This is a genomic window from Anaeromassilibacillus sp. D41t1_190614_C2 (assembly GCF_015558525.1).
In the GTDB taxonomy this organism is placed as follows: domain Bacteria; phylum Bacillota; class Clostridia; order Oscillospirales; family Acutalibacteraceae; genus Anaeromassilibacillus; species Anaeromassilibacillus stercoravium.
In genome coordinates, this window is sequence record NZ_JADMOD010000002.1 from 115,343 (window position 1) to 230,030 (window position 114,688).

General features: G+C 52.1%; 100 protein-coding genes, 1 tRNA gene, 1 riboswitch and 1 other annotated feature (1 of these 103 only partly in view). Of the genes, 26 read left to right on the forward strand and 75 right to left on the reverse strand.

Annotated features, from left to right (window positions below; genetic code table 11):
• The 5 genes in view from I2G69_RS03695 to I2G69_RS03715 are tightly spaced (at most 46 nt apart) and all read right to left on the reverse strand, a layout consistent with a single transcriptional unit that may run on beyond the window.
• A protein-coding gene (locus I2G69_RS03695) for a glycyl radical protein (RefSeq protein ID WP_195560235.1) crosses the window boundary here: on the reverse strand, positions 1-1,371 show its 5' portion. 1,017 nt of this gene lie to the left of the window's left edge; the window shows 1,371 of its 2,388 coding nt (coding positions 1-1,371); it begins with the start codon at positions 1,369-1,371; the stop codon falls past the left edge of the window.
• Positions 1,372-1,405: 34 nt separating this feature from the next.
• The gene (locus I2G69_RS03700; protein WP_087232107.1) at positions 1,406-2,344 is read right to left on the reverse strand and encodes a sugar kinase; all 939 of its coding nucleotides are present in this window, start codon (positions 2,342-2,344) and stop codon (positions 1,406-1,408) included.
• Between the two features lie 46 nt (positions 2,345-2,390).
• Positions 2,391-3,395 (reverse strand): aldose 1-epimerase family protein, encoded by a 1,005-nt coding sequence (locus tag I2G69_RS03705; protein ID WP_195560236.1) that lies wholly within the window; start codon positions 3,393-3,395, stop codon positions 2,391-2,393.
• A 13-nt stretch (positions 3,396-3,408) separates the two neighbouring features.
• The gene (locus I2G69_RS03710; protein WP_191362657.1) at positions 3,409-3,837 is read right to left on the reverse strand and encodes a secondary thiamine-phosphate synthase enzyme YjbQ; all 429 of its coding nucleotides are present in this window, start codon (positions 3,835-3,837) and stop codon (positions 3,409-3,411) included.
• Positions 3,830-4,696, reverse strand: coding sequence for an amidohydrolase family protein (locus tag I2G69_RS03715; protein WP_191362658.1), 867 nt, complete (start codon positions 4,694-4,696; stop codon positions 3,830-3,832). The genes I2G69_RS03710 and I2G69_RS03715 overlap by 8 nt, the downstream gene beginning before the upstream one ends.
• A 325-nt stretch (positions 4,697-5,021) precedes the next feature.
• Here I2G69_RS03715 and I2G69_RS03720 point away from each other — a divergent pair, with 325 nt between their 5' ends.
• The 5 genes from I2G69_RS03720 to trxA all read left to right on the forward strand — a co-directional run bounded on the left by I2G69_RS03720 (position 5,022) and on the right by trxA (position 10,717).
• A complete protein-coding gene (locus I2G69_RS03720; RefSeq protein WP_195560237.1) occupies positions 5,022-5,879 on the forward strand; it encodes an AraC family transcriptional regulator in 858 nt (285 codons plus the stop codon).
• Between the two features lie 308 nt (positions 5,880-6,187).
• A complete protein-coding gene (locus I2G69_RS03725) occupies positions 6,188-8,095 on the forward strand; it encodes a family 43 glycosylhydrolase (RefSeq protein WP_172749608.1) in 1,908 nt (635 codons plus the stop codon).
• A 388-nt stretch (positions 8,096-8,483) separates the two neighbouring features.
• Positions 8,484-8,915, forward strand: coding sequence for an RrF2 family transcriptional regulator (locus I2G69_RS03730; RefSeq protein WP_087232090.1), 432 nt, complete (start codon positions 8,484-8,486; stop codon positions 8,913-8,915).
• A 107-nt stretch (positions 8,916-9,022) separates the two neighbouring features.
• Entirely contained in the window at positions 9,023-10,339 is a 1,317-nt protein-coding gene (locus I2G69_RS03735; protein ID WP_087232087.1) for a redoxin domain-containing protein, read from the forward strand.
• A gap of 66 nt (positions 10,340-10,405) precedes the next feature.
• Positions 10,406-10,717: a thioredoxin gene (trxA, locus tag I2G69_RS03740; RefSeq protein WP_087232084.1), complete on the forward strand. Its 312-nt coding sequence runs from the start codon at positions 10,406-10,408 to the stop codon at positions 10,715-10,717.
• An 87-nt stretch (positions 10,718-10,804) separates the two neighbouring features.
• On the opposite strand, the gene I2G69_RS03745 is transcribed toward trxA, so the two are convergent.
• Both I2G69_RS03745 and I2G69_RS03750 read right to left on the reverse strand, forming a co-directional pair.
• Positions 10,805-11,542: an N-acetylmuramoyl-L-alanine amidase gene (locus I2G69_RS03745; RefSeq protein ID WP_195560238.1), complete on the reverse strand. Its 738-nt coding sequence runs from the start codon at positions 11,540-11,542 to the stop codon at positions 10,805-10,807.
• Positions 11,543-11,594: 52 nt separating this feature from the next.
• The gene (locus tag I2G69_RS03750; RefSeq protein ID WP_242969653.1) at positions 11,595-12,464 is read right to left on the reverse strand and encodes a polysaccharide deacetylase family protein; all 870 of its coding nucleotides are present in this window, start codon (positions 12,462-12,464) and stop codon (positions 11,595-11,597) included.
• A 258-nt stretch (positions 12,465-12,722) separates the two neighbouring features.
• Here I2G69_RS03750 and I2G69_RS03755 point away from each other — a divergent pair, with 258 nt between their 5' ends.
• Entirely contained in the window at positions 12,723-13,364 is a 642-nt protein-coding gene (locus I2G69_RS03755; RefSeq protein WP_195560239.1) for a hypothetical protein, read from the forward strand.
• Positions 13,365-13,440: 76 nt separating this feature from the next.
• On the opposite strand, the gene I2G69_RS03760 is transcribed toward I2G69_RS03755, so the two are convergent.
• The 10 genes from I2G69_RS03760 to I2G69_RS03805 all read right to left on the reverse strand — a co-directional run bounded on the left by I2G69_RS03760 (position 13,441) and on the right by I2G69_RS03805 (position 23,716).
• Positions 13,441-14,412 carry an alpha/beta fold hydrolase gene (locus tag I2G69_RS03760; RefSeq protein ID WP_195560240.1) on the reverse strand — a complete coding sequence of 324 codons (972 nt, stop codon included), beginning with the start codon at positions 14,410-14,412 and terminating at the stop codon, positions 13,441-13,443.
• Between the two features lie 122 nt (positions 14,413-14,534).
• Positions 14,535-15,233 (reverse strand): PAQR family membrane homeostasis protein TrhA, encoded by a 699-nt coding sequence (gene trhA, locus I2G69_RS03765; protein ID WP_195450601.1) that lies wholly within the window; start codon positions 15,231-15,233, stop codon positions 14,535-14,537.
• Between the two features lie 34 nt (positions 15,234-15,267).
• Positions 15,268-16,185, reverse strand: coding sequence for a radical SAM protein (locus tag I2G69_RS03770; protein WP_243254804.1), 918 nt, complete (start codon positions 16,183-16,185; stop codon positions 15,268-15,270).
• Positions 16,173-17,027: a peptidoglycan editing factor PgeF gene (gene pgeF / locus I2G69_RS03775; protein ID WP_195560241.1), complete on the reverse strand. Its 855-nt coding sequence runs from the start codon at positions 17,025-17,027 to the stop codon at positions 16,173-16,175. Before pgeF ends, I2G69_RS03770 begins: the two co-directional genes overlap by 13 nt.
• Before the next feature lie 189 nt (positions 17,028-17,216).
• Complete coding sequence (locus tag I2G69_RS03780) at positions 17,217-17,531, reverse strand: TfoX/Sxy family protein (RefSeq protein ID WP_195560242.1); 315 nt, start codon at positions 17,529-17,531, stop codon at positions 17,217-17,219.
• Between the two features lies 1 nt (position 17,532).
• Positions 17,533-19,935 carry a homocysteine S-methyltransferase family protein gene (locus I2G69_RS03785; RefSeq protein WP_195560243.1) on the reverse strand — a complete coding sequence of 801 codons (2,403 nt, stop codon included), beginning with the start codon at positions 19,933-19,935 and terminating at the stop codon, positions 17,533-17,535.
• A 4-nt stretch (positions 19,936-19,939) separates the two neighbouring features.
• Complete coding sequence (locus I2G69_RS03790) at positions 19,940-20,584, reverse strand: vitamin B12 dependent-methionine synthase activation domain-containing protein (protein WP_087232063.1); 645 nt, start codon at positions 20,582-20,584, stop codon at positions 19,940-19,942.
• The gene (metF, locus tag I2G69_RS03795) at positions 20,581-21,465 is read right to left on the reverse strand and encodes a methylenetetrahydrofolate reductase [NAD(P)H] (RefSeq protein WP_191362671.1); all 885 of its coding nucleotides are present in this window, start codon (positions 21,463-21,465) and stop codon (positions 20,581-20,583) included. The genes I2G69_RS03790 and metF overlap by 4 nt, the downstream gene beginning before the upstream one ends.
• A gap of 312 nt (positions 21,466-21,777) precedes the next feature.
• Positions 21,778-23,094: an anti-sigma-I factor RsgI family protein gene (locus tag I2G69_RS03800; RefSeq protein WP_191395397.1), complete on the reverse strand. Its 1,317-nt coding sequence runs from the start codon at positions 23,092-23,094 to the stop codon at positions 21,778-21,780.
• 55 nt (positions 23,095-23,149) lie between these two features.
• Complete coding sequence (locus tag I2G69_RS03805) at positions 23,150-23,716, reverse strand: RNA polymerase sigma factor (protein ID WP_191362673.1); 567 nt, start codon at positions 23,714-23,716, stop codon at positions 23,150-23,152.
• Positions 23,717-23,977: 261 nt separating this feature from the next.
• On the opposite strand from I2G69_RS03805, the gene I2G69_RS03810 reads away from it, so the two are divergent.
• Both I2G69_RS03810 and radA read left to right on the forward strand, forming a co-directional pair.
• The gene (locus I2G69_RS03810) at positions 23,978-24,712 is read left to right on the forward strand and encodes an N-acetylmuramoyl-L-alanine amidase (protein WP_191362674.1); all 735 of its coding nucleotides are present in this window, start codon (positions 23,978-23,980) and stop codon (positions 24,710-24,712) included.
• A 121-nt stretch (positions 24,713-24,833) separates the two neighbouring features.
• Complete coding sequence (radA, locus tag I2G69_RS03815; protein WP_195560244.1) at positions 24,834-26,213, forward strand: DNA repair protein RadA; 1,380 nt, start codon at positions 24,834-24,836, stop codon at positions 26,211-26,213.
• On the opposite strand, the gene I2G69_RS03820 is transcribed toward radA, so the two are convergent.
• On the reverse strand, positions 26,210-26,383 hold the full coding sequence (locus I2G69_RS03820; RefSeq protein WP_191395394.1) for a hypothetical protein: 174 nt from the start codon (positions 26,381-26,383) through the stop codon (positions 26,210-26,212). The two genes, radA and I2G69_RS03820, sit on opposite strands and share 4 nt — an antisense overlap.
• Positions 26,384-26,588: 205 nt before the next feature.
• On the opposite strand from I2G69_RS03820, the gene I2G69_RS03825 reads away from it, so the two are divergent.
• From I2G69_RS03825 to I2G69_RS14390, 4 genes are all read left to right on the forward strand, one after another.
• Positions 26,589-27,587: an efflux RND transporter periplasmic adaptor subunit gene (locus tag I2G69_RS03825; protein ID WP_191362529.1), complete on the forward strand. Its 999-nt coding sequence runs from the start codon at positions 26,589-26,591 to the stop codon at positions 27,585-27,587.
• Entirely contained in the window at positions 27,580-28,764 is a 1,185-nt protein-coding gene (locus I2G69_RS03830) for an ABC transporter permease (RefSeq protein WP_195560245.1), read from the forward strand. Before I2G69_RS03825 ends, I2G69_RS03830 begins: the two co-directional genes overlap by 8 nt.
• Before the next feature lie 716 nt (positions 28,765-29,480).
• Positions 29,481-30,512 carry a tyrosine recombinase XerC gene (locus I2G69_RS03835; RefSeq protein ID WP_191362531.1) on the forward strand — a complete coding sequence of 344 codons (1,032 nt, stop codon included), beginning with the start codon at positions 29,481-29,483 and terminating at the stop codon, positions 30,510-30,512.
• Between the two features lie 47 nt (positions 30,513-30,559).
• Complete coding sequence (locus I2G69_RS14390) at positions 30,560-31,708, forward strand: glycosyltransferase family 4 protein (protein ID WP_087232037.1); 1,149 nt, start codon at positions 30,560-30,562, stop codon at positions 31,706-31,708.
• Positions 31,709-31,747: 39 nt separating this feature from the next.
• Here the strand turns inward: I2G69_RS14390 and xerD are convergent, their stop codons facing one another.
• The 11 genes from xerD to I2G69_RS03895 all read right to left on the reverse strand — a co-directional run bounded on the left by xerD (position 31,748) and on the right by I2G69_RS03895 (position 47,757).
• Positions 31,748-32,641, reverse strand: a complete 894-nt coding sequence (gene xerD, locus I2G69_RS03845) for a site-specific tyrosine recombinase XerD (protein ID WP_191362533.1) — start codon at positions 32,639-32,641, stop codon at positions 31,748-31,750.
• 12 nt (positions 32,642-32,653) lie between these two features.
• Positions 32,654-33,289, reverse strand: coding sequence for a stage II sporulation protein M (locus tag I2G69_RS03850; protein WP_191362556.1), 636 nt, complete (start codon positions 33,287-33,289; stop codon positions 32,654-32,656).
• A 319-nt stretch (positions 33,290-33,608) separates the two neighbouring features.
• Complete coding sequence (gene scfB / locus I2G69_RS03855; RefSeq protein ID WP_191405396.1) at positions 33,609-34,976, reverse strand: thioether cross-link-forming SCIFF peptide maturase; 1,368 nt, start codon at positions 34,974-34,976, stop codon at positions 33,609-33,611.
• Positions 34,977-35,091: 115 nt separating this feature from the next.
• Complete coding sequence (gene scfA, locus I2G69_RS03860) at positions 35,092-35,238, reverse strand: six-cysteine ranthipeptide SCIFF (RefSeq protein WP_087232029.1); 147 nt, start codon at positions 35,236-35,238, stop codon at positions 35,092-35,094.
• 72 nt (positions 35,239-35,310) lie between these two features.
• Positions 35,311-35,721, reverse strand: coding sequence for a TIGR04086 family membrane protein (locus tag I2G69_RS03865; protein ID WP_191521173.1), 411 nt, complete (start codon positions 35,719-35,721; stop codon positions 35,311-35,313).
• 68 nt (positions 35,722-35,789) lie between these two features.
• A complete protein-coding gene (gene yajC / locus I2G69_RS03870) occupies positions 35,790-36,170 on the reverse strand; it encodes a preprotein translocase subunit YajC (protein WP_087232023.1) in 381 nt (126 codons plus the stop codon).
• Positions 36,171-36,321: 151 nt separating this feature from the next.
• Positions 36,322-37,452, reverse strand: a complete 1,131-nt coding sequence (gene tgt, locus I2G69_RS03875; RefSeq protein WP_195560246.1) for a tRNA guanosine(34) transglycosylase Tgt — start codon at positions 37,450-37,452, stop codon at positions 36,322-36,324.
• Positions 37,453-37,806: 354 nt separating this feature from the next.
• Positions 37,807-39,279 (reverse strand): glutamate synthase subunit beta, encoded by a 1,473-nt coding sequence (locus I2G69_RS03880; RefSeq protein ID WP_195560247.1) that lies wholly within the window; start codon positions 39,277-39,279, stop codon positions 37,807-37,809.
• A 10-nt stretch (positions 39,280-39,289) separates the two neighbouring features.
• On the reverse strand, positions 39,290-43,810 hold the full coding sequence (gene gltB / locus I2G69_RS03885; protein ID WP_195560248.1) for a glutamate synthase large subunit: 4,521 nt from the start codon (positions 43,808-43,810) through the stop codon (positions 39,290-39,292).
• 19 nt (positions 43,811-43,829) lie between these two features.
• The gene (asnB, locus tag I2G69_RS03890; protein WP_191362557.1) at positions 43,830-45,410 is read right to left on the reverse strand and encodes an asparagine synthase B; all 1,581 of its coding nucleotides are present in this window, start codon (positions 45,408-45,410) and stop codon (positions 43,830-43,832) included.
• A 250-nt stretch (positions 45,411-45,660) separates the two neighbouring features.
• A complete protein-coding gene (locus I2G69_RS03895) occupies positions 45,661-47,757 on the reverse strand; it encodes a glutamine synthetase III family protein (protein WP_191405393.1) in 2,097 nt (698 codons plus the stop codon).
• A gap of 705 nt (positions 47,758-48,462) precedes the next feature.
• Here I2G69_RS03895 and I2G69_RS03900 point away from each other — a divergent pair.
• Together I2G69_RS03900 and I2G69_RS03905 are read left to right on the forward strand one after the other, a co-directional pair.
• Positions 48,463-49,650: a glutamine synthetase family protein gene (locus I2G69_RS03900; protein ID WP_442858882.1), complete on the forward strand. Its 1,188-nt coding sequence runs from the start codon at positions 48,463-48,465 to the stop codon at positions 49,648-49,650.
• Positions 49,651-49,695: 45 nt separating this feature from the next.
• Positions 49,696-50,289, forward strand: coding sequence for an ANTAR domain-containing response regulator (locus tag I2G69_RS03905; RefSeq protein WP_087232005.1), 594 nt, complete (start codon positions 49,696-49,698; stop codon positions 50,287-50,289).
• Between the two features lie 127 nt (positions 50,290-50,416).
• On the opposite strand, the gene I2G69_RS03910 is transcribed toward I2G69_RS03905, so the two are convergent.
• The 27 genes from I2G69_RS03910 to thiD all read right to left on the reverse strand — a co-directional run bounded on the left by I2G69_RS03910 (position 50,417) and on the right by thiD (position 78,859).
• Positions 50,417-52,261, reverse strand: a complete 1,845-nt coding sequence (locus tag I2G69_RS03910) for an ABC transporter ATP-binding protein (RefSeq protein WP_195560249.1) — start codon at positions 52,259-52,261, stop codon at positions 50,417-50,419.
• Positions 52,236-53,990, reverse strand: a complete 1,755-nt coding sequence (locus I2G69_RS03915; RefSeq protein WP_191448442.1) for an ABC transporter ATP-binding protein — start codon at positions 53,988-53,990, stop codon at positions 52,236-52,238. Before I2G69_RS03915 ends, I2G69_RS03910 begins: the two co-directional genes overlap by 26 nt.
• On the reverse strand, positions 53,978-54,421 hold the full coding sequence (locus tag I2G69_RS03920; RefSeq protein WP_191362542.1) for a MarR family winged helix-turn-helix transcriptional regulator: 444 nt from the start codon (positions 54,419-54,421) through the stop codon (positions 53,978-53,980). Before I2G69_RS03920 ends, I2G69_RS03915 begins: the two co-directional genes overlap by 13 nt.
• Before the next feature lie 294 nt (positions 54,422-54,715).
• Positions 54,716-55,354 carry a site-2 protease family protein gene (locus I2G69_RS03925; protein ID WP_191362543.1) on the reverse strand — a complete coding sequence of 213 codons (639 nt, stop codon included), beginning with the start codon at positions 55,352-55,354 and terminating at the stop codon, positions 54,716-54,718.
• A complete protein-coding gene (locus tag I2G69_RS03930; RefSeq protein ID WP_191362544.1) occupies positions 55,351-55,731 on the reverse strand; it encodes a hypothetical protein in 381 nt (126 codons plus the stop codon). Before I2G69_RS03930 ends, I2G69_RS03925 begins: the two co-directional genes overlap by 4 nt.
• A 206-nt stretch (positions 55,732-55,937) precedes the next feature.
• Positions 55,938-57,332, reverse strand: coding sequence for an NADPH-dependent glutamate synthase (gene gltA, locus I2G69_RS03935; protein WP_087231987.1), 1,395 nt, complete (start codon positions 57,330-57,332; stop codon positions 55,938-55,940).
• On the reverse strand, positions 57,325-58,173 hold the full coding sequence (locus tag I2G69_RS03940) for a sulfide/dihydroorotate dehydrogenase-like FAD/NAD-binding protein (RefSeq protein WP_087231984.1): 849 nt from the start codon (positions 58,171-58,173) through the stop codon (positions 57,325-57,327). The genes gltA and I2G69_RS03940 overlap by 8 nt, the downstream gene beginning before the upstream one ends.
• A gap of 266 nt (positions 58,174-58,439) precedes the next feature.
• Positions 58,440-59,918 carry a stage IV sporulation protein A gene (gene spoIVA, locus I2G69_RS03945; RefSeq protein ID WP_087231981.1) on the reverse strand — a complete coding sequence of 493 codons (1,479 nt, stop codon included), beginning with the start codon at positions 59,916-59,918 and terminating at the stop codon, positions 58,440-58,442.
• A 57-nt stretch (positions 59,919-59,975) separates the two neighbouring features.
• Entirely contained in the window at positions 59,976-61,514 is a 1,539-nt protein-coding gene (locus I2G69_RS03950; RefSeq protein WP_195560250.1) for a DUF3794 and LysM peptidoglycan-binding domain-containing protein, read from the reverse strand.
• A gap of 184 nt (positions 61,515-61,698) precedes the next feature.
• Positions 61,699-61,779 carry a stage V sporulation protein SpoVM gene (gene spoVM / locus I2G69_RS14510; protein ID WP_140400337.1) on the reverse strand — a complete coding sequence of 27 codons (81 nt, stop codon included), beginning with the start codon at positions 61,777-61,779 and terminating at the stop codon, positions 61,699-61,701.
• Positions 61,780-62,237: 458 nt separating this feature from the next.
• The gene (locus I2G69_RS03960) at positions 62,238-62,882 is read right to left on the reverse strand and encodes a thiamine diphosphokinase (RefSeq protein ID WP_243254806.1); all 645 of its coding nucleotides are present in this window, start codon (positions 62,880-62,882) and stop codon (positions 62,238-62,240) included.
• Positions 62,867-63,757, reverse strand: a complete 891-nt coding sequence (rsgA, locus tag I2G69_RS03965; protein WP_243254811.1) for a ribosome small subunit-dependent GTPase A — start codon at positions 63,755-63,757, stop codon at positions 62,867-62,869. The genes I2G69_RS03960 and rsgA overlap by 16 nt, the downstream gene beginning before the upstream one ends.
• Positions 63,758-63,762: 5 nt before the next feature.
• Entirely contained in the window at positions 63,763-65,838 is a 2,076-nt protein-coding gene (pknB, locus tag I2G69_RS03970) for a Stk1 family PASTA domain-containing Ser/Thr kinase (protein WP_191362546.1), read from the reverse strand.
• Between the two features lie 21 nt (positions 65,839-65,859).
• On the reverse strand, positions 65,860-66,591 hold the full coding sequence (locus tag I2G69_RS03975) for a Stp1/IreP family PP2C-type Ser/Thr phosphatase (protein ID WP_237966772.1): 732 nt from the start codon (positions 66,589-66,591) through the stop codon (positions 65,860-65,862).
• Positions 66,566-67,603 carry a 23S rRNA (adenine(2503)-C(2))-methyltransferase RlmN gene (gene rlmN, locus I2G69_RS03980; RefSeq protein ID WP_191362547.1) on the reverse strand — a complete coding sequence of 346 codons (1,038 nt, stop codon included), beginning with the start codon at positions 67,601-67,603 and terminating at the stop codon, positions 66,566-66,568. The genes I2G69_RS03975 and rlmN overlap by 26 nt, the downstream gene beginning before the upstream one ends.
• Positions 67,604-67,708: 105 nt before the next feature.
• Complete coding sequence (gene rsmB, locus I2G69_RS03985) at positions 67,709-69,043, reverse strand: 16S rRNA (cytosine(967)-C(5))-methyltransferase RsmB (protein WP_243254813.1); 1,335 nt, start codon at positions 69,041-69,043, stop codon at positions 67,709-67,711.
• Positions 69,043-69,747, reverse strand: a complete 705-nt coding sequence (locus I2G69_RS03990) for a zinc metallopeptidase (RefSeq protein WP_087231959.1) — start codon at positions 69,745-69,747, stop codon at positions 69,043-69,045. Before I2G69_RS03990 ends, rsmB begins: the two co-directional genes overlap by 1 nt.
• Positions 69,748-69,753: 6 nt before the next feature.
• Positions 69,754-70,692 (reverse strand): methionyl-tRNA formyltransferase, encoded by a 939-nt coding sequence (fmt, locus tag I2G69_RS03995; protein ID WP_195560252.1) that lies wholly within the window; start codon positions 70,690-70,692, stop codon positions 69,754-69,756.
• 26 nt (positions 70,693-70,718) lie between these two features.
• A complete protein-coding gene (gene def, locus I2G69_RS04000) occupies positions 70,719-71,192 on the reverse strand; it encodes a peptide deformylase (RefSeq protein WP_087231954.1) in 474 nt (157 codons plus the stop codon).
• A 47-nt stretch (positions 71,193-71,239) separates the two neighbouring features.
• Complete coding sequence (gene priA / locus I2G69_RS04005; RefSeq protein ID WP_087231952.1) at positions 71,240-73,690, reverse strand: primosomal protein N'; 2,451 nt, start codon at positions 73,688-73,690, stop codon at positions 71,240-71,242.
• A complete protein-coding gene (locus I2G69_RS04010) occupies positions 73,690-73,911 on the reverse strand; it encodes a DNA-directed RNA polymerase subunit omega (protein WP_087231951.1) in 222 nt (73 codons plus the stop codon). The genes priA and I2G69_RS04010 overlap by 1 nt, the downstream gene beginning before the upstream one ends.
• Positions 73,904-74,512 carry a guanylate kinase gene (gmk, locus tag I2G69_RS04015; RefSeq protein ID WP_191395374.1) on the reverse strand — a complete coding sequence of 203 codons (609 nt, stop codon included), beginning with the start codon at positions 74,510-74,512 and terminating at the stop codon, positions 73,904-73,906. Before gmk ends, I2G69_RS04010 begins: the two co-directional genes overlap by 8 nt.
• Positions 74,505-74,783 carry an extracellular matrix/biofilm regulator RemA gene (remA, locus tag I2G69_RS04020; RefSeq protein WP_054323388.1) on the reverse strand — a complete coding sequence of 93 codons (279 nt, stop codon included), beginning with the start codon at positions 74,781-74,783 and terminating at the stop codon, positions 74,505-74,507. The genes gmk and remA overlap by 8 nt, the downstream gene beginning before the upstream one ends.
• Before the next feature lie 27 nt (positions 74,784-74,810).
• Positions 74,811-75,689, reverse strand: a complete 879-nt coding sequence (locus I2G69_RS04025; protein WP_087231945.1) for a YicC/YloC family endoribonuclease — start codon at positions 75,687-75,689, stop codon at positions 74,811-74,813.
• A 370-nt stretch (positions 75,690-76,059) separates the two neighbouring features.
• Positions 76,060-76,713 (reverse strand): HAD family hydrolase, encoded by a 654-nt coding sequence (locus tag I2G69_RS04030; RefSeq protein ID WP_237966767.1) that lies wholly within the window; start codon positions 76,711-76,713, stop codon positions 76,060-76,062.
• On the reverse strand, positions 76,710-78,029 hold the full coding sequence (gene thiC / locus I2G69_RS04035; RefSeq protein ID WP_195451493.1) for a phosphomethylpyrimidine synthase ThiC: 1,320 nt from the start codon (positions 78,027-78,029) through the stop codon (positions 76,710-76,712). The genes I2G69_RS04030 and thiC overlap by 4 nt, the downstream gene beginning before the upstream one ends.
• 14 nt (positions 78,030-78,043) lie before the next feature.
• On the reverse strand, positions 78,044-78,859 hold the full coding sequence (thiD, locus tag I2G69_RS04040) for a bifunctional hydroxymethylpyrimidine kinase/phosphomethylpyrimidine kinase (RefSeq protein ID WP_087232268.1): 816 nt from the start codon (positions 78,857-78,859) through the stop codon (positions 78,044-78,046).
• A 92-nt stretch (positions 78,860-78,951) separates the two neighbouring features.
• A riboswitch (TPP riboswitch) is annotated at positions 78,952-79,052 on the reverse strand.
• Positions 79,053-79,284: 232 nt separating this feature from the next.
• On the opposite strand from thiD, the gene I2G69_RS04045 reads away from it, so the two are divergent.
• Positions 79,285-80,271 carry an RluA family pseudouridine synthase gene (locus tag I2G69_RS04045; RefSeq protein ID WP_087231940.1) on the forward strand — a complete coding sequence of 329 codons (987 nt, stop codon included), beginning with the start codon at positions 79,285-79,287 and terminating at the stop codon, positions 80,269-80,271.
• A 106-nt stretch (positions 80,272-80,377) separates the two neighbouring features.
• Positions 80,378-81,748 (forward strand): sensor domain-containing diguanylate cyclase, encoded by a 1,371-nt coding sequence (locus I2G69_RS04050; protein ID WP_191405714.1) that lies wholly within the window; start codon positions 80,378-80,380, stop codon positions 81,746-81,748.
• A 383-nt stretch (positions 81,749-82,131) separates the two neighbouring features.
• On the opposite strand, the gene secF is transcribed toward I2G69_RS04050, so the two are convergent.
• From secF to asnS, 4 genes are all read right to left on the reverse strand, one after another.
• Entirely contained in the window at positions 82,132-83,103 is a 972-nt protein-coding gene (gene secF, locus I2G69_RS04055; protein ID WP_195560253.1) for a protein translocase subunit SecF, read from the reverse strand.
• Positions 83,100-84,512 carry a protein translocase subunit SecD gene (secD, locus tag I2G69_RS04060; protein WP_191405713.1) on the reverse strand — a complete coding sequence of 471 codons (1,413 nt, stop codon included), beginning with the start codon at positions 84,510-84,512 and terminating at the stop codon, positions 83,100-83,102. The genes secF and secD overlap by 4 nt, the downstream gene beginning before the upstream one ends.
• Before the next feature lie 867 nt (positions 84,513-85,379).
• A complete protein-coding gene (locus I2G69_RS04065) occupies positions 85,380-86,672 on the reverse strand; it encodes an aminotransferase class I/II-fold pyridoxal phosphate-dependent enzyme (RefSeq protein ID WP_087231930.1) in 1,293 nt (430 codons plus the stop codon).
• Between the two features lie 371 nt (positions 86,673-87,043).
• Positions 87,044-88,438 (reverse strand): asparagine--tRNA ligase, encoded by a 1,395-nt coding sequence (asnS, locus tag I2G69_RS04070; RefSeq protein ID WP_087231927.1) that lies wholly within the window; start codon positions 88,436-88,438, stop codon positions 87,044-87,046.
• A 208-nt stretch (positions 88,439-88,646) separates the two neighbouring features.
• Here asnS and I2G69_RS04075 point away from each other — a divergent pair.
• From I2G69_RS04075 to I2G69_RS04105, 7 genes are all read left to right on the forward strand, one after another.
• Positions 88,647-88,733, forward strand: a tRNA-Ser gene (locus I2G69_RS04075).
• A gap of 118 nt (positions 88,734-88,851) precedes the next feature.
• Positions 88,852-89,379, forward strand: coding sequence for a nitroreductase family protein (locus I2G69_RS04080; protein WP_195560254.1), 528 nt, complete (start codon positions 88,852-88,854; stop codon positions 89,377-89,379).
• A complete protein-coding gene (locus I2G69_RS04085; RefSeq protein WP_087231922.1) occupies positions 89,370-89,753 on the forward strand; it encodes a DUF5655 domain-containing protein in 384 nt (127 codons plus the stop codon). The genes I2G69_RS04080 and I2G69_RS04085 overlap by 10 nt, the downstream gene beginning before the upstream one ends.
• Before the next feature lie 366 nt (positions 89,754-90,119).
• Entirely contained in the window at positions 90,120-90,740 is a 621-nt protein-coding gene (locus tag I2G69_RS04090) for a TetR/AcrR family transcriptional regulator (protein WP_191363138.1), read from the forward strand.
• A 146-nt stretch (positions 90,741-90,886) separates the two neighbouring features.
• The gene (locus I2G69_RS04095; RefSeq protein ID WP_191363137.1) at positions 90,887-91,810 is read left to right on the forward strand and encodes a T6SS immunity protein Tdi1 domain-containing protein; all 924 of its coding nucleotides are present in this window, start codon (positions 90,887-90,889) and stop codon (positions 91,808-91,810) included.
• Between the two features lie 42 nt (positions 91,811-91,852).
• Positions 91,853-92,338 (forward strand): hypothetical protein, encoded by a 486-nt coding sequence (locus tag I2G69_RS04100; protein ID WP_087231913.1) that lies wholly within the window; start codon positions 91,853-91,855, stop codon positions 92,336-92,338.
• A gap of 185 nt (positions 92,339-92,523) precedes the next feature.
• On the forward strand, positions 92,524-93,702 hold the full coding sequence (locus I2G69_RS04105) for a DUF1266 domain-containing protein (RefSeq protein ID WP_191405711.1): 1,179 nt from the start codon (positions 92,524-92,526) through the stop codon (positions 93,700-93,702).
• 254 nt (positions 93,703-93,956) lie between these two features.
• On the opposite strand, the gene tyrS is transcribed toward I2G69_RS04105, so the two are convergent.
• The 10 genes from tyrS to yfmF form a co-directional block, all read right to left on the reverse strand.
• Complete coding sequence (gene tyrS, locus I2G69_RS04110; protein WP_191363135.1) at positions 93,957-95,186, reverse strand: tyrosine--tRNA ligase; 1,230 nt, start codon at positions 95,184-95,186, stop codon at positions 93,957-93,959.
• Between the two features lie 54 nt (positions 95,187-95,240).
• Positions 95,241-95,484: a binding site (T-box leader), on the reverse strand.
• A 29-nt stretch (positions 95,485-95,513) separates the two neighbouring features.
• Entirely contained in the window at positions 95,514-97,190 is a 1,677-nt protein-coding gene (recN, locus tag I2G69_RS04115; RefSeq protein ID WP_195560255.1) for a DNA repair protein RecN, read from the reverse strand.
• A 6-nt stretch (positions 97,191-97,196) separates the two neighbouring features.
• Positions 97,197-97,646 (reverse strand): arginine repressor, encoded by a 450-nt coding sequence (locus I2G69_RS04120; protein ID WP_087231896.1) that lies wholly within the window; start codon positions 97,644-97,646, stop codon positions 97,197-97,199.
• Position 97,647: 1 nt separating this feature from the next.
• Positions 97,648-98,490, reverse strand: coding sequence for an NAD(+)/NADH kinase (locus I2G69_RS04125; protein WP_243252621.1), 843 nt, complete (start codon positions 98,488-98,490; stop codon positions 97,648-97,650).
• 11 nt (positions 98,491-98,501) lie between these two features.
• On the reverse strand, positions 98,502-99,320 hold the full coding sequence (locus I2G69_RS04130) for a TlyA family RNA methyltransferase (RefSeq protein ID WP_195560256.1): 819 nt from the start codon (positions 99,318-99,320) through the stop codon (positions 98,502-98,504).
• Between the two features lie 64 nt (positions 99,321-99,384).
• Positions 99,385-101,247: a 1-deoxy-D-xylulose-5-phosphate synthase gene (dxs, locus tag I2G69_RS04135; protein ID WP_195560257.1), complete on the reverse strand. Its 1,863-nt coding sequence runs from the start codon at positions 101,245-101,247 to the stop codon at positions 99,385-99,387.
• Positions 101,248-101,280: 33 nt separating this feature from the next.
• Positions 101,281-102,138 (reverse strand): bifunctional methylenetetrahydrofolate dehydrogenase/methenyltetrahydrofolate cyclohydrolase FolD, encoded by an 858-nt coding sequence (folD, locus tag I2G69_RS04140; protein WP_087231884.1) that lies wholly within the window; start codon positions 102,136-102,138, stop codon positions 101,281-101,283.
• A 23-nt stretch (positions 102,139-102,161) separates the two neighbouring features.
• On the reverse strand, positions 102,162-103,325 hold the full coding sequence (gene lgt, locus I2G69_RS04145) for a prolipoprotein diacylglyceryl transferase (RefSeq protein ID WP_191363132.1): 1,164 nt from the start codon (positions 103,323-103,325) through the stop codon (positions 102,162-102,164).
• A 100-nt stretch (positions 103,326-103,425) separates the two neighbouring features.
• Positions 103,426-104,706: an EF-P 5-aminopentanol modification-associated protein YfmH gene (yfmH, locus tag I2G69_RS04150; protein WP_195560258.1), complete on the reverse strand. Its 1,281-nt coding sequence runs from the start codon at positions 104,704-104,706 to the stop codon at positions 103,426-103,428.
• Positions 104,703-105,986: an EF-P 5-aminopentanol modification-associated protein YfmF gene (yfmF, locus tag I2G69_RS04155; RefSeq protein ID WP_191363130.1), complete on the reverse strand. Its 1,284-nt coding sequence runs from the start codon at positions 105,984-105,986 to the stop codon at positions 104,703-104,705. The genes yfmH and yfmF overlap by 4 nt, the downstream gene beginning before the upstream one ends.
• A 405-nt stretch (positions 105,987-106,391) precedes the next feature.
• Here yfmF and I2G69_RS04160 point away from each other — a divergent pair, with 405 nt between their 5' ends.
• Both I2G69_RS04160 and I2G69_RS04165 read left to right on the forward strand, forming a co-directional pair.
• Positions 106,392-107,324, forward strand: coding sequence for a DMT family transporter (locus I2G69_RS04160; protein ID WP_191395364.1), 933 nt, complete (start codon positions 106,392-106,394; stop codon positions 107,322-107,324).
• Entirely contained in the window at positions 107,321-108,073 is a 753-nt protein-coding gene (locus I2G69_RS04165; RefSeq protein WP_195560259.1) for an alpha/beta hydrolase, read from the forward strand. The genes I2G69_RS04160 and I2G69_RS04165 overlap by 4 nt, the downstream gene beginning before the upstream one ends.
• Positions 108,074-108,135: 62 nt before the next feature.
• Here I2G69_RS04165 and I2G69_RS04170 read toward each other — a convergent pair whose 3' ends face one another.
• The 4 genes from I2G69_RS04170 to dpsA form a co-directional block, all read right to left on the reverse strand.
• A complete protein-coding gene (locus tag I2G69_RS04170) occupies positions 108,136-109,410 on the reverse strand; it encodes an O-acetylhomoserine aminocarboxypropyltransferase/cysteine synthase family protein (RefSeq protein WP_191363127.1) in 1,275 nt (424 codons plus the stop codon).
• Positions 109,411-109,532: 122 nt separating this feature from the next.
• On the reverse strand, positions 109,533-109,910 hold the full coding sequence (locus I2G69_RS04175) for a hypothetical protein (RefSeq protein ID WP_140400335.1): 378 nt from the start codon (positions 109,908-109,910) through the stop codon (positions 109,533-109,535).
• A 171-nt stretch (positions 109,911-110,081) separates the two neighbouring features.
• Positions 110,082-110,654, reverse strand: a complete 573-nt coding sequence (locus I2G69_RS04180; protein ID WP_087231861.1) for a dipicolinate synthase subunit B — start codon at positions 110,652-110,654, stop codon at positions 110,082-110,084.
• Positions 110,655-110,659: 5 nt separating this feature from the next.
• The gene (dpsA, locus tag I2G69_RS04185; protein WP_207740529.1) at positions 110,660-111,520 is read right to left on the reverse strand and encodes a dipicolinate synthase subunit DpsA; all 861 of its coding nucleotides are present in this window, start codon (positions 111,518-111,520) and stop codon (positions 110,660-110,662) included.
• 278 nt (positions 111,521-111,798) lie between these two features.
• Here dpsA and murC point away from each other — a divergent pair, with 278 nt between their 5' ends.
• Positions 111,799-113,181, forward strand: a complete 1,383-nt coding sequence (gene murC, locus I2G69_RS04190) for a UDP-N-acetylmuramate--L-alanine ligase (RefSeq protein ID WP_191363125.1) — start codon at positions 111,799-111,801, stop codon at positions 113,179-113,181.
• A gap of 231 nt (positions 113,182-113,412) precedes the next feature.
• Here the strand turns inward: murC and I2G69_RS04195 are convergent, their stop codons facing one another.
• Positions 113,413-114,438, reverse strand: a complete 1,026-nt coding sequence (locus tag I2G69_RS04195) for a rod shape-determining protein (RefSeq protein WP_191362850.1) — start codon at positions 114,436-114,438, stop codon at positions 113,413-113,415.
• Between the last annotated feature and the right edge of the window lie 250 nt (positions 114,439-114,688).

The following is a 114,688-nucleotide window of genomic DNA, read 5'->3' on the forward strand; positions in this document are numbered from 1 at the left end:
CAGCTTCATTACATTGACATAGACCGGCGTAACGCCTGTGCCGTGTTTGCCGGGAATGCGCACTTCGCTGCAGCCCATACCGGCCCAATTGCGGGCGTCGCTCAGCGGGATCCCCGCACGCACCATCATATCGACCGCGACATCGTCGTTGAAGAACGCCGGCATCCCGCCGCCGTGACGCACCAACGCGCGCAAAGCTGCTTCATAGAATTCCAGAGGTGTGGTGCTGCCCATGCTGACGATCACGGTTGGAATATTCATATTGGTATTGCCGAGCGCCTCCAAGAAAATGTACGACAGTTCGTTGACCGCTGTCTTCCCATCCTGGGTCTGGCCGCCCAGCGTAATGGTCTGGAAAAGCTGGTTGCCGCCGAGGTTTTCGGTGGTGCCCCAGTCGCGCAGCTTGTTGGCCTCAAAGCATTTAAGAAGGAAGCACTCGCAGAGCTGCTGGGCAAAGGCTGCGTCAATCCGGCCGGCCGCACGGTCGCGGTCGTAATATTTCTTCAAATAGCTGTCCATGCGGCCCATGGAAATGCTGTGGCCGTTCGATTCCATCTGGATCATCAGGTGGATAAACAGGACAAACTGCAACGCCTCGTAGAAGGTATCCGGCGCCTTGCGCGGCACCTTTGCACAGATGCGGGCGATCTCCGTCAATTCCGCACGGCGTTCCGGCGTCGGCGCGGATTTCGCCTTTTCAAAGGCCAGCTTTGCTAGGCGGTCGGCATAGTCGAGCGCGCCCTGCATACAAATCACGACGCTCTCCAGGAACGCCTTCTTCTCTAAGTATTCCGGATCATCTTCGCGCAGGAGGGCGAGGTTGCGCTGTGCCTCGTCGATGACACCCTCCAGGCCGATATCGAGCAACTTCACATAATCCGGGATGATATGGCCGTCGCCGTTCTGGTTGTGCTCGATAATCATCGTCTCGTTGACGCTCGGATGCTGCTCGCCGATCAGATACTCCCCGATGGTGTTCTTCAAATTGTAGCCCACCCGGTCGTAGTGGGTGTAGCCCTTCCATTTTTCGCACATGGACAGGATCTCATCGTGCAGCTCCGGCGGCACGATAAAGCGCTGGCGGTCGCGCTTCTCAAACGTATCGAGCTCTTCTTCGATCCAATCCACTGCAAATTCCGGGAACAGGGCGGCTGCCAGCGGCTTGCTGGCGGTGTTGCCCACAAGCAGGTCGTCGTCGCCGATATAGATGGTCATTTCCCGCAGGTAGCGCGCAAAAGCTTCCGCGCGGCGGATGACCAGCGGGCGCTCCGGGTGGGAAAAGAATTCCTCTGTATAGATACGTCCGCGCTCCATGCAGATCTCTGGGGGATAGGAGCGGATGTAGTCCTTGATTCGCTGGGTCCTCGTCATATCGATTCCATCCTTTCTATACAAAATCAATCGTTTATGAATGGGCCTTGAGAAACGCTTCCAACTCTGCACGGCTGGGAGCGCCCTCCATAGGGCCTTGTTTGCGTACGCTCATCGCGCCGGCTGCACAGGCAAAACGCCCGCACTCCGAAAGAGGCTTGCCTTCGATCAGAGCGGTCAGGAACGCCCCGCAGAAGGTATCACCGGCGCCGGTGGGGTCAACTTCCTCCACCTGGAAGCTGGGAACCGGGATTTTCTCGTTTCCCTGGTAGATGATGCAACCCTCGCTGCCGTTTTTCAAAACGACCAGTTTTCCCTGGTCCGCCCAGAGACGGCATCCTTCCTCGTCGGTGGCGCATCCGGTAAACAGGGCAGCCTCTGTCTTGCTGGGGAAAATGATGCTCGCCTTCTCAATGACCGGCCGGCAGAGCTCCCGCACTTCCTCCACGCTGAGGGATTCGGGGCGGATGTTGGGGTCGAAGCTGATGCGGCTGCCCTCCGGCAGCTCGTCGACAATGCGGTAGCACGTCTCCTGCAAGCTCTTGCTCACGCTCATGTTGTAGCCGGTGAGATGGAACCACTTGGTTCCCTGTAGTTTCTCCATGTCGAGATCCTCGGCGTGGGTCATCCCGGCTGCGGCGTGGCGGCTGTGGTACAGGAAATCGCGGCTGCCGTCCGAATAATAGCAGACAAACGCGCAGCCGGTGGAAGCGCCGGGAATGTCCTTGACCATGCTCACATCGACGCCGCTGGAGACCATCTGCGCCTTAAAGCACTTGCCAAAGGGGTCCGGGCCCACGCTGCCGATGACCGCTGTCTTTGCGCCCAGCTTTGCAGCGATGTTTACCGTGATCGGCGTATCACCGCTTGCATAGGGACCGGTAAAGTCCGCTGGTTTGTCCAGCGGTTTATCCAATTCCTTGCGCATAATTTCGCACAGGATTGCACTGACTGTCACAAGATCGTATGCCATACGTTTCGCCCTTTCTCAATTAAATTTTACACGAAATAGGTCTATCTTACAACTCCTCAATAAAGGAAAAATGCAGGGAATAGGTTTTGCTTTCACCGGGTTGCAGGATGGGTGCCAAGCACCCCTCTTCACCGATTTTCTTTCCGTCCAGGGGCGCGTTGAGCGGCTCCATGCCGAGCACATATTCGCCCTTTCCCAGCATTTTCCACTGGCAGAAGTAGGGGAGGTCGGCGTGGTTCCATGAGACCCGAACGCCAATGCGCCGAACCGGATTATAAACGGTATAACCGCTTTGCCCCTGCGCATCCTGCGCCAGTTCATGGAAATAGCAGCACTCCTGGTAGGGATACGCCGGCGGTTCAATTTCCCGCCAATGCTCCATTTCCTCCGCAGCGTGGGCGTCGCGCGGTTCCACGCCGAGACTGTCTAGGACAATCTTTGTGTCCTCGCAGAGGAGCGGGTAGCCGAAATTGATGTGGTAGGAGAGCAAAAACGGACGTGCCCCAAAGCCGCAGTTGGTCACGGTGTCCGTCAGGGTAAAGGCGTCCTCACCGTAGGAAAATGCGTAGGTGCGGCGCAGACGCAGGTTTTCTCCAAAGATGCGCGCTTCCCGCATAGACCCTTCTACCGTCAGACTCATGGAATCCGCCGTCCGGCTGCGTGTGACGCGGACGTCCTCGGCAGGGCAGTTTGCCTCCCTTCCATGCAGGCCGCGCGATTCTCCAGCGATCTCCGCCGGAGAGCCGATGTGCTGCAAGCCGCAGGTGGTCAGGAAACCGACGTAGAAGCCGCGCAGCCACTCCGTACCGCGGGCGTCATAGTACGCGGGTGCGGTGATGCCGCACGGCGCGATGTAGTTGAGGTTGGCGCCCTTGTAGCGCACCTGGTACAAATCCATCGCGCGGCCGGGAAGAAGGGTGCATTCCAGCGCGCCGCCGTTGTCCACCTGGATCATGCGCACGCCGTCCTGCCTGCCATCCAGCAAGCGGGCGTCGCGCACGCTCATCAGCTGGTCCGGTTCCCCGATATAAGCAAAGAGATTTTGCTCCATAATCGATCCCTCCTTATTCGCCGATCACATCGACAAAGACTGTGCGTTCCTGCGGCCCGTCAAATTCCATGAGGACGATCTCCTGCGCCGCCCCCATAATCATGCTTCCGTTTTGGATGGGGAAGATGCAGCTGTTGCCCGTCAGCAGGCTCCGCAGATGGCCGTAGGCGTTGGCGCTGGTGCGTCCATAGGTGGGCAGAAAGTGCGCATGGGAGTATTGGGCATCATCGTCCACAAGTTTATGTAAAAGGACCTTAAAGTCGTCCATGATGCATTCCAACGGCTCAGTGACCACAATGCCGCAGTTCGTGTGCGCCACTACGGTGGTGACAATCCCGCTGGTAACGCCGGATTCCTTGACATACGCCTTGACCCGCTCGCCGATATAATGGTATGAATATTCGTCGTCGGTCAGGACGCTGAATTGGTAATGTTTAACCATTTTCTTTCTCCTCCATTCCTAAGAAACGCAGGGCGTTCCCGCCCAGCACCATGGCCTTCTGCTTCGACCGCAGGTTCAAAACGTCCACAGCGCCGATCATGCGCTTTTGCTCAATGCGGGGATAGGTGCTGCCGAACATCACCTTGTCCGCCAACATGCGGTCGATCCAGTATTCGCCCATCTGGACGTTGAAGGTGGTGTGGAAGAACTGCTTGGGGGAATCGAAATAGAGCAGCGCTGTGTCCGCATAGACATTCGGATATTTGAGCAGCAGCATGGCCGTCTCCATAATATAGGGCCAACCGAAGTGGCCAAGGCAAATGCGCAAATCCGGGTAGCGCATGGCTACGTCTTCAAACAATACCGGCCGGGAATAGGTGGACGGGCTGTCTTTGATCCAGGTCATACCGGACTGGAACAGGATGGGCTTGTTGTATTTCAGGCAGACCTGATAGACCGGGTCCATCAAATGAAAATCGTTTGGATAGAAGCGCTGCATGGCAGGGCTCAACTTGAGACCAGCGAGATGCAGCTCTGTGAAGGCCTTTTCCAAAACCTCGACGGCGTCGGGGCGCTGCGGGTCTACGCTGGCAAAGCCGATCAAACGCTCCGGCTGTAGGTCCACCAGGGTGCGAATCTCTTCGTTGGAGACGATGGTATCCCCAGCGCGGGTGGTCACATCCTCAGCGCTGATAACGCACTTGTCGATTCCGGCGGCGTTGAGCTGCTTCATAAACAATTCCATGGGCCAGACATGCTGCTTGTATAGGAAGTACTGCTCGCGGCGGAATGCGACGCGGTCTGGATCTTGGCAGATTTCCTTGAGAAAGCCCGGAAAGGCATATACATCGATAACCATGTGATTTTTTCTCCTTTACCAATCTGGATTGTACGGGTAAGATTTGTTGGCCTCATTATAACTCTTTTCCGTGCGAATATCAATTAACTTTCGTACGAAATTATAACTCTGCTTTTGTAAATATCAACAGAATGGCTTTTAGAGAAATCCTATAAAATCCATCGAGGAAAATTTTGTGCATGCATCCATATTCTTTCATCTGTTTGAGACCATGCATGGGATGTGCTATGATATAGAAAATAGGAACCCTCTCTTTTTTGGTGCATTCCCTCAGAGGAAAAACGATGGAGTTTCCGCTATCCTAAAGAACAAGGAGTTGATCGGAATGGATTGGGTCAAACAGCTCAACCAAGCGTTGGCGTATATCGAGGCAAACCTGGAGGGAGAAATCCACCTGGAACGGGCGGCGCAGCTTGCCTGCTGTTCCACGTACCATTTTCAACGGATGTTCACCTATCTGGCGGGAATCCCACTCTCCGAGTATATTCGCCGCCGGCGGATGACCAAGGCGGCGTTGGACCTACAAAATGGCGCGAAAGTGCTCGACGTTGCTCTGAAATATGGCTATGATTCTCCGACAGCATTTAACCGCGCATTCCGTGGAGTACATGGGGTGGCGCCTTCCAGCGCCAAAGAGCCAGGGGTGCAGTTGTGTTCTTTCCAACCGATCAGCTTCGTCATCACGATCAAAGGAGAGATTGCATTGAATTATCGAATCGAACACAAAGAAGCGTTCCGAATTGTGGGCATCCACGCACCTATGGAAAAGGAGATTGAGAGGAACTTCCAAACGGTTCCAAAGCTTTGGGAAGAGATTGCTTCCGGAGGGATCCTCCCAAAGCTGCTTCCCCTGATGAACGGCCAACTCTCCGGTGTGCTCGGTGTCTGCGCATGCGGGGAAAAAGAGGATTGGCGGTATTGGATTGCTGTGGCAAGCGATGCGCCGTCCGGGGAGTTTGATGCGTATACCATCCCAGCGTTCACTTGGGCGATTTTCCCTGGGAGCGGTCCGATGCCCGGCGCTATCCAGGAGCTGGAAAAGCGTATCGCCACCGAATGGCTTCCGACATCGGGCTATGAATTTGCCGACGGCCCCGATGTAGAGGTCTATTTCACGCCAGATCCCAAGCAGGCGACTTTTGAGGTCTGGGTCCCTGTTTGCAAGGGAACCGAAACAAAATAATGGACGAACGCCCCTTGCCTCCGGTTGGCCGGAAGCAAGGGGCGTGTTTTTTTTGTTTCCGCTAGTCGTGATGAATGGAAACGAACAGGTTATTCGATATTATATATTTAAAATATTTATAAAAATATTTTTTAATATATTGATATTTTAATAAATTTATACTATAATGCAACTGAAAAAGACGTTGGTTCTATGATGTGATATGGCGGAACCAATTTCTTTTGATATGTTTTATGTTTGGCAAGTAAGAAAACAGTTTGGTTGAAATGTTCCGAAAAAAGACAAAACAAACAGAAAGGAAGAATTGCATGAAACGATGGAAAAAAAGTGTAGGAGCTCTGTTAGCGGTTATGATTGCTGTAACAGCGGCGATCCCAGCCGTTTCGGCCACTTCAGAGCTTCCAGGCACCGCTTCAGACTCCGAGACAAATGCAACCTATTACAACAACGCAACGATCCCGGCAGCGGACCCGTATGTCCTTTATGATGACGACAGTGGCTATTACTATGCTTATAGCACGGATGGGGCAAACAGCGGCTACTATTTTGGCGTTTACCGGTCACCGGATCTGGTAACCTGGGAAAAAGCTTCCAATGGGGCAATCCAAAGAAATGACCCGAACCAATGGGGGTCCACCTGGTTCTGGGCGCCAGAAGTCTATAAGAATGAAGAGACCGGCCTGTTTTATATCTTCTATTCCGCAATGTTGAAGCCCGAATTGCGTGAAGAGGCGTTTGCCTATGCCGACTTCGAAGAGGCTTGTAAGATCGGCGTGGCCGTGTCTGAAACGCCGGAAGGGCCATTCCATATCATTGACGACGAACCGATCGATTATTATCCCTATGACCCAGATTATTATGACGTCAACTTGATTATGGATGAGAAACAGATGAAACCGCCGGCAAGCCTGGAAGAGGGTATGACTGCGCCCAAGGGTACTTATATCCCGACCATCGATGCCAATGTTTTCTTCGATGACGACGGCCGGATGTATCTGTACTATTCAAGAAATGCATACCGGAACTGGGTATGGGACGAGGATCTAGGTAAATATATCGAGGAATCCAATATCTACGCGGTAGAATTGAACACCGATTGGTGGGATGATCCGACGGGAAGCACGATGCCGACTGTGAAAGAGGAGTACATCAACGCAAATAAGTCGCCGGAAGATACAGAAGATGTCCGGAAAGACGGATATGTTCCGATTATTAACTATGCCGGTGAAAAGCAAGAATGGGAAAACGCGCACGTCAACGACTATGAGAAGTATAATGGCGGAAAGAAAGACCGTAGATGGGCAGAAGGCTCCACGACGTTGAAGTACTACTATGACAAGGACGGCGATGGGGAAGACGAAGCGATCTACTATATTCTTTACTCCTGCAACAACTATGAGAACGAAAACTACGGTGTTGGCTATGCGGTTGCGGATAACCCGCTCGGCCCGTGGGATAAGTATGATCTGAATCCGATCCTGTCGCAGGATGAAGAGTTGAGCGTATATTCGACCGGACATGGAAGCTTTATTACAACACCCGATGGGACGGAGAGCTATTACGTCTATCACGGCCGTTCTTCGACGACGGGTGGCAGAAGGTTGTATACAGATCGGATGTATATCGATGAGACGAAATTGGATGCGGATGGCAACCCAGTTATCTGGGTGGATCAGAGCACAAGCGACCGGCCGGTGCCATCCGGCACAGCGCCGTACACAATGCGTGCAGATGTGGACACCCTTTTCATCGATATCGAGGAAGGAAACTCCGCTTCCTTCTCTGTGGATATCGAAAGCGCGTCAGGAGCAAAGTTACCGTTGGCAAATGTGTTGAACCGTGTGCAGGCAACTGTTGCGGACGAGGACATTGCAGATGTATCCGTGGACGGTGGAAATGTGACTGTAACATCGAAAGATGCTGGCAGTACCACTATCACCTTGACCTATCAGAGGTTGAGCAGCTCTGGTGAATACTACGATGTGCAGAACGAAGGCGAGACGGTATTCATCGAGATTCCTGTAACAGCAGGGGAGCCCGTGTTTGGTGATGTCGATGGCGACGGCCAGGTGTCGAAGTCTGATATGGATCTGGTAGAGGAGTATATCTTAGGAAACGTAGAGTTGACGGAACAGCAGTTTGCCCGGGCAGATTGCAATGAAGACGGTGCGGTAAACGTCTTAGATCTCGTGAGAATTAGAAAAGCAATTGGATAATATTTTGAGGAGGGAACAGGACATCCCGTTTTCGGGATGTCCTGTTTTTGCTTTCAAAAGGTTTTAAAATGGTTATCACCATGCACTTATCGTTTAAACGATCGTGAATTTTTTAAAAAATCACATATTTTGCGTCGTGACATTTCGATAATGGTATTCTTGGCGATCTTTTGCCGGATTTCTTAAAAATTTGGATCGATCCCATTTGAAAAATAAGGATTGACAAATCTAACTGTTCTCATTATACTAACAGTTAGAAACTGAAATTAAATTGAGAACAGTTAGGACGGTTTATCATCGTGTCTTCCATGAACAGGTTCTGATCCTGCTTAGGTGGCGGCCCCTCCATATTCAGAACCATCTATGGGGAGGAAAAGGAGGTGGGATTTTGAATAGCGAATTTAGTGTGGCCGTCCATACGCTTGTCTTTTTAAACCATATGGGAACCACACTTTCCAGTGAAGAACTGGCGAAAAATGTATGCACCAATCCAGCGCGTATCCGTAAAATTATGGCAAAATTAAAAAAAGCTGGGTTGGTCGATACGAAAGAGGGGATTGACGGCGGATACCATTTTATCCTAGACCCCGCCGCCGTGACGCTCCGTCAGATCAGTGAAGCGTTGGACATGCGTTTTGTCTCTGCCAATTGGCAAAGTGGGGATACCGATATGAAGTGCTTGATTGCTTCCGGTATGGCTGCCATTATGGATGATATCTATGGACAGCTTGATGAACTCTGCCGGACGCATTTGGACAGCATCACCATTCAAAAAATCGAAGATCATATTTTTGGCCAGGGGTTTCAGAAAATTCCATAAACAGAGGATCTGTAGTATGGTCACCGCTCAAAGCGGTTTTTCATTCTCGCTGGCAACAAAAGAACTCCTTGCATAGACCTTAAAATTCATCGAAGAGGAGGTCCTGTATGGGCTTTTCAGTTGAAACAAGCATATCCGCTATTACTGTTTTCTTACAGGGTATTTTGAGCTTCTTTTCCCCGTGTGTACTTCCGCTGGTCCCGCTCTATATCGGTTACTTGGCGGGCGGCACAAAAACCGTCGACCCGGATGGGACGGTCCACTACCAGCGCAAAAAGGTCCTTCTGAACACTTTATTTTTTGTAATAGGCATCAGCTTTGCGTTCTTCCTTTTGGGCTTCGGTTTTACCGCGGCAGGGCGTTTCTTCAGTGGAAACCGGATGCTGCTTGCGCGCATCGGTGGCGTGATCGTGATTCTGTTTGGTTTGTACCAGCTCGGAATCTTTGGCTCCCGGTTCCTCAGCAATGAACACCGGTTGCCGTTCCGCCTTGACCGGCTGGCAATGAATCCGTTAGTCGCTCTGGTGCTTGGATTCACCTTTAGTTTTGCATGGACCCCCTGCGTAGGGCCTGCCTTGGCGAGTGTTTTGCTGATGGCCTCTTCTGCAAACTCAGCGGCAACCGGCTTTGCCTTGATCGGCGTCTATACCTTGGGTTTCGTGATCCCGTTCCTCGCGGTGGGCCTGTTTACCAGCACGCTGCTGGACTTCTTTAAAAAGCATCAGAAGGTCGTCAAGTACACCGTGAAGGCCGGCGGAATCCTGATGATCTTAATGGGCGTCATGATGATTACTGGCTGGATGAACGGCGTCACTGGATACCTGTCCAGCTTTGGTGGGACGGGGGACAGCACAGCTTCTTCGGAAAGTACATCCGCGGTGCCTCCGGCAAACAGCGAAGCCTCACAGACGGACAGCAGCGCTCCAGCGTCTTCTGAGACGGAGAATTCAGAGGAAGAAATTCCAGAAATCCCAGCTCCAGATTTTACACTGACCGACCAAAACGGAGAGCCCCATACGCTTTCCGATTACAAGGGCCAGGTGGTGTTCCTTAACTTCTGGGCGACCTGGTGCGGCCCTTGTAAGCAGGAGATGCCCGATATCCAGGCGATGTACGAGGAATTCAATCAAAACAGCGACGAGGTTGTGATCCTTGGCGTTGCAAACCCCAAGACCGACGACGTCCCGTATAATCAGGACGGCACCATCGAGGAGGTCACGCAGTTCCTCTCGGACAATGGTTACACCTATCCGGTCGTGATGGATACGACCGGGGAGATCTTTGCCGCATATGGCGTAACGGCATTCCCGACCACCTTCATGATCGATAAAGAAGGGAACGTCTTTGGCTATGTTACGGGCACCCTCACGGACAGCATGATGCATGACATTGTGCAGCAAACCCTTGAAGGAAGGCGCTCTTAACAAAAGATCATACCCATGTATGATCGCAATAAATGGAGAAACGATAAGGAAATAGGAGGTATAAAAATGGCAGTAATCGAATTGACAAAGGATAATTTCAACACAGAGACCGCACAAGGCAAGGTGCTGATCGACTTCTGGGCTAGTTGGTGCGGACCGTGCAAAATGCTTTCTCCCATCGTTGATGAAATCGCGGAGGAAGCCCCCGATGGACTGAAGGTCTGCAAGGTAAATATCGACGATTGCCCGGAGTTGGCGCAGCAGTTCCAGGTGATGAGCATTCCGACCTTGATCGTGATGCAGGATGGAAAGCCGGTCGCGTCCTCCGTTGGCGTCCGCCCGAAGCAGAAGATCCTGCAGATGCTTGCAGAAGCATAATCGAAAAACAAAGAGAGGCCGCTTCCCGCTGCATGTGCTCCGAGAAGCGGCCTTTTCTGCTGGGATTAAAGAGGATGTGCCTTTCGTCTACACAATATAGGAACTGTCTACATAGCCTACAATTCCATTGTAGCTAATGACATCCCATCCTTGCCATTCGCCGTTGATGGTAACCGTCGCCCCATTGGGCGCCTGCCCGATCACCTGCGCATCGCGGCTGGGCCTTGCGCGGATGTTCAGGTTTCCTCCCTGCGTTTGTACGGTCCCTTGACGCGGAGGCTGCGGATTGTCGATAAACGGCAGACCGAAATACTGCGTGAGGCTCTGGACGATATTTGCTGCAATCCGGTCGATGTTGTTTCGGATCCAATCGGCGTCCTCCGGATTGTCGTGGTAGGCGACCTCAATCAATACAGAAGGAGCGTTTGTCTTGGTGATCTCTGCCAACCGGGTTGTGGGGACGGTTTTCACCAAGTTCGGCTGCGGATAAATATTCTTGAAATTGTCGGCAATGATGGTCGCAGCCTGCTTCCCTCGGACACTGGCCGGATAGTAGTATACGTCGGTCCCTTGGAGTTGCCCAGACAGGCTCTTCGGCGCAGCGTTGGAGTGCAGGGCAAGATGTAAGTCATAATAGCCCTCATTCGATTGCCGGATGGCTTGCCCCAATGTCATGTCCCGGCTGCTGCGTACATACTGGATACCATTTGCACGCAGATAGGGTTCCATGGCGTCTGCAATTAAATTCATGTAGTATTGCTCGTCGCCACCGTTTACGTATTTGTTGAAGGGCTGTAAGGACGGACTCAGATAGATAATCGGCATGGTGTGATTCCTCCCATCAATGGTATCAAGGTTCTCTTTCACAACATCTGGTTCAGGATGCGCTTGCTTGAGGCGGGGCGATCTTTCGGAAGAAATCTGCGCTGCTTTTCCCCGGTGGTCGCAGGAAGCGCCCCAATTCATATAGACACTCTGGGTTCTGTGTAATCTGATTGACCTTGCTGGCGCAACCAAGCGTTGCAGAAAAGCCTAAACTGCGTACAATTGGCACGGCCGCGTCACTGATAGCACCAAACGGATAAACAAAGGTCGTAGGAGTATATCCGGTGTGTTCCTGCATTTCCTGTTGCATTTGGGTGATGTCTTTGGTCAAGAGTGCCGTATAATCCTCCAGGCTTTCCCCGCGCAGTTTTTTGGCCCCTAAACGCTTCCCGTCGCTCGAATGGAGGTTGTAGGTGTGGTTTTGAAATTCCACATAGCCGGAATCCATCATTTCCTTAATTTGATCCCAGGTCATATGCGAATAGGTCGCGTGGTTGGCGTCCGCCTTGCTAAATTGGTCCGTATAATAGCCGATGGGGGAAATGACAATTTTACTTTCATATTTTTTTGCCAACGGATACGCATATAAGTAGTTGTTGTAGTATCCATCGTCAAAGGTGAGCATGATTGGCTTTTCGGGCAAAGGGACTTGCTTGTTGACATAATCCAGAAGATCCTGCATGTGGATCGTTGTGTAGCCGTTGTCCTTCAAATAGCGGAGGTCCTCTTCAAAGGTCTCCGGCGAAATCGTGTATTCCCCACTCCCATTCCGAAGCATGCTATGGTACATGATGATGGGAAGTTGAATTCCCTCCGGCTGTACCTGGGCGTTTGTTGCTTTCACGTGACCCATCTGTACATAGGTAAAAACGCCCGCCGCCGCCCCGACCAAAACCAAAAATAGCGCCAGTATTCGTTTCATTGAAAAGGTTCCATACATTCCCAGCATACTCCTTACGCTGCCTCGATTGGTGTCCGAAAGGACATCCCATTCGGACATCTGGACATTCATAAAAAATATATAGAGAATGCAGCGCATTTATGATATAATGTTTCACAAGACGCTTTTGTGCCGAATGCACCGGAAGTGAAATTCAAAGATAAGTTGGTGAATAATTTGGACGAAAAAAACACGCAAGACCAATGGACTCCTGAAGAGCTCCAGGAGACAAATGAAGAATTGGAAGAACAAAATACCTCCCTGGAATCACCAGAAGCCACGGACAAACCTGAAGAACCGGAGCTGGATGAAAACGGAAAACCCCGCCGGAAATTGAATAAAAAAGCCTACATGTGCGGTATCGTCCTGCTATTGATGTTCTTCGCAATTGCAATTTACCGTACGCACACAAATGGGTTCGGCATGATTGTACAAACCGTGGAATCCTATACATATAACGTGGAGACGTTGGAAACACCTGCATCTTTTACAATCAATCTCGACAATCTGGAGAGCAACAGCGGTGTCAGCGTCTATGATGACGGGGACTGCTCCATCGAAGTATCCAGTGTGGAGAAGGCGGACGATGGGTACTTGGTCACCTTTATGGCGACGCCGAAATACGACTTCTTCCAAAATTATGCGCTTCTTGTATCTGCAACTCAGGAAGAATACCAAATTGTTTCGGACGGTACCGCACATCTGGCCATCTTAAAGGCAGAATTGACGGGTTCCTACGGCGATGAAACATTTACGGCGACACAGGGCGAATCCAACGACATTGGGACCCTCTTCACGTATACGATCCCGGTGCAGGAGACTACAGGGGAAGTGTCCTTGACGTTCAATGGTTTGAGGAAAATGAACTGGAACCTGAAATAAAGCGCAGCAAAACAGAAAGAGCTTGCTTCTATCCCAAAAAGGGAAGAGGCAAGCTCTTTTTATATGTGCATTTCTCTTATTCAGAAGCCGCCTTCGGCAGGGTTTCCGGCATGGCTGTAACGGCCTCACAGAATTGTAAAAGATCTTGATAGACCTCTTGGCGATTGGACTCACCCAACACAACATGACGCGCCCCAGGATAGAGGATCAATTGGACATCATGGCCCGTGCGCACAAGCCTTTGCGCCAGCTGACGGATCCCTTTTCCGAAGTTTCCCAGCGGGTCGCGGTCCCCGCTCATCAACAAAATGGGGATGTTCCGCGGGACGCTGCGATACCAGCGGGGAGAGCTGATTTGTTCTTGCAGCTGGAGAATATCGCAATAGCCGGAAATGGTCAGATCGAACCCGCAGAGCGGGTCGTTGTTGTATTGGTCAACAAAGCGGTCGTCGCCGCTGAGCCAGTCGTGTTTGGTGCGGTTTGGCGCAAATACACGGTTGAACCGCCCTGTAGAATACCTTGCAAACGCAGCATCGTGCGCTTTGGGGCCGAATTTTCTCCGCTTTGCCTCCGCAAATGTCCGCCGCCCCGTCAGAAGACTTCTTTGGATGGGACCGCAGGTGCCGAGGAAGGCCACTGCGGAAAGCTCTTCGCCATATCGGGCGCTATAGGCCCTTGCTAAAAACGATCCCATGCTGTGTCCCAACAGGAGATAGGGGATATCCGGATAATCGTGCCGCATGATTTCATACAGCTTGTGCATATCCTGCAATAGGTTTTCACAGCCGTTCTCACCAAAGTATCCATAAGAACCACCTGTGGAAACGCTTTTTCCGTGGCCTAAATGGTCGTTAATCGCCACTGCAAACCCGTTAGACGCCATATATGTGGCAAAATCCATATACAGAAGGCTGTGTTCCGCCATTCCATGTGCAATCTGTAGAACGCCCTTCACGGTTGTCCGATCCGCGGGTTCCACAATCCGGACAAAAATGCGTTCGCCGTCTGCATGAGATTCGAAGGACATTTCTCTCTGCAAAAGTTCCATTTTGGGAACCTCCTTCCAATGCCATTGAACAAAAAGCTCCGGTAGAGCTTGCATTTAGTATACCGCAGCTCTCCCGAAGCTTCGTAAAGGAATTGTAAATTTTTGACGAACAAAAATAAGCGCTACACAACTGCGATGTTATAAATCACCAAAAAGTGGAAAAAGCTGCCTGCGACACAGAAAAAATGCCAAATAGAGTGCATATATTTTACTTTTCGGCCGACGCCATATAAAATCGCCCCGACTGTATAGAGCACTCCGCCGGTCACCAAAAAGAGCAGGGAAATTCTGTCGAGGCTCTCAATCAGTGGGCGAAGGAAAAAGAGCACGCACCAGCCGAGCCCCAGGTAACAGATCATAGAAATCACGCGAAAACGCTTCATATCGACGGCGTTGAGTACGATTCCCAAGAGGGAAACCGCCCAGACAAAGCCAAACAGGGACCATCCGGTTGAACCGCCGATACACAGCAGCGAAACAGGGGTATACGTGCCGGCGATCAATAGATAGATGGTGCAGTGATCCAGCACCTGGAACACCTTCTTAGCACGCCCCACTCCCAATGCATGGTACAGCGTGGATACCGTATACAGAAGAACCATGGTGCTTCCGTAGATGGAAACGCTCACCACGGTGAGCGCATTGTGTTGTCCCTGCACCAGCAGGATTACCAGCGCTGCAATGGCGAAGGCCGCGCCCAGACCGTGGGAAATCGCATTCCAGATTTCCTCAGCCGTCGAATAACTGGGCAGACCCAGCCGCTTTCTCCTCCAGGCCCGGCGTTCGCTCCGGCGCGGCGTCCGAAAGGTTGTTTTTTCCATGCCATCCGTCCCTTCTAGCAACAGCCAAATTTTCTCATGTTTCTTGCGCGCCAAGAGGGGGAAGCCCCTCTAAATCAAACGGGGGGATAAACCCTTTTTGTGCCGATGTGCGCTCTTGTACATACCCATCCAGCCCCAAGTCAAACAGATGCTGTTGTACCTTCTCATATTCCCGCTTGGTGATCCGGCGGTTGATCTCTGGAAACTCCGCGGCCCGCCCGCAGGGGACATATTGCGCCATCAAGCTTACGAGCACGCCTTCCGGCAAATTGTTTTTGATCCAGTCGAGAACCTCGATCGAATTGCGTGTATGGCCCGGAAGGATCAAATGCCGCACAATCGTCCCGCGCTGGAGCATTCCATCTCCGTCAAAAATGGCCGGGCCAGTCTGCCGCACCATTTCCAAGATGGCCTCCGCCGCACGCTCCGGATAATCGGCCGCCCCGGAGAGGCGCTGCGCCAATGCGGAGTCGCGGTACTTGTAGTCCGGTAAATAGACGGAGACCAACCCATCCAGCATCCGCAAAGTCTCCACCCGCTCATAACCACTGGTATTATACACCACGGGCACGGGAAGAGGGCGAAGCCGCAGGGCCTCTGCGATTCCAACAGCAAAATGTGTTGGGTTGACCAGATTGATGTTGTGCGCCCCTTGGTCTACCAAGTGAAAAAATACGTCGGAAAGTTCCTGCGGGGTTAAGGAACGACCCACCTCGCGGCGCACGCTGATCTGCTCATTCTGGCAGAAAACGCATTGCAGGGAACAGCCTGTAAAGAATACGGTCCCCGATCCTTTGTTGCCACTGATGCAGGGCTCTTCCCAGGCGTGGAGGGCTGCCCTGGCTACGACCGGCTTCACTCCCATGCGGCAAAAGCCGTTGCCCGATTTCGCATCGCGCCGGGCACCGCACATGCGGGGACAGAGGGTACACTGTTCGATCAGCTCCGGCATTCCGCATCCTCCTTTAAAGCCAAAAATGCTGCCATACCGCCCCGTTTGCCGCCGCTGGCACGATGGGAAAAGAGCCAATCGGCATGGCATTGGGTGCAAAGTTCCGCAACAGAGATGTGCGCCTCTAAAAGGCCAGCGCGCAGCAATGCACGGCGGTTTGCTTCCCACAGGTTGAGCATATATTTTCCGTCGCCGCAATCCCGCAAAAAGCATTCCGGTTTCCAATCCGTCCTCGCGGCGAATGCATCCGCCACCGGTTGGTCCACTTCGTAGCAGCAGGGACCGATGGAGGGGCCGATAGCGGCGAGCAATTCCTCCGGCCGGCTGCCAAACTTATGCGCCATCGCCTCCACCATCTTGATGCCCATCCCCGCGACCGTCCCGCGCCAACCGGCATGCGCAAGGCCGATGGCCCGATGGACAGGATCCAAAAAGTAAAGCGGCACGCAGTCCGCATAATACGTCACCAGCGTGACTCCGGGTTCATCCGTGAGCAACCCGTCCACGCTTTCCTGATCGCGAGGGCGCCAGATTCCAATACCGCACTCCCGCTTGGTGACGCGCCGGATCTCTGTGTGGTGATCCTGGGCCGAAGCCACCAGGGAGTCGAACGAAAAGCCCGCAGCATCGCAAAACCGATGGTAATTCGTCAGGACTGTCTCATCCGGATCACCGCGATGAAAGCTCAAATTCATGGAAGAAAATTCCCCGCAGCTCACGCCTCCCACCCGGGTGGAAAACGCGTGCCGCACAAATGGAACAGCAGAGAAGGCTGGAAAGGTCAGATAGGCTACGCCCTGTTTCTCATGCAGCTCCATATTCCGGGTATCGTAAGGCCCCATGCAATGTTCCTCCTTATAGCAAAACTCGAAAAAAGATCGTTTGCATTTTATCACAACGGACACGGAAAAGCAAACCGAAGATTGCCGGCTGAAAAATCTGGAAAGTAGGGTCACAACCACAACTATAACCATAAAAAACGCTGCCCAGCGAAAATTTTAACCCTTCCGCCGGACAGCACAAATTCTTCATTATGGGCGCTTTTTCGCCTCTGGCAGCGCTTCGTACGTGCAGAGGACAAGGCGCTGTAAGAATTCCCGGTCGTCAACCTCCTCGACCAACAGCATCGGTTTAGCGCCGGGGTAGGGGAGGGCTTCGCATCCTTGGGACAGAAGCGCTTCACCGGGAACCGTCCGCTTTATCAGAAAGCGGTCATCGTAGATCCCGCCGATCCCCTTCCCATAGACATAGAGAAGGTACTCGCCCATCATTTTCCGGCTGGAAATTCCCTCTAAACCATCGAGCTGGCTCAAGATAAACTGCAAAAAGGATTCACTGGAAGCCATGTTATTCCTCCCCTGAAGGGTCGCCGAAGATCACATGGGCGTACCGGACCGAATCCATCGCGTCTTTGGAATAGTGATCCGCATGGATCATATCGGCATATTCCTGCGTCAGAACTGCGCCGCCGACCATCACTTTGCAGTCGGGAGCATTCTTGTGCAATTCCCGGATGGTTTCCTCCATATTTACCACCGTCGTGGTCATCAAGGCACTCAAGCCTACCAGCTTGACCTCGTTCTGTACCACGGCCTCTACGACTTTCTCCGGCGGTACGTCCTTTCCAAGGTCGATCACATCGTAGCTGTAATTTTCCAGCAATACCTTCACAATGTTTTTGCCGATGTCGTGGATATCGCCTTTGACCGTCGCCAGCACAATCTTATCCTTTTTGACACTCGCTGTGGACGTTTCCATACTGTCCAATTTTGTCCGCACTACTTCGAAAGCGGCTTTAGCTGCATCCGCGCTCATCAACAGTTGCGGAAGGAAGAGTTTCCCTGTTTCAAAATCCTTGCCGACGCGATCCAATGCGGGGATCAGCGATTCGTTGATGACCGCAAGCGGCTCTTTCGTCAGCAATTCCTGTTCTGCGGCGGCGTGTGCGCTCTCTTTCAAGCCGCTGATGATCGCCTGTCCTAAGCTCATCTCCATGCCAGAAGCCTTTGGCACAGACTCCGAAGGCTGCTCGGAATACCGGGCGATGTAGTCCATACATTGTTGGTCAACACCGCTCAGGGCACAGTATGCATCATAGGCTTTGCGCATAGCCGCCGAATTCGGATTGACAATTGCGGCGCTCAATCCGCTTTGCAGCGCCATGGTAAAAAACGCAGCATTGACATTATCGCGCTGCGGCAATCCAAACGATATGTTGGAAACCCCCAGCGAAGTGTGTACGCCTAAAGTATTTTCGATCAACCGCAGCGCTTCCAACGTCACCGCTGCCGCTTCCTGTCCGGCGCTGATGGTCATAACCAGCGCGTCCACAACGATGTCCCGCTTTGGAATCCCGTATGTGGCCGCTGTCTCTACGATCTTTTTTGCCACAGCAAGCCTTCCCTCCGGGGTTTCGGGAATCCCCGACTCGTCCAACGTCAGGGCGATCACCACGCCGCCGTATTTTTTCACCAGCGGGAAGATGCTACGCATGCTCTCCTGCTTTCCGTTGACCGAATTGATCAGCGGCTTGCCGTTGTAAAGGCGCATGGCCTGTTCCATGGTCTCCGCATTGGAGGTGTCGATCTGTAAGGGAAGGTCAACAACGCTTTGCAGTTCTGTGACCGCACGGCACATCATCGCCGTTTCGTCGATCTCCGGCAGGCCAACGTTCACGTCGAGAATATGCGCGCCAGCCTGTTGCTGGACGATGCCCTCGCGGAGGATGTAATCCATATCATTTTCGCGCAGGGCCTGCTTGAAACGCGATTTTCCAGTTGGGTTGATGCGTTCCCCGATCAACAGCGGCCGCTTTCCAAAGCAGACCGCCTTGGAATAGGAGGAGATCACCGTGCGTTCTTTCGGTTGCAGGGGGGCGGGGAAGATCGTTTTGCAGCGCTGGATCATTGCCGCAATGTGCGCCGGGGTGGTTCCACAACAGCCGCCCGCAAGCCAAGCGCCCTCGCGGACCAGTTCCTCCATCACGGCGGCAAATTCTTCCGGACCTACGTCAAATACCGTGCGCCCATCCACACTGCGTGGGAGCCCCGCATTGGGGTTTACAATCATAGGGATGGAACAGCAGTCCAGAAGTTGGGGGAAGAGAGTGCGCATCTGTTCAGGCCCGAGGCCGCAATTGAAGCCAATGGCGTCAGCGCCCAGCCCTTCCAAAAGAGCGACTGCTGCGGCAATGTCGCCGCCGGTGAGAAGCTTGCCTTTCTCATCAAAGATCATCGTGACAAACACGGGGAGGGAGGTGTTCTCTTTTGCCGCCAGCAGCGCCGCCTTTGCTTCATACGTATCGCTCATGGTTTCAATTAAGATAAGGTCAGCGCCGGCTTTCTCTCCGCATTGTGCCGCCTCTTTAAAGGCTTCGTAGGCTTCCTCAAAGGAAAGGTCCCCCAATGGGCGCAGGAGTTTTCCCGTGGGACCGATGTCCATCGCAACATATGCATCCCGGCCGCAGGATTCCACCGCGTGCCGTGCATGGGAAACCGCCGCTTCCACGATCTCCTGAACCGAGCGGCCGCATCCGCGCAATTTGATCGCATTTCCCCCGAACGTGTTGGTCTTTACAATATCTGCACCGGCAGCGAGGTAGTCGCGATGAATCTGCTCGATCAGATCCGGCCTTTCCAGATTCCAAAGCTCGGGCAGTTCCCCAGCCCCCAAGCCGTTTTGCTGTAAAATGGTCCCCATAGCGCCGTCAAAAAAGACGATGCGCTTTCCGAGAAGCTCCAAAACCCCCATAGTTTCAATCCTTTCTGAATGGACAAGATTTCGCTTTACATGTCATGCATTTCGCAATATGACAGCTCTGCGCCTCCGCAGTCAAACCAATCACCGCAGTCACGGATTTGGACGGCGCCAACATGAAGCTGTCGGTCATAGTCAGCCCAATCCGCTTTGGGCAATCCAAGACCGTTAAAAATTCCCTTTGATAAGAGATGTCGAAATCGCCGTATCCGGGGCTATAGCGCGGGCGCAAATATAGGCCGCGGCTGGCCGCTTCCTGTGCGATTGGTTCTTGGCATTCGTCGCAGTAAGATTCAATCAGGGAGGCGGCACAGGCTTGCATCACCACCGCGCGGCTCATCGACACTTTGGCGCAGCGCTCCAGCCGCAAATCGACCGGTGCACCCAAAGTGGCTGCAAACAAAACCGCTTCGTCGCAGCCGGAAAGATGTTGGAACAGATCCCTACTATGCACCACCATACCGGCAAATTCCAGCGTATCCGCATTTGGCCGGGAAAGTTCTACTGCCTGCAAAATGTGATGCGGCGTCGCGGCCTCTTCCAATTCCCGCGTACAGTCCGCAATGGTGTGCAAAATTTCCGCATCCGGTTCCGAGCCCTTATACCCTAAGTAACGCAGGACCTCCCGCTGGTCTATTTTCATGCTTCTTCGTCCCGCAGAATGCCGGAGAGGTTGTCCATAATCTTTGCGGCAATCTCCGGATTGTTCATCGTATACAGGTGAATATGGTTAACCCCGTTGGAAAGCAAGTCAATAATCTGTTCCGTCGCGTAGGCAATCCCTGCCTGTTTCATCGCCAGCGGCTTGTCGGAAAATGTATCGGCAATGGCCTTGAAGCGCGGCGGGAGCGTTGTCCCCGAAAGCTCGCAGGAGCGCTTGATCTGCCGGCTGTTGGTTACCGGCATCACACCTGCGACAACCGGCACCTGGATGCCCTTTGCCATGATGCGGTATAAAAAGTTGTAAAACACATTATTATCAAAAAACATCTGGGTGGTAAGGAAATCGCAACCGCTCTCCACCTTCTGTTTCAAATAGTCGATGTCGTCTTCCTTGTGCTCGCATTCCACATGGCCCTCCGGATAGCAGGCGCCGCCGATGCAAAAGCGGTCGCCCTTCTGGCTGCGGATGTCTTGGATCAGCTCGCAGGCATAGCGGTAATGCCGGGGGGAAGGGAAGTCCATATCCTGTGGGATGTCGCCGCGCAGCGCAAGGATATTTTCAATATGGTTTTCCTCGATACGGTCCAGCATGGTTACAACCTCCTCTTTGGTGGAGGAGACACAGGTCAGGTGCGCCATAGCGGGAATTCCGTATGTATCCTGGATTTTTGATGCAATTTCCACGGTCCGTTTGGAGGTACTGCCGCCCGCGCCGTAGGTAACGCTGATAAAATCGGGGTGCAGGGCCGCAATCTCCCGAATGATTTCGTCCATCCTGCTCATATCCGCACCCGCTTTAGGGGGAAAAATCTCGCAGGAAAAAGTCACTTTCTTGTTTTGTAATAAGTCCTTTATTTTCAACTTGGTTCATCCTTTCCGTTCCAACAGAAGTCTGCTCCTCTGCTGCGTGATGAGACATTTCTATATATTATAACATAAGAATGAGAAAAGATGAAATAAAATCCACCCAATCACTTTGAATTTCCTCTCAAATTTTTTCGAAGGTTTTCTATTTCAGGCCTATTCCAAATTCCCGAGAAAGTCTCCGATATGCTCTGTTTGAATAGAGAGGCGAAACGATGAAGAGGGGAGAATGGTGACTGTAGCTATTTAGAGAAAAAAGAAGAAGCCGTGGAAACTTACCACGGCTTCTTCTTTATTGGAGGTATATTCTTACCCTTTTTGCATCACGCTACCCTGCGTGATCATCAAACCATCAATGCTACCAAGATTTTCGTCCAACTCCGTTTCCGCGGGGGGATCACTCTGCTCGGACATCTGCGTCCCAGGGCAGGTTCCATTGCACACGGAAAGCAATTGACCACAATATTTACAATACTGTTTTCCTTCGGACTGGTCACATTTGCCTTCACAGACGGAAAGCAAGCTTCCACAGTACTCACAGTAGGGGCTGGATTCGCCTTCCTCAATAAGTACCTTTTGATCCGGATCATCAATGGGGGTCGTACCTGCTGGATCACTGGTTACTGCCGAACCGCTGTTCTCCGATGGCTTTTCCTCGGCAGGTTCGCTGCTTTCTGGAGAAGTCTGAGGAGGGATACCGCTGTCCTTGACCACGTCACTATTACCACTTTCCGGCAGAACCGGCCTTTGCTCCGGCACACTGCTCGGATTGTTTTCCGGATTCGAACTCTCATTTCCTGGGTTCTTGACTATGTTGTCGTCGCCATCCGAATCAACAAAATCAGGTTCCTCTGGAACTTCTGGATCGATTTCCGTTGTAACAATGCCGCTGAGATCAATTTGATGGATATCAACCAAGGAAGCAAGCTCCTTGATCGACATCGCAGCTAGATCACTGGAATTCAGATTTTGATCTTTTTCCGCAATCTTCTTTACAAAATCCGCTTTCCCAACTGAAATGTTATTATCCTTTGCAAAGGATTTAACATCATCGGTAACAGGATCGCTCTGTTGCAAAATCGTTGCTTTCGTATGATTTTGCTTCAAGGTGGCATCCACGCTGGAGGTCACCTTGCTTTGTAAGCGCTGCACTTTTTCTGCGTCATCATTGGCTACAGAGATCAAGATGGTGTTTTCTGGACTATCCGCGGACAGATACCCTTCTTGAAGCATCGCCTCAATAATCAGGTTTGTTGCTGTCCCCAAATCCATCCGATTCAGGTCCATACCGTCCAAAACGTTTACGGCGTCCTCGTTTAATGCCCGGCAACTCACTACCGTATCCTGCGGATCCACAGATAGCTCAATGCTCGGGTTCACGTCAATGCTGACAATGGAATCCACTGTAGGTTGAACCATAAAGAAAATTCCAACAAACAACATCAACGCCGCAGCAATCGCACAACTTGCCATTCTAAAGGAGATGATATGCGATTTTGGGTTGCTCTCCTTTTTAAACTCCACAACAGACGAGTCATTCTGTACCGCCAGGATTTCGCCCAGTACATCGGGAGTCGCTGTCAGAACGGCATTTCTCAAGGATTGCTTCATTTCTTTTTTTGTCATAGTCTCATATCGCACCTATCCTTGTAGAAAGTGCTTAGACCAGAGCCCAAAAAAATCAGCCAGCGCGATCTTCATTTACAGCTTTGTAAAGTTTTTTGATCGCCCTGTTGTAACAGGAAAGAACCGTGCCAATTGGAATATCGAGCAGGGAGGAAATCTCTCTAAACTTGAACCCCTGGGTTACATGCAAGAGGACGATATTCCGTTCCTGTTCGTTCAGGATCTCTAGCGCCTTCTGCAATACCAGATTGTCGATGGTATTGGAGATCACATCTACTCCGACATGATTCTCTTCTTCAGAGAAATCGGAAGACTCCTGCCTTTGGGCCCGGCGAAGCTCCATATAGGCCAGATTTCTAGCAATTGTAAAAATCCAAGCCAGGGGCTTTCCCTGAGGAATATAATGTCGTATCGACTTGCGGACGGAAAGATAGGTATCCTGCATCAGATCCTCCGCCGTCGAGTGGCTTTTGACGATGGCCAAAAGATAACAATAAACAGAGTTCTGTGTGATGCGGTACAGTTGTTCGAAAGCGGCCCTGTCACCGTCCGCAACCTCGCGCATCAGAGAATCAGTCAACTGTTCCTTTTTCCCGTCGTCACGGTTTCCTGGAACCAACATTTTCATCCCTCTATCAACATAATGAACGAATCATCGTTTTTATTGCAGCCATAAAAAATTTTTTTGAAATTTTTTATACAACTGCTGGGGTGACTTTGCCGTTTCGATCAACGGCATTTAGAAACATACTTTATCATTATATCGGATAAATTCCGTTTTGGGAAGCCCTCTTTCCAAAACGGCTTTATTTTTCGCTTTGAAATACCGTTCATGCGCCGCATAGCTCTTCAAACGGGTACATATATATCTGAAAAAGGGGGAATGGACTTGAATTCTGGGCGCAAAAGCGGATACTTTGTGCCGGTAGCGGTTTTAGTGCTTTGCTGCCTGGCCTTTTTGCTTTTATCCTATCTATCGTATCAAAAAGTGGGGGAAATGGCCTCCAATCTTGCTGCACGGGAGCGGCCGGCCGTGGTGATCGATCCGGGGCACGGCGGGGAAGACGGCGGTGCGCAGGGCGTATCTCAGATGCTGGAAAAGGATATCAACCTGGCGATTGCAAAGAAACTGGAAAAGATGCTGGCGCTCTCCGGGTTCCATGTGATTATGACGCGGGAGGAAGATGTTTCCATCGGGGATCCAGCTTTGGATACCGTAAAGGAGCGCAAAGTTTCCGATCTTCATAATCGTTTAGGTCTCATTGAAGAACAAGGCGATTGTATTTTTTTGAGCATTCACCAAAACCATTTTACCAGCAGCAGATATTATGGTACACAGGTATTTTATTCCACAAATGATCCATCCAGCGAAGAGCTGGCAGAAGCTGTCCGAGGGAGGGTGGTTTCTCTTTTACAGCCGGACAATACGCGCGAATGCAAGCCGGCTACAAGCTCAATTTATCTCTTATGGCATGCAGAGGTACCCGCTGTGTTGGTGGAATGCGGCTTTCTTTCTAATGAAAGCGAGGCGCAAAAGCTCAACGATCCACAGTATCAAGAGCAGATGGCCTTTGCAATCTACAGCGGATTTTTAGACTACTATCAATCTTCCCGCTGAAACTCCTATAACTAACTTGTGAAATATAACTAGAATCAAACGACAACTTGTTTTTCCTACACTCTTTCCGTATAATGGAAACAACCTTTTAAAAAATGAACCGGTAATGAGGTGCTCGAAAATGGCACAGAAAATGAAGAGTGTTTATGTTTGTTCGGAATGTGGATTTGAGTCCGCAAAATGGTACGGGAAATGCCCTGGCTGCGGACAGTGGAACACGATGAACGAAGAAGTGAAGGAGACTGCTCCGGTCAAAGGGAGTTTTTCTGCCGCAAGACCCAGCTTACATCGTCCGGTGCGGATCGACGAAATCAGCACAGAAGAGGAAGCACGTTACCATACCGGCTTGACCGAATTGGACCGTGTGCTCGGCGGGGGAATTGTCAAAGGCTCGCTGATTTTGATCAGCGGAGAACCGGGGATCGGCAAATCGACCATCCTCCTTCAAATCTGCGAGTTTTTGGGCCAGACCTTGCGCATACTTTATGTATCCGGCGAGGAATCCAGCCGGCAGATCAAGTTGCGTGCTGCACGCCTGGGGGTCAACAGTGAAAACCTTTATATTCTGACCGAAACCGATGTCCAGAATGTTGTGGAACAGATACGCAGCGACCAGCCGGATCTGGTGATGATCGATTCCATACAAACCATGAACTTTACCGATCTAAATTCCTCTCCGGGAAGCGTCACACAGGTGCGCGAGTGCACGAATGCCCTGATGCGGGCGGCAAAAGCGCTGGAAATTCCCATCCTTCTGGTGGGGCACGTCAACAAAGATGGAGCGATTGCGGGGCCCAAGGTCCTGGAACACATTGTGGATGCGGTCCTCTATTTTGAAGGGGACCGGCAGATGACCTACCGCATCCTGCGTGCTGTGAAAAACCGCTATGGCTCCACCAACGAGATTGGCGTATTTGATATGGGGGAGCACGGGATGCATCAAGTGGACAATCCCTCTTTGGCGATGCTGGCAGGCCGCCCGATCAATGTCTCCGGAACTTGTGTCACTTGCATCATTGAGGGTTCGCGTCCTATCTTGGCCGAGATCCAAGGGTTAGCCTCGACTTCAAATTTTGGAAACCCTCGCAGGATGTCGACCGGCTTTGACTACAATCGCATGTCCTTGTTGTTGGCCGTGTTGGAAAAGCGCGCCGGTTATTACTTCTCAAATTTAGACGCCTATATTAATGTGGTAGGGGGACTGCGTTTGGATGAGCCAGCGGCAGATCTGGCGGTCGCGATGGCGCTGGTATCCAGCCTGAAGGATTGTCCGATTCGCGACGACGCCATGGTCGTTGGGGAAGTGGGCCTTGCCGGAGAACTTCGCTCCGTTTCCCGCATCGAAGCCCGCATCAGTGAGGCCAAACGCCTTGGCTTCCGTCTTTGTGTCCTGCCGTATTCCAACTTGAAACAAATACACTCGAAACAGGAGGATATCCAATTGATCGGTGTTAAAAACGTCCGGGAAGCTTTTGAAGCATTGACCATGCCATCGGTTTAAATGCGCGGCTGCACGTCGTTGACTGGTGTCTCTGGCCGGACCCGCGGTGTCACTTTAATGCAATGAACACAACCGTCCCCAGTGTAATTTGTGATGGCAGATGGCATTTCCAAGCTGCAATACCCGTCACGCTGATAGATGCAATCCTCGTCACACTGAATGATGCTCATTCCCATTCACCTCTTTTCGCACAGGAATCATGAACTTGCATGGATATTTTAGACTTTTGCCGCCCAAAATATGCACAGCCTTCTTTACACGTTTCAATCCACTGTTTAATATGGATTGAAGCGTGTTTTTTCTATCAAAAGCTCTTGAAATGCAAGTATATTTCCGTAGATCGCTCGCAAAATAGAAAGGAATGGGGGAGTGGCAATGAAAAAATATGTACAGCTAATCACCTTTACATGCATGGCGATTGCAGCTATTTTGGTGGCTGGAAGAGTGATGAAGAGCAGAACCACACAAGCGACTGTTGTAAAGGTTAGTAGCTTAACTGTTGAAAGCTCTGTCACTTGCAGCGGAAAGGTCGAACGTGTGTCGGTTCGAAGCGTCTATCCCCCTGCTCCTGCTGCTGTTCAGAAAGTTTATGTGGAGATCGGGGATCATGTTGAGGATGGAGATCCCCTCATGGATATCCTGGTTACTGCTTCAGCCTCAGAGACGGAAATTCTCCAGGAAACATACGCCGCTCTGTTGAGCGAATATACGCAAACGGAAATTCCTTTTTCTGATTTTTCTTCCGTAGGACAAGAGGAAGATGCACAGCAATTGACCGCTCCAATCAGCGGCGAAGTGACTGCTGTTTCTATAACCAACCAAGGGACTTTGGAATTTGGTAAACCTGCGATTACCATCGCCAGCGACGAGGGGCTCCAGGTGCGTCTGTCCGTCAACGAATCGCAGATTTCGGATATTCAGGTGGGGCAACCGGCTGAAATCACTGGTGTGGGGTTCCATACCTGCTATACAGGTACCGTAAAAAGCATTTCTTCCGAAGCAAAGCAAGTGGTGTCTACCACAGGACAGGAAACCGTTGTTGAAGTGGTTGTGAGTGTTGATAATCCGGGGAATGATATTAAGCCAGGCTATACGGCCAAAGCAAAGATTATTACGGCGCAAAATGACAATGTCCTGATTGCACCATATGAAGCTGTGCGTGCGGAGGAAGACGGTTCGGAATACGTCCTAAAATTGAAAGGGCAGCGCGCGGTGAAAACCCCCGTGGAAACGGATGGAGAATTCGAAGACGGATTTGGGGTTACCTCCGGAATTGAAGAAGGCGATCAAATCATCATGAACCCAGATGCGATTTCAGATGGGGAACATGTAGTTGCACAGGTGGAAGAGGCAGAAGGTGATTCCCATGATTGATCTCATTCGTTCTGCATACCGAAGCTTAGGGAGAAAACGGGGCAGAACCGTCCTCACCATTTTAGGAATTGCCATAGGAGTCGCATCCGTAATTTTAATTGGCAATATCAGCCAATGCGGTACGAATGCCCTTACCACAGAATTGGAAAGCCTGGGCCTTGGAGGATTGACAATTTCCTGCAATGCGGAAGCGAACGTCTCTTTGGACGAAGAGGACTTGAACCTAGTTAAGCATTGTGATCAGGTCGAACAGGCGACGCCGATCCTCATGCAAAGCACGTCTGTCACTGTAAGGGATGAGGAGACCAACACTCTGCTTTGGGGAATTGACACATCTGCCAGCCAAATTGTTTCCATTCAAATTCTCTACGGCAGGATGTTCAGCAACAAAGAAGTCAGCACCGCTGCCAATGTATGCCTGGTAGATGAGGCTTTTTCACAGAAGGCTTATCATAGGAGCAATATCATTGGAAAACATATCTCCATTCAATGTGGTGGTGCGATGGAAGACTTTGAAGTCGTAGGGATAATCAAGACAGGGAGTGGCCTTCTTCAAAATATGTTGGGAAACTATATCCCGACCTTTGTTTATATCCCATATACGACCATGCAAACCTCCATGGGGCGTAGTAATTTCGATCAAATCGCTGTGAAAATCGATTCTAATAGCAACGTAGATCGTGCGGGAAATTCTATTACCGCGATTTTAAACCAGAATAATGGCACATCAGATGCCTTTGTTTCGAACAATCTGGCCAAACAAAAAGATGGCCTGACTTCTATTTTAGACATTGTTACGCTCGTACTTTCCGCTGTGGGGGCGATTTCCCTGTTGGTAGCGAGCTTGAGCATTATGACGGTAATGTTGGTATCGGTGAGCGAGCGCACGCGTGAAATTGGCATTAAAAAGGCGATCGGAGCCAGACAATTAGACATCATGCTGGAATTTTTGTTCGAGGCTGTCTTGATTTCCGTTATTGGTTGCGCGATCGGAATTGTAGCCGGCTATTTGGTTTCTTTTGCGGGTGCTTCAATCATTGGAATGTCCCTGGGAATCCGGTGGGATGTCCTTCTTTTGGCTGTGTTCTTTTCCTTATGCACGGGTACAACATTCGGAGTTTATCCTGCTTACAAGGCGTCGAAACTTCGCCCGGTAGATGCCCTGCGAATGGAATGAATCAAGATTGTAATGCTAACAATATAAAATATAAAATAAAATCTCCCAGCAAGCTGAACCGCACCTCATTTGTAGACAGTATGCTATACTGAAAACAAGTGAGGTGCTTCATTTGTAGAAACAATGCGAGTGGGTCTGAAATCAATGACAAGGGTATAATTAACCGCTGGGAACGAATCTATCTTGAAGAAGGCCTGGCGGTAGAACACCGAGGGCGTAAAAATACCGGCCGCCTTTTTGGGGTCACTTCAAGCGTAGGGGGATTTTATGAGGGCTGACTTTATGGAAGCCAAGGAAAGGTAAGCCACTGTTTGGCAGCATCCTCTTGTGTTACACTGTATTTACTGCTACCCTTAAACCAGGCGCTGCGATTCCTACGGAAAGGAGGATGGCCAACGCCGATTGGGCAAAACCCTTTTTTGTCTGTGCAGCGTAAATTGCCGGCAATACCTTGCGCGAGAGCGCCGGGAACGAACAAAGAGAAAGGAGCCCCGAAGGGCCCCTATTTTTTGAAGGTTAGGTAATTATACAAAATAAATATTTTGTATAATTTAGGGAGGGAGAAATGTTAAAATCAGGTTTTGTAAAACGGAAAGCTTAGGATCATTTTTAACCAGAGATTTTCGGACGACATTCAGTTTTTATGTTATAATATATTCAAGTCAACAAACGATATTTTAATCAAAATAAATCCAAACTTTTTTAGAGATGATAACATGAAACCAGAATTATTAGCAGAAGCTCCACAAATTATCCGTGAATTTTTAGGCTACCTAGGTACGATCAAAGGAAAATCCGAAAAAACAGTGGAAGAATATTATTTAGATTTGCGTACGTTTTTTCGGTACATTAAGCTATCCAGAAACTTAGTTAAAGATGATACGCCATTTGAAGAAATCTCTATATCCGATGTGGATATTGACCTGATACGTACCATTACTTTGACGCAGGTTTTTGAATACATGAATTATCTAACAAATGTTCGAAACAATAAACCAGCTACCCGATCCCGCAAAGTTTCAAGCCTTCGTACTTTTTTTAAATATTTGACCAATAAAACCAACCAATTAGACGTCAATCCTGTCTTGGAATTGGAAACGCCAAAATTGCGTTCATCGCTTCCCAAATACCTAACGTTCGAACAAAGTATCGATCTATTGACAAAAGTGGATGGAAAAAACAAGGAACGCGACTACTGTATTCTTGTTCTGTTCTTAAATTGTGGATTACGTCTTTCCGAATTGGTAGGCCTCAATTTGAGTGATGTGCGGCAAAGCTCCAACACGATGCGAGTGCTGGGGAAAGGAAATAAGGAACGAATTGTATATTTGAATGAGGCTTGCCAAGATGCAATCCGCCGATATTTGGCGGTTCGTCCGCACGATGGACTGATTGATAAAAAGGCGCTATTTATCAGCGCACAGCGTAAAAGAATCAGCCCGAAAACGGTTCAATACCTCGTCAAGAAATATCTTGCACAAATTGATTTAGGTGGTCCAGGGTATTCCGTTCATAAATTGCGACACACTGCGGCTACTTTGATGTATCAGCATGGCCATGTGGATATTCGCGTCTTAAAAGATATTTTGGGCCACGAAAATTTGGGAACTACAGAAATCTATACGCATCTATCCGACCAGCAGATGGAACAAGCGGCAAATGCGAATCCACTGGCCCACATAAAACCTCGGAGTGCCGTCACGAATCTGAAGGAGGATTCCCAAAGGAAAGATCACTCCAATGAATAGAATCTTAACGATAAAATCATAATAAAATAAATAGTAAGAGGTCTTATATGGCATTGAATCGAAAGCCCAAAATTTTGTTTTGTGCATCTACCTTGGGACATATTTTGCACTTCCATCTTCCCTATCTCCAAGCGTTTCGTTCCCTTGGGTACGAAGTCTGGGTCGTTGCAAGTAGCAGTCAGGAAATTCCCTTTGCGGATTTTGTGATCACGCTGCCTTTTGAAAAAAATTTGACAAGCCCTCGGAATTTGCAGGCAATCTGGAAAGCAAGGAAACTTTTCAAAGAGCATTCCTTTGATGTTGTTAGTACACACACAACCTTGGCCAGCGCGGTGATACGAGCAGCGATTCTAACAATTCCAGCCCGGCAGAGGCCGCTTGTTTTTTGCACGTCCCACGGGTATCTCTTTTCTGAAAAAGAAGGATGGAAAAAATGGCGCTATCTCCTGCCGGAAAAACTCTGTGCACGTATCACTGATGTAACCCTTGTTATGAATCATGAGGATCTTGAGATTGCACGGCAGCATCATCTCTATAAAGGGCAGCTCTGCTTCACCGACGGGATGGGCCTGGATCTGAAAAGATACCATCCCCTTTCAGAGGAAGCGCGTAAAGCGGCACGTAAGAAAGCGGGATATACAGATACAGACGTTCTCTTTGTCTATGCGGCGGAGTTTTCTCCCCGTAAAAATCAAGCGCTTTTGCTACGAGCGTTTGCTTCCGTTTCCAAGCGGCATCCGAAGATGAAGCTGCTCCTGGCTGGAACAGGAGCTCTTGAGGAGGAGTGCAAAGAACTTGCCAAATTGTTGCATATGGAGACGCAAGTTCAGTTTTTGGGGTACGTTGACCGGATGGGAGAACTTTATCCCCTGTGCGATGTGTCCGCAACATCCAGCCGGATTGAGGGGCTGCCGTTTAATGTGATGGAGTCCATGGCCTGCGGCCTTCCGGTGGTTGCCAGCGACATTAAAGGGCATCGGGAGTTGGTTCTTCCTGGCAAGACCGGGTTTTTATTTCCCAGTGGAGATCAGGAGGCTCTTGAGCAGCAACTCGAAGCGGTATATCAATTGCGCGACCAATTGGATTCTTACCGGCACAACGCCTTGCTGCACATCCAACGATACCGGTTGGATCGTGTACTGCCGGATAACATCAAGATTTATACGGATGTGATTGGCCGGACAAAGAAAAAATAGCAGCTAGTTTTTAAACTAGCTGCTATTTTTTCTTTTGTGTTATCCCAGCTTTGCACGAGGATGGCATTGATTATACACCTCTTTAAAATGGTCGTTCAATAGGTGCACATAAACCTGCGTAGAAGAAATATCCGCATGTCCCAACATAGCCTGGATGTCCTTTAAATCGGCTCCATTCTCCAATAGATGCAGGGCGAAGGAATGGCGAAGGGTGTGAGGGGTGATTTCTTTTGTGATCCCTGCTTGTTCTGCATACCCTTTTACGATTTTCCAGAACCCCTGCCGGGTCAGACGTTTCCCGTTCAAATTGGTAAACAGAGCTTGTCCCCCATCTGGGGAAAGGATGAGGCTGCGAACCCGGAGAATATAATCAGAGATAGCAGCTACCGCGGTGGCATATACAGGAATCATCCGCTCTGATTTGCCATTTCGGCAGCACAGCATTCCCGTTCGCAGATTGATGTCGTTGACGTCAAGAGCCACCAGCTCTGAAGAACGTATCCCGGTAGCGTATAGAAGCTCCAGCATCGCCTTATCGCGGCACCCTTTTGGTTCCGTGGGATCAGGCTGGCTGAGGAGCAAGTCGATTTCCTCCCCGCTAAGAATCTGCGGCAGCTTCTTAGGTGCCTTTTCCAATTTGATATTCCGCGCGGGGTTGCTTTCTGCAAAACCGCTCTGCATGAGAAAATAGTAGAAACACCGGATGGAAGCGACATTCCGTGTAATAGTCGCATTGGATTTTTTCAAACTCATCAAATTTTGAACATACCGTTCCATTTGGGCTTCATCAACAGAGGCAGGGTCATCCAATCCTTGTTGCGATAAATACGCCAGAAAATGCTCCACATCGCGAAGATAGGAGTCCAGCGTATTGTCTGAGACGTTTTTTTGATTTACCAAATAGTCGCTGAAATCCAAACAAAAGTCCTTCATGTTCTTTACCCCTTAAAACGAAAAAAGCCCCGCAAAGCAGACCGTCGTCAGCAAGTCGAGAAGCGCCGCCAAAAAACACATCGCCAAAACAGCGCCATAGCGGAGACAATACAATTTCATCCCAGAACCGGCGGTCCCTGTAATACGGCGGGAGAACCGCATACTTTCCCTTCCTGCCAGCAATAAAGCTAGGCAACATACAAACGCGCCGGGAAGGATGACGAGGAAGTGAAAAATCACCCCGTGAAAACCATGTGTGGCATAGAGATATCCGGAAGTTAGGCCCAGACCAAGCCCCCGAAAGAACAGAATCGCTGGAACGGCAAACACCCCCCACAGCGAAAGGCCGCAAAGAAAACATGCCAACACAAACAAGAACGAGGATGCAAAAGATGCAGAGAACACAGAAAAAACCGGTTGTGAAGCCCTCTCCTGAAAGTTGCTGTAAAATAGAAAATCCACCTTATCCAGTATGGAAACGTCTACATTCCGGGTGATCAATGCTCCCGATACCATTCCGACCAAAAAGCACAAGGCCAACAAAACCGCTGCTAAATTTGACCGCACTGCTTCGATCAGGCTAGCCTTATCAATCAGATGTCCCTTCCATCGATCGAGCTGAAAAACGTTTGTCCCTTTTATATGCATCACGTACCGCCTCCCCAAAGGTTGCTCACTTTAAAGGTATGCGCGGCAGGGGACAAATATGATTTTTCAGCCCTGCTTCTGAAAAACATCTCGCTCTTATCAATTTATCTAGTATATACTATAATACATTTCAAAATGTAGTGCAATATCCCAAAGAATATTTCTTGCATTTTCATGCAGAATTGTTACTCTATGCAGATATCAATTATGTAAACCGATTTAAGATTATGTAAACAACGTTATGTAAATTAAAAGTGCATAAAAATACACGCGGGTGTATATTCCGCATCCGCGTGTATAAAACACCTCTTATTGGGCCTTATTCTGCCAGGGCTGCCTGAATCATTACAGCACATTCCAGACGCTTTTGCTCCAACGCGCAGGCAATCGAATGAGGCTTGTGGATATCACCCTCATACTGCCAGTTGTTGGCGTTGCATCCGCCGCTGCAATAGAACTTCGCCCAGCAATTCTTGCACTGCTCCTTGCTATACACATTGGCAAGCGCAAACATGTTTTTCCGTTCCATGTCGTAGCTGCCGTCCAGCACATTGCCCATCTTCCATTCGTCCTCACCGACAAACTGATGGCATGGGAAGATATCCCCTTCGGGCGTCACAGCAACATACTCATTGCCGCAGCTGCACCCGCGAAGCCGTTTGATTGCACAGGGGCCCTGGTTTAAGTCGATCATAAAGTGGAAGAAGTTAAACCCTCTCCCCTCTTTCTTTCTGGCAATGATGGTGTTTGCCAGACGCTCATATTCCTCAAACACACGGGGAAGGTCTTCCTCCTGGATGGAATAACTGAGTTTCGGGTCGGATACCACGGGCTCCACGGAAACCTGGTCAAAGCCGAGATCCACCAAATGCAGGACATCCTCGGTAAAGTCCAAATTATACTTCGTAAAGGTGCCGCGTGCGTAGTAATCCTTGTCCTTCCCGCGGGTAGCCACCAATTTCTGGAAGCGCGGCACAATGGTGTCATAGCTGCCGCTTCCGTTTGTACGTACACGCAGGCGGTCGTTGACCTCTTTCCGCCCGTCGATGGAAAGGACCACGTTCGACATCTCACGGTTGATAAAGTCGATCTTATCGTCCGTCAGCAAAAGGCCGTTGGTGGTGATTGTAAAGCGGAAGTTTTTGTTGTGCGCCTTCTCAATGCTACGCGCATAGGCAACTGTTTCTTTCACCACGTCAAAGTTCATCAACGGTTCTCCGCCGAAGAAATCCACTTCCAGATTGTGGCGCGGCCCGGACTTTTCAATCAAAAAGTCGATGGCTTTTTTCGCAACTTCCAGAGGCATCAACATTCTGCCGCGGCCAAAGTCCCCCTTTGCTGCAAAGCAATATTCGCAGCGCAGATTACAATCGTGCGCAATGTTCAGGCACATGGATTTGATGGGAGCATTCGTCATCATTGTGGCAAACTTTTCGTACTCGTCCGCTGAGAAGAGCTGGCCTGAAGTATACAATTCCCGCAATTCGGCATAAGCCTGGGTGAGGGTTTCTTCATCGAACTGCCCGCGGAGCGCCTCCATCATATTCTGCGGCGGCAATTCCGGGACACAATCTTCCTTTTCCAGGTAGTCCAACATCAAAAAAGGTGCTTCTTCAAAGAGATGTACGGCGCCGCTATTTGTGTCCATCACAATGCGGTAGCCGTTCAAACGATATTTATGTATCATGTACTTTTCCCCATTTGCACAAAATTTAAGGGACAGGTTTCCTGTCCCTTTGGTCTCTTGGTCTATGTGCGAGCCGGACCCGCTACAAAAAACGTGCCCTTCGCAATATGAAACCTTAGCGATTGGCGTTTTCGCACTTCTGGTTGGCAACCGTGCAGGAAGTCTTGCATGCGGACTGGCAGGACGCCTGGCATTCGCCGCAGCCGCCTTTCACAGCGCTTTCCTTCAGATTGGCCTTATTCAACGTTTTGATCTGCTCCATGATAAAACCCCCATTTCTAAGTCTTGAATATTCTTTGTTCATTATAGCACAATCTACTCGATAAGAAAAGGGCTATTTTATTTTGCTCTTTTTACTCACAGAAAGCAACCCGCCAATCGCACCCGCTAAAACCATCACTGCTAAGCGCGTGAGGGTCGTCAGCACGGGTGCCCCATGAAAGACGATCACACCCGCAAGCAAAAACAGGATAAATAATAGAAGCCCAGAGATTGCCCCAAACAGCAGACCATTCTTTTTGGAAACCTTCGCCGCAAAGAATCCCGCTGCAAAAGCGCTGAAAGCGGAAACCGCAATAATGATGGGGTTGATCGCAAATTGCGGGATATAGCTTGCCTTTACAAAGCCAAAAGCAAAGAGAGCCAAAAGTCCCGCACATAAAACCGCTCCACATACCGCCCCGATCACGACCGCGCGTACCGCTCCCAATACGGTGCTGTTTTTATTGGATCTGGTCATTTTCATCACACGCCCTCCTCCACTATCTGCTTGATAGATATGCGGGGAACGCGTTCGGTATTCGTCCACCGTGCTTATTTCTTAAACTTGAACTTTCCAGTTTTTTCTTTCTTTTCTTCCTTCTCTGCAGGCTCTTCATGCTCCGTATCCACGCTGCCGATCGCCCAACGCTTCACACGCAGCTTTGCACGGTCCGTGCCCGTCTCGATGATAACGGTATCCGTGTCTTCCTTAATGCTGATGATGCGGCCCACAATTCCACCGATGGTCGTAATTTCATCGCCGATCTGCGCGTTTTTGCGCATGGCTTCTTCCTTCTTTTTCTTCTTGGAAGAAGGGCGGATCAGCAGCAGATAAAAGCCCACAATGATGACTGCATAGAAGATCAGGATTGTCCACATGCTGCCGCCAGAACTTGCCTCTGTGGTGTTTGCTAGAACCATAAAGTTTTCCATTATACGATACTGCACCTCCATAATGATAAGCCCATCCACTCACAACCATCGTGCATTCGAACGGTTTTGGCGGGCACTCGTGCTACTCATTATAGCAATAAATGGGAAGGCATGCAAGCGTTTTAATCGCTTTCCCAAAGGAATTTCCGTTTTAAATCCGTTTTCCGAGCTTTGCAACGTTTTCCTCGTAAAACGCATCAAATTGATCGTTGTCGAGCGCTGTACGGATACGCTCTAAGAGCGTGTTGTAAAAATAAATATTGTGCATCACGCAAAGGCGCATCGCCAACATTTCCCCGCTCTTAAAGAGATGATGGATATAAGCGCGGGAGAAGTTGCGGCAGGCCGGGCAGTCGCACGTCGGGTCCAGGGGAAGCGTGTCCAGCTCGTATTTGGCGTTCATCAGGTTGCGGCATCCCTCCCAAGTAAAGGCATGGCCGTGGCGTGCGTTGCGGCTTGGCATCACGCAGTCAAAGATATCCACACCGCGCTTGACCGCCTCCAGAATGTTGACCGGCGTCCCCACACCCATCAAGTAGCGGGGCTTATCCGCTGGCATCTCCGGTTCGACAGCCTCGATGATACGGTACATCTCCTCCGCCGGTTCTCCCACCGCCAATCCGCCGATGGCATATCCGTCTAGGTCCAGCTTCCGGATCTCGCGCATGTTTTCTATGCGCAGGTCTTCGTATGTGCTGCCCTGGTTGATCCCCCAGAGCATCTGCTTGGGGTTGACTGTATCCGGCAGGGCATTGAGCCGGTCGTGTTCTTCCTTGCAGCGGTATAGCCAACGAACAGTCCGTTGACAGGAAGCGCGGGCATAGTTGTATTCCGCCGGGTTTTCCATGCACTCGTCAAAGGCCATGGCGATGGTAGAACCCAGGTTGGATTGAATCCGCATGCTTTCCTCCGGCCCCATGAAGATCCGGTGCCCGTCGATATGGGAGGCAAAGGTTACGCCCTCTTCCTTAATATTGCGCAGCTTTGCCAATGAAAACACCTGGAAACCGCCGCTGTCCGTCAAAATTGGCCCCTGCCAGCGGGTAAATGCGTGCAGGCCGCCGAGCTTTTTCACCGTCTCATCGCCAGGGCGCAGATGCAAATGATAGGTATTGCAAAGCTGTACCTGGCATTTCAACTCTTTTAAATCGAGTGCGGACACCGCCCCTTTGATCGCACCGGCGGTCGCCACATTCATAAAGGCAGGCATTTGGATGATCCCATGCGGTGTAACAAATTCCCCGCGGCGGGCTTTGCCCACCTGTTTGATTAATCGGTACATAGATTTCTTTTTCCTTTCAAACGATCACATTCCTACAAAAAGCCCCAACATAGTTTCTGAGGATAGTTGTGGGAAAATCAGAAATTTCCATTTGTGTTGTAAGGCTATTATTATAACATAGGAATCGATTCAGAAAAAGAGCCATTTTTGTTCCGTTTCGTATCGTACCGTTCCCGTTCCAGTCCCATTAGTCAATTGGCACAGAAACGCAGAAGCGAAGTGGCAATGGAAAATTCCAGAACCACTTCGCTTTCCAGATGCAGCGCATCTATTTTTATGTTTACTGGTCCATCCAATAGAATCTCTCTTCATTCCTTGGACGGCGCCATGTGTGTAACCTTTGCGATGAGTCTCTTACATATTGGAGTATCCTTCCAAATAAGCGTCTACCTCTTTGGCACATTCCCTGCCCTCTGCAATGGCCCAGACAACCAGGGATTGCCCACGGTGCATGTCTCCGGCAGCAAACACGCCGGGGACATTGGACGCATATTTCCCCGCCTCCGTCTTGACCGTATTCCGGGGAGAAAGCTCCAATTGGAAAGCGTCGGCGATATATGTCTTGCATCCGGTAAACCCTGCGGCGATGATGAGCAAGTCGCAGTCGATGACCTCTTCACTGCCAGGGACTGGGCTGTATTTGCGGTTTTCATCAAAGGCCAGGCGGACGATTTCGATGGCCGTCACATTTCCCTCTTCGTTGGTGATCACACGGTTGACCGTGGTACAGTACCGCCGGGGGTCCTTTCCAAATACAGCGATCGCCTCCTGCTGGCCGTAATCGGTCTTGCAAGTTTTAGGATACTCGGGCCATGGGTTGTCGGCACTGCGCTCGTCCGGGGCTTTGGGCATCATCTCCAGCTGCACCACCGACTTGCAGCCATGGCGCAGGACGGTGCCAACGCAGTCGTTGCCCGTATCGCCGCCGCCGACAACGACCACATGTTTGTCCTTGGCGTTCACATACTGCCCATCTGCAAAGTGGGAATCGAGAAGGCTCTTGGTGTTCCGTGTCAGAAAATCGACGGCAAAGTAAACACCCTTCGCCTCTTCCCTTCCCAACGCTTGGATGTCGCGGGGTTGCTCCGCGCCGCAGCAGAGCACAACCGCATCGTACTGCTCCAACAGAGCTTTGGGAAGGAGGTCGACGCCCACGTTTGTGTGGGTGATAAACCGCACGCCCTCTTCTTTCATCAGCTCCACACGGCGATCGATGACCGCCTTGTCCAGCTTCATATTGGGAATCCCATACATCAGAAGCCCACCGATCCGGTCGTTCTTCTCATATACCGTCACATGGTGGCCCCGCTTATTGAGCATGTCGGCACAGGCCAGACCTGAGGGCCCCGAACCAACAATCGCCACCTGTTTATCTGTACGGATCTCCGGGATACAGGGCTGCATATAGCCGTCCGCAAATCCTTTTTCAATGATGGAGCGTTCGTTCTCTTTGATGGTCACCGGCCGGTCGTTTACGCCGCACAGACACGCCACCTCGCAGAGCGCCGGGCATACCCGGCCCGTAAATTCCGGGAAATTGTTGGTCTTTAACAGACGGGACAGCGCATGCCAGGTATTGCCGTGGTAAACCTCATCGTTCCATTCTGGGATCAGATTGTGCAGCGGGCATCCGGTCGCCATGCCGTGCAGCATCATACCGGATTGGCAGAATGGGACGCCGCAATTCATGCAGCGCGCCCCCTGCTTTCTGCGCTCTTCCTCGGAGAGGGCGCCGTGAAACTCATCAAAATCGCGGATGCGTTCCAGGGGACTTCTCTCCGGTGTTTCATCTCTTTGATACTCTAAAAAACCTGTTGCTTTCCCCATATCGCTTCTCCTATCTCCGTGTATTCTGATAAAACGCTTCGATCTCTGCTTCTTCCCGGCTCATTCCTTTTTTCTCCATGGAAGAAATTGTTTTGAGCATTTTCTGGTAATCGTTGGGCATGATCTTTTTGAACAGCGGCACAAAGGCCTCGAAGTCCGCAAGGATCTCTTTTGCCAGGGCAGAACCGGTGTTCTCAAAATGTTCCGAAAGGATCGCCTTCAGCTCTTCGATATCATGCTTTTCCGTCAGGTTTTCGATGGTTACAAGTTCCTTGTTGACCTTTCGATATAGATCGTGTTCCCGGTCGAGCACATAGGCGATGCCGCCGCTCATACCAGCGGCAAAGTTTTTGCCCGTCCTCCCCAGAACGACCGCAACACCGCCGGTCATATATTCACAGCCGTGGTCCCCTACGCCTTCCACCACAGCGAGTGCGCCCGAATTGCGCACGCAGAAGCGCTCACCGGCAATTCCGTTGATAAAGGCTTTGCCGCTTGTGGCTCCATAGAGCGCCACGTTGCCGATGATGACATTCTCTTCCGCTGTAAAACGGCTTCCTTTCGGCGGGAATACCACCAATTTCCCTCCAGACAGGCCCTTTCCGAAATAGTCGTTGCTGTCGCCGGAAAGCCGGATTGTAACGCCTTTGGGAAGGAATGCGCCAAAGGACTGGCCTCCGCCTCCGTGGCAGAGGATCTGGTAGGTATCCTCTGGAAGCGAATGGCCAAACCGCTGCGTCACTTCCGAGCCAAACCGCGTGCCGACCGTCCGGTCCGTGCTGGAAACCTGCAATTCCACCTGCCCCGGTTTCCCGTTCATCAAGTTCTGATGAAGTTTTGGAAGGATGACCCGTTCATCCACCGTCTTTTCCAACGCAAACGCATAGGCATCTTCCTTGCGGTAATGGCAAGTCCCCTGGTATGGATGGTTCAGAATCTTGGTGAGGTCCACCAGCTTCCCGCGGGGCGCTGCGGAATTCTCACGCTTTTTCAGCAGGTCTGTCCGTCCCACCAATTCGTCGATCGTGCGGATGCCCAGCCGCGCCATGATCTCCCGTACCTCTTCTGCGATAAACCGCATAAAGTTGACGATATACTCGGGCTTCCCGGAAAAGCGCTTGCGCAGCTCCGGGTTTTGGGTGGCGATTCCAAACGGACAGGTATCCAAATTGCATACGCGCATCATCATGCACCCCATGGTGACCAGGGGCGCTGTGGCAAAACCGAATTCCTCCGCGCCCAGCATGCAGGCAATGGCCACATCCCGGCCGCTCATGAGCTTGCCGTCTGTTTCAATCCGCACATGGGAACGCAGGCCGTTTTTCATCAGCGTCTGATGCACCTCGGACAGCCCCAACTCCCAAGGCATGCCGGCGTTGTGGATGGAGTTGCGGGGGGCCGCGCCGGTGCCGCCGTCGTAACCGGAAATCAACACGACGCTTGCGCCCGCCTTGGCCACGCCCGCCGCAATGGTCCCGACGCCGGCCTCCGACACCAGCTTGACGGAAATATCCGCGTTGTGGTTGGCATTTTTCAGGTCATAGATGAGCTGCGCTAAGTCCTCAATAGAATAGATGTCGTGGTGTGGGGGCGGCGAAATCAGGGAGACGCCCGGCGTGGAATAGCGGGTCTTTGCAATCCACGGATAGACCTTTCTGCCAGGTAGGTGTCCGCCCTCACCCGGCTTCGCCCCCTGCGCCATTTTGATCTGGATCTCTTTCGCGGAGACCAGGTATTCGCTGGTCACGCCAAAGCGCCCGGAAGCCACCTGTTTGATCGCGCTGCAATACTCGGAGGAAAGCCGCTCCGGAAGCTCGCCGCCCTCGCCGGAATTGGATTTGCCGCCGATCTGGTTCATAGCGAGCGCCATGCATTTATGCGCTTCCTCCGAGATGGAGCCGTATGACATGGCGCCGGTTTTAAACCGCTTGACGATGCTGTCCACTGGTTCCACTTCTTCCAGAGGAATTCCGCCGTCCGGATCGAACACAAAGTCGATCAGGCCGCGAAGCGTGTGGGGCCTTGTCTCGTCGTCCACCATAGCGGTATATTCTTTAAATTTTTCATAACTCCCCGACCTCGTAGCCTGCTGTAAGGCGACAATGACCTGCGGGGAATAGAGATGGTCGTCTTTGTCCTTTCCGCTCCGCAGATTGTAACTGCCGGAGGAATCCAGCGTTGTGTCCACGCCCAGCCCCAGGGGATCAAACGCATGGGAATGCCGCACATGGATGTCCTGGTCGATCTCCTCCAGGCCGATGCCCTCCACCCGGCTGACGGTATTGGTAAAATAGGCATCGATCACCGACTTTTTGATGCCGATGGCCTCAAAAATCTGAGCGGATTGATACGATTGCAGCGTCGAAATGCCCATCTTGGATGCAATTTTGACCACGCCGCTCAAGATCGCTTTGTCGTAATCCTCAATGGCCACATACAGATCCTTATCGAGCATGTTGTTTTCGATCAGTTCTGCAATGGCTTCATGGGCAAGATAGGGGTTGATCGCAATCGCGCCATACCCTAACAGGGTTGCGAAGTGGTGCACGTCGCGGGGTTCCCCGCTTTCCAGGATAATGGAGATCGCCGTGCGCTTCTTGGTCCGGATCAAATACTGCTCGATTGCGGACACCGCCAAGAGCGAGGGGATCGCTACGTGGTTTTCATCCACCCCGCGGTCCGACAGGACGATGATATTGGCGCCGTTCTTATAAGCTTTGTCCACCTGGACGAACAGCCGGTCCAGCGCCCGTTTGACCGGTGTGTTTTTATAATATAGCAGGGAGACCGTGTCGGTCTTGAGCCCCCGCCGGTTGAGGCTTTTGATCTTGAGCATATCCACGCTCGTTAAAATCGGGTTGTTGATCTGCAGCACCATGCAGTTCTCCGCCTTCTCCTGGAGGAGGTTCCCGTCCGACCCAGCATATACGGTCGTATTGGTGACGACTTTTTCCCGGATGGCGTCGATCGGCGGGTTCGTCACCTGGGCAAAGCTCTGCTTAAAATAATTGAACAGGGGCTGGTGCTTGTCGGACAGCACCGCGATGGGAATATCGATACCCATGGAGGCGGTCTGTTCGTTCCCGTCGCGCGCCATTGGAAGAATGGCCGTCTTCAGATCTTCATATGTGTAACCAAACGCCTTGTACAGCTTATCCCGCAGTTCCTGCGGGTGTGTCTCCACCTTGTGGTTGGGCACCTTGAGCTCCGAGAGCTCCACGACGTTCTTATCCAGCCATTCGCCATAGGGCTGTTGGTGTGCATACGTGCTTTTGAGCTCTTCGTCCGAGATGATCGCGCCGCGCACCATGTCGACCACCAGCATCTTGCCCGGCTCCAAGCGGGATTTCTGCACAATTTTTTCCGGCGGGATATCCAGCACCCCCACCTCGGAGGCGAGGATCACGGTGTCGTCCTCCAATACATAGTAACGGGAGGGACGCAGGCCGTTGCGGTCCAGCGTTGCACCCACAAGGTCGCCGTCGGAGAACAAAACCGCAGCAGGGCCGTCCCAGGGCTCCATCATGGTGGCGTAATAGCGGTAGAAGTCTTTCTTTTCCCGGCTGATGTTGTCATCGCTCTCCCAAGGTTCTGGGATCGTAATCATCATCGCCTTTGGAAGTTCCATCCCGCTCATCACGAGGAATTCGATGGTGTTGTCCAGGATTGCCGAGTCGGAACCATTGTCGTCCACCACAGGGAGGATCTTATCCATATCCGCCTGAAGATCGGGTGAGAACATCGTCTCCTCCCGGGCAAGCATGCGGTCTACATTGCCGCGGATCGTGTTGATCTCGCCGTTGTGGAGCAGGAAGCGGTTCGGATGAGCGCGTTCCCAGCTTGGGTTCGTATTGGTGGAGAAACGGGAGTGCACCAGCGCCATGGCGGAAACGTAATCCTCGTCCTGCAAATCCGAATAGAACTCCCGCAGCTGATTCACGAGGAACATCCCTTTGTAGACAATCGTCCGGCTGGATAGGGACGCGACATAGGTGTCGTTGCCGCTCTGCTCAAAGGTGCGCCGGACCACATACAATTTCCGGTCAAAGGCAATGCCGCTGGGGATCTCCTTCGGCTTCTTGATGAAGCATTGATAAATCTCCGGCATACAGTCGAGCGCTTTCTGGCCCAAGATTTCGGGGTGGACTGGGACCTTCCGCCAGAATCCAAAAAGCAGCCCCTCTTTCTTTACAATGACCTCCAGCATCTTTTGCGCCTGCGTGCGCAGGAGTTTGTTCTGGGGAAAGAAGAACATCCCCACGCCGTATTCCCGCTCGCCACCGATGGAGACGCCCTTTTCCCGGGCAATCTTTTCAAAGAAGGGATGGGAAATTTGCAGCATGATTCCCACGCCGTCGCCAACTTTTCCGGTGGCGTCCTTGCCTGCGCGGTGTTCCAGCTTTTCTACAATCTTTAACGCATCGTCAACCACCTTGTGGCTTTTCTTCCCCTTGATATTGATAACGGCGCCGATGCCGCATGCATCGTGCTCGAACGATTCCTGATATAGGCCGTTTTGTCGTTGTTCCATGGTGAAACCCCCGTTCCGTTTATTTGCCGCTGTCTCCATAGTTGGCCAAGACCCGCGCGGACGGGTCCTGGACGTCGCATCCTTCCCAGTCTTTGTTCGGCATCCAGAAGTCCGAAATCATCTCTGCCTGTCCTGGGTAATACTGTTCAAACAAATCCCGATATAGCAGGGATTCCTTTGTAAACGGTGTGGCAAAGGCGTATTTTTTGCAGCCGGCTTCAAATTCTTCGTCGCTGTATTGTTCCTCAGCATATGCCTTCAAATCGTCCACCATGGAATGACCCACTGCGTCCGAGAAGGCCGCCTTTTCCCTCATCAAAATATCGTGGGGCAAATAGTCCCCCTCAAAGGCATGGCGCAGCAGATATTTTCCCTTTCCATATGTGTTCAGCTTCTTCGCCGGATCGACGCTCATCACATACTCCACAAAGGCCAGATCCCCAAACGGGACCCGCGCTTCCAGGGAATTGACGGAAATACAGCGGTCCGCGCGCAGCACGTCGTACATATAGAGTTCCCGGACACGCTTTTCCGATTCCTTTTGGAACGCTTGGGCGTCCGGAGCAAAATCCGTATATTTATAGCCGAACAGCTCGTCGGAAATCTCGCCGGTCAGCAGTACGCGGATGTCGGTCTTTTCATGCACATACTTGCACACCAAGTACATACCGATACTCGCGCGTATGGTGGTGATGTCGTAGGTCCCCAGAAGGGCCACAACCTTTGGAAGGGCCTCCAAAACATCCTCTTTGGTGATGATCACTTCATGGTGATGGGAACCGATATACTCGGCGACCTCCCTCGCGTACTTGAGGTCAATCGCGTCCGTGTCCATGCCGATCGCAAAGGTCTCGATGGGCTTCTTCAGAAGTTTTGCCGCCACAGAACAGACCAAAGAGGAATCCAATCCGCCGCTGAGTAGGAAACCCAGCGGCACGTCGGAATCCAGCCGCTTTTCGATCCCAGCAACCAATTTCTCGCGGATCTTCCGGCAGACAGTTTCCAAATCGTCCTCGCAGACTGTCTCCACCGTTGTCATATCGCGGTAACAGACAAAATTTTCCCCGTCGTAATAATGCCCCGGCGGGAACGGAATGATCTTTTTGCAGAGGCCCACCAGGTTTTTCGCCTCGCTCGCAAAGAGCATATCCCCGTTTTCATCTTTTCCATAGAAAAGTGGCCGGATGCCGATGGGGTCGCGCGCCGCAATAAATTTATCGCGCCTGTGGTCATACAGCACCAGGGCAAACTCTGCATCCAACATGCGGAACATATCCACCCCGTATTCCCGGTAAAGGGGTAGCAGAATCTCGCAGTCTGACTCGCTGTAAAACCGATATCCCTTTTGTTTTAACTGTTCTTTTACCGGCCGGAAGCCATAGATTTCCCCATTGCAGATCAGGTAATCCCCGTCCAAGGAAAAGGGCTGCATCCCTTCCGGCTGGAGGCCCATAATCGCCAAGCGATGGAACCCAAACAATCCGTTGCCTATATGGATAATACGGGCGTCATCCGGCCCCCTTGAGATGGTCCTATCAAACCCTTTCTGAAACGTTTCCAGCGGCATACTCTTACCGCAATACCCCATAATGGAACACATATCCATTTCCTCCTTATTTGATGCGTAAGCGCAGATTTCTCCGAAGAACCTTTGGAGCAATCTACGCTTACCGCGGGACCGTCTATTGAATAGCCGCCCAATTGTAACGTTGTGTTTCTCTTTCAGCCGCTTTGTACAAATCCACAAAACAGCTTTGTTTCTTCCTCTGTGCGGGTCCCTTATATTGTAAAAAGCACCTTCCGACCCCATTCTGCGTAGGTTCGCTTTCCCGCATCATCCACTGATATGGTCAACGAACGCCAAAGAGCAGATCGCCATAATTCGGGTACGGATAGAATTTCCGGTCCATCACGCCTTCGATCTCGTCCGCCACAATGCGCAGTTCGTTCATCGCACCAAAGACCTCCGTGCGGTAATATTGCGCCTTTGCCAGCTCGTCACATTCCATATGCGTCAGCTTCATCAGAACCTCTTCCAGATCCTTGGCCCTCTGGTACATGCTGCCACACAGACCGGAGATCATCCGGATCCGTTCTTCTTCATAACTGCAATCTGCATCCGGTACCGCTGCCTTTTTCGCTACAACCGTCTCGCTCAGCTGCTTTGTATAAGCCGAGTACGCGGGAAGCAAATCCTTATTGGCCATGTCGAGCATGGTCACCGCTTCAATGTTGAGAATTTTGCTGTAGTTCTCCAGCAAAATCTCATACCGCGCCCGAATCTCCGTTTCGGTGAACACCTTGTGCGTTTTAAAGAGCTGGATGTTCTTTTCTTTGACGAAGTATGGCAGGCAATCCGGCGTCGTCTTTAGGTTCAGCAGGCCGCGTCTTTCCGCCTCGGCGATCCACTGGTCGTCGTAGCCGTTGCCGTTAAAGATGATGCGCTTATGCGCCTTGATGGTGTCGCGGATCAAATCGTGTAATGTTTCGTTGAAATCCTCGCTCTGTTCCAAAACATCGGCAAACTGCCGCAGGCTTTCTGCAACCGCAGTATTAAGCACAATGTTGGCCCCGGAAATGGAGTCGCTGGAACCGAGCATACGGAACTCAAATTTGTTGCCAGTGAAGGCGAACGGGGAGGTGCGGTTCCGGTCCGTCGCATCTTTTGGGAAGCGCGGCAGGATATGTACGCCCACCTTCCAAAGTTCTTTTTCTTTCGTGCCATATTGTTCATCCTTTTCGATGGAATCGAGAATCTCGGTCAATTCCGTTCCAAGGAACATGGATACAATTGCCGGCGGCGCTTCATTGGCGCCCAAGCGGTGGTCGTTTCCTGCGGAGGCCACCGAAATGCGGAGCAAGTCTTGATAATCGTCCACCGCCTTGATGACCGCACATAGGAACAACAGGAACTGCGCGTTTTCATGCGGCGTATCCCCCGGATCGAGCAGGTTCTTTCCAGTGTTGGTGGAGATCGACCAGTTGTTGTGCTTTCCGGAGCCATTGACCCCTGCAAAAGGCTTTTCATGGAGCAGGCAGACAAGGTTGTGCCGTTTGGCAATCCGCTGCATCAGTTCCATGGTCAACTGGTTGTGGTCCGTAGCGATATTGGTCGTGGTGAAGATCGGCGCCAACTCGTGCTGCGCGGGCGCAACCTCGTTGTGCTCGGTCTTGGCCAGAACACCGAGCTTCCAAAGCTCTTCGTTCAGGTCTTCCATAAACTCAGCCACCCTGGTTTTGATGGTGCCAAAATAGTGGTCGTCCAGTTCCTGTCCCTTTGGCGGCTTCGCCCCAAAGAGCGTTCTTCCGGTATAAATCAAATCCGGCCGTTTATCAAACATTTCCCGCTCAACCAGGAAGTACTCCTGTTCCGGCCCGACCGTCGTTTTGACCGAGGTCACATCGCCGTCACCGAAGAGCTTCAACACCCGCACCGCCTGTTTGCTGATGGCCTCCATGGAGCGGAGCAAAGGCGTCTTTTTATCCAAGGCTTCCCCTCCGTAGGAGCAGAACGCCGTAGGAATACAAAGCGTCTTCCCCTTGATAAATGCATAGGAAGTGGGGTCCCAAGCGGTGTAGCCCCTCGCTTCAAAGGTTGCACGCAGGCCGCCGGATGGGAACGAGGAGGCGTCCGGCTCACCTTGGATCAGCTCCTTGCCGGAAAATTCCAAAATGACGCGCCCATCTTCGATTGGGGTGATAAAACTGTCATGCTTTTCTGCGGTGATTCCCGTCATCGGCTGGAACCAATGGGTAAAGTGGGTTGCCCCTTTTTCAATCGCCCAGTCCTTCATCGCATTCGCAACCACATTGGCAACTGTATTGTCCAGATGTTTCCCCTGCTTAATGGTGCGCTGCAGCTGCTTATACGTCTCGTTGGGCAAACGTTCCCTCATAACAGAATCGCTGAAAACGTTCGTTCCAAAAACGCTTGTGATTGTGTTCATAACAATACCCCTTTTCATAGAAAATAAATAAAACGGCAAAGGCGTCGTAGAAACATTCTTTCTACGACGCCTTTGCCGTTTTTCGGAACAAAATCGAAAAAGTTTTCCTCCATCTGTCTTCCATTTACAGAGGAACAAAGCTTCTTTTATAACCCAGCCTTTTCACGGGCCGAGCGTCTTTGCCTGCGACGTCATCGCCGCTTGCTTGTCTGTACAGCAGTATACGAGCAAATCAATCCTTTGTCAAGCCCTTTTTTAAATTTTTTGCAATTACAATCAATGTAAATTTCATTTTCTAAAAATTTCCCAAAAAGTGGATTTCTCGTATGATGTGGATTTCCCTAGGTTTTAACTATTTTTTATTTTGATTTCTCAAAGCTTGAAACAGTTTTATGAAGGAAGTTATTATAAAATTTCATATTGCCTAGGAAAGCTCCGGAAAACTGTACAAATTTTTTCTTCGTCCGGGTTCAGATTTTTCGTTGACAAATCTAGTTGTTCATACTATGATTATTAATAAATTGTGAATATAAACATTCAATATGGGCAATGGCGTTCATAGTATCGAAGGAGGATGATTTCCTCATTTTGGGATATCTATGGACGTTTTTCTTTAAGGCCGCTTTTTCGCCTGTTAAAGGGATAAACCCGGCCAAAGCACCCCATCATATCCCGGCGTAACGCCGCCAAAAGGAGTGAATCGTTGTGTATCGCTACGATGAAGTGATGACTTATTGTCAGGAAGAAGATGTAAAATTTATCCGCCTGGCCTTCTGCGATTTAGCCGGAAATCAAAAAAATATTGCCATTATGCCTACCGAACTCGGACGGGCTTTTGAATATGGGATTTCCTTTGACGCTTCCGCGATCCAAGGCTTTGGCGACGAAACCAAATCCGACCTATTCCTTTTCCCCGACCCTTCTACGCTTTCTGTATTGCCTTGGCGCCCCACGCAAGGCCGGGTTGTGCGGATGTTTTGTGAGATTCAAAATCCCGATGGCACCCCCTTCCAACGGGACAGCCGGTTCCTTCTGAAAAAGGCCATTGCACGGGCTAAAAAGATGGATGTTGCCTGTTACTTTGGGGCGGAATTCGAATTTTATCTGTTCCAAACCGACGAAAATGGATTCCCCACAAAGACGCCATTTGACCACGCCGGATATATGGATATCGCCCCAGAGGACCGGGGGGAAAACGTCCGCCGCGACATCTGCTTGACATTGAGCGATATGGGGATCCGGCCGGAGGGCTCCCACCACGAAGAGGGGCCGGGACAGAACGAGATCGACTTCCGATACAGCGATGCCCTCTCTGCCGCGGATAACGCTGTGACATTTAAATCCGTCGCCCAGAACATCGCCATGCAGAACGGGCTTTATGCCTGCTTCTCCCCTAAGCCTTTAAGTGGGCAGTGCGGGAACGGCCTACATATCAATATCTCGATCAAAAGCCCTGGCGGGCAAAAGGACACGGATGCCTTTATCGCAGGGATTCTCAGCCACATCCGTGAGATCACCGCCTTTTTGAACCCCACCCAAGAATCCTATCTTCGCTTGGGAGAACAGAAAGCGCCGCGATATTTGACGTGGTCCTCGGAAAACCGCTCCCAGCTTATCCGCATCCCTGCTGCGAGGGGGGAATACAAGCGGTTTGAACTGCGTTCTCCTGATCCGACGGCCAATCCATACCTCGCCTATGCCCTGCTGATCTACGCGGGGTTGGACGGTATCCGGAAGCAAATGCCGTTGTGCGCGCCTTTGGACGTCAATCTTTTTACAGCGGACCGTTCGGTCACGGACCCCCTAGAGACTCTTCCTGCCACTTTGGAGGAGGCTCTTTTGTTGGCCCATCAAAGCGAGCTCATTCGGGAATTTATTCCAGAAATCTTATAATCTGCAATTTATTCCTAGGACTGTCTAAGAGAGGAGTGAATCCACATGATGCAACCAAAAAGGCCGTGTAGTGTCCTGGTGGTATCCTCTGGGCAAAAGACAGGTGCGCTTTTCAAGGACTTGTTGCCAGCAAGCAACTTTTCCCCGATTCGATCTGCGCCTACCGTTGGCGAAGCCAAGCGGATGTTGGTGGACAGGCCTTTCGATATCCTGATTATCAACACCCCTCTATCCGACGATTTCGGCATCCAGTTTGCCATTGATGCCGCAGAAACACAGGGGCCGGGTATTCTCCTATTTGTCCGCGCGGACCTGCAAGATCCGATCAGCCAAAAGGTGGAGGATTACGGCATTTTGACGTTGCCCAAGCCGGTCAACCGCCAAGTCGTATACCAGTCTGTAAAGCTGCTTTTTGCAACCCGGCAAAGGCTCCGGGCCCTGGAAGAAAAGGCCACTTCCCTGCAAAGCAAGATGGAGGAGATCCGGCTAGTTAACCGCGCAAAGCTCCTGCTGATGGAGCATTTGAAGATGAGTGAGGCGGAGGCACACCGGCACATCGAAAAAGCCGCCATGGACGCTTGCGTCAAGCGCCGAAACATTGCGGAACAAATTATTCGAACCTATGAAAGTAGCGTGTAATCGTATGCGTTGTAGCACGGCACTTTCTAATGGTTATAAAAATGCATTTACATTGTAAAAGACCAGGCTGGAATTCAGCCTGGTCTTTTTGTCACATCACAAGAGCCTTTATAACATAACTCGCGTCTCAGCTCAATTCAAACATGCCATTGTAGAGCTGATAATATCTTCCCTTCTGTGCAAGCAGGTCTTTGTGGTCACCGCGCTCCACAATCTCGCCGTGCTCCAGGACCATAATGGCATTCGCATTGCGCACCGTACTCAGGCGGTGGGCAATGACAAAGACGGTACGCCCCTCCATCAGTTGGTCCATCCCCTTCTCAATCAAGGATTCCGTGCGTGTGTCGATGGACGACGTCGCCTCGTCGAGAATCAAAACAGGTGGATCGGCCACAGCAGCCCGGGCGATGGCCAAGAGCTGGCGCTGCCCTTGGGAGAGGTTGGCGCCGTCCGCCGTCACCATTGTCTGGTATCCCTGTGGAAGCCTTCGAATAAAGGAATCTGCATTGGCGATGCGGGCCGCTTTTTTGATTTCTTCGTCGGTTGCATCCAGCTTGCCGAAGCGGATATTGTCCGCAATGGTGCCGGTAAACAGGTGGGTATCTTGGAGGACGATCCCCAAGGAGCGCCGGAGGGCGTCTTTTTTGATGTCCTTGACATCGATCCCGTCATAGGTGACGCTGCCGCCCTGCACATCATAGAAGCGGTTAATCAGGTTGGTAATGGTGGTCTTCCCTGCGCCAGTCGACCCTACAAAGGCAATCTTTTGCCCCGGCTTTGCATAGAGGGTGATATTTTTAAGGATCGGATGATTGGATTCATACGCAAAATCCACATTCTGAAAACGGACGTCGCCCCGCAGAGGAACCAATGCGCCATCTTCTTTGCGCCAAGCCCAATGGCCGGTCTTTTTTTGGCATGGAATCCATGTCCCATCCTTTTCTTCCACATTGACCAGATCGACCTTTCCCTCGTCGACCTCCGGTTTTAAGTGCATGGCATCAAAGACCCGTTCTGCGCCTGCCAGAGCAGCCAACAAGAAATTGCTCTGCTGGGTAAACTGGTTAATCGGCAGCGCAGCCTGCCGGACAAATACCAAGTAGCTGGCCAGGCTGCCGACGTCGGTCATTCCCTGCAGCGCCATAATTCCGCCCAGAACCGCTACGATCGCATAATTGATATAGGATATGCTGACGACGGCGGGAACCATTGTCGCTGCATAGCTCTGTGCCCCGGTCCCTGCCTTACGCAGAGCTTCATTTTTTTCCTGAAAGCCCTTTAGATTGGCGTCCTCATGGTTGAATACCTTGATGACTTTTTGTCCGTTTACCATCTCTTCAATGTAGCCATCCAAATCCCCTAAGCTTTCCTGCTGGCGTGTGTAGTACGTTTTGCTGCGTTTGCCGCTGAACTGGATGTACCAGAACATCACGGCATAGCACACAACCACGATCATCGAAAGCTGCCAATTGAGGATGAACAGGATGACCAGCGTGCCCACCATCTGAATGAAGCTCTGTATCGCCATTGCAAAGCTGTTGTTCAGGGCGTCGGAAATCGCATCGACGTCGTTGGTAAAATAGCTCATCACGTCGCCGTGCCGCTGGGTATCAAAGAACTTGAGGGGCAATGTCTGCAAATGGGCGAACAGGTCCCGGCGAATATCGTAGAGCACCTGCTGGGCCGCTTTTACCATGGCCTGTGTATAGCCGTACGCGGACAATGCCCCCACTCCATAGATCGCGGCCGTGAGCAGCACGCCCATGAGCAAATCCCTTACATTCCCGGATGCCAGATTGTTGACCACCGGCCGGATCATATACGTCCCCAGCAGATTGGCCACGGCGCTGATGGTCACCAGAATCGCCACCAGCAGCAGGATGAATTTGTGACGCCCCATGTAGGACAGCAGCATGCGCAGGGTATAGCGCAAATCTTGAGGCTTTTTAGCATTGAGCTGCCGTGCTGCCATATTCATCCCCTCCTTTCATCTGAGACCGGTAAATCTCCTGGTAAATTGGATCGCTCGCCAACAGCTCTTTATGCGTGCCGATAGCGTGTATCTTGCCGTCGTCCAGAATGACAATCTGGTCTGTGTGCATGACTGAGGTGATCCTCTGAGCGATGATAATTTTGGTTACATCAGAGAGTCCCGCCAATGCGGTGCGGATCTTTCCCTCTGTCGCCGTATCGACCGCACTGGTGGAATCATCAAAGATCATCACCTTAGGGCGTTTTAAGAGGGTTCGGGCAATGCAAAGGCGCTGTTTCTGTCCGCCGGAGATGTTGTTTGCCCCCTGTCCGAGGTCGGTATCCAACCCCCTGGGCATGCGCTCCAAAAATTCATCGGCACACGCCGTCCGGCAGGCGGCCCATAAGGTTTCGTCGTCGGCTTCCGGGTTGCCCCACTGCAAGTTCTCCCGCACGGTGCCGGAGAATAGGACATTCTTCTGTAAGATCATCCCCACGGCATCCCGCAGGGACTGGAGATCGTATTCCCGCACATCATGGCCGCCCACCTTGACGGACCCCTCCGTCGCATCATAAAGCCGCGGGATAAGCTGCACCAAGGTCGTCTTAGAAGAGCCTGTCCCTCCCAGAATTCCGATCGTTTGGCCGGCCTGAATATGCAATGTGACGCCGGAGAGCGCGTATTCCTGCGCGTCCTCATGGTATTTGAACGAGACATTCTCAAAATCGATGCGCCCGTCCAGAATCTCTTTTCTGGCGTTCTCCGGGGAGGTCAGCAGAACCGGTTCATCCAACACTTCGCTGATACGGTGCGCGCTGGCCAAGGAGCGCGTAAGCAGCAGAAACACATTGGCAATCATCATCAAAGAGTTCATAACCTGCATCACATAACTCAGGAACCCGGTGAGATCGCCCACCTGTAAAGTGGAATGCAAGATCATATTGCCGCCGAACCACATGATGAGGACAATGGCAGCATACATAACAAATTGGAATGCTGGCAGGTTTAAAACCGCATAGTGAAAGGTCGTCTGGCTGGAATCCATCAGATCCTGGTTGACATCCCGGAATTTTTCCTCCTCATATTCCCCGCGAACAAACGCTTTGACTGCGCGGATGGCTGTCAAACCCTCCTGTACGACGTTGTTCAGCCGGTCGACCACCTTTTGCAGGCGGCCATACATCGGTCCTACCTTTCGTAGGATAAAAAACAGGATAATCCCCAGAACCGGCGTACACACCACAAAGATCAGCGCCAGCCGTGGGCTCATCCAAAAGGACAGGGCCACGCCCATAATCAACATGGATGGGCCGCGGAACAGCGGACGGAATCCGCCGTTGATCGCATTTTGTAGAACGGTGACGTCCGTGGTCATGCGGGTCACAAGGGACGAGGTATCAAAATGGTCCAAATTTGCAAAGGAATATTTCTGCACCTGTTCATACTGTGCCGCGCGGATCTGCGCACCCCAACCATATGCGGCACGGGCAGCAAAACGGGCATATAGCAATCCGGTTATCAATGCCAAGATCGCGCAAATCCCCATCTGTATCCCCTTTGAAAAGATGTAGGGAATATCTCCATTTGCGACACCGACGTCGATGAGGTCGGCAATCAGCACCGGGATAAACAGTTCAAAACAGGTCTCCACAAAGATCAGCAGCGCGCCGATGAGCATGTCCTTCCGATAAGGCCCTAAATACTTCAGCAACCGCTTCATATCTTGCATAGCGGTTCCTCCTCTCTCTCCCGGAAGTTATGATACGCTCGAATGAGGTAATCGGCAAATTGCGCCCGCTCCTGGTCGGAAAACCCCTTGAGCATGATCTCTTCCATCTTCTGATAATTTCCCCGCCAAATTTTCGCCATGGCGTGTCCCTGTTCGGTGAGCTCCACCAAATCCTTGCGCCGGCTCTCTGGGTGGGCCTTCCGTGTTACAAACCCGCTTTTCTCCAGTGCACACAGCATCCGTGACACAGCGGCAGGGTCAATTTCAAAATATTCCGCCAGTTCCCGCTGGCTGCATGGCCCCTGCCGTTCCAGATGGACCAGGAGCTTCGGTTGGCCTGTTCCCAACCCGGATTCCCCCAGAAAGGACCGCAGATATCCCCGCTGGGCATGAAACGCACGATGCAGCAGCATATAAAACGTGTTTTCCATTCCCTTCACCTCGCCACAATAATTGATATATCAATAATTGACATATCAATTATAATCACATCAATTTGATTGTCAATGTGTGAATTGCTCAATTCATTTGTGAACCTCTGTATTATTTTTATCAGATTCTTCCGTGTAAAGCCACAGAGCTGAGGTTAAGGAATTTCTTGCTTTACGCAAAAATGCCGCCCTCCCCCGTATTGTGGAGTCGGGCGGCGTGAGAAATGGGATCGACCGCTTGAAAGTGGACCACTTATATGGAACGAATCCAAGCGTTACGAGACATTTTTCTCTTCACCTACATGGAAACGTTTTTTCTCTGGGAAACGCTCTTTCACTCCCGAACCGGCGACGCTTGAGCAGGAGCAGCAGCATCAAATAGCATCCAACCAGCAAAAGCGAAAAATTGTACCTGGAACGCAGTAAAAGCAGGAATCCTGCGATGGCCAACGGCAGCAATGCCAAAACGGAGACCGCTGTTCCCACACGCGCCGCCGTCTCCTCCCGTAGGCGCAGGCAAAGCAATGCGTGCAGGGCCTGGCCGCCGTCGAGTGGATCGATTGGCAGAAGGTTCATCGCCCCGATCATGAGATTGGCGATGGCAAACTTTTTTGCGCCAGTCCCAAGGAGCAACATGCAGGTTCCTCCCACAAGCAGGTTGACACAGGGCCCGGCCAGGTCCACTGCTGCCTCCCGCAGATAGCCGCGTGGTTCCCCTCTCCGTACAATTTCCACGCCAAAGGGATTCAACCGGATGGCCTTGGGAGGTTCGCCAACCGCAAAAAGCACCGCTAAATGGCCGCATTCATGCAAAGCTGCGGCCGCAATGCCCGGCCCGGCCATCCCATCGGTGTCCAGCAATAAGAAAAAGGCCAGCATTGCCACAAAGAGGAATCCCACTGTCACGCGGCAGGTTCCGATGGAAAACGTCATGAGCTCTCCGTTCCGGAGGCACTGCTCTCCGGCTCCGACGATTCCGGGGCGGAAGAAGCCCTCGGAAATAGCTCCAACACCTTGGTTTTAAATGAATCGGCCTGTTCTTCCGCAACAATGGAATTATTGATCTGTTTGACATACCAATCCCGTATATTGGTGTAGAGATCCCCGCCAAACACCTTGAGCGCCAACGCAGCTACAATCACCACTCCGCATACGGTCACCTGTATGACGGTTAAAAGCCAGGAACTGGCGCGCTTTGCTTTCTTGTGCGACAGCCCTTCCAAGGAATCGTAAAGTCCCGGTTCGGAAGGTATTTGCCTCGCATCCTGCGTGTCTCTTTGATATTCTTCCTCATAATCGAATCCGTTCATTCTTCCATCCCCCTGTTTTTGATTGCCTGTACACTATATGCACACGTGGGGCAAAAAAGAACGTGTTCCCGTTGCGCCATCGTAGCCATAGGAAACAATGGGAATGCTCCATCTGCACAATGGAGATTTTCCGTCACGCCAAAAACGCCGGTTCGGAAGGTTCTCCGAACCGGCGCAACCGATCCCGATTTCTATAGAAACCGGAATTATTTTGCTTTATTCTGGATGTATTTGTCTATGGAGGCAGCTGCTTCTTTTCCACCGCCCATCGCCAAAATAACCGTCGCTGCGCCGCTCACCGCGTCGCCCGCTGCATAAACGCCCTCGCGGGTTGTCGCCATAGTCGCCTCGTCCACAATGATGCAGCCCTTCTGATTGGCCTCCAACCCCTCGGTCGTGGAACGGATCAAGGGGTTCGGGCTGTTGCCGATGGCCATAATGACACAGTCCACGGGAAGCTCGAAGTTCGAGCCCTCCTTCGGAACAGGTCTGCGGCGTCCAGAGGCATCCGGCTCACCGAGCTCCATCTCAATGCACTCGATGGCGCGCACTTTGCCGTCGTCGTCTCCGTGAATCGCTACCGGGTTGCACAGCAGGCGGAAAATAATGCCCTCTTCTTTCGCGTGGTGGATCTCTTCGTTTCTCGCAGGCATCTGTTCCTCAGCGCGGCGGTACACAATGTACACATTCTCCGCTCCTAGGCGTTTTGCCGTGCGCGCGGCGTCCATCGCCACGTTGCCGCCGCCGACGACCGCCACATTCTTCGGACGGATGATCGGGGTGTCGTACTCGGGCTTATATGCCTTCATCAGGTTTACACGGGTGAGGAATTCGTTGGCGGAATACGTCCCCACCAAGCTCTCCCCGGGGATATTCATAAAGTTCGGCAGGCCAGCGCCCGTGCCGATAAAGACCGCTTCATAACCCATCTCAAAGAGCTCGTCTACGGAGAGGACCTTTCCCATCACCATGTCGGTCATGATCTCTACACCGCGCTCCTCCAGGCCGGAAATCTCCTTCTGGACGATCTCCTTGGGCAGACGGAACTGCGGGATGCCATACATCAACACGCCGCCCGCGGTGTGCAGCGCTTCAAAAATGGTCACTTGATAGCCCTTCGCGCTCAAGTCGCCCGCACAGGTCAGACCAGCCGGGCCAGCGCCGATGACCGCAACTTTGTGCCCGTTTGAAGGGACCTTTTCCACTTTCTCCTCGCCGTGCTTCATATGCCAGTCCGCGACATAGCGCTCCAGCCGGCCAATGCCCACCGGTTCGCCCTTGATGCCGCGCACACAGTTGTGCTCGCACTGCGTTTCCTGCGGGCAAACGCGGCCGCAGATGGCGGGCAGGGAATTCATCGTCTTAATAGTCTGGTAGGCTTCTTCCATCTCCCCTTTGGCCACATGCGAGATAAATTCCGGGATCGGCACCCCTACGGGGCAACCGTTTACACAGGGTTTATGTTTGCAATTGAGGCAGCGCTGCGCTTCTTCCATGGCCATCTCATCGGTATATCCCAGCGCAACCTCTTCAAAATTTTTATTCCGAACATCCGGTGCCTGTTCCGGCATCGGCGTCTTTTTTGGCGTCATATTAGGCATGTTCTGCACCCTCCATCAAACGGCAATTGAATTCGCGTGTTGCTTCTTTTTCCTGTTCGCTGTATGTACGCAGGCGCTTCATGGCCTCGTCGAAATCGACCTCATGGCCATTGAAGTCCGGCCCGTCCACACAGGCAAACTTGGTTTCTCCGCCCACGGTCAAACGGCAGCCGCCGCACATGCCGGTGCCGTCGATCATGATCGGGTTCATGCTGATCATGGTCTCGATGTTGTGTTCCTTTGTCAGGTTGCACACAGCACGCATCATCGGCAGTGGGCCAATGGCGACCACAAAATCATACCCTGCGCCGTTTTTAATGTTCTCTTCCAGAGCGGCGGTTACAAACCCTTTATGGCCGTTGGAACCGTCGTCCGTCATCAGGTAGAGGTGGTCGGACACTTCGCGCATCTCGTCCTCCAAAATGATGAGGTCTTTGTTGCGGAAGCCCGCAATGACATCCACCTGGACGCCCATGTTATGCAAGGCTTTTGCCTGGGGATAGGCAATGGCACAGCCTGCGCCGCCGCCCACGACCGCCACTTTCTTATGGCCTTCCAGCTCGGAGGCTTTTCCCAAAGGCCCGATAAAATCGAGAAGCGCGTCGCCTACTTCCAGCGTATCCAGCAGCAAAGTGGTCTTGCCGACCTTTTGATAGATAATGGTGACCGTGCCTTTTTCGCGGTCATAGTCTGCAATGGTCAGCGGAATCCGCTCTCCATACTCGTTTACGCGCAAAATGATGAACTGGCCCGCCTGCGCCTTCTTCGCGATAAACGGTGCGTCTACCGCCATCAACGTCATGGAGTCGTTCAGTCTGCGCTTTTCCACAATCGTAAACATGATACTTCCCTACTTCCTATATAAAGCGATAAATTTATAGCCATATGCACCATTATATCGAATATGTCGTCCTTTTTCAAGATTTTTTGCGTGAAAGTGCAAAATTGCCCGTAAAAATTCAGTCGTTAAATGGAAAATTCGAGTAATTCCCTCTTTCCAGGGAAGCTTTCCCCCACTTCCTGAAAAAGATAACCGCCGCAGAAGGCGGAGCAGCGTACGCTTTCTTACCTTCTGCGGCGGTCCCCGGTTCAGTCTGCGCGGCATTTTTAAAGAATAATACAGATCAGCCCATTGCAGCCTTCATTGATGATCCGCTCGATGGTCTCCCGCACTTTGTCGCGCGCATCCACCGGCATCCGGTAGAGCTTGTTGTGCAGGCCCTCATTGACCAGCTCGTGCAGGCTCTTGCCAAAGATATTCGATTCCCAAATCTTCCCTGGATTCTCCTGGAACTCCTTGAGTAAGTACATGACCAACTCCTGCGATTGCTGCTCGGAACCGACAATCGGTGTCACCTCGGTGGTGATGCGCGTCTTCATCATGTGGATGGACGGCGCGGCGGCCTTTAAGCGGATGCCATATTTGCCGCCTTGCTTGATAATCTCCGGTTCCTCCAAAGAGAGCTCCTCGATGCCCGGCATCACAATGCCGTAGCCGGTATTCTGCACCTCGTCGTAGGCATCCTTGATCTTGTCGTATTTTTTCTTCATCTCCGCGAAGCGCATCATACAGTCGAGCAGGGCGCCCTCGTCCTCGATGTCCAGGCCAGTCTTTTCGCCCAGCACCTTATAGAACAGATTCGCCTGCAATCCCACCGTGATGCGCGCATGCCCGGTCCCTAAATCCACCGTGGAGGTCTTTGCAAAGGCCACGTATTCGCAGGTGGTCACCTCCTTGACCACGCTCTCAATCTCGCGAATCCTGGTGATCTTCCCCGCTGCCTGCTGAATGGTGGTGTAGAGTGACGCGCGCAGCCAGTGTTCCTTCTCCAGGGAAGAAACCCAGTGCGGCATATCCACTTTGATCTCCTTCACAGGGAATTCAAAGAGGATCTTTGAAAGGATAGTGCGGATCTCCCCTTCCTCAAGCTCCAGGCAGTTGACCGGCAATACCGGCACCTCATATTTCTTCTGCATGGAATTGGCGAGCGATAGGGTCTCCTCCGCATTCGGATAGGTGCTGTTTAACAGCACGATGAACGGCTTATTGATCTCCTTGAGTTCGGAGATCACGCGTTCCTCAGCCTCTTCGTACTCTTCGCGCGGGATATCGCTGATACTGCCATCCGTCGTCACCACCAAACCGATGGTGGAATGCTCGGTGATGACCTTTTTGGTGCCGATTTCCGCCGCCATGTTGAACGGAATCGGTTCGTCGTACCATGGCGTCATCACCATGCGCGGCATATCGTTTTCCACATATCCCAATGCGCTCGGCACGATATACCCCACGCAGTCGATCATCCGCACGGCAAAGCTGGCGTTGCCCTCGATATTGACGGTGACCGCCTGCTCCGGCACGAATTTCGGCTCGGTGGTCATGATGGTGCGCCCCGCGGCCGACTGCGGCATCTCGTCGATGGCGCGGTCCCGGCGGTAGTTCCCATCTATGTTCGGGATGACGATGGTGTCCATGAAACGCTTGATAAAGGTGGACTTGCCGGTTCTGACCGGGCCGACAACCCCAATATAGATGTCCCCGTTGGTGCGTTCCGAAATATCATGGTAAATATTGCGTTCTTCCATTTTACCTCCCCCTCAGGCAGAGAATTTGTGGGTGTGCTCCGTTACGGAATCCGGCGGTCACATGGGGATCAGCAGCATCCCCCTGCTCTCCACGAACTCCCCGGTGAGATTGTTCTCCTGCCGGATGGCGTCCACAGAGGTACAGTACGCCCGCGCGATGTCCCACAGGCTCTCGCCTGGGTCTGCGTAATAGATGCTGAGCGCGGCAGAGGTGTCCCTTGCGCGCGGCCGGTCCTCGTCCGCGCGGATCTCCGAGATGATTTTCAAGCTGTTCTGGGTGATGACCTGGGCTTCAAGCCGCAGCTCTGCCTTGATCTCGATGCCATCCCCTGTGATGCGGTAGCTGATACCCGCCACATTGAGCCAGGAGATGCATTTGACCTCCTTTGGCTTTTCCGCGCCCCATGGATGTGCATATTCAAAATCGACCATGCGCTCGGTATAGAACGGGCGGTTCTCCTGGTTGGCCGCCAGAATGCAGACGTTAAATTTCCCTTTATAGACGATCTGGCCGTCCTGTTCCGCAGCAGTCACGGAGGAAAGCTCATTCCAGATGTCAAACACCTTGGAAATGCCGGTCCCTTCCAGAGAAATGCTGCTCTTCTGGATGGTCGAGTCGTTCAGAAGTTCCACCACCTGCTCCAAGGTCTTCTGCTGGTATCCGATCTCCAGCTCATAGGCCTTGGAATAGGCGTCCGTCACCACCGTAACCTCGGCTGGCTGATAGGCCACCGCTTCCGCATAGAGGCTCGCCTGCACATCGAAGAAGGTCTTGTCGCCGGAGCAGTCGTTTTTCACCTGAATGGTCAGTCCCGCTATATCGAGTTTCACTTCACAGAGGCAGTCGTCCGTAAATTCGCCTCCGTCCAGCATCTGGCTAAATGGGATGGCGTATTCCATGGTCTCCAGCATGCTCTCATCCAGGACGGACGAATACAAAATCTTCAGTGTAACCTCGCCCTTCACCATCAGCTTCCCGGCCACGGCTTTGCTGTCCTGTAGACTGGCAAAGGCGGTCGCACGCAGGATATTGTCCGCCCCTGGTTTGGAGGCCGGCAATTCCAGAACTTCCTCCAACGGGAATTGCTGCCCGCAGAATCCGGCCAAGCGGCTATAAGGCATCGTCTGGCGCTTCTGCTCGATCTCATCGCCCTCAATGCCGCACACCACTTCGCTGTCCGTACGCGCGATCACTTTGGCGCACACGGAGAACGCGCCGTGAATATCCAGCCGCCTGGGGCTGGTCGCGCGGCAGTTGATGTACTCCACGCGGGTGAACGAAAAGATGTGTGCGCTTTCGGCCGGTTGCTTGAGCGTGATCGCAGCAAAGAACGAACTGCTGTTCTCGCAGCAGCGCAACGTCGTCCCTCCCGCGTCCAGATAAAAGACTTTTACGTTGTACGTCCCTTCCAGCTCTACGCGGTCCCCGATGATGTTCCTCCCCGTGATGCGGGGATAAACTTGACATTTCAGGATCCTTTGTATGTCCGGGCAGTAATCCGGCAGGCTGATGTCCAGATCCACCGGCTGTTCCTGGCTCCCATCATAGAGCACTTCGCCGGCGGCTAGCGCCTCACGGTTAAGCATATAATCCATTCAGGCTCTCTCCTTTTCCTGTTTCTATCCCATAGGTATGAGGTTCCTGTCCATTTTATGCTTGCGCTTGAAGAAACCGGAGAAAAACCTGTGCAATCATACAGTACAGCGGCGAATCCATCTGTTATTTACAAGAAAAAAGCCAACGGGAACGCCTCCCATTGGCTTTTTCAAAGATTGCCTGTCACGCCTCTTTTTTGATGTGGAACATTTTGCGCAGAATGAAGCCCCAGAATTTTGAACCCTTCACAACAACGACTTTCATAGCGAAAACCTCCCAATTATGTTCCGCTCCGCAGGAGCGCGATTCCCAGTATCACCAGTATGACCGCCACCACAAACATGATCAGACCGACCGGGCAGAAGCAAGAGCAAACAAGGCCCAGGCCAAATGTGACGGCACATTGCCCTACTTGAGAGCAAACTGCACCTTTACAGCATTTCCCTCTGCACCGCATTTTCCATCGCCTCGTTTCCCTTATGTGTATCAGCGGCAATGCTTCTTTTGTTCCGCTGTAGTAACAGTATATACGCAGGGAACAGTCTTGGTTCCGGAAAAATACATAGGAACGGGCAAACCTGTTGGATGGCAATGGCACTGTGGTTATGGTTACACATTACTAGCGGCCTCTCGGGAAAAAATAAGCCCGCACACCGGCCAAATACGAAGGCCAATGTACGGGCGTTGCGCCATTTTTCTATGAATTCCATTCAATCTGTGATTTACGGCTGATATACAATTCCAAGCATTTCCCCCTGATGGACGGTCACCGCCGCTTGATCGGATAAAATCCGATTGCTGACACCGAGCGGAAAATCCGAACGCAGAGGCTTTCGCGTCAGTGGATACTGCATTCCTTCATAGCTGACCGTACAGTCCGGACAGCCAAACGGAAAAGCGGAAAACGTCGCCCCGCGCAATTGAAGAAGCGGCTCGGTTTGCCCCTCGCGCAGCAGGAAGATATAGGTCCCTTTCTCGGCAAGCACGGCCCGGCAGCCCTCATGCGCCAAAAATTGCAGCACACAGAGGTTGGCATAGGAGTGGTCAAACCGCTCCCCACCCAGCGCGCCCAACAGGATGTACTCCTGATAGCCGCGTTGCAAACCTTCCCGGACCGCGGCCAAAAGGTCCGTGTCGTCCTTCTCCGGCTTTAGCCGGATGGTCTCGATCCCGTCCGGAAGGCTTCCCTGCATGGAATCAAAATCTCCAATCAGCAGGTCCGGCTGAATGCCATACTTGCGCGCCGTGTCCATGCCGCCGTCCGCACAGATGAGAAAGGCATCCTTTGCGTGAAACCGGTCAAAGATTCCGCCGTCCTCCACAGGTGCGGAACCGAGGATGATGCAGCGCTTCATTTCATTTCCCATTCTTTAAGGTCCTTTACTTCGTTATACATCGCCACATAGCTGGCGTGGCGGGAGGGATGGATCTTCCCGTCCTCAACAGCCTGCAATACCGCGCATCCCTTTTCGCAGGTATGCGAACAGGAGGAAAATTTACATGCATTGCGATACGGTTCGAATTCGCGGAAACAGAACTGCAAATTTTCTTTGCGCACCAAATCGCACTGTTCCAAGGAAATGGACGAAAAACCGGGCGTGTCTGCCACATAGCTGCTGTCGTCCAGCTTCAAAAGTTCGACTTTGCGGGTGGTGTGCCGCCCTCTGCCGAGCTTTTGGCTGATCTCACCGGTTTCCAGTGCCAACCGGTTGTCAATGCGGTTGAGCAGGGAAGATTTTCCCACGCCGGAGTTGCCCGTGAACGCAGTGATCTTTCCCTTCAAAAGGGCCTTGACCGCCTCCACCCCTTCGTCCGTGACCGAAGAAACGGCAAAGAACGGGATGCCTGCTTTCTCATAGATCTCTCGCAGCCATTCGCCGCTCTGCAAATCCGTCTTAGAAACCACGACAACCGGTTCGATCCCTTTGTCCTCTGCGGCGGCGACCGCCTCGTCGATCAACAGGGGATTCGGGGAAGGATCGCACACAGAGGTGACGACGATCAACTGGTCGATATTGGCCACCGGCGGACGCGTGAGAAAATTCTTGCGCGGAAGGATCTCTTCAATGTATCCGGTGCCGTCCGCATCCAGGCGAATTTTCACCTGGTCGCCCACAAGGGGCGTGATCCTTTTTTTGCGGAACACGCCCCTCGCCTTACACGAATACAATTCTTTGTCCGTTTCCACATAGTAGAAACCGCCGATTCCCTTGATAATTCGTCCGTTTAACATCTCGTTCATACAGCTCATTCGGTCGGCGTGATAGGGAGATTGGTGGGAATATCGCCCCAATCCTCTTCGGTGTCTGTTCCGGGCGTCTCCGAAGAAGGCGAGCCGGGATCGACATACGGATAGCTCTCCACCTGGCTGGGCTTTCCGGTGTCAAAGTCCATAATAAACACCGCATACTTATTGCCATCCAGTTCGATCACCAAGGTCTTCTGGCCCGAGGTGCCCGTTACCTTGATGGTGCAGAGATTGTTGTAAGCTGGGTTCACCGTGCGGACGCCGTCTTCCATCACGGTGCCGTCGAGATACGCTTTGAGCTCGATGTCGTGGGAGACATTCAGCGGCAAATGCACATTGGCCTCCAGGGTCTTTTCCGACTGCTTTCCGGAGCTGACCACAATGTTGACCTTGGTGTCCGGATCGACCGGCACGCCCGGCAGCGGGTTGGTCTCAATGACGGTATTCTCCGGCTTGTCGCTGTCGTCCTGAAGAGTGACATCACCCACCTGAAGCCCTGCGGCCTCAATTTCGGTTCTTGCCGCCTCGATATTTTTGTCAATCACATTCGGAACCGCGATCTGTTCATTTTCCGGTCCGGTGCTGACCAAAATCTTGACGGTGCTGCCCTCCGGCGCCGTGGCGTTGCCCTTTGGCTCCGTGCTTGTGACATAGCCGGCTGCGATTTTATCATCTGGCACTTCAATGACCGTGGTTTCGAACCCTGCGTTTTGCAGCGTTTGCTCTGCATCCGCCTGGAGGTAATTGGTTACGTCCGGCACGTTGATGGTTTTCGCACCGCTGTTAACCACCAGCAGGACCTCTCCATCTTTCTTGACAGACATGCCAGCCGCAGGCGTCTGATCCAAAATAATTCCCGTCTCCTGCGAGGAATCCTCCCTCGTTTCCACAGAGAATTTGAACGCATATTCTTCGTTGTTCTGGACGTCTGTATATAGCTGCCCGACCAGGTTCGGCATGGTCATCGTGTCGTCCGGCTGTGTACTACAGCTGCGGAAAATCGCCGCAATGCCAATGCTCAGCGCGACGATCAGAAAGGCCGCCAGAATGCCCAAGACCACCATCATGGTCTTTTTGTTGTTTCCACCGCTGCTGCTCTGCCTACGGCGCGGAGGTTCTTCCTCATAGTCGTCGTAGTCGTATCCATCGTTGTAGGAAGGCGCCCGGCCATTGCGCACCGCACTGATGGCATTCACGTATTTCGTGGGCTTCTCATCGATAAAATACTTATACTGGAAGCTGATGCTTGGATTGCGCTGGAACGCCTCGATATCCTCCAGCATTTCCGCCGCGGATTGATACCGCTGGTCGGGATTTTTCTGCATAGCGCGCATGGTGATCTCTTCCAGCCCCTCCGGGATGGCGGGGTTGATATCACGCGGCGGTTTGGGGTCCGCTTGCAGTTGCATAATCGCCACGGAGACGGCATTGTCCGCCTCAAACGGCAGGGTGCCCGTCAACATTTCATACAGCATCACGCCCACAGAATAGATGTCCGCGCGCTCGTCGGCCACTTCCCCGCGCGCCTGTTCCGGCGCAATATAGTGCACGGAGCCGATCGCCTTGTCGGTCATGGTGCGCGTTTCGCTCCGGGAGAAACGGGCGATGCCGAAATCCGTCACCTTGATGGTGCCATCCTGCAACAGCATAATATTCTGCGGCTTGATGTCCCGGTGGACAATGCCTTTGCTGTGCGCATGATTCAGTGCGCGCAGGATTTGCAGGGTGAAGTGGACCGCCTCTTTCCATTTGAGCTCACGCTGTTGGTCCAGATATTCTTTCAGGGTAATGCCGTCGATGTATTCCTCCACAATGTACTGGATACGGTCGCCGAAGCTGACGTCGTACACCTTCACAATATTGGGATGGGAGAGGACCGCGATGGCCTTGGATTCGTTCTTGAAGCGGCGGATAAAATCCTGATTTCCCAGGAATTCGTCCTTCAGAATCTTGATTGCAACCGTGCGGTCGTCAATAATATCGTAGGCGCGGTATACATACGCCATTCCTCCAACACCAATCAACTCGTGAATCTCATAGCGCCCATCAAGCCGTTTTCCCGTATACTTATCCATGAAACATCATCTCCAATACCGTTAGTGTCTGATAACAGCGACCGTGACATTGTCCCCGCCGCCGCCGCTCTTTGCCAAAGCGATCAGTCGATCCGGCAGAAGCCGGGCCTCCAGTTCCCGGGCGAGCCGCTCGATCTGCTCTTCCTCCACATAGTTGGTCAAACCGTCTGTGCAGAGAAGCAGCAGATCATCGCCGGAAAATTTACATTCGCAGTAGTCGATCTCGATGCCAGATTCCACGCCCAACGCGCGGGTGATAATATTCTTCTGCGGGTGACGCCTGGCCTGTTGGGTGGTCAGATCCCCGCTGTTTACCAATTCCTGCACCATTGAGTGGTCCGTTGTAATTTGCCGCAGGCCTTCCCGCGTGAGCAGGTAGGCCCGGCTATCCCCTGCATGGGCGATATGCGCCACCCCGCCGGAGACGATGGCCGCCACCACCGTGGTACCCATCCCCGCCAGGGTTTCATCCGCCATCGCGCGGTCGTAGATCGCCACATTTGCATTATAAATGGCGGAGATCATCAGGTTCTTAATAGATTGATCCGTGATATGCTCGCTCCCGGAGCTGAGAATTTGCTCGGAAATCAAATCGACCGCAAGCGCACTGGCGATATTCCCACCGTTCGCACCGCCCATCCCGTCGCAAACGACGGCCCAGGCCGTATTGCCGGAGAGTACGCCCGCTTTTACCGCGTCCTGATTGGAATGGCGCACAAGGCCAATATCAGTTTTCATATAGATCTGCAACATTGGCCACCTCCTCTTGATACCTACGCCGCAGCTGCCCGCAGGAAGCATTGATGTCTGAACCGAGCGTTCGCCGCACGGTCGCGGTGATCCCCTTCTCCGAGAGAATCCGGATAAACCTTTGAATCTGTTCGTTGGAGCTCTTCCGATAGGAATTGCCTTTAACCTCGTTGACAGGGATTAAATTGACGTGGCACAGCATCCCGTGCAGCCGCGTTGCCAGCTCCTTTGCGCATGCGGCCGTATCGTTCACGCCGCTGATCATCGCGTATTCGAAGGAGATGCGCCGTCCCGTTGTCTCGGCATAGGCGCGGCAGGCGGTCAAAAGCTCGTCTACCCCCCATCGGTTGTTGACCGGCATGGTTTGTGAACGGATTGCATCGTTCGGTGCATGGAGAGAAACCGACAGCGTAAGTTGAAGCTTTCGCTCCGCCAGGTCATAAATTTTGTCCACAATCCCACAGGTGGAAAGTGAGATGTGCCGCATCCCAATGTTCATACCTTCGTCGGAGGAGACCAGCTCCAAAAAACGGAGGACATTTTGATAGTTGTCAAGCGGTTCCCCCATGCCCATCAGCACCACGTTGGAAATCCGAATACCTTGATCCTGTTGAACCGTCTGGATTTGGGAAAGCATCTCGGAAGCCGTCAGATTCCGAGAGAAGCCGCTTTTCCCCGTGGCGCAGAACGAACAGTTCATTTTGCACCCCACCTGGCTGGAAATACAGATGGAATAGCCGTGGTGGTACTCCATCAGCACGCATTCCACATGTTCGCCGTCCGGCAGGCGCAGCAGATACTTGGCTGTGCCGTCCAGCTTGGAAACCAACCGCTGTTCGATTTCCGCCGCAGCTATGTAATAGCGTTCGGACAGCTTTTGGCGGAATGCCTTTGATTGATCCGACATCTCCGAAAAGGAGCGCACGCCCCGATGGAGCCATCGGTACACCTGTAACGCATGGAAGGCCGGCTGCCCTTGCGCGGCAAAATCCGCACGCAACTCTTCCAACGTCATTGATTTGATGTCCTGTAAAGCCAAATTTACACTCTCCCACGCATCCGGCGGCCTAGACCGGCCTGCTTTTCCGGATGCTTTTCCCGCTTTTTTATCCGTCTTTTGTCACCGGCGCTGGAAGGAAGCGACGAAGAAACCGTCCGTCCCATGCACATGCGGCATAAGCGTCCATTCGTTTTCCGGCTCCTCCATGGCACGCCGCATCCCCTGCGGCAAGTGCAATGCCCTCGGGACAAAGTCGGGATGTTCTTCCAGGAAGCGTCGCGCTACCTCCCCATTTTCTGCTGGATTCAGCGTACAGGTGGAGTAAAGCAAAACGCCTCCGCTTTTTACCAATTCGGAGGTTTTACTCAGAATACGGTACTGCAAATCCGGCAAACTGTCAAGTGCAGAAGGCGATTTATATCGAATTTCCGGCTTGCGGCGGAGGATGCCCAATCCAGAACACGGCGCGTCGCAAAGGACACGGTCCGCACATTCCAAAGGCTTTTCCGGCCGCAGGGCGTCGCGGAGTTCCGCATGGATACAGGTCAGCCCCAACCGCTTTGCTCCCTCACGGATCAAGCGTACCTTCCCTTTATATTGGTCAAAGGCGAGAACCTCCCCGCTGTTTTCCATCTGTTCCGCGATGGTAAATGTCTTACCTCCCGGCGCCGCACAAACGTCCAACACGCGCTCCCCCGGCTTTGCCTCCAGGAGTGTTGCACACAATTGCGAGGAAAGATCCTGTACATGGAACAATCCCTCTTGAAAAGAATCCAAAGACGACACGGAACCGGACGCTTCCAGCACTGCCGCATGCGGAATCCATGTAATGGGATTCACCTTTACATTTTCTTCCATCATCCGACGCAGTAAGTATTCCTCATCGCCCTTCGTATTATTCAAGCGGATATAGATCGGTGGGTGCTCGGAAAGAGAATCCAGCAAAAGCCCAGTACACTGCGGCCCATAGGCCTTTTGCCATAGAGAAATCAGCCACTCTGGGCACGAATATTTCAAGCTGAGATGCCGGAGCGGGTTCTTTTTCTCATCCGGTAACTGCAGCTTTTCCCGGTTCCGGACCAGGTTGCGCAGCACCGCATTGATAAAGCCAGATGCCTTTACAGCCTTGTTTTGCTTTGCCAGCTCTACCGCTACATTCACGGCGGCGCTGGGAGGGATTTTTTCGAGGTATAGAATCTGATAGGCCCCGATGCGGAGGATCTCCCGCACCTGCGGGGTCATCTTATGGATGGGGGTGCGGGCAAATTGCCCGATATAATAATCCAGAGTCAGGCGGCGCTCCAACACGCCGTAAAAAATGGCGGACGCCAGGGCCGCGTCGCGCGGCTCCAAAGCGAATCTCGCAAGGGTTTTATCCAACACCAAATTTGAAAACCCCTCGTTTTCATCCACATGCAGCAAAGCCGCTAACGCGGCTGCTCTTGCATCCGCCATCAATTGTCATTCCTCCTGCCTCCAAAGATTAGAAGCAGACGCAACAGGGACAAAAATGCTGTAAACGTCGCAGCCACATACGTCATAGCCGCCGCACGAAGCACCTTTTTGGCCCCCTCCAACTCCTCTGGATACAAAATGCCCGTTGCGTCCAGCGCTTGAAGCGCTCTGGCGCTCGCATTGAATTCCACTGGCAAGGTGACCAGCTGGAACAGAACAGAAAGGCTGTACAGCGCAATACCGATGTTTACCACGACATCATACTGTACCGGCAAAAGCAGACCGATCAGAATCAGCGGCATTGCCAGTCGGGAACCGATCTGTGTGACAGGCACCAACGCAGAGCGAATCTTATTGGGAAAATACCCCTGTGCGTGTTGGACCGCGTGGCCCGCCTCATGCGCCGCCACACCCACCGCCGAAACGGACGTTGCCGCGTATACCGGGTCCGATAGGCTGATGATCCCGGTGGACGGGTTGAAATTGTCGTTTAAGCTTCCTCCGATATGGCGAATCTGCACACCGTATGCACCGCCGTACTGCATCACACGCATGGCGGCGTCCGCCCCAGTCATATTGCGTGCGGTATTGACACGGGAATACTTCTGGAAGGTGGAGTTCACCTTGAACTGCGCAACCATACTGATGAGCAGGGCTGGCAGCATGAACAGGAAATACGTGTAATCAAAATAATAAAATCCCATCAAATGTTACTCCTTTGCCTCTCCAAGCACCGCACCCTGGTCAAGCCGGTGCCCACATAGGAACTCTTTTCCGCCCATTCTCTTTCCGCCCTCATATTGAACCGTCTCCAACTCCAGAGCGGTATTGCCCCCGCAGGCCACCACAAAGCAGTCCTTGCGGCGGGCTACTTCGCCCGGCGCACCGCCGAATCCCGGGACAACCTTCGCCCGGTGTATCTTCAGGCGTTTTTTGTTATACACCGTCTCCGCTACAGGCCAAGGGGAAAGCCCGCGCACCAAATTGTGCAGCTCCCCTGCCGGACGGCCCCAATCGATCTTGCCGAGTTCCTTGGTCAGCATGGAAGCATAGCTGGTCTCTGCATCGCCCTGCGGTGTGCGGCGGACCGTGCCCGCTTCGACCTCCTTCAAGGTTTCCACGATCAATTCCGCCCCCATTTGGGAAAGGCGGTCGTGCAGCTCACCAGAAGTCTCCTCCGGCCCGATCTCTGTACGCGATTTCAAAAGCATGTCGCCTGTATCCAGTCCCTCGGCCATGTACATGGTTGTGACTCCGGTCTCTGGATCGCCGTTGAGCACCGCCCATTGAATGGGCGCCGCCCCGCGGTATTTCGGAAGCAACGATGCATGCACATTGATGCAGCCGTACGGCGGGATCTCCAAAATCTCCTTGGGCAAAATCTTTCCATATGCCACAACGACAATGCAGTCGGGCTGCATCTCTCGGATCTGCTGCGCCGCTTCGGGCGTGCGCAGCGTTTTCGGCTGATAGACCGGTATATCGTGCTCCATCGCCAGCACTTTCACCGGCGGCGGCGTCATGGCATAGCCCCGGCCCTTCGGCTTATCCGGTTGGGTAAATACCGCACACACCTCATGTCCTGCGTCCAGCAGGCTTTGCAGGCATGGAACGGCAAAATCCGGCGTTCCCATAAATAGAATCCGCAATTTTCATCATCCTATCCGCGATTAAATTACTGAAGTTTCTGTAGCTCCTCCGGGGACAGCATCCGCAAAACATGGGATTTGAACACCACACCGTTGAGGTGGTCGATCTCATGGCAACAGGCGGTTGCCAGCAGTTCTTCCCCTTCCAGCTCAAAGGTCTTGCCCTCGCGGTTCTGGGCGCGCACCAGGACGCGCATCGGGCGCTTGGTAATTCCATACTGCCCCGGGAAGGACAGGCACCCTTCGACGCATTCCTGCTCGCCGCTCTGCTCCACGATCTCCGGATTTACCATTTCGATGGGGCCGCTCCCCACATCGATCACCACGACGCGGCGGCGGATGCCCACCTGTGGCGCTGCGAGGCCGACGCCGTCCGCAGACTTCATCGTCTCGATCATATCGTCCAGCAAAACGCCCAATTTCTCGTCGAATTTTTCGACCGGACGGCAAACCTTCGTCAGGATTTCGTCCCCATCTTTTACAATATTGCGAATGGCCATTGTAATTCCTCCCATATTAAACTCTTATTTTTTATAGTTCCTCTTCTTTATAAAATCATATCCGGATTGATGTCCGCAAAGGCAGTTACATCGCTGAACGTCCGGTTCTTTGCAAAATCGGTCAATAGCCGGGAAATCATCCTGCGGAAGTTCCGGCTGTTCCGGCATTTCACGATCAATTTATACCTATATTTATTGCTGACCTTGCTGATTAATGCGGGAGAGGGATTTAAAACCCGCATTGGCTCCTGTGGGTATTCCGCCTGGGCCAGGGTGCGGAGCATTTGCAAAAAGGCTTCGCTTGCACGCGCGACCTTTTCTTCCCGCGTCCCAACAAATCCGACCACGCACAGATCTGCAAACGGCGGATATAACATCCCCTTGCGCACGGCGATCTCCCCCTCATAAAAAGCGGGATAATCCTGCCGGGCCGCCAGGGAAAGCACGGTATTCTCCGGCGTAAAGGTCTGGATAATGGCTTCCCCCTCGTATTGGCCGCGGCCTGCGCGTCCGGCCACCTGCGTCAACAGGTCAAAAGCGCGCTCATAGCTGCGGAAATCGTCCCCATACAGCGCCTGGTCTGCGGAGAGCACGCCCACCAGAGTGACATTCTCAAAATCCAATCCCTTTGCCACCATTTGCGTGCCGACAATCACATCGTACTCGCCGCGGGCAAAGCTCTGTAACTTTTCCTCATAGGCAAAGCGTGTCATAGCAGCGTCCGTGTCCAGCCGCAGGACCCGCACCTCCGGGAGCAGTTCCCGCAATTGTTCTTCTGCGCGTTGGGTTCCAAATCCCGCATAGTGGACTTTATTCTCATGGCAGGTGGGGCATTCCGTTGAAAACGGTACGGAGTACCCGCAATAGTGGCACATCAGCCGTTGATTCGCGGCATGGTAGGTCAGGGAAATGCTGCAATTCGGGCAGGTTACGACGTTCCCACACGCTTTGCAGGATACAAACGTATTGTAACCACGCCGGTTTAACAAAATAATGGACTGCTTATGAACTTTTCTGTTTTTTTCAATTTCTGCCAGCAGTTCCCGGCTGTAAATGCTGTCGTTTCCGGCCTCCAATTCCCGATTCATGTCCACAAACCGGACATTAGGAAGCCTTGCTCCGCCGTAGCGGTTTGGCAGCCGGTTCAAGGTATAGCGCCCCGCCTGCGCAAAGTAATAGCTCTCAATGGATGGAGTTGCGGAGGCGAGCACCAAGAGCGTCTTGTGATACGCGCAGCGGAACTTTGCCACATCCCGCGCATGGTAGCGCGGCGAAGACTCCGACTTATAGGTGTGCTCCTGCTCTTCGTCCAAAATCACCAGCCCCAGGTTATCGAATGGGGCGAACACCGCCGACCGCGTGCCGACCGCGATGGAAACTTCCCCGCGGCGTACCCGTTTCCATTCGTCCAAGCGCTCAGAAAGCGAGAGGCCGCTATGAAATACCGCCACCCGCCGTCCATACCGGCGATGGAACAGCGCCAGGCTTTGCGGCGTCAGCGAGATCTCCGGCACCATGACAATGACGTTCTTCCCGTCGGCGAGCACCTCGTCGATCAAGCGCATAAAGACCGAAGTCTTCCCGCTTCCTGTGACGCCAAACAGCAAAGAGACACCTCCGGTTTCCTCGCGGTACTGGGCCAACAGATTTTGAAAGGCCGTTTGCTGCTCTTCTGAAAGGACAATTTCCTTTTCCTCTGCCGGGTCCTGCACCTGATCGTAGGGATTTCGGTAGACCTCCGCTTCGTAGTAACAGACCACGCCCTTTGTCACCAGTGCATTGACCACAGCAGGCGTCACTCCTGCGAAATAGCACAGCTCCTTCAGAGAAGCAGCTCCCGCCTCTTGCAAAACCTGGCATACTGCCCGCTGCTTTGGCGTCAGCTTAGAGGGTGATTCTTCGCCAGTAAGCCGGACCATCTTCTGCGCTGCATCCTTGATTTGCCGCACGGCGGCGCCCGTCTTTTCCAGCAGACCGCGCTTAAACAGATTTTCCGGCAATGGGCTGTCCGCAGGAAGTCCCATGGCCTTGAGTAGTTTCTCACGTTCGACGGGCTTGCCTTTTCCGGCGAGGTACTCGATCAGCGCAGATTCCTCTTTGGAAAGCGCCTCCTTCTCCACTGGCCTGCCTTTTGCCAGGGCATACTCGGTTTTCATCCGGTAATGAATCCCTGCAGGAAGCAGCAGCTTCACCGCTTCAAACAGCGTACAAAAGTAGCGGTCCTTGAGCCAAAAGACTAGCTGGATGGCTTCATTAGTAAGAAGCGGCGCTTCATCCAGCACCGCCACCACTTGTTTCGTCGTATTTTGGGTTTCCTTTTCCGGAGAAACCTCCAGAATCATCGCAAGCCGTTGTGCGTTCCCAGCGCCAAACGGCACAAGAACCCGGCAGCCCGGCTTGGCCTGTTCTAAAAGCTCTTCCGGTATGAGGTAATCAAATGCTTTGTCAAAATGATAGGCGGTATTCTCTACCGCCACACGTGCAAAAAGGATTGGCATTACATTTCCGGATCATCGTCGTTGGGTTCCGGGGTTTCAATGATCTGGAATTTGTGCTCCGCATACTCTTCCAATGCGAGGTCAACGGGCTTTTCGATCAAAATTTCCCCCTTCTCTTCTGCTTCCCCAGCGATTTCACGGGCACGCTTGGCAATACCCACCACAAAGGAATAGCGGCTCTGGTTCGGGCCAAGGCTGGAATCTTCAATCGGTTTAATCATTGTTCAGAACTCCTTCTATCGTATCAAAATTTCTGCACTTGCTGTATTTCTCCGCGCGGAGAATATTTTGAATCGCCTCAACAGCGTTTTCAACTGTATCGTTGATGACCACATAGTCATAATCCCTCGCGTGCTGAATTTCCCCACAGGCGGCGTCCAAACGCTTTTGAATGGCTTCCTCCGTTTCGGTACCACGGTCGCGCAGGCGGCGTTCAAGCTCCTTGATCGAAGGGGGCAAAATAAAAATCCCTACGCAGTCCGGGCATTTTTGCTTAACCTGCGCTCCACCCTGCACCTCGATCTCCAGGATTACGTCGTTTCCTGCGGCCATCCAATCCCGGATCGGCTTTTCCGGCGTCCCGTAGAAATTGCCGCAATATTCGGCGCTTTCCAGTACTTCGCCGCGCTCCCGCATGGCAAGGAACTGTTCCCTTGTGACAAAATAATAATGCTGTCCGTCCACCTCGCCCTCACGCGGTTTCCGCGTTGTAGCGGAAATAGAGAGCTTAACGCGCGGATCACGCTGCAAAAGCGTATGGAGAATCGTATCCTTCCCCGCACCGGACGGACCGGAAAGCACCACCATCAATCCCTTAGTCATCCTCGTCGAGTTCCTCCTCGTCTTCAAGGTCCTCGTCGCGGTCGTTCAGACGGTTGGCAACCGTCTCCGGCTGCACCGCAGAAAGAATCACGTGATCGCTGTCCGTGACGATCACCGCACGGGTACGGCGGCCATAAGTCGCGTCGATCAAAGAACCGCGCTCCTTGGCATCCTGAATGATACGCTTGATTGGCGCAGACTCAGGGCTTACGATGGCAACCAACCGGTTTGCAGAAACCATGTTGCCAAAGCCGATGTTAATGAGCTTCATGTTGAAAATGCCTCCTATCGCCAATCCTTATTCAATATTTTGAATTTGTTCCCGAATTTTTTCGATTTCCGCCTTGATATCCACCACCAGATAGGCGATCTGGGAATCCACCGCCTTGGAACCGATGGTGTTCGCTTCACGGTTCATCTCCTGCACAAGGAAATCCAGCTTGCGGCCCACGGGTTCCCCGGATTCCAACATTTGATGCATCTGGTCAAAATGGCTGCGGAGCCGCACGGTTTCCTCCGCTACGGCGACTTTGTCTGCAAAGATCGCCGCCTCCGTTAGGATACGCTGTTCGTCGATTTTCACATCTGCCAGCATCTCTTCCAGACGCGCCTGCAACTTCTGCTGATATTCCACCACCGTCTGTGGGGAACGCGCTTCGATCTGATCGACCAATTGGAGAATCCTTTCCGCATGGGAGGAGACATCCTCTTTCATGCGCTGGCCTTCGCGCTCGCGCATGGCAAGGAAAGATTCCATTGCAAAATCCGCACCTTGCTGGACGATTCTCCAAATAGCATCTTCGTCCTCCGGCGCCTTATGCACGGAAAAAATCTCGGAATAGCGGGAGAGCGTACTCACAGAAAGGTCATCCCGAAGATTGTATCGCTGTGCGAGTTCATGCAAGGCGTTTACATATCCTGCCGCTAAGGAATGGTTTACTTGTACCTGGGCCTCGGCATCTTCCAACGTCTCGATGGATACATATGCGTCCACTTTTCCTCGGGCGACTCGCTCCTGGAGGTATCCCTTGAGCCGTTCCTCCAAAAATCCATACCCGCGGGTAATCCTCGAAGAGAACTCAAAATAGCGGTGGTTAACCGATTTGATCTCCACCGTAATTTGACGGCCTTCAATCACTCCTTCAAACCTTCCATAGCCGGTCATACTCTTGATCACATTATCATCTCAATTCAACTGGCAGTTCTCTGCCGTTTTCTTGTTTTTTCAGCCCCAGAGGGCCTATTTTCATAGGTATTCTTATTTTAACAGCTTCCCTATTGGCTTGTCAAGGAAAACGCTGGGAATCTTCGTATGAAGCCATTTTGGAAATATCCACTTGAAATCCTCCTTGTGGTATCTCCTTTGTTACAAAAGGCTGGGCATTGCTCTCCCAACCGAAAAATGTATTTTTTTAGATGCCGTCCACCTGGCACATAAAAACGAGGCGCATCCCAAAAGGGATGCGCCCATAAATCGATTTGAAACGTCTTTGAAAAAAGAGGTTTAGGCAGCCGTTGGCATCCGTTTCCCTCGAGAATTTTAATCTTTATAAAAGTTCTTCAAAGCTTTGAATATATCCATCCGCTAGTCTCTGGAGGTCTTCCTGGATGCCGCTGGAGCAGGCGTCGTATACCCCCATGGTTTTCATGCCTGCGGCCTTTGCTCCTTGAATTCCAGGCAAAATATCTTCAAAGACCACACAATGCTCTGGGGAAACGCCAAGCCTTTTGGCCGCCAACCGATAGACGTCCGGGTATCCCTTTCCCCTGCTGGTTTCATCGGTCGAGGCAACTGCGCCGAACCACGTTTCAATCCCATGATGGCGCAACGCAGGGCGGTAGAGCTTTTCCGGAAGCGCCGTCGCCACCGCCAAAAGGATTCCTCGATCCCGCAGCTTTGCCAGATAGTCGCGTGCGCCAGGCTTCATCTGAATGACATTGCCATATCGATGCGCCGCCATATCGTTCCACTCCGCCACAATCGCCTCTGGCGATTCCGGGAAACCAAACCGCTTTTTTGCATAGTCCGCTGCGTCGAGGAACCCCATGGAAGCGATGGCCTCGCAATAGCCCTCTGGTACAGCAAGCCCACGTTTCTGCAAAAATTCCTCGTCGATGTCCTCCCAGATGTGCAGAGAATCCAAAAGTGTCCCATCTAGGTCAAAGATGGCCGCCCGCATATTTTCCAGTCCGGATCTCATTTCTTTGTCTCGTTTTGCAGAATCTCTACGCTCTCGCCATTGAGAATGCGGTTGGTCGTGCGAACCGCGCACATTTTGCCGCACATGGAACAGCTGTGCTTATCCGAAGCGGGAACGCTCTCATAATATGCCTTCGCCTTTTCTCCGTCGATGGCCAAACGGAATTGTGCGTCCCAATCGAAGCGCTGGCGTGCCTCTGCCATCTCATTGTCCGGCTGACGTGCGCCGCGCACGCCCTTCGCGATGTCTGCGGCATGGGCGGCAATCTTCGAAGCGACAATCCCTTCGCGCACATCGGAGAGGTCTGGCAAACGCAGATGCTCCGCAGGGGTGACATAGCACAGGAAGTCCGCGCCATTGGCCGCCGCGATTGCGCCGCCGATGGCCGACGTGATGTGATCGTATCCGGGGGCGATATCCGTCACCAACGGCCCAAGGACATAGAACGGCGCTCCGTGGCAGAGGCGCTTTTCCATCTTCATATTGGCCGCAATCTCATCCATCGCCATATGGCCCGGTCCTTCCACCATCACCTGCACGTCCTTTTCCCAGGCACGCTGGGTCAGGTTGCCGAGCTCAATCAGCTCCCCGATCTGCCCGGCATCCGTCGCATCGTCCAGGCAACCCGGACGCAGGGCGTCTCCCAAGCTGATGGTCACGTCATACTCTCGGAGGATGTCCATTACCTCATCATAATACTCATAGAAGGGGTTCTCATTGCCGGTCATCTTCATCCAAGCAAACAGCAGGGAGCCCCCGCGGGATACAATGTTCATTTTGCGCTTTGACCGTTCAAATCCTTCCACCGCACGGCGGTTGATGCCCGCGTGAATGGTCATAAAGTCCACGCCTTCCTCTGCGTGCGCGCGTACCACCTTCAAAAAGTCCTGGGCGGTCATGTCCATCAGATCCTTCTCCAGATATCCGACCGCATCGTATACCGGCACCGTTCCGACCATCGCCGGTGAATATTCGATCAGCTTCTCACGGAACTCGCGCGTCTTCCCGTAGTTGCTCAGATCCATGATGGCCTCGGCGCCAAACTGGACAGCCAGCTGCACCTTCTGCATCTCCGCGCAATAATCGGCGCAATCGCCGGAAATGCCCAAATTGACATTGATCTTTGTGCGCAGCCCTTCCCCCACGCCGTTCGGATCGAGCGATTTATGCCGCACATTTGCCGGGATAATCACCCGGCCGGATGCCACCAGCGGAAGGAGCTCTGCTTCCGTAAAGCCCTCTTTTTTGGCTACGGCGGCGAGTTCCTTTGTCACGATCCCCTTCTTGGCTGCTTCCATCTGTGTTTTGTATTCCATATGTACCTCTCCTTTTATTCGATCTCTGCTCCATTTGTCAGGCCGTTTACATAGACATCATAAAAATGGTTCGTTGGCCCATGCCCTTTCCCGATTGCCAATGCATGGCGGATCGCCATGGTGACATAGGCTTTTGCGCGCTCCACGGCAGCCGGCATATCCAGCCCCAACGCCAGATTTGCCGCAATTGCGGAGGAATAGGTGCAACCGGTGCCGTGCGTATTTTTCGTAGGAATGCGTTCGGCGGTATAATGATGGAAATGTTCCCCATCGAACAACACGTCAACGGCATCGCCCTGGGCATGGCCTCCCTTGACCAACACACCCTTCGGCCCCATAGCTTGGATGCGCCGGGCAGCGTCTTCCATCTCTGCAACCGAATGGATCGAGCAACCCGCAATTTTTTCCGCCTCCGGAATGTTTGGGGTCAGAAGCGTCGCCAGCGGAAGCACGGTTTGGATCAGCCGGTCTACCGAACCCGGATCCATCAGTGGGCAGCCGTTTTTGGCATACATCACCGGGTCAATTACCACGTGTTTGGGCCGGTACTGCCGCAACTTTTCCGCCACCGCCTCCATACAGGGCGGCTGGGAGAGCATCCCCACTTTGACCGCATCCGGCTGGATATCCTCAAACACCGCGTCGATCTGCTGGCGGATCATATCCGGCGATACATCTTCAATCCCGATCACACGGCTGGTATTTTCTGCCACCACGGAAACAATCACGCTCATTCCAAAGACGCCGTGTGCGGAAAACGTCTTTAGATCTGCCTGGATTCCTGCGCCGCCGCTGCAATCCGAGCCGGCAATCGTTAAGGCTTTTTTCAAGAGGTATCCCTTCCTTTCTTGGCCGTTCGCGCCCTGTTTATGAAAACAGGCAACAAAAAACGCCTGCCTCCCCGGCAAGCGCTTCTCTTCCAATCTTCATTGGCTTTGCTTCCCTACGACAGTATTAACCGACAGGTTCCAAGGGTCAGGTTCCACCTTCTCAACCGCCAGAGCAGTTCCCCCGCAAACGTCCATATGCACTTTTGAGTAGTACAATTATAGCACTGCTGTCGAAGCCTGTCAATGAAAGCTAGACTTTCTTTAGTGCGAATTTCGTGTTATAATAGGTACTATATATCTTGAATTATATAAAACAGAAACGGATTTCGGACTTATACAGGGATGTGTCCCCCGCTGCTTTTAAGAGATACATTCTTTAGGGTCTGATTTTCGTTTTAAAATCCAAATTTAGAAAGAGGATTTTTATGAAACAGGTGACCATCGGGCCAAATGATGCAGGGCAGCGGCTGGATAAATACTTAACCAAAACCTATCCCAACCTGCCACAGGCCATGATGTATAAAAGTATCCGGAAAAAAGATATCAAATGCAATGGGAAACGGTGTGAAATCTCCACCAGGTTAAATGTGGGCGACGTATTGACCATGTACTTAAAGGATGAATTTTTTCAACAGTCGCCAAAAGAATACGATTTCCTGAAAGCGCCGAGCAAGCTCAACATCCTCTACGAAGACGAAAATTTGATGCTGCTGGACAAAAAGCCTGGGTTGATTGTTCACCCCGACGAACACTACCATTTTGATTCTTTGATCGCGCGGGTTCAACATTATCTCTATGGAAAAGGAGAATTCCAGCCGGAGAACGAGGCCTCCTTTGCCCCTGCGCTGATAAACCGTATCGACCGCAACACCGGCGGAATTGTGATGGCCGCCAAAAACGCAGAGACCCTGCGCATTATGAACGAGAAAGTCAAACAGCGGGAGCTCACCAAGCTGTACCTCTGCATCGTCCACGGCCACATGCCCAAGCGTGCGGAAACACTGGAGGGCTTCCTAGAAAAAAATGAAAAGCAGAACCGGGTATATATTTCCCACAAACCAACGAAGGATACAAAAAGCATCCGGACGCGCTACCGTGTTTTGGCAGAGCGTGGGCGGTATAGCCTTTTAGAGGTGGAACTTCTAACCGGGCGAACCCACCAAATACGCGCGCATCTCGCCTCAATTGGGCATCCCCTTGCAGGCGATGGGAAATATGGGACCAATGCGATCAATAAGGAATGTGGTTTCAAATATCAAGCTCTGTATTCCTATAAATTGCGTTTCAATTTTACTACGCCTGCGGGCATTTTGGAGTATCTCAATGGGAGAACCTTCGAGGCAAAGGAGATTTGGTTCCTTAAAGATTTTTACCAATGGCCAGAATTAGCCCCGCAAGGGACAATCCTATAGATTTTGTATTGAATGAATCCAGATTCTTTCTATAACGGAGAATCATAAATCTGTTCAAGTGCAGTACATAGAGCATTTTTAATTTCGGATAAGAGGTGACGCAATCATGATGGACAAACCAGACGATTTGACCGGTCTTGTTGACGCGATTGACGACGTTTCGGAACTGGTCTATGTCGCAGATCCAGAAACCCATGATCTTTTGTATATGAATCGAGCCGGTAAAACAGCTTTAAATATTGATTCCTTAGAAGGTTTGAAATGCTATAAGGTGATTGAGCTACAGGATGCCCCCTGTCCGTTTTGCACCAATCAGTATCTCCGAACAGATGAAACCTATAGCTGGGAAACAACTAACCCTGTTACTGGCCGTCATTATCTTTTAAAGGATCGGCTAATCAAATGGGACGGGAAACTGGCGCGCTTGGAAATTGCATTCGATGTCACAGATTATGAAAAAGAAAAAAAAGATTTGCGGTATGCGTTAGACACCCAGCAAGTGGTTCTAGACTGTATTCGAATTCTATATAAGGAACAGGATCTGGATAAAGCGCTCAATCAGGTATTGCAGATCATCGGGCAATATCTTTCCGCAGACCGCGCCTACATTTTTAAAATCCGGGGCGACAAAATGGACAACACACACGAGTGGTGCCGTGAAGGTGTTGTGCCGCAGATCGATTCTTTACAGGGATTGGATGTTTCCATTGTTATCCCCTGGGAAAATGAGTTGCAAAACCATCAATGCATCATTATGAAAGACATCGAGGAAATCCGGGGGGAAAAAGTCTATGACGTCCTTTCCCCACAGGATATCCAAAATATGGTGATCGCACCCTTGGAAGAGAACGGGCAAATCAATGGATACTTTGGTGTAGATAATCCGCCCCGTGAGAAAATTCGTAACATCGTCTCTCTTTTGGAAACCTTGCGCTATTTCATTATGATTACCTTTCAGAGGCACATGGATGAACGCCGTTTACAGCATCTAAGCCTTCATGATACCCTAACCGGCTTTTACAACCGCAACAAATACATTTTGGATATTCCTGAAATCGCGAATGCGGGAGGGTCTGTTGGTGTGGTATTTCTCGACTTCAACGGACTCAAAGAGATCAATGACTTTTATGGCCATTCTTATGGGGATCAAGCGTTGAAAAAATGTGCAGAGAAGATGCGGGCTGTATTTGGAAATGCAAATTTGTATCGCACTGGCGGCGATGAGTTTGTGATTATTGCCTCAGATCAATCTGAAACCGCATTTCTTTCGCTTGTAGATACCTTAAGGGCCTCCCTCACGGAAGAACAACTTCCTGTTGCAATGGGATATCAATGGCAGGAGACTTCCAGCGATCTGAAAACGTTGATTACCTTAGCGGATCAACATATGTATGAGGATAAACGCCGTTTCTATAAGGATTCTGTTTCGTCGGAAAATCCTACACGTCGCCCGCGCAATAGCTCTTGTATTGAATAAAAAGGAACGCATTTGAATCATTTTCCCACAATATGTTCACCGTTCCCTTGTGAATTCTTCCCTGCTTTCCCCATGTCCTAGCATGGCCAACCGTGAGGAGCCCCCTCCCATTCGGAAGAAAAAAGGACGTTTGATCCTCTCGTTGGGGGGGTATAAAAGCCTGACCACACGTATTGCACCCTTGCAAGCCTAAAGGACATGGAGAAAGAGCATGTTACTTTATAGAAAAAGCAAATTGGCTCCATTTGTGCAGCTAGGGTGCTTCTTAAAACTCTGGGCGAAGGGTGCAGATATCCGACCTAAAAGAGCGTAAAAAATAGCGCCGTTGTTTTTACAACGGCGCTATTTTTACATATATGCAGATTTTCCTCTTAAAGGACTTTTTATTTGCTCTCTACAGGAGCAGCTGCATTTCTCTTTTTCTCTCTATGCTCTTCCCACGCCACATAGAGCGGGCCTGCAATGCAAACGGAAGAATAACAGCCTGCAACAATACCCACCATCATCGGGAGTGCAAAGGTCGTGACAGAAGTCAATCCATAGATACTACCCACGACAAAAACCGCTGCGATCGCCACAAAAGTCGTTAGGGATGTATAAATGGAACGTGTCAATGTCTGATTGATGCTGGCATTAACAAGCTCTGCATAGGGGGTCTTCGGTCCCATCAGGCGGCGGTTTTCACGGATGCGGTCATAAATAATAATCGTATTATTCAGAGAATAACCGAGAATCGTCAGCACGACCGCCATGAAGCTGTCGTTAATTGGCATTCGGAATACCACGAACACAAAGTAAACAATCAAAACGTCATGCAACAGGGCGACAATAGCCATCGCACCGGCCGTCAAGCCGCCAATCTTCCGAAAACGGAAACCAACATACACAAGCAACAAAATAAAAGCGATCAAAACAGCCATCGCACATTTCAGAAGGAAATTCTTGCCCATTGTCGGATTGACCGAACTGGACTCCACCACCTCAAAATGTGCATCCGGATATTGCTCATCGAGTGCTGATGCAATGCTTTGCTGTTCCTCCAAGGAAATCGAATCTGTCCCCGCAAAGGAGATGGATACGCTGTTGTTCGCTTGTGTGGGATCGTCTACTGTGGACATATCTTCATGGATACGAACCGTAACGTCTTTTCCACTGGCATCCTTCACAATGTTTTCCACTTCTCCCTGCTGGATACTACCAGAATAGGAATAACGGATGACTGCGCCGCCAGTAAACTGAATATCCAAGCTTGTGCCGAAAATGAAATTAAAAATAATACCAATCGCTATAATAGTCAACGAAATCCCAAAGAAGATCTTTTTTCTTTCGCAAAATTTGATATGATATGTTCTCATTTCGCGGCACCTCCATATAACCATTTATTGCGGAAGCATTTGAATCCCGAGACAGACTTCAGCATCAAACGGGAAGCGCCGACGCCCATAATGAAATTACCAATGTTGCCAACCAGCAACGTATAGCCGAACGAATACACCGAACCTGTGGTGGAAGCACCAAAAATCCAAGACAGGATATTGGTCGGGCCGAACACCATCATTAAAATGAGGGCCACCATCATCGTGGTGATATTTCCGTCAAAAATAGCCCAGAAGCTGTTGGCGAAACCTTTCTGAATTGCGCCGTCCAACGTTTTATCGGAATTGAGTTCTTCCTTAATACGGGTAGATGTAATGACATTTGCATCAACCCCCATGCCAATCGAGAGAATAATACCTGCGATGCCAGGCAGGGTCATCGTAAAGCTATTAATAAACGGGAAGAAGCCGGACACTGCTGCAAAGCAAAGAGCAATCTGGCCAAGCAAGGCAATGATCGCCACAAACCCAGGCAGGCGGTAAACGATCAACATAATTAAACAAACCAGAATAAATCCGATGATTCCGGCCAATTCCATCGCACTCAGTGCGGATGCGCCCAACGTCGGGCTGACCGTGCTGAAGTTTGTCGTGACAAGCTTAAAGGGCAACGCACCAGCGTTGATCTTATTCGCTAAGTCGGAGGCTTCCGCTGCGGTAAAGTCGCCCGTAATAGAGCATCTGCCATCGGAAATCACCGAATTTACCGTCGGGGCAGAAATCATGGTATCATCCATCCAAATAGAAATAATCTGTCCCTGCAAACGCTCGGTTGCATCTGCAAATTTCTGAGCACCGTCTTCGCTCAACTGCAAGGTAACTTCATACTGCGTGGTGCCCGTTGTTGGGTCTTGGTACATCTGGGCCTCTGCACTTGTAACGTCGCTACCCTCCAGGATGACCGAATCTGCCGTCGTTCCTGTCGGCGTCTTATATACCGGGTTGCCGTCCGCATCTGTCTCCTGCGTGGCATATTCATTCCCCTCACGGAATGTCAGCATTGCCGTTGCAGAAAGTTCTTCAATTGCAGATTCGGGATCAAAACTTGTCTCATCATTTTTCCAAGGGAAGCGGACAATGATATGATCCTGATTATAATCCACATACAATTCATAGTCCGTGATATTCTGGTTGACCATACGAAGTTCAATGATTGCCCTAGCAGAATTCAATTGATCTTCTGTGGCCTTCACACCTTCTGTATCCGGGCTGAAGGTTGCCTCGACACCGCCATTGATGTCGATTCCCCACCGAATGTCGCTCGCACCTTTTATGTAGGTGATGGTGTTATCTCCGTTTTGCCCATGTACCCCAAATAAGGAGACATAAGTGAAAACCAAGATAAGGAGGGCGACGATGAAAAATACTGGTTTTCCTACTCGCTTCATGCGTAAATCCTCCAATGTCTTTTGGTTTCTGCGCTGCCCCGCAGACGTAACAGAACTTATTATAGATTTCTTATTCTAAAAAGTCAACGAATTTGGTGCAAATCGGCCAATAAAATTATTTATTGTCCGTTTTTTTGCCTAAAGCGACCAGAAAATATGAATTAATTATATCTCCTATACTTGTATATGAATAATCCAATCTATTAATAAACCAGCAATGTATTTGAGCTCAGAAGTGCTAAACTGTATTGATCCCCAAAAGAGGGTATTAAAAATGACCATTTCATCACCCGTCCTGCGGTGCATGAACCAGTTGTTTTCCACGTTTTAATGGCTACATTCCATTTTTTAGCTTTCTGTTGTAGCTACCAAAGCTCTAGAATAGGACCTTATATAATGCGGCCCCTGACTGGATACACGATATCCCTAAATAAGCTTCGAACCATGCTGGCTTTTGGACCTGATAGAACCGAACCTTCTATTCAGCCTAAAAGGCAATCACAACCACTAGAAAACTAGTGGTTTGCTCAGACCCCAGAGGGGTCAGTACTTGCTGACCCCTGGAAAGGGTACTGAAAAATATCATCGCATCGTTTGCCCTGCTACTGGTAAACCAGTTCTCTTTGGTACTTCATAGCATTCTGCGAGAGGGACACTTTTCGCGAAAATCCCCGCCTTCCTTTCAGAACCTCCGTACCATTCTTTTTCCTTTGAAGAACGAACGATTTTTTACTTTTTCTTTTGCCAAGGTTTTTTTACCTACCCCCGGTAGAACCGGGGGTTTTGTCATGCTGAAAGCGATAAAGAAAAAGCGGATACGCTTATTAAACGTATCCGCTGCTAAAGCAGAAATAAGCTGATATACAATTATGCCCGGTCTGCAAGAATTTTTTCCACCGCGGCAAGCTGAACAGCGATACAGAACAGATCCATCGCCAGCTCCAGCTCAGAAACCGGCGGATACGTCGGAGCTACGCGGATATTGCGGTCACGCGGGTCTTTCTGATACGGGAAAGTAGCGCCCGCACCCGTCAAAGTGACGCCGGCTTCCTTGCACAACGATACTACACGCTTTGCGCAGCCGTCCATAACATCCACACTGACAAAATAGCCGCCATTCGGATTGGTCCACTCCGCAATATTCTTCCCACCGAGCGCAGATTCCAGCTTTTCCTGGACAACCTGGAACTTCGGCTCCAAAATGGCACGATGCTTTTCCATTTGCAGCTTTACCCCATCGAGATTGCCAAAGAAGTAGATATGACGGAGCTGGTTCAGCTTATCCGGGCCGATCGTTTGATAGGAATAATGCTCACGGAATACCGTGAGGTTGTGCTCGCTGGCACCCATGGCCGCCACGCCCGCACCGGGGAAGGTAATTTTGCTCGTGGAAGCAAAGAAAATAGGCATATCAATGCTGTGCTGCTTACGGCACTCATGCCACAAGTTCAGCAGCGTGTCCGGCGTATCGGTCAGATCATGGACACAGTAGGCGTTATCCCAGAAAATCTTGAAATCGGGCGCCGCAGGCTTCAAAGCGGCGAACCTGCGGACGGTTTCATCCGAATACGTAATGCCTGTTGGGTTGGAATATTTCGGTACGCACCAAATGCCTTTGATGGTCGGATCGTCTTTGACCAACGATTCTACAACGTCCATGTCCGGGCCCTGATCCGTCATCGGTACAGTGATCAGTTCAAAGCCAAAGTACTCGGTAATTGCGAAATGCCGGTCGTATCCCGGAGAAGGGCACAAAAACTTCAGATGCCCCTGCTGGCTCCAAGGCTTGCAGCCTGGGAAACCATGCGTCATAGCGCAGGAGATCGCATCGAACATCATATTCAGGCTGGAGTTGCCGCCCACAATGATATTATGATCGTCAATGCCCAACATCTCTGCAAACAGCTCCCGCATTTCCGGCAGTCCATCGCCCAGGCCGTAATTGCGGCAGTCGTCTCCGGTGGAGGCGTATATATTTGAAGTGGAATTCAAAATGTCCAGCATCGGCATGGAAAGATCCAACTGATCCACACCGGGCTTTCCGCGCGCCATATTCAGCTTCAGGCCTCTGGCCTTAAAGTCCGCATAGCGCTTTTCCAAGTCCGCCTTTTCTGCGCTAAGCGCCTCATTTGACATTGAACGATAATCCAAAACCAGCATCTCCTTTAAATAAAAAATGCATTAAAACTATTTATCCCTGCATCCCATTTCGAAAACGTTCCTATAACCCGTCTTTACCACATAAAAACACGATGGGATTTGCGCGTTTCAGCGCTCTTCCTATTGTAATCGATCAACCAAAAAAACGCAAGTCAAAAAAGCTCTTCTTGCATTTTTTGGAATAAGGCAGATTCTATGGACACTTTTGCGCAAATTCTTGTCAATATCGACGACGGGATGCAACCTGTTTCCCTGCAAAAAAGGGCCACATGCCGTTCTCCTTCCCCATCTGCTTGGAAAACAAGCAGGGAAAAGAAAGACATGTGGTCATTTTGCAAGATCTTATCGAAATTTACGCAGAATTCTTCCCATTAGAATTCTGCCGTACCGGTTGTGCGCGGGAAGGGCAACACGTCGCGGATGTTGGCAATTCCAGTGAGGTACATCACAAGGCGCTCAAATCCAAGGCCAAAGCCCGCATGTTTTGTACCGCCATACTTGCGCAGATCCAAATACCACCAATAATTTTCCTCTTCCAGCTGGAAGTCCTTCATCCGCTGCTGGAGGATCTCCAGACGCTCCTCACGCTGGCTTCCGCCGATGATCTCTCCGATGCCGGGTACCAGCAGGTCCACAGCGGCGACCGTTTTGCCATCGTCATTCAGGCGCATATAGAACGCCTTGATCTCCTTCGGGTAATCGGTCACAAATACCGGCTTTCCAAAGACCTGTTCTGTGAGGTATTTTTCGTGCTCGGTCTGTAAATCGGTGCCCCAATCCACCTTATATTCAAAATTCTCGTTGTTCTTTTTCAAGAGCTCTACCGCCTCGGTATAGGTCACTCGGGCGAAATCGGAATTCACCACGTTGTTCAAGCGGTCTACAAGCCCTTTATCGACAAATTGGTTAAAGAATGCAATGTCCTGCGGGCAGGTGTCCATCACATAGCGGATCACAAACTTCATCATATCTTCTGCCAGCTGCATGTCATCCTGCAAGTCTGCGAAGGCGATCTCCGGCTCGATCATCCAAAACTCCGCCGCATGGCGCTGGGTATAGGACTTTTCCGCACGGAAGGTCGGTCCAAAGGTGTACACCTTGCCGAAGGCCATCGCCATGCATTCGGCCTCCAATTGGCCGGAAACCGTCAAAGATGTGTGCTTCTGGAAGAAGTCCTGGCTGTAGTCAACAGCGCCATCCTCTGTACGGGGCAGATTCTCTGGGTCCAGTGTCGTGACGGTAAACATCTCGCCTGCCCCTTCGCAGTCGCTCCCGGTGATGAGAGGCGTGTGGGCATAGACAAAGCCATTTTCATTGAAGAATTTGTGAATCGCATAGGCCGCTGCACTGCGCACACGGAATGCCGCGCTGAACGTATTGGTGCGCGGGCGCAAATGTGCGATGGTACGCAAATATTCCATGGTATGGCGCTTCTTTTGCAGCGGATAGTCCGGCGTAGAGGCCCCCTCCACGATAATCTCCGAGGCATGAATTTCAAAGGGCTGCTTTGCCTCCGGCGTCAGGAGCAGTTCTCCTGTGACAACAATGGCAGAACCAACATTCAACTTTGCAATGTCCTTATAATTGGGCAGCTTATCCGCCTCAAAAACGATCTGCACGCCCTTAAAGCAGCTTCCATCGTTCAAATCAATAAATCCGAGCGCTTTCGAATCTCGAATTGTGCGCGCCCAACCGCATACAGTGACCGTCTTTCCTCCGAGCTCTTCCATGCCGGCATAGAGCTCTTTAATCTCTGTTCGCTTCAAAGTACTTGATCCTCCTGTTTTCTGCGCGCAAAAGCCATGGCTGCTGCGCGTTTCATTCATATGTTTCTATATTATAACAGGACACCTATCGGTGCAAGTAAAATATTTACGCAAAATTTAAAAAATCTTGTAAAACCCCCTTGATTTTTTCAAAAGAATCCGTTATAATGATCAAGCTGTCACCGATGATGACAAAACAAAGCCATTTGGAGAGGTATTCTAATTGGTAAGGAGCCACATTGGAAATGTGGTGTGCCGCAAGGCATTGTGCGTTCGAGTCGCATCCTCTCCGCCACAAGAAATTCCAAACAATTCGCTTCGGATTGTTTGGAATTTTTTCTTATATTCCGTTGTGATGCGCTTGACTTCCCCACGAGCTACCTGACCAAATTTATATAATGGGAGGTTTCCCTATGGATTTTCTGGAGATTGCAAAATCGCGCCAGAGCTGCCGCGCCTATGACAGATCCCGCCCGGTGGAGCGTGAAAAGCTGTTAGCCTGCTTGGAAGCGGCCCGCCTTGCCCCCTCTGCCTGCAACGCCCAACCCTACCATTTTACATTGGTAACCGGCAAACAGGCCGAAGCGGTGGGCAACTGCACCCGCAGCCTCGGGATGAATGCGTTCACAGAATCGGTTCCGGCATTTGTGGTAATCAGTGAGGAACCCTACAATCTGACTGCCGGTGCTGGCGCAAAAGTTAAGGGACAGGACTACCGCTCGGTGGATATCGGCATTGCAGCGGCCTACTTTACCGCGGAGGCCACCGCGCAGGGATTGGCCACCTGTATCCTCGGCTGGTTTGAAGAGAAAAAACTGCAAACACTGTTACACTTGCGCCGTCCTGTGCGCCTGGTGATTGCGGTTGGCTATGCGGCACCAGGGGACCCACTGCGCGCCAAAAAGCGCAAAACAATGGAGGAGCTGACGACATGGAAGTAAGTGCAGAAAAACTCTTCTTTTTTGAAAAAGATCCCGCTATGCTGGACGTCTACCTATCCATTGAAGCGGTACTTTTAAAGCGCTATCCGGGAATTCACGTCAAGGTGCAAAAAACACAGATCACCTTTGCGGGCCGCCATGGATTTGCCTTTGTTTCGCTGCCATTCCGAAAGGTGAAGGGACGTCCGGAGCACTATCTGATCCTTTCTTTTGGGCTCTCGCACCGCATGGACTCCCCGCGCATCGCGATTGCCGTCGAACCTTACCCCAACCGCTGGACTCACCATGTCGTGATCCAAAACGCTAGCGAGCTCAACAGCGAGATTTTGGGATGGTTGGATGAGGCGCACGCTTTTTCGGAGAGCAAACGATAGCAGATGCTGCTGCAAATTTGAGCGTTTGCTTCAGCCTCTTGCTGTCAAAATCCAAGCAGTTTCTTCGCTTTATTTCTCCTAATGTGTTTAGAAACGATTATATTGCATAAAAAAGGCTTGCGCCGCTTTTCAACGGCTGCAAGCCTTTTTGTCATCTGAAAACCACTCGCCTAGCGAGTGATTTTCAGATGACAAAAATGGGCAAGTGTGGCCATACTTGCCCTGCTTGCCAAAATGTGCGCTTTCCGGAAGTATCAGTGTTTGAGAAGATCAGAGCTGTGCTATTTCGTTCTTGCGTTATCCTATTCGATGTGGTAAAATAAAGTCAAAATTTAGAATTTGTTTTTATTATGAGAAGGTGACGGAGTGCCAAAGGTTGCTTATTCTGACGAGGACAGAGAACGTATTAGGATGCAGCTTGTTACAGTTGGGCTTGACCTAATGGCAAAACAAGGCATACAACATACAACCGTGGAGCAAGTATATAAAAAAGTTGGTATTTCGCGAACGTTCTTCTATTCCTTTTTCGCAACGAAAGAAGATTTGATTGTTGAAACGCTTTACTTGCAACAGCCCAAAATCATCAAGTATGTACAAACGCTGATGGCCGATCCTGCTTTAAGCTGGCGTGACGCAGTGAAACAATTTCTCCATGCCTGTTGTTATGGAGAAAAAAATGGAATTGCTGTTTTAACGATTGAAGAACAACAGCTCATTTTCAAGCGTCTATCAAAGGAAAGCTATCAAGTGTTCCGCCAAAAGCAACTTCGTCTTTTTGGAGAAATTTTAGAAAACTTTGGAATAAGGGCAGATACAGCAAGGATCAATCTATTTACGAATTTAAGTTTGACAGCGATGGTTGTACGCAGAGCCATCCCCAATACGCTTCCCTTGTTTGTTCCGGAGGCCGCTGATGAGACGGTCGATTTTCAACTGAATGCGATTGTGGATGCCTTGGAGAAATTGAAAACAGCCCCCACTCCTTGATGGGTGGGAATGAAAAATCCGTCCGAATATTATGGTTTGGCGTCATATTCAGATGGATTTTACTTTACTCAAAATAAAAACAAATTTTATTATTTATCTTTATTTTATGGCTATGAGAACGAAAACCAAACAAAGGAGGACACACGATGAACGTATTTGATCTGTTCGTAAACAAATATCCGCCGGGTAATGACTTGCGAAAACCAACCGCTGAAACGCTGGAACAATTTCAAGGAAAACTGCCGGCAGAACTCCTTGACTTTTGGCAGGAATATGGCTTCGGAAATTATGGCGGAGGATTACTGAAAATTATAGATCCTACGGATTATATTGATACGCTCACACTTTGGCTGGGTGAGCAGGAAGATTGCTTCCCCATTTTAATGACTGGATTCGGAACACTTTTTATTTACCGCAAACGATCTGAAACAGCCGGCGATATGTGTTTGCTGGACATTCACTACCGCAGATCAGGCAGTTTTTCTACCGGTTTTTCCGATTTTTTTGAGCGTATCCTTCCCGCTGAAAACTTTGCGGAACAATTTTTGCGAGTGGACTTATTCCAAGAGGCATCCGCTAAGCATGGCGGCCTTGCAGAGAATGAGATTTTTTTCTTTGCTCCGGCTTTGGCGTTTGGCGGAGCCGAGTCCATTCAATATGTCGAAAAAGGGAACGCCGTTGTTCATCAGCACCTGTTATTTGAAATGGGAACGGACAATTCTAGTGCTGCAAAGCCTGACGATATGTGGTCGCAAGCCTATGAAGCCAACCCCCATGTATTTGAATTGGAGAACGGCGGTTTAATGGTTAGCTTTCCCTTTTCGGAAACGGTGGATACCATCTTGCCAATAGCACCAGAAACGCTATACGAGATTGAGGGAGAGACGGTTTCGCTGTGGGCGCTGACGTTTGTTAGCTTGACAAAAGAGGAAAACCTCGGCTTTTTGGAGTATCACAGGGCTTTGCAACGGCTACAGCCCTACATTGTAGAAACAAGAGGGGACTATCTATTGATCCGTGGCATGAGCCTGGCGGAGATGGAATGTGTTTTGTCGGACGCCATAGATTGATCGCCATTCATTTTCAAAAATACATATTTAGGAGGAAAAAGTATGGGCTTTTTTAGCAAGTTGTTTAAGGGACCGGAAATCGATATGGAAAAGAGCCATGCAAATGCAAAGAAAATGCGCGCTCTATTTAACCAGGTCGTTGAAGGCGGGGACAATTATAGGCTGATTTTCGGATATACCGAGGATGTGAGCCGCTTCAATTATGGATTTGTTCATGGGAGTAAAACGAAAATCGGAAATTTAATTGTCGGCTGGAACGAGGCCAGTCAAACGATTGTGGTCGTTCCCACGGTACCCGATCTTTCCGGCTGTGGTGATCCGACCTACTATCGCCGCTCTGAAATTTTGAAAGCCTATCGAAACAAATACCCTACCGATGCGTTTATCATTTACCCAGATAAAAAAGGATATATCGGTATCAATGCCTATGATTGGCTGGAAGATGAAAAGCTATATGTCTATGTTTCGCAGGACGAGGAGTTGGCCGCTTTTACTGACTTCTTTATGAACAGATTTGCAACAAAGTGAGGTTAAAATGCCTTTGGGAGAAATTGGAGCGATCCTGCTGTTCCTTTTGGTGGTATTTATATTTGGTAATCTGTGGTTTCATTTTATAGAAGCAATATTAAGACGGATCAAAAAGCTGTTTACACGCCGCCAAAAACCTCCGGCATGGCATACGCTCCCCCCTGATGAGGAGGACAGAAAAAAAGATGGATATAAACGAAATTAGGAAACGGGCGCAACAAGCCCGTGAGAAGGCCGCCGATGCGATGAAAAAGACTTTTGAAAAAAGCGAAGAACTGGTTAATAACCTCGAGGTTTCCAGCTCTGAAAAAGAAGCATCTATATCTGCTGCTGAGGCAGAGGAACAGATCCATGCCAGCACGGAGCGGCAAGTAGAAATTCTTGGTCAGATATTAGGGGCCGATGGTGTGGCACAAATGGCCGTCAATGAGGAACTATTACAAAAAATGGTCAATGAGAAAGTCGCTGAAGCTACTGCTTCCACTACAGAGAACTTGATGGGGCAACTTTTTGGAGAAGATATGGGCGTTCTCGCGGCGGCTCTGGAAATGCTGGAGATGGAGGATGCCGACGAAGAGGAAGAACCCGTATGGAATTTAGAACTGGAGCAAAACCTTTATATTACCTTGGATGAAACGATGGCTCGGCTTGAGGCCATCCCTGAGCCAGAACCGATTCCTTACCAAAAAAATGACGCAAAATGGGAACGCTTTGGCATCTTGCTGTCTGGTATTGTATCGACCCTTAACGACCACAATCTGTATAGTATGGATGTGGAGGAACATATCCCAGTCATGGAACAGAAAGTCGTGTCCCTTGTACGCCGCTCCTGGGGGATAAATGGTCGTAGCGATCTGCTGGATATGATCCGCTATTTAGCACAGGAGGGCTATATCCTGCGGTATCAGCTTTATAGTGAGGCATCCTCGCCGGAGGAACTGATAGACGAAACCATGGACGAGGATGACTGTGAGTCTACCAGGCGGGCATGGCGGTTTGCACAACGGTATAAAAGCCAATATGCCCCTGGCTTTATGGCTGGATGGGATATTGGCCGGGCGGCGATGCTGACCCGTTGGGGCTGCTATTTAGGCTGGCTCACGGAAAGCGAAGCTGTTGGTATTCTCTGGGATCTCTCTCAAAAGGTTGTGGAGGAACTGCATAGCTGGCGCGAATTTGCCCAGTCTTATCTTTTTGGCGGTCTTATGTGGAAATTGCTATGCGGTGACAGCTCCGCTGGAAGTTACCTGGGCTATATTGCAGACGCCGCCACAGACCTGTTGACTGGAAAAGCAGAGCAAGACAGCGGACAATGGCGGGATTGCCCTTGGCCTGCACAGAGAAAAATCGGTTTCACATTGTAAACCTTTCGAAAATTACTGTTATTCACCAGCCTCCAACGGAAACGGCATATAAAAACGTTGGATTGGCGGCTATGCGGAAACGCAGGAAAGAAAATTAAGCAGCCGCCCAACGGGAGTATTTCATTCTGAATGGAAAAAGGATAAAAGTCAAAGGACAGCGTATCGTCCCAACTGCTGTCCTTTGACTTTTTCTGCAAACTACAATAAATATCCCCCGGCGGCGGAGCCGGGGGATATTTATTCATTGGTCTTGGTTATTCCAGTGTTACTTTGTGGAACACTTTCTTACCCTTTTTAATAATCACATACTTCTTTTCGAAGTCCTTCTCCAGGGAAAGTTTCGCAGAAATCGACGGTACCTTCACATCGTCTACCGCAACGCCGCCCTGCTCAATCAATCTGCGGCCTTCCGCGCGGGACGGAGCAAGCTTTGTCTTAACCATCAGGTCAAGCACGCCGATTTCCCCGTCGGTGAAGTCCGCCTCGGTGATCGCAGTAGAAGGCATATTGTCGGTATTTGCGCCCTTGCCGAACAAGGCGCGCGCACCCTCCTGGGCCTTCTTCGCCTCTTCTTCGCCGTGGATCAACTTGGTGACCTCATAGGCGAGGATCTCTTTTGCCTTGTTGAGCTCGCCGCCTTCGAGCTTTTCCAGCTCGTTGATCTCTTCCAGCGGCAGGAAGGTCAAAATTTTCAGGCAACGGATGACGTCTGCGTCGTCCACATTGCGCCAGTACTGGTAGAATTCAAACGGCGAAGTCTTTTCCGGGTCGAGCCAGACGGCGCCCTTTTCGGTCTTGCCCATCTTCTTGCCCTCGCTGGTCGTGAGCAAGGTGAAGGTCATGCCGTAGACCTCTTTGGCCTCTTTGCGGCGGAGCAGCTCCACGCCGCCGATGATGTTGCTCCACTGGTCGTCGCCGCCCAGCTCCATCACACAGTTGTAGCGATGGTTGAGCTCGAGAAAATCGTAGCTCTGCATCAGCATGTAATTCAGCTCGAAGAAGGAGAGGCCGCGCTCCAAACGCTGCTTGTAGCACTCTGCCGCCAGCATCCGGTTGACGGAGAAATGCACGCCCACCTCGCGCAAGAAGTCAATGTAATTCAGGTTAAGCAGCCAATCGCCGTTGTTCGCCATAATCGCTTTCCCCTCGGAAAAGTCGATCAGGCGGGACATCTGCTTCTGGAAACAGGCGATGTTGTGGTCGATGGTCTCCTTGGTGAGCATCTTGCGCATGTCGGTCTTTCCGGACGGGTCGCCGATCATGCCCGTGCCGCCGCCGAACAGGGCGATCGGCACATGCCCGGCCTTCTGCATCCAGGACATCACCATGATCTGGACAAAGTGGCCCACATGCAGACTGTCCGCTGTCGGGTCAAAGCCGATGTAGAAGGTGATCTTGTCGTTGTTCAACAGATCCCGGATCTTTTCCTCGTTGGTCGTCTGCGCGATTAAACCGCGCGCTTTCAGTTCGTCGTAAACGCCCATTTGTTTTCCTCCATTCTGTGTTGGGGGCAAAAGAAAACGCCCCCTGCGATTTTTGCAGAGGGCGGAGAAATTCCGCGGTACCACCTCAGTTTACCGCACCCTCACGAATGCGGCCTCATGGGTACAACCATACCCGTGCGCGTTAACGTGCGCCACCCCGGCCGGATCTACTGACCATCTGGCGTTCCACCCGGCGGCTCCAGGATGTATTTCCGCAGACCGCTGCTCCCGCTTCCACCAACCGCAGGCTCTCTTTGCCAGCCGCATTCCGCGTACTTCTTCCCTTCGATGCCATTGCTCTCATTATATCCAACGGGTTTCAAACTGTCAAGGCGTTTTCTTCGCCATTTGCAGCATTTCTTCCGCATTTTGCAGCAAAAGCTCGGTGATCTCGGTGCCGCCCATAATCCGTGCCAACTCCCGTTTGCGCCCCTCATGATCGAGCGCTGTCACGTTGGTGTAGGTGCGGTCGTGCTCCACATGCTTTTTGATCTGGAAATGGGCGTCCGCCAGGGAAGCGATCTGCGCCAAATGCGTGACACAAATCACCTGCCGGGTGCGCGATACCTCCCGCAGCTTGAGCCCTACCTTTTGTGCTGCACTGCCGCTGATCCCGGTGTCAATTTCGTCAAAGATCAGCGTTCCGATGTGATCCGTACCCGCCAATACGGTCTTGATCGCCAGCATGATCCGGGAAAGCTCGCCGCCCGAAGCGATCTTCGCCAATGGCTTAGCCGGTTCGCCCGGGTTGGTAGAGATCAAAAACTGTACTCGATCGCATCCGGAGGGACTAAGTGCCCCTTCCTCGCGCTGTACCAGAAACGTCACGTTCGGCATGTCCAGGAAGGTCAACTCTTCCTGCACGCGCTTTGCAAACAGAGCGGCGACCTCTTGCCGCTTGGCGGAAAGCGCTTTTGCACAGCGCCAAGCTTCGGCCTCGGCTTCCTGATGTTCTTTCGTCAAACGCGCGATATGCGCATCGGAAAGTTCGATATCGGAGAGCTGCTTTTTGCAATCTTCCAAAAAGGCGAGCATCTCCTCCACGCTGCCGCCGTATTTCAAGCCGAGCCGGTACAACTGATCCAACCGGCCTTCGATCTGCTCCAATTCCTCCGGATCGTACTCCAAGCCATCGGCCAGGCCTCCGATCTCTGTGTTACAGTCCTCCAGCTCGTATTGTACACTGCGCAGCCGCTCCTCCAGGGAGGCTGCCGCGGGCAGATACCGCCCTGCATCGGCCAGGGCATCCGCTGCGTCGGTCACCGCCGAGAGCGCCCCTTCCGCCTCGTCCTCTCCATCCAGCGCCAACTTCGCCGCCTGCAACGCACCGGCGATCTTTTCGCTGTTCCGATAGAGGTCGCGCCGTTCGGTCAGCTCTTCCTGCTCTCCCGGCCGCAGCTGGGCCGCCTCCAATTCGCCGATTTGATAGGTCAGCAAGTCGATCTGCCGCGCTTTCTGGGCTTCATCCATCTGGAAGCCTTCCAGCTCCTTTTTTACGCGGTTCATGCGGCGATACGCCTCTTGATACGCCTGCAGGAGCGCTTGGGGAACGCCCATCCGGTCCAGATAGCCCATATGGGACTCCGGGGACAGCAGCCCATAGCTCTCATGTTGGCCATGGATATTGATCAGCTGTGCGCCGATCTCACGCAGAACCGAAACGGTCGCCGGCCGGCTGTTGATGCGGCAGGAGGATTTCCCCTCTGCGCTGATTTCACGCTGCAACAGAAGCGTCCCGTCCTCCTCCGCTGCATATCCAAGCTCCCGGATGGCTTCCAGAACGTTTTCCTCCACATCGGAGAATGTTGCGCTGACAAAGGCAGAGCGCGCCCCTGTGCGGATCAGATCCCGCGAAGTGCGCTCCCCCAACACGGCGTGCAGCGAATCAATCAAAATCGACTTTCCTGCGCCTGTTTCACCCGTAAGGACGTTAAAGCCTCCTTGAAAGTCGATGGATGCCCGCTCAATCACCGCGATATTTTCAATATAAAGCTGGGTCAACATCGCTCATCACCCGACAATCCTTTTCAGTTCCGCCACCAAGCGTTCCGCGGATTCATCGTCCCGCGTCACGACAAAGATCGTGTCGTCCCCCGCAAGAGTCCCCACCACGGATTCCCAATGAAGGCCGTCCATAGCGGCGCAAATCGCCTGTGCCATTCCGGTCAACGCCTTGATGACGACGATGTTGCGCGCGCAGTCAATGGAGATGGAAGAATCCGCCAACAGCGAAAAGAACTTAGAAGACAGGTCCTTTCCCGTTTCCTTGCCGGTCGAATAGCGGTATTTGCCATCGTTGGAGAGGGTTTTCACCAGCCGAAGTTCCTTGATGTCGCGGGAAACGGTCGCCTGCGTCACATCAAATCCATCCTCCCGAAGGAGCCGCAGCAGTTCCTCCTGCGTGTCGACGCTGTGTTCATTGATAAGCTCCAAGATTTTGGCATGCCGCCTCGTTTTCATTTCAGGATCTCCTCTCCGCTAATTTTTGATTGAGTACTTCATAGAAATTGTTCTGTTTGAGCTTGATAATCTGCGCCCGATACCCTGAACGCCGGATATAGATGGCGCATTGGTCCGGCACCGGAAGCGCGCGCTCCCCGTCGACGGTCAAAAAGACCTCGCTGTCCTCATCCCGCACCGCATGGGCCTCTAAAACGGCATCGCCGCCAAAGACAACGGTCCTGGCAAACAGGGAATGCGGACAGATCGGCGTCAGCAAAATACACTCCATGCTTGGGTCGATCACGGGCCCACCTGCGGAAAGCGAGTAGGCGGTGGACCCGGTCGGCGTGGAAAAAATCAGGCCATCCGCCCGGTAGCCGCACATATTTGCACTGTTGAATAGCACCTTAAAATCGAGGATTCGGGAGAGCGACCCGCGGGAGATCACCGCGTCGTTCAATGCGTAATACGTCTGATGCGCACCGTCTAACACAGTATCCACCTGCAAAAGCATCCGGTTCTCAACGGCATACTTTCCGGTGACAAGCCCTTCCAGCTTTTCCAGCTCATCCGCTTCCAAGCCTGCCACAAATCCCAGGCGGCCCACGTTGATGCCCAACACAGGCTTCCCGGCCATCGCCGCATGTTTGGCCGCATGGATGATGGTCCCGTCGCCGCCGACCGCCACAACAATGTCACAGGCCGCCAGCCCCTGATAAAAATCTTCACAAAACTGGACGCCGCTCTCCGGAAAGTCCATCCGATACCGGCAATCCATCGAAACTTCCATCCCAAAGCGGTGCAGTTGGCCGACGATGCGTTCCGTATGAAACAGAGCATTTCTCTTGGTTAGGTTTGGCATAACAAAGACATTCAATGCGACTCACCACCATTTAACACCCTGTGCGACTCCTCCACCAGCGCCGGAATATCCAGAGGGACGCTGTGGGTCTGCTCGGATTTGGAGAGGAACGCCAGGTATTCGATATTCCCCTCCGGCCCTTTCACCGGAGAGAAGGTCAAACCTTCCACCGAAAAGCCGTTTTCCAGGACAAAATGTACGATCTTTTCCACCACTTCCACATGGATAGAAGGCTCGCGCACCACGCCCTTCTTCCCCACCTTGCCGCGCCCGGCCTCGAACTGGGGTTTGATCAGGCATACCGCCTGCCCGCCATCCGCCAAGAATTTCCGTGCCACAGGCAACACTAGGCATAGGGAGATGAAGGAAACGTCCACACTGAAAAAATCCACCGGCTCCGGGACCTGTTCGTCCGTCAAATAGCGCACATTGGTGCGCTCCAAATTCACCACACGCGCATCGGTGCGCAGTTTCCAGGCCAACTGCCCATAGCCGACGTCGATGGCATACACCTTTCGCGCACCGTTTTGCAGCATGCAGTCCGTAAAACCGCCCGTGGATGCGCCGATGTCCATGCAAACCTTGTTTTCCAGGGAAATGGGAAACTGCTCCATCGCCTTTTCCAGCTTCAGCCCACCCCTGCTGACATAGGGGAGCGCCGCCCCGCGCACTTCAATCTTCGCCGTAAGCGGCAGCATGGTGCCGGGTTTATCAGATTTTTGATTGTCCACATAGACGTTGCCCGCCATAATCATAGCGCGCGCCTTTTCACGGCTCTGCGCAAGCCCCTGCTCAAAGAGCAGGCAATCCAGCCTTTTTTTCTCCGCCACTTTTTTACTCCTAATATCTCTATTTGTATCTCTGTTTTCAGGGTATATAGTATAATTTTTGATTCTATTTCCAATTCTGTAGGGTGTCCGTCACCGTGCGGTATATCCCGTCGGCGTCCAATCCCAAATCATGCAAGGATTCCTGCATGGTCGCGTGCCGCACAAACCCTTGGATGGCGCGCAGTACATAGGCGCCGTGGAATCCAGCTTCATGCAGCAGATGTTCAAAGTGCTCACCCACGCCGCCCTGCTCGATGCCCTCTTCAAAGAAAAAGACATGCTTGGCGCCCTTGGCGGCCTCGACCGCCCCGGCTGATACCGGCTTGATACGGTTGAGCTTGACAATATGCACAGAAATCCCCTGCTTTTTCCAACGGGAAAACGCCTCGCATGCGAACGAAAACAGACGGCCATACGTTACCAGCACGGTACCGGCGCCTTCGTCCCCATAGAGGTCAAACGCCTTCCCACTCGGTTGATAATCGTACGGGCGGAAAAGCTGCCCTCCCCGCGGGTAACGGACCGCAGCCACCCCTTCGCAATCGTACAGCGCCGTTTGAAGGTCTTTCCGCAGCTCGTCGTAATACGCGGGCGAAAACACCGTGCAATTGGGGATGGTATTCAAAAAGGCCGCATCAAAAATGCCCTGGTGCGTCTCGCCGTCCTCCCCCACCACGCCAGCGCGGTCGATGGCAAAGGTGACCTTTACATTTTGCAGCGCCGCGTCGTGGATGATCTGATCATAGCCGCGCTGAAGGAACGTCGAATAAATCGCACACACCGGCCGCATTCCACCGGCCGCCAGCCCGCCCGCAAACGTCACAGCGTGTTCCTCCGCAATGCCCGTATCGAAAAAGCGGTCTGGGAACCGTTTGGCAAACTCGGTCAGGCCCGTCCCCATCTGCATCGCTGCCGTAATCGCACAGATGCTCCGGTTATTTGCAGCTGCCTCGCAGAGGTACTGCCCAAACTGGCTGGAAAAGTCCTCGCTGTTGGAGAGCTTCTTGCCTGTGTTCACATCAAACTTGGAAATCCCGTGAAATACGCCGGGGTTCTCCTCCGCAAAGGAATACCCCTTGCCCTTTGCCGTAATAACATGCAGCAAAATCGGGTGCTCAATGTGCTTGGCATTTTCCAAGACCTCCAATAGCTGCGGAAGGTTATGACCGTCAAAGGGACCGTAGTAGACAAAACCCATATCTTCGAACAAGGTATTGTTGTACAGCAGATGTTTGACCGCCGTCTTTGCGCCGGAAATAGCGCGATGCAAGGAGGGGCCTACCCCCGGCAGCTTATCGAGCGCGGATTCCAGATTCCCCTTAGCGCGCAGATACCCCGGTTTGGTGCGAATCTGCGCCAAGTAGCGCGCCATCGCCCCCACGCTGCGGGAGATCGACATCTTATTGTCGTTTAAGATCACAATAAAATTCTTTGGGAAACGCCCTGCATTGTTCAATCCTTCATAGGCCATGCCGCCCGTCAAAGAACCATCCCCAATGACCGCGATCACATGCCCCGGCTCGTGACGGACCTTCTTCGCAACCGCCATCCCGTAAGCAGCAGAAATGGCGGTGCTGGCATGCCCTGCATTGAACGGGTCATACGGGCTTTCCGCCCGGTTGGGATACCCGCAGAGGCCGCCGCGCGTGCGGATGGTGTCGATCTGCTCCCGCCGGCCTGTGAGGATCTTATGGGTGTAGGCCTGATGGCCCACATCCCAGACAATCTTGTCCTGCGGCGCATGGAACACCCGGTGCAGGGCAACGGTCAATTCCACCACGCCCAGGTTGGAGGCCAAATGGCCGCCGTTGTGAGCGACCGTTTGAATAATCTTCTCCCGGATCTCCGAGCAGAGCATCTCCAACTCCTTCTCCGAGAGATTCTGCAAATCGTCCGGTTGATTGATCTGATTGATAAGGTTCTCCATCCGAAAGCCCCCAGTATTGCACTGTGGGCCGTTTTACATCGAAAGCCCGTTTTGCAGCCGGGCCGCCGTCAGGGTGTTGCGCAGGAGCATGGCGATCGTCATGGGCCCCACGCCGCCCGGAACCGGCGTGATATATCCAGCGATCTTCTCCACCTCGGCAAAGTCCACATCGCCGCAGAGCTTGCCGTTCTCGTCGCGGTCCATTCCCACATCGATCACAACCGCGCCGGGCTTGACCATGTCTGCCGTGACGAATTTCGGTTTGCCCACCGCAGCGACCAAGATATCCGCGCGTTTGCAGATTTCCTTGAGGTTTTTCGTCTTGCTGTGGCAGATCGTCACAGTCCCGTTGTTATGTAGCAGGAGCATGGCCATCGGTTTGCCGACAATGTTGCTCCGGCCGATTACGACGCATTCCTTGCCCTGGATCTCAATATCCTGCGAACGGAGCAGTTCGATGATGCCCGCCGGCGTGCAGGGCAGAAAATGGAAATTGCCGATCATGATGCGGCCCACGTTGGAAGGATGGAATGCGTCCACATCCTTTTCCGGCACGATGGCCTCCACCACAGCTTCTTCGTCCAAGCCGTTCGGCAGCGGGGACTGCACCAAAATGCCGTTGATGTCCTTCTTGTTGTTCAACTTCTCAATGAGCTCCATCAGTTCTTCCTGCGTGGTCGTGGCAGGCAGGGCATACTCTTCCGAATAGATGCCCGTCTGTGCGCAGGCCTTTTTCTTATTGTTTACATAGGTGCGGGATGCCGGATCGTCGCCGACGATGACCACCGCCAGGCCGGGCGTCACGCCCTGCTGCTTGAGCTGCTCGACTTCCTCTGCCACCTGTGCGCGCACACTTGCGGAAACTGCCTTCCCATCAATCAACTTTGCCATTTCCAATTCCTCCTATACCAATTTTAATCTTCCTGATGTCCATTGTCTGGATCGTCCGATCCTTCTTCCCGGGAACCCTCCGCCGGTTCATCCGGCACGGGAGTTTCCGAACGCTCTTCCTGTACAGCTGCTACCGGCTCTTTTTCTTCCGGCTCCGTCGGGTTCTCATCCTCCAGGCTGGCCGGTTCTGTTTCTCCCTGCGGTTCCTGTAAGGATTCTATCTGTGTCAAAGCATCTGCGTCTGCTTCTTCTCCCGCAGATTCCAACTCCACAGATTCCCCATCCACAGCTGTCTCCACGGAATCCCCCTCCGTTTCCACCAATTCCTCCGGCACCGATTCCTTGAGGGCATTCATCGCCATGACCTTGGCGGAACCACATCCGGAAAGGCTCGTGCGGTTTCGGAATACAATCAGCAGGACAACGCCGGCCAAAACCGTGGCAGCTGCCACCAGCTGGGAGACGCGCAGATCGAAGAATGGGGTCAGTAGGCTGTCCGTGCGCAATCCTTCGATGAAGAACCGGCCGAAGCCATACCAGACCAAATAGAGAAGAAAGACCTGTCCGTCGTATCTTCTGAATTTCCTGCAGAAGATATGTAGCAGGACAAATCCCAGCAAACACCATACCGACTCATAGAAGAAACAGGGATGTACCGGGCCGTTCACCACCGCCTGGGTTCCCTCGCTGACCATTCCCCAGGGCAGATCGGTCTGGCTGCCGAACGCCTCCTGATTGACAAAATTTCCCCAGCGGCCGATGCCCTGTCCAATCAAAAAGCCCAATACTGCAACATCCAATACCGCCGGAACCCTTAACTTGCAAATCTTCGCGGTGATCACACCGCCCAGCAATCCACCGATGATGCCTCCATAGATGGCAAGCCCACCCTCGCGGATATTAAAAATCTGCATGGGATCGCGGATATAGAGATCACCTGGATAGAACAATACATAGTACAGCCGTGCCCCGATGATGCCAGTGACCATGCCGACCAACACGCAGTTGACCAGCTTATCGCTATTGATATTCATCTTTTTACAGCTGAACATGGCATAGAGGAACGCCAACATAAATCCGACGGCGATGATGATGCCGTACCATGCGATTGGAGTATCCCCGATGTAGAAAGCGGTGGGGTCCACATGGAATTCCCAGCCGAGTTTTGGAAATTGTACCGTATACATTTCAAGTCCACCTTCCCCGCGCGCGGTAAAAAATCAGGAAAGCCGCCAAGCTCCGCGCGGGAAGCCTGGCGGTTTATTCTATTCTGCCTTGATAAACGGGTTACTCGACCGGATACACAACCGACAAGGCCGAGTAAGCCGGGTCAAGCTGCTCTTCCAAACGTTTCTGAACAGATTCCAGTGTTGCATTCGCCAGGTCGTCGATATAGGTATAAAGCTCCCGGCCGGCAAAGGCGAAGGACGCCATTGAATTGGCGATATTGTCCACGCTGTTCAGCGCGGCGATGTTCCGGCCATAGAGCGCTTTCTTCGCGCGCTGGAACGCTTCCTGATCGATCCCTTCCCGGCGCAGGCGGTCTGCCTCTGCGCGAATCTCCTCCGCAACGCGGTCCGGGTCCTTGGACTCCCCGGAGAAGATGATCGAGGCGTAGCCCGGCCCTTCAAAATACTCGTATCCAAACGAGGATTCGTTGACCAATCCCGCATCCAACAGGCGGCGGAACAGCGGTGAGGCGTCAGAGGCCATCAGCTCCAACAAAATTTCGGTCTCCGCGAGTTCCTTGGTCGTGCGCCGGCTCACGGCATTCTCCTTGAAGCCGAGCTCAAACAGCGGCGTCACAACCGACAGCTTCTGTTCCACACGCGGCTTGACAACCTCGCGCGGCTCCTCCTCAAAGATGCGCTCGATCTCCACCGGCGCAGAGGGCTTGAGCATCCGGTCGCAGAGATCCAGCACTTTGTTCAACTCCACGTTGCCGGCAACGCAGAGCACCATATTATTCAAATTGTAGAAGGTATGATAGCAGCGGTAGAGCAGCTCCGGCGTGATCTGGGCAATGCTCTCCACCGTACCCGCGATATCCACCTTGACCGGGTGCTTGTGATACAGCGCCTCCAACAGGTTGAACATCACACGCCACTGTGGGTCGTCGTCGTACATGCGGATCTCCTGGCCGATGATGCCTTGTTCCTTTTGCACCGTCTGCTCGGTGAAATAGGGGGACTGCACAAAGTCCAGCAGAATCTCCAGCGACTCGTAAACGTTCTCCGTGCAGGAGAAGAGATAGCAGGTCACATCAAACGAAGTATATGCATTGGCGTTCGCACCGGTCTTGGCATACCGTGCAAACGCATCCCCGTCCTCGCTCTCAAAAAGCTTGTGCTCCAAATAATGGGCGATGCCCGCCGGTACCGTACAGGCTTCCGCCTCGTCGGAGCGCTTGAAGGTGGTGTCCACCGAACCGTAGCGGGTTCCGAAAACCGCATAGGTGGAATTGTTCTGCTCCTTTGGATAGACAAAAATACGAAGGCCGGAGGGGTGCTTTACCTCATAGTACCGGTCCCCCACACGGCCGCTCTTTACTTCTCGAATCACATTCATTGCGCATCCTCCCCATTTCCCACCAAGCAGTATACGGTGTCTAAAGTCACCCGGTTGGCCGCGTCGATGATTTCCTGCCGCGTAACGGCGTTGATCTGTGCGGCAGCTTCCTCCGGCTGCTGCGAATGGCTGGCAAAGGTCTGGGAAAGATACCAGTTTTCCAGTCCGCCCAAGGAGTCCGAAAGCGTCCGGTAGCTGTTGCAAAGGCTCATCTTTGCCGCTTCCACTTCGCTCTCGTCAAAATTCCCCTGCTTTACCTCATCGAGCTGGCGCAGGATCTCTTCCTTCGCGCGCTCCATATTCTTTACTTCCACGCCGCTTTGCACCAGCATAATCCCCTTCATGCTGTTGTAGGACGCGCTGCAATAATAGCACAGGCTCAACTTTTCACGCACATTTAGGAACAGCTTCGAATTCGGCGTACCGCCAAACAGGGCCGCCATCAGGCGCGTGGCCGGGACCTCTTCGTCGGGGGTTGCGGTGCCGGTCCGGAAGCCCATCACCAGCTTGCCCTGCGCCACATCCATTTTTTCGGTCACCGTGTTGACCTTTTCTGCCGAGCGCACCACCTTTGTCGTGCAGTCGGCCGTCTTACGGCTGCCGAGCGTCTCAAACGCAGCGCGGAACCCTTCGTAAACCGGCGCGGGGTCGCAGTCGCCCAGCACCATCAATTCGATCTTTGCGGTATCCAGAAGGCGCTTCCACGCCGCGGTCAGAGCGGGGCGCTCCACCCGAGCGATGTCCTCCTTGCCGCCGTAGCGGTTGACGCCATACGGTTCATCCGCACACATGATCGCTTCACAGCGCTGGCGTGCATAGGTGCGCTTATCGCTGTATTCCGAATCGATCAGTTCCATCGTCTGGCGCTTTTCCTGCTCAAAGCCGTCCTCCGGGAAAAGGCCGTCCACCAGGGGCGGGTCAAAGAGAATGCTGCACAGCAGCTTTGCCAGTTCCCCGGAAATAGCCTCGCCCTCCAGCGCATAGCGGTCCGCGATGCCGGAAGCCGAGAGGGAAAGCACCTGCAAATCGCCGAGCTTCTGGACATCTGCATTGAGGGATGCGCCGTAGAGTTCGGCAAGCCGTTGCCCCAGCTTCGTAAAGTCGGGATATTCCCGGCTGGCCCGGCTGAGCAAAAACGGCAAAAGCGCATTTTCCGCCGCGGTCTGACGGCTCATCGGCACGATCAGATGGGCTGAAATGCGCATCGTTTTGAATTTCGTATCGCGAATACTTCTAAAATTGACACCGTCACAGATCGCACGCTGTTCAATTCCGATCATTCCATCATCTCCAAATTAAAATCAGTATGCAAACAGAAACCGGAAGCCGCATCGCGGGACAAAGCGCCGCAAACATTCCCACGGCGAAACGGCTGCTGCATGGTTTCAATATCGAACGCCCAGGAAACTTGGGACTGGCTGGCCAATAAACGCCTGCCTTCCGTTAGGGCGTGAAGTTATTATAGCACACCCTGCCTGCTAAGAAAAGGAAAAATCTATGAACATGCAAAAAACGCGGCTATTTATACACCGTCCGCGCGTCTGCCCCCTCCTTGCCATTCCTTGGACAGGATGGTATAATTTACGCAAAGAACTGCGGGGTGTTGTGAAGCGGAAAAAGCAGCATCCCGTATTTTTTCGGGCAATTTGCCCGAATGAAGAACGAGGGAAATGGAAGGGATCTATTTGTATACGAAAAAACAACTGCGGCTGGCGGAATTGGGCCTTCTGATTGTCACGATCATTTGGGGGAGCGGCTTTGTCGTTGTCAAAAGCGCGACTGGCAGCCTGGAACCTGCCGCTATTGTCGCGCTTCGCTTCGCAATCGCAACGATTCTGATGTGCATTGTCTTTTTCCCCCGGCTCAAGCGGATTGATAAGAGCTGTATCAAAGCAGGGGCGCTCGCCGGATTTTTGTATTTTCTCGCCTTTTATCTACAAACACTGGGAGCAAAATACACTACAGCGGGGAAAAATGCCTTTTTGACGGCAATCTATGTCGTTTTAGTCCCGTTTCTATATTGGATCATCCAAAAACAGCGCCCGGATCTCTACAATGTCTCGGCAGCCTTTCTTTGCATCATCGGCATTGGGCTTCTCTCCCTAAATGCGGATTTTTCCATCAATCAAGGGGACGCCTTTTCCCTTTTGGGCGGGGTAGGATTTACGGCACAGATCGTCGCCACCGCTATTTTAACCCAAAAGCAGGACCCTATTCTGCTTTCTGTCACGCAGTTTGGCTTCGCCACCATCTTTGCGGCGGTCACCTCGCTGCTGACCGAACCTATATCGACGCATCTTGCACCCGATACACTTACCTATATTCTCTATCTCGGCGTATTTAGCACCATGATCGCCCTGCTCTTGCAGACGGTTTGCCAAAAATACGTCCCCGCTTCAAACGCGTCGCTGATTATGTCGCTGGAGTCCGTATTCGGCTGCATCTGCGGAATCCTCTTTCTGCACGAAGAGCTCTCCGGGCGTATTCTCGCGGGCTTTGCCTTGATTTTTGGGGCGATGCTGCTTTCGGAGGTCAAGCCCGCATTTCTGCGCTCCGGTTTCCGGCGGCTGTCCGCCCCTCCAATCCATAGCAAAAAGAAAGAAGGCTCGGAACCATGATGGATCTCTCGCAAAATCCGCTCTGCCGTCCGTTTGACTTCGCGGGGAATCCCCGCCACGGCATCCTGTTGGTCCACGGCTTTACCGCCACCCCAGGCACCATGCTGCCGTTGGGGGAGGCTTTGGCCCGGCGTGGCTACCGGGTCAAGGGGATCTTATTGCCCGGCCACGGGACAACGGTGGACGACATGGAACACCGCCGGTGGCCTGAATGGATTGGCGCCGTCCAGGATGGGTTCGACCAGCTGTCGCAGGAATGCGAGCGCGTCAGTGTGGTTGGCCTTTCGATGGGAGGAACGCTTGCGCTTCTGCTGGCACAGACGCGCCCTGTCTATCGCGCGGTACCAATTTGCGCTGCGTTGCGCGTGCGCAACCGCGCCAGCCGTTTTGCGAGACTGATCTGGCCGGTGATGCGGTATCATACGGATTCCCCCCATCCCTCCTATGGGGAATTCCTGGCGGAATACAACGCTTGCTACGACCGCACTCCCGTCCGAAGCGTTGCGGAGCTCAACGCATTGATCGCACACACCCTTCACGGATTAAAAACCGTCCGGTGCCCGCTTCTGGTGGTCCGCGCAGGGAAGGATGAAACGGTGGCACCGGAAAGCGCTGAAATCATCATGAACCGTACAGCCTCTTCCAAGAAGCGGCTGCTGACGCTGCCGGACAGCCCCCATGTGTGTACGCTCGGGCCGGAACGTGAACGGCTGTTTCGGGAAATTGCCCGCTTTTTGGACGCACGGTAAAAGCCGTTATAAAACGATTAAAGCCCCCGGAATTTTATCCGGGGGCTTTGCTTATTCCAAATTTATACCTGTGCCAGTGCCTGCTTGATGTCGTCGAGAATATCCTCTGGATTTTCAATGCCCACGGACATACGGATCATATCCGCACTGATGCCGCCTTCCACCAGCTGCTCATCGGTCAACTGGCGGTGGGTGGTGCTGGCCGGATGGAGCACGCAGGTGCGCAGATCGGCCACATGGACCACAATGGAGGCGAGCTTCAAGCTCTCCATGAACTTGGCGGCTGCTTCTCTGCCGCCCTTGATGCCAAAGGAAATGACGCCGCAGGTGCCGTTCGGCATGTACTTCTGCGCCAGATCATAGTATTTGCTGCTCTTGAGGCCCGGATAATTGACCCAAGCGATGCGGTCGTCCTGCTCAAGGAACGAAGCGACCTTCAGCGCATTGGAGCAATGGCGCTCCATGCGTAGGGCGAGGGTTTCAAGGCCAAGGTTCAGCAGGAATGCGTTCTGCGGGCTGGCCTGCGCGCCCAAGTCGCGCATCAGGTGTGCGCGCGCCTTCGCAATATAAGCCGCATTGCCGAACTGCTTGCAATAGACAACGCCGTGATAGGACTCGTCCGGCTCCGTAAACTCCGGGAATTTGCCGTTGTTCCAGTCAAACTTGCCGCTGTCCACAATCGCGCCGCCGACCTGGACCGCATGGCCGTCCATGTATTTGGTCGTGGAGTGGATAACGATGTCCGCGCCGAATTCAAACGGGCGGCAATTGATCGGGGTGGCAAAGGTGTTGTCCACAATCAGCGGCAAGCCATGGGCATGCGCTACTTTTGCGAACAGCTCCAGATCGGTCACAATCAAGGCCGGATTGGAGAGCGTCTCTGCAAAGACACAGCGCGTATTCGGCTGGAAGGCTGCATTCAGCTCTTCTTCGGTGCTTTCCGGGGAAACAAAGGTAAAATCGATCCCCATCTCATGCATGGTCTTATAGAACAGGTTGAAGGTACCGCCATAGATGGCGCTGGAGCAGACGACATGCCCACCTGCGCGGCAGATATTCAAAACAGAAATCAGAGACGCCGCCTGTCCGGAGGAAGTCAGCAGCGCGCCAACGCCGCCCTCGAGCGCCGCAATCTTCTTTTCCACTGCATCGAGCGTCGGATTCGCAAGGCGGGTATAAAAGAACCCATCCTGCTCCAGGTCGAACAGCTTGCCAAGCGTCTCCGCATGGTCATATTTATACGTTGTGCTTTGTACAATTGGCACCACGCGCGGCTCCCCATCTCCGGGCGTATAACCCGCATGGATGCAATTGGTATCGATATGATACTGACTCATTTCACCATTCCTCTTTTCACATCTAAAATTTATACAGACCGCCGTCTTTGGAACCGGGCGCCGGCCAGCCGTAGAAACTTTACCGGCGCCGGTTTCAAAAACATGGTTTCAAACACAGTTTATCAGGGATACAGCAGGGATTTCACCCATCCCGCGGCTATATCTGTCACAGTGACTACGGCCCAGATCAACAAAATAAAAAGCACCACTGAAATCGCGCGCACAATAAACCGTTTGCGCGGGCTCATTTCAGCAGCTTCATCCGATTCCCCATCTGTCTCTTCCCGGCCGGTTACGCCGATGCTATGCATGAGGTCGACAGCCTCCTGTATACGGTTATACGGGACATACACATTTTTGTTGCACTTTCCCCCGTCCCCCGCATAGGCAGACGCAACTCCCTCCGTACCACAGACACGCTCTTCGTGCGGAATCTTGCTGTCATCCAATGCTGCGCCGATTCTACGGCACTTTTCCTCCGTAGCAGTCAACAACATCACCGGATCGCCCTCCTGGGGTTCCCGCAACTTGTTGCTATTACAGGCGGGACAGCGATATCCTTCTTTGATCAACACCTGACACCTGGGACAATACCGCATCGTTTCACTTCCTCTCTTTTCCTGTACCATCATAGCACACGAACGGGCGCTATGGCAATCTTTTTATCCGCTCTAACCCAAAATTGGTTGGAGCTGCCGCCCCTCTAAGGCCGCCAGTGCCGCCGGAAGCAGCTTTTCAAAATCTGCCACCAGTGAGTACGGTTTTTTCTCCGGATCGTCCTGTGCAAAGGGAACAAAATAGACGTTCTTCGTGTTGAGAAGCTTTCCGATGTTCTGTGCGGAAGCCGCCAACGCGTCGTTTGTAGCGAGCGCCAATAGCACCGGACGGCCAATGCGCAAATTCGATTTGACCGCCATTGTGACCGGCGTATCCGTAATGCCGTTTGCGAGCTTCGCCAGCGTATTCCCTGTACACGGGGCTACAATCATCAGGTCCACCATTTTTTTGGGGCCGATCGGTTCCGCCCCTACGATGGTCTGGATCACGTCCCGGCCGGAAATCTCCCGCAGCTCCTGTAAAAAATCGGATGCTTTGCCGAATCGTGTGTCCGTCTTTGCCGCGTTATAGGACATGACCGGCAAAAGCTGGTATCCCTGCTCTGCCAAAGCGCGCATTTGTTTTAGGGATTTGGAAAATGTACAGAACGAGCCGCACAGTGCATAGCCAAACGTCAAATCGTTCAAAGTCCTCACTCCTCCATGATGTTGTAGATGGTGTTTTTGATGATCTCCCCAGCCGCCTTTGGTGCAACCCGCCCGGGCAGGGACAACGCCTTGATAACACGGATGCCAAGTTTTTCCGCCGCTTCGTAATCGACTCCGCCGGGCGCGCTGGCCAAATCAATCAAGATCGTCCCTTCCCGCGCTTTGGAGAGCATCCGCCTATTAAAGACAAGCGCAGGGATTGTATTAAAGATCAAATCGTATTGGTCCCGGTCGCAAATATCGTCCGTCTTGACCGCCTGGTAACCGAACAGCTCGACCCACGCGAGGTCGCTCGTTCTGCGGGCGCTCACGGTGACCTTTGCACCAATGCCGCGCAGCATCCAGGCCAATACCTTCCCGATGCGGCCATACCCGGCCACGAGGCAGTTGCTTCCATTGATCGTTCCCGCATATTCCCGCATGGCGATTTCTAGCGCGCCTTCCGCGGTAGGAACCGTATTTTTGACCGCAAAGTCCTCACGGGTGTAATAATCGTAGGTATCGATGCCGTCCCACAATTCACTGGTGAGGAACAGCTTTCCCATCATGCCGCCGAAGACCGTCTTGTTTCGCATGTACTCTGCAAAGGTATCGTCCAGCGGGGTCTTTTTTTCACTGTAGTGGGTGTTTAAGTATTTTCCATCCGCCGTCACAGGCAAAGGCAGGATAATGTTTTCACATTTGGCAGCGATCTCGTCCAATTCAGCCTTGACAACGCCTTTCTGAAAATTTATGGTGTCAAAACCGAACGCATATACGGTATATCCATCCGAGGCGATGGACTCAGCCAAAGCGATTTGCCGCCGGTCGCCGCCGACTACGCCAAAACTGTTATAATCAATCATATTTCAAACCTCCTGCATGGACTAAACCAGCCCTCCTGTTGCCCTTTCCAGGGAAATATGGCTGTAACCTATAGTATGGGGATTTTTTCACTGTGTGATTATCCTGAATAAAATCCCTTCCAAAGCCCCGGCGAATTTTTTCCGATCAATTTTTCAAGAAACGGTTTATTCTTTTGGGATTTTGCAATATAATAAATTAGTTAAGTCTGCCAACGGTAGACCGCACTGCTTTTATCAAGCACTACCTCTTTCAACATCTGCTAAGGAGATCATATAGAATGGACAGCAACGATATTTTGTCAAAGGTTCAAAAAGTTCACTTTGTGGGGATCGGAGGTTCCGGCATGTGCCCCCTCGCGGAGATTTTGCACCACAAGGGCTATCAGCTCACCGGCTCCGACACCAGCGAATCCGACACCCTACAGCGCATCCGCTCCTATGGAATCCCCGTTTCAATGGGCCATCGCGCGGAAAACATCGGCGATGCAGAGCTGGTGGTCTACACCGCTGCCGTCAAGCAAGATAACCCGGAGCTTGTGGCCGCGCGCGAAAAGGGCGTCCCGACGGTCGAGCGCTCCGTCATGCTCGGCATGGTAACCCGCCGGTATCCAAACTCCGTGGCGGTCTCCGGCACGCACGGCAAAACGACTACTACGGCGCTCATCACGCAGATCCTCGTCAACGCCGGCGCCGACCCGTCCGCAGTAATCGGCGGAAAGCTCCCCTTTATCGGCGGAAACGGCCGTGTCGGCCGGTCGGAGACCATCGTCTGCGAGGCCTGCGAATATGTGGACACCTTCCTGCATTTGGAACCGGCGCTGTCCGTTATTTTGAACATCGACGCCGACCATCTCGACTACTTCAAGACGTTGGAGAACATCATCCGCTCCTTCCACCAGTTCGCCCTTCAGACTTCCCGCCTGCTGATTATCAACGGCGACGACGCCAACACCCGCAAGGCGGTCGAAGGAATTCCTTCGGAAAAACTTCTGACCTTCGGCTTTGACGAGGGAAACCGGTATCGTGCGGTGGATATTGCCGACACCAAGCGCGCTTGTGAGCGCTTCACCGTGTTGAAAGACGGCGCCCCGCTCTGCGAGGTCAGCTTACGCATTCCGGGGAAACACAACATCTACAACGCGCTCGCTGCGGTTGCCGTCGCGGACTACATGGGGGTGGACGCACAGACCATCGCAGAAAGCCTCCACCAGTTTACCGGCGTGCACCGCCGCTTTGAGATCCTCGGCACCTTCAACGGCGTGACCGTGGCCGATGACTTTGCCCATCATCCCACCGAGCTGACCGCTACCTTGAACGCTGCCATGCATATGGGGTTCCGTGAGGTCTGGGCGGTCTTCCAGCCGCACACCTTCTCGCGCACCTATATGCTGTTGAACGATTTTGCCAAGGCGCTGTCCATCCCGGACCACGCGGTTCTCTCCGAGATCCTTCCCGTACGGGAGGTCAACACCTACAACATCTACGCCAAAGATCTGGCGGAAAAGATCCCGGGCTGTGTGTGGTTCCCAACGTTTGAGGAGATACGCGACTATGTGATGGCAAAGGCGCAGGAGGGCGACTTGATCTTGACCCTCGGCGGCGGCGACGTATACAAATGTGCGAATATGATCGTAGAAACATATCAAGCACAGAACAAGTGAGTTTGTATTGATTTTGTAAAAACAATATAACGGCTCTTTCGTATTTTAAAATGAGAAAAGCCCATAACCTCTTTTAAATCCTATCGTTTCCTGTTCGTTAAAAAATTTAGGCGGGTGGTTCCCCAATAAGGAAACCACCCGCCTGTTTTTTTATCTGTTTTGATTGGATTCCTTCAAAAGTAGCTCCGAAAAATGGCTGAATGCCTTTGAAAATCCGTGCAAAACGTGCCTTTAATAAGCGGCGCTCAACGGATTGAGCACACCGTAAGCCTTGCTCTCAATGTCCTCAATGTATTTGATTGCAAGCCCTGCGCCGCGCGCTACACACATATCCGGCTCCTCAGCGATACGGACCGGCATTTTCGTCTTCTTGGAAATCAACTTATCGAACCCAAATAGCTGCGACGACCCGCCGGTCAGGATAATCCCATCCGAATACACATCCCCCATCAGCTCCGGAGGCGTCTTTTCCAGCATTTCCTGTACGGTATAGATGATCTGCATCGCAGGCTCGATCAAAGCTTCCAACATCTCGTCGCACGAAATGTCCGCCCACTGCGGCAGGCCGGTCATCGCGTTACGGCCCTTGACCCGGTGCTTTACCATCTCCTTGCGTGGATACACGCAGCCGATGGCGATCTTGGCCTCTTCTGCCATGCGTTTTCCGATGATGAGATTGTATTTCCGGCGAACATATTTGATGATCGCTTCGTCAAATGCATTGCCCGCTGTCTTGATTGAGCGCGAAATGGCAATGCCGCTCAAAGACAGCACGCCCATGTCGGTCGTGCCGCCGCCGATGTCCACAATCAACGTCCCGTGCGGCTCGTCGATCTTGACGCCGGCGCCCATAGCCGCTGCAACCGGCTCTTCAATCAGGCAGATTTTTCGCACGCCGGCGGAACTGATGGCGTTTACCACCGCGCGCTTTTCCACCTCGGTGATCAAGCAGGGGACGCTGACCACCACACGCGGCATAAAGACCTTGCTGCCGCTGATCTGTTTCATATAATGGCTGATAAGATACTGCGCCAAATCAAAATCGGAAATCACGCCGTTGCAGAGTGGCTGCACCACATCGATGCGGTCTGAAGTCCGCCCGACCATCGCATACGCCTCACTGCCGATGGCGACAACTTCCTCCGTCTCCACATTGTACGCCACCACGGCTGGTTCTTTTAAAATAACGCCCTTCCCGTCCAAGTAAATTTTTACCGTGGACGTGCCCAAATCAATCGCAATATCGGTTCCGAGCATGCACAATCACTTCCATTCAAAATCCATTTTGCGGCAATTTCAAAGTGCGGCGCACTGCGTGACGCTTTGAAATTGCCACAAAAGAAAGTATTTTCCCAATTTGAGAATACATTTCATTATATTACATCCACGGAAGCTTTTCAACCGCTGTTCTGTGTTTCATCCCAGTGAACTGTAGAGCTACAATACATGTTGGACAGAAGAGCAAGTAAAAGCAAATAAAAAAGTAGAAGGACAGAGCCTTCATAGG

Bases quoted from the DNA above. Each gene is read 5' to 3' on its own strand.
- def (WP_087231954.1), bottom strand. From the start codon at position 71,192: ATGGCCATTCGCAATATTGTAAAAGATGGGGACGAAATCCTGACGAAG.
- I2G69_RS03705 (WP_195560236.1), bottom strand. From the start codon at position 3,395: ATGGAGCAAAATCTCTTTGCTTATATCGGGGAACCGGACCAGCTGATG.
- I2G69_RS03735 (WP_087232087.1), top strand. From the start codon at position 9,023: ATGGGCTTTTCAGTTGAAACAAGCATATCCGCTATTACTGTTTTCTTA.
- I2G69_RS04165 (WP_195560259.1), top strand. From the start codon at position 107,321: ATGATGGATCTCTCGCAAAATCCGCTCTGCCGTCCGTTTGACTTCGCG.
- I2G69_RS03930 (WP_191362544.1), bottom strand. From the start codon at position 55,731: ATGAACGGATTCGATTATGAGGAAGAATATCAAAGAGACACGCAGGAT.
- I2G69_RS03800 (WP_191395397.1), bottom strand. From the start codon at position 23,094: ATGACAAAAAAAGAAATGAAGCAATCCTTGAGAAATGCCGTTCTGACA.
- I2G69_RS03810 (WP_191362674.1), top strand. From the start codon at position 23,978: ATGGACTTGAATTCTGGGCGCAAAAGCGGATACTTTGTGCCGGTAGCG.
- I2G69_RS03720 (WP_195560237.1), top strand. From the start codon at position 5,022: ATGGATTGGGTCAAACAGCTCAACCAAGCGTTGGCGTATATCGAGGCA.
- lgt (WP_191363132.1), bottom strand. From the start codon at position 103,325: ATGTATACGGTACAATTTCCAAAACTCGGCTGGGAATTCCATGTGGAC.
- I2G69_RS04010 (WP_087231951.1), bottom strand. From the start codon at position 73,911: ATGATTAAACCGATTGAAGATTCCAGCCTTGGCCCGAACCAGAGCCGC.
- I2G69_RS04045 (WP_087231940.1), top strand. From the start codon at position 79,285: ATGAAACAGGTGACCATCGGGCCAAATGATGCAGGGCAGCGGCTGGAT.
- secF (WP_195560253.1), bottom strand. From the start codon at position 83,103: ATGAGAACATATCATATCAAATTTTGCGAAAGAAAAAAGATCTTCTTT.
- scfA (WP_087232029.1), bottom strand. From the start codon at position 35,238: ATGGAGCAGATCAAAACGTTGAATAAGGCCAATCTGAAGGAAAGCGCT.
- I2G69_RS03830 (WP_195560245.1), top strand. From the start codon at position 27,580: ATGATTGATCTCATTCGTTCTGCATACCGAAGCTTAGGGAGAAAACGG.
- yfmH (WP_195560258.1), bottom strand. From the start codon at position 104,706: ATGAATGTGATTCGAGAAGTAAAGAGCGGCCGTGTGGGGGACCGGTAC.
- I2G69_RS03915 (WP_191448442.1), bottom strand. From the start codon at position 53,990: ATGCAAGATATGAAGCGGTTGCTGAAGTATTTAGGGCCTTATCGGAAG.
- I2G69_RS04125 (WP_243252621.1), bottom strand. From the start codon at position 98,490: ATGCCAAACCTAACCAAGAGAAATGCTCTGTTTCATACGGAACGCATC.
- I2G69_RS03750 (WP_242969653.1), bottom strand. From the start codon at position 12,464: ATGAAACGAATACTGGCGCTATTTTTGGTTTTGGTCGGGGCGGCGGCG.
- pgeF (WP_195560241.1), bottom strand. From the start codon at position 17,027: ATGGGGCCTTACGATACCCGGAATATGGAGCTGCATGAGAAACAGGGC.
- I2G69_RS04100 (WP_087231913.1), top strand. From the start codon at position 91,853: ATGGGCTTTTTTAGCAAGTTGTTTAAGGGACCGGAAATCGATATGGAA.
- I2G69_RS03905 (WP_087232005.1), top strand. From the start codon at position 49,696: ATGATGCAACCAAAAAGGCCGTGTAGTGTCCTGGTGGTATCCTCTGGG.
- tyrS (WP_191363135.1), bottom strand. From the start codon at position 95,186: ATGGGCGTTTACGACGAACTGAAAGCGCGCGGTTTAATCGCGCAGACG.
- I2G69_RS03850 (WP_191362556.1), bottom strand. From the start codon at position 33,289: ATGCATATAAAAGGGACAAACGTTTTTCAGCTCGATCGATGGAAGGGA.
- yajC (WP_087232023.1), bottom strand. From the start codon at position 36,170: ATGGAAAACTTTATGGTTCTAGCAAACACCACAGAGGCAAGTTCTGGC.
- dpsA (WP_207740529.1), bottom strand. From the start codon at position 111,520: ATGATTGATTATAACAGTTTTGGCGTAGTCGGCGGCGACCGGCGGCAA.
- I2G69_RS03710 (WP_191362657.1), bottom strand. From the start codon at position 3,837: ATGGTTAAACATTACCAATTCAGCGTCCTGACCGACGACGAATATTCA.
- trxA (WP_087232084.1), top strand. From the start codon at position 10,406: ATGGCAGTAATCGAATTGACAAAGGATAATTTCAACACAGAGACCGCA.
- I2G69_RS04030 (WP_237966767.1), bottom strand. From the start codon at position 76,713: ATGAGATCCGGACTGGAAAATATGCGGGCGGCCATCTTTGACCTAGAT.
- I2G69_RS03910 (WP_195560249.1), bottom strand. From the start codon at position 52,261: ATGGCAGCACGGCAGCTCAATGCTAAAAAGCCTCAAGATTTGCGCTAT.
- rsmB (WP_243254813.1), bottom strand. From the start codon at position 69,043: ATGGCGGATGCAAGAGCAGCCGCGTTAGCGGCTTTGCTGCATGTGGAT.
- I2G69_RS03790 (WP_087232063.1), bottom strand. From the start codon at position 20,584: ATGAAAATAGACCAGCGGGAGGTCCTGCGTTACTTAGGGTATAAGGGC.
- gmk (WP_191395374.1), bottom strand. From the start codon at position 74,512: ATGACTAAGGGATTGATGGTGGTGCTTTCCGGTCCGTCCGGTGCGGGG.
- I2G69_RS04120 (WP_087231896.1), bottom strand. From the start codon at position 97,646: ATGAAAACGAGGCGGCATGCCAAAATCTTGGAGCTTATCAATGAACAC.
- radA (WP_195560244.1), top strand. From the start codon at position 24,834: ATGGCACAGAAAATGAAGAGTGTTTATGTTTGTTCGGAATGTGGATTT.
- I2G69_RS04080 (WP_195560254.1), top strand. From the start codon at position 88,852: ATGGATTTTCTGGAGATTGCAAAATCGCGCCAGAGCTGCCGCGCCTAT.
- I2G69_RS04050 (WP_191405714.1), top strand. From the start codon at position 80,378: ATGATGGACAAACCAGACGATTTGACCGGTCTTGTTGACGCGATTGAC.
- I2G69_RS03805 (WP_191362673.1), bottom strand. From the start codon at position 23,716: ATGTTGGTTCCAGGAAACCGTGACGACGGGAAAAAGGAACAGTTGACT.
- secD (WP_191405713.1), bottom strand. From the start codon at position 84,512: ATGAAGCGAGTAGGAAAACCAGTATTTTTCATCGTCGCCCTCCTTATC.
- yfmF (WP_191363130.1), bottom strand. From the start codon at position 105,986: ATGATCGGAATTGAACAGCGTGCGATCTGTGACGGTGTCAATTTTAGA.
- I2G69_RS03760 (WP_195560240.1), bottom strand. From the start codon at position 14,412: ATGGAACTTTTGCAGAGAGAAATGTCCTTCGAATCTCATGCAGACGGC.
- I2G69_RS03745 (WP_195560238.1), bottom strand. From the start codon at position 11,542: ATGCCGATTATCTATCTGAGTCCGTCCTTACAGCCCTTCAACAAATAC.
- I2G69_RS03880 (WP_195560247.1), bottom strand. From the start codon at position 39,279: ATGGGGAAAGCAACAGGTTTTTTAGAGTATCAAAGAGATGAAACACCG.
- I2G69_RS03820 (WP_191395394.1), bottom strand. From the start codon at position 26,383: ATGAGCATCATTCAGTGTGACGAGGATTGCATCTATCAGCGTGACGGG.
- I2G69_RS03975 (WP_237966772.1), bottom strand. From the start codon at position 66,591: ATGTTGCAGATCTATATGAAAACTGATATTGGCCTTGTGCGCCATTCC.
- I2G69_RS03835 (WP_191362531.1), top strand. From the start codon at position 29,481: ATGAAACCAGAATTATTAGCAGAAGCTCCACAAATTATCCGTGAATTT.
- thiC (WP_195451493.1), bottom strand. From the start codon at position 78,029: ATGGAATACAAAACACAGATGGAAGCAGCCAAGAAGGGGATCGTGACA.
- gltB (WP_195560248.1), bottom strand. From the start codon at position 43,810: ATGGAACAACGACAAAACGGCCTATATCAGGAATCGTTCGAGCACGAT.
- I2G69_RS04170 (WP_191363127.1), bottom strand. From the start codon at position 109,410: ATGAGTCAGTATCATATCGATACCAATTGCATCCATGCGGGTTATACG.
- I2G69_RS04095 (WP_191363137.1), top strand. From the start codon at position 90,887: ATGAACGTATTTGATCTGTTCGTAAACAAATATCCGCCGGGTAATGAC.
- I2G69_RS03895 (WP_191405393.1), bottom strand. From the start codon at position 47,757: ATGAACACAATCACAAGCGTTTTTGGAACGAACGTTTTCAGCGATTCT.
- I2G69_RS03865 (WP_191521173.1), bottom strand. From the start codon at position 35,721: ATGAAAATGACCAGATCCAATAAAAACAGCACCGTATTGGGAGCGGTA.
- scfB (WP_191405396.1), bottom strand. From the start codon at position 34,976: ATGATACATAAATATCGTTTGAACGGCTACCGCATTGTGATGGACACA.
- recN (WP_195560255.1), bottom strand. From the start codon at position 97,190: ATGTTGACCCAGCTTTATATTGAAAATATCGCGGTGATTGAGCGGGCA.
- I2G69_RS03950 (WP_195560250.1), bottom strand. From the start codon at position 61,514: ATGGATTATATGCTTAACCGTGAGGCGCTAGCCGCCGGCGAAGTGCTC.
- I2G69_RS03940 (WP_087231984.1), bottom strand. From the start codon at position 58,173: ATGTTTACGATTGTGGAAAAGCGCAGACTGAACGACTCCATGACGTTG.
- I2G69_RS03780 (WP_195560242.1), bottom strand. From the start codon at position 17,531: ATGGCTTCCAGTGAATCCTTTTTGCAGTTTATCTTGAGCCAGCTCGAT.
- gltA (WP_087231987.1), bottom strand. From the start codon at position 57,332: ATGCCTAATATGACGCCAAAAAAGACGCCGATGCCGGAACAGGCACCG.
- I2G69_RS03990 (WP_087231959.1), bottom strand. From the start codon at position 69,747: ATGGGATTTTATTATTTTGATTACACGTATTTCCTGTTCATGCTGCCA.
- I2G69_RS03920 (WP_191362542.1), bottom strand. From the start codon at position 54,421: ATGGAAAACACGTTTTATATGCTGCTGCATCGTGCGTTTCATGCCCAG.
- I2G69_RS03960 (WP_243254806.1), bottom strand. From the start codon at position 62,882: ATGGGAAATGAAATGAAGCGCTGCATCATCCTCGGTTCCGCACCTGTG.
- I2G69_RS04085 (WP_087231922.1), top strand. From the start codon at position 89,370: ATGGAAGTAAGTGCAGAAAAACTCTTCTTTTTTGAAAAAGATCCCGCT.
- xerD (WP_191362533.1), bottom strand. From the start codon at position 32,641: ATGAAGGACTTTTGTTTGGATTTCAGCGACTATTTGGTAAATCAAAAA.
- pknB (WP_191362546.1), bottom strand. From the start codon at position 65,838: ATGGATAAGTATACGGGAAAACGGCTTGATGGGCGCTATGAGATTCAC.
- remA (WP_054323388.1), bottom strand. From the start codon at position 74,783: ATGAAGCTCATTAACATCGGCTTTGGCAACATGGTTTCTGCAAACCGG.
- I2G69_RS03825 (WP_191362529.1), top strand. From the start codon at position 26,589: ATGAAAAAATATGTACAGCTAATCACCTTTACATGCATGGCGATTGCA.
- rsgA (WP_243254811.1), bottom strand. From the start codon at position 63,757: ATGAACGAGATGTTAAACGGACGAATTATCAAGGGAATCGGCGGTTTC.
- I2G69_RS03785 (WP_195560243.1), bottom strand. From the start codon at position 19,935: ATGGGGGTTTTGGAGCTTCTCGGAAAGCGCATCGTCTTTTTTGACGGC.
- spoVM (WP_140400337.1), bottom strand. From the start codon at position 61,779: ATGAAAGTCGTTGTTGTGAAGGGTTCAAAATTCTGGGGCTTCATTCTG.
- I2G69_RS03715 (WP_191362658.1), bottom strand. From the start codon at position 4,696: ATGGTTATCGATGTATATGCCTTTCCGGGCTTTCTCAAGGAAATCTGC.
- dxs (WP_195560257.1), bottom strand. From the start codon at position 101,247: ATGGAGAACCTTATCAATCAGATCAATCAACCGGACGATTTGCAGAAT.
- murC (WP_191363125.1), top strand. From the start codon at position 111,799: ATGGACAGCAACGATATTTTGTCAAAGGTTCAAAAAGTTCACTTTGTG.
- trhA (WP_195450601.1), bottom strand. From the start codon at position 15,233: ATGGAAAAAACAACCTTTCGGACGCCGCGCCGGAGCGAACGCCGGGCC.
- I2G69_RS04065 (WP_087231930.1), bottom strand. From the start codon at position 86,672: ATGCTGGTTTTGGATTATCGTTCAATGTCAAATGAGGCGCTTAGCGCA.
- tgt (WP_195560246.1), bottom strand. From the start codon at position 37,452: ATGTACCGATTAATCAAACAGGTGGGCAAAGCCCGCCGCGGGGAATTT.
- folD (WP_087231884.1), bottom strand. From the start codon at position 102,138: ATGGCAAAGTTGATTGATGGGAAGGCAGTTTCCGCAAGTGTGCGCGCA.
- priA (WP_087231952.1), bottom strand. From the start codon at position 73,690: ATGCCAATCCTTTTTGCACGTGTGGCGGTAGAGAATACCGCCTATCAT.
- rlmN (WP_191362547.1), bottom strand. From the start codon at position 67,603: ATGACGTTGGAAGAGTTGCGTGCGGATTTTGCCGCGCAAGGGCAGCCG.
- I2G69_RS03725 (WP_172749608.1), top strand. From the start codon at position 6,188: ATGAAACGATGGAAAAAAAGTGTAGGAGCTCTGTTAGCGGTTATGATT.
- I2G69_RS03925 (WP_191362543.1), bottom strand. From the start codon at position 55,354: ATGACGTTTTCCATCGGAACCTGCCGCGTGACAGTGGGATTCCTCTTT.
- spoIVA (WP_087231981.1), bottom strand. From the start codon at position 59,918: ATGGAAGAACGCAATATTTACCATGATATTTCGGAACGCACCAACGGG.
- I2G69_RS03770 (WP_243254804.1), bottom strand. From the start codon at position 16,185: ATGCCGGAGCTGATCGAACAGTGTACCCTCTGTCCCCGCATGTGCGGT.
- asnB (WP_191362557.1), bottom strand. From the start codon at position 45,410: ATGTGTTCCATTATGGGGTATTGCGGTAAGAGTATGCCGCTGGAAACG.
- I2G69_RS04105 (WP_191405711.1), top strand. From the start codon at position 92,524: ATGGATATAAACGAAATTAGGAAACGGGCGCAACAAGCCCGTGAGAAG.
- I2G69_RS03700 (WP_087232107.1), bottom strand. From the start codon at position 2,344: ATGGCATACGATCTTGTGACAGTCAGTGCAATCCTGTGCGAAATTATG.
- I2G69_RS14390 (WP_087232037.1), top strand. From the start codon at position 30,560: ATGGCATTGAATCGAAAGCCCAAAATTTTGTTTTGTGCATCTACCTTG.
- I2G69_RS04195 (WP_191362850.1), bottom strand. From the start codon at position 114,438: ATGCTCGGAACCGATATTGCGATTGATTTGGGCACGTCCACGGTAAAA.